The sequence below is a fragment of the Echinicola salinicaeni genome (assembly GCF_014280965.1).
Lineage (GTDB): Bacteria > Bacteroidota > Bacteroidia > Cytophagales > Cyclobacteriaceae > Echinicola > Echinicola salinicaeni.
Genome location: NZ_JACODZ010000001.1, coordinates 115,344 through 230,686 on the forward strand (window position 1 = coordinate 115,344; position 115,343 = coordinate 230,686).

Consider the following 115,343-nt stretch of genomic DNA (forward strand, 5'->3'; position numbering starts at 1 on the left):
TGTATTTTTGGATTTATTGTTTCTTCTATATATATTATAACGAAACTTAAGTTTACTTAAGTCCTTCGTTTGGTTTTTTCATATAATCAACAAATGTAATTAATCTCCGCTTTCCTTCAATATACCACGAGGACAAGTGGTGTAAAATCTTAGAGTTTACTCGCAATTATTATCACGGCCCGGTAACCTTCCTTATTCCTTGATCACTTAAATGCTATTAAGATGAATGACAAGATTGTATTTGTATCTATCTCAATTGGATTGCTATTGTGTGCCCATTTGGTGATCTGGTTGTCCTTTACCTCGTTGGTCAAAAGATTTTATAAGCCTCAGTCTGATGCGGGCAGAAAATCCATTCAGGGATTGTCCAATTCCTTGAAGTGGGGTCTGTTTTTTCTGCTTTTTCCATTATTGGAATCCAAGTTTTCGCCAGAGGATTGGAGCTATATCAGTCAATTTAAAATTTTTCAGATTTTGTTTTATGTTAATTTAGCTTGGGTACTCATTGCGCTTACTGCATTATTAAAGTATTATTTTTTGGAGCATCATTCCTTTATCAAAACCGACAACTTAAAGGAAAGGAGGATGCATACTCAGGTGAGCTTTATACAGAAAATTATAGTAGTGGTCATAGTGATTGTGGCTTTTTCTTTTGTGATGATGAGTTTTGAGTCAGCCCGAAAAGCTGGACAAGGTATTCTGGCATCAGCAGGGGTGGCTGGTATAATCATTGGTTTGGCAGCACAAAAGTCCATAGCTAATTTACTAGCTGGATTTCAAATAGCTTTTACACAGCCCATTCGAATAGATGATGTGGTCGTCGTCGAAGGAGAGTGGGGGAAGATTGAGGAAATCAACCTGACCTATGTGGTGGTTTGTATTTGGGATCAGCGTCGACTTGTATTGCCGATTTATTATTTTCTGGAAAAGCCTTTTCAAAACTGGACGAGGACTACGGCTGATATTTGGGGAACGGTTTTTTTATATGTAGATCCTACCATTCCTGTTTTGGATTTGAAGGATAAGCTCAAACAAATTCTGGATAATACGGATTTGTGGGATGGAAAGGTTCAGGTGCTTCAAGTTACTGATATGAAATCTACCGTATTGGAATTGAGGTGTTTGATGAGTGCAAAAGACAGTCCTTCAGCTTTTGATTTACGGTGTTTGGTGAGGGAGCAAATGATACACTATATTCAAGAAAAATATCCTGAATCATTGCCCAAAACCCGGGTTTTGATGGACAGAATGGAAGAAACCGAATCTATAGAAAATGGTCGTCCGAAATGAGAAAGCAACATTTCATTTTATTTAACGGATAATACCTATAAATTTGTAGTCCCTGAAAAGAAATTTTCAGCCTTAAAATACAACATATGGCTTGGTTTAAGAGAAAAGACGCAGGAATTAAAACTTCCACTCAAGAGAAGAAAGACGCCCCAGATGGCCTTTGGTTTAAGACGCCAAAGGGAAATATCATCCACACCCGTGAATTGAAGAACAATGCATTTGTGTGTCCTGATGATGATTATCACGTTAAAATAGGGTCTAAGGAATATTTTGAGATTTTATTTGATGACAACAAGTTCCAAGAGCTTGATGCCGAAATGACCTCTGGTGATCCATTGAATTTTGTGGACAGCAAACCTTATACTTCAAGGATTGAAGCTACTATCAATAAAACCGGATTAAAAGATGCTGTTCGTTCCGGAGTAGGTAAAATCAATGGGCAGGATATTGTGATTGCTTCCATGGACTTTAGCTTTATAGGTGGTTCTATGGGGTCTGTAGTGGGTGAAAAAATTGCTAGGGCGATAGATCATTCCCTAAAAAACAAAATTCCATTTTTGATGATCTCCAAGTCTGGAGGTGCCAGAATGATGGAGGCAGGTTTTAGTTTGATGCAAATGGCTAAGACTTCTGCAAAATTAGCTTTATTGGACGAAGCAAAAATCCCTTATATTTCATTGGTGACAGATCCTACTACTGGTGGGGTGACTGCCTCCTATGCAATGTTAGGTGATTTTAATATTGCCGAACCAGGAGCCTTGATTGGTTTTGCCGGTCCAAGGGTAATTCGTGAAACAATCGGTAAAGATCTTCCAAAAGGATTCCAAAGTGCAGAATTTGTATTGGAACATGGCTTCTTGGATTTTATTGTTGATAGAAGGCAGCTTAAAACAAGGCTTTCAACTTTGCTTAAACTATTGAGCAATTAATTGGTTGTGTATATAAATTAAAGTTAAAATTTACCTGAACGGTCTCCGATTTTAGGGAATATTAAATATATTTGTGTGCCTCAAATGAGGTGCTTGATATACTGAAAGAGAACTAGAAAAAGCATTATTAAATGAGTTCAGTAATTATTACATCAATTGTAGCATTTACCTTGATTATTTTGCTACTTGTTTTCATACTACTGTTTGCCCAGTCTAAGCTGGTAGCTTCAGGAGATGTGAAAATTATCATCAATGGAGATGAAGCCAATCCGGTAACTACTTCCGCTGGGTCCTCCCTTTTGGCTACCTTGGGTAACCAAAAAATCTTCCTGCCTTCTGCCTGTGGTGGAGGTGGTACATGTGCCATGTGTAAATGTACAGTTGAAGAAGGTGGTGGAGAGGTGCTTCCTACAGAAGTGGGGCATCTTAGCCGTTCAGAGCAGCAAAGCAACGTAAGGCTTTCTTGCCAGGTGAAAGTTAAACAGGATATGAAAATTCGCATCCCTGAAGAAATCTTCGGTATTAAGAAGTGGGATTGCGAAGTAATTTCAAATTACAACGTATCGACCTTTATCAAAGAATTCAAAGTGAAATTACCAGAAGGTGAGGTTTTGGATTTTGAATCAGGTGGATATATCCAGATTGATGTTCCTGAAATTACTGTAAACTTTAAGGATATTGATATTACTCCACATCCTGAGTTAGGACACCCTGCTGATGTGTACCAAAGTGACTGGGATAAGTTTGGTCTTTGGAGCTTGGTGATGAAGAATGATGAAGAGCTGTTTAGGGCTTATTCCATGGCCAATCACCCTGCCGAAGGTAATATTGTAATGTTGACCATTCGTATCGCTACCCCACCATGGGATAGAGCAAATAACAAATGGATGGATGTCAATCCTGGTGTTTGTTCTTCTTATGTGTTCTCGCGTAAGCCTGGGGATAAAGTAACTATCTCTGGTCCTTATGGTGAATTCCATATCAATCCTACCGAAAGAGAAATGATCTACATTGGTGGTGGTGCTGGTATGGCTCCTTTGAGATCTCATATCTTCCACTTGTTCCATACAGAAAAATCAGATAGAAAAGTTTCTTATTGGTATGGTGGTCGTTCGAAGAAGGAATTGTTTTATGTTCCTCACTTCAGAGATATAGAGAAAGACTTCCCTAATTTCAAATTCTATGTAGGTCTATCTGAACCACTACCAGAAGATAATTGGAAGATCAAGAAATCTTTGGATGATGAAGAGGGTGATGGTTATGTAGGATTTATTCATCAAGTGCTCTATGATAATTATTTGAAAGATCATCCAGAGCCAGATGAAATAGAATTTTACCTTTGTGGACCTCCATTAATGAACTCAGCAGTTTTGAAGCTGTTGGATGATATGGGAGTTCCAAAAGAAAATATCAGATTTGACGACTTCGGTGGTTAAGTTAAAAAAGTCCTGCGTCAGCAGGACTTTTTTATTTGCTATTAGTTTTTGATTAATTTTACGGCCCGAACTTCTATTGTTTAGGGAGTAGCCGCTAAAGAATCACCTATGGACCTTAAGATTTTATTTGACCCAATCCCGGATCGCATTACTCAAAAAAGTTATGCGCATAATTCCTTCTTTAAGCATATCAATTATTACGGGGAGCTTTTTCCTGATTTGAATGGTATCCAGATTGCCATTATAGGTCTTGAAGATGCCAGAGGCTGTAAGGATCAGGAAAGTTTTGATGAGGGAGCACATGAGGTCCGCCAAAAGCTTTATAATCTTAAAAGGGGATTGTCCCACTATAAAATTGCTGATCTTGGGAATTTGAGGGCAGGGATTGATCTGCAAGAAACCTATATCAGGATTCAGAGTGTAGGAGAAGAGCTGATGCAAAGGCAGATACTTCCTATATACATTGGAGGGACTCACGATTTGGATTATGGCCAATACCTTTCTTATGAGGGGATGAAAAAGCTTGTGAGCATGCTCACGGTGGATGCAAAGATTGATATGGAAGATGAAGGAGCGCCATTCGAGATTCACTCACAAGATATTATTTTACATCAGCCCAATTTCCTCTTTAATTATACCCAATTGGCCTATCAAAGTTTTTTGACTGATAGAGATTTGGTGAATGTCATGGAAAAATTGTATTTTGATCATGTTCGCTTAGGGCAGTTAAGGGATAATTTTAAGGAAATAGAGCCTTTGATACGAAATGCTGATTTGGTGAGCTTTGATATATGTGCGATTCAGTCTGCCGACGCGCCAGGGGCTTCAGATGCGCAGCCCTTTGGTCTAACAGCAGAGGAAGCTTGTCAAATTTGCTGGTTTGCTGGCATGAATGAAAAATTAAGCTCATTGGGATTATATGGATATCAACCTCGTTATGATGATCAACGCTTCAAAACTGCTTCAGTGATGGCGACCATGGTTTGGTATTTCATAGAAGGATTTTACCATAGGAAGGACAGTCTTTCTTTTAAGAGTAATGATTATACTAAATATACCGTTTCTTTGGATTCAAAGCCTTCTGTAATATTATTCTATAAGAGTAATTTAAGTGGTAAATGGTGGATGGAAGTTCCCCAAACTGGTAAAGAAAAGTTTGAAAGAGACACTATAATTCCTTGTAGTTACCAAGATTATCAAACCGCTCAACGTGGGGAAATTCCAGAGCGGTGGATCAATGCTCAATTAAAACTTTATTGAGTATGAATTTATATACTAAGCAGCAATTGGCGCTGCGAAATGGGCAGGATAAGCCAGAGATATGGGTGGCCTATAAGGGGCGTATTTATGATGTTAGTAGTTCCAGGTTGTGGAAAAATGGCAAACATTATGAGCATTGGGCAGGACAGGACCTAACTGATGAGCTGCCAGATGCACCTCATACAGAAAATGTATTTGATAAATTTGAGACTATTGGTCAGTTAGTTTAATGGCATGATTTTAATCGCGGACAGTGGATCAAGTAAAACGGATTGGCGAGGTATTGACCATAATGGTAATATTTCCCAATTCAGAGGAGTAGGGTTCAACCCCTATTACCAAACTGCTGTTGAAATGGCTGCTGAGCTTGAAGATGAGTTTTTACTTAATCTGAAGGAAGAAGTAGAATATATCTTCTATTATGGGGCTGGCTGTACTTCTGATCAAAATAAATCCACGGTTTCCCATGCCCTTCAAAATATTTTTGTGAAGGCTGCCATCACGGTAGATCATGATCTGATGGCAGCAGCGAGAGCTACTTGTGGGCATGAGGCAGGAATAGCTTGTATTTTGGGAACAGGGTCTAATAGTGGAGATTATGATGGTGAATTGATAGTTGATTCGCGGCCATCGCCTGGGTTTATCTTGGGGGATGAGGGAGGAGGTTCTTATATCGGTAAAAAATTCCTCAAAGACTTTATACATGATGAATTGCCTAATGAAATTAGATTGAGGGCCTTGGAGCGCTTTGAGCTTACAATACAGGGAATTCAAGAAAATGTTTATCAAAAGCCATTTCCAGGAAGATATATGGCCAGCTTTTGTAGGTTTTTGACCGAAAATATACGTGATCCCTATTGTTACCTTTTGTATTATAATAGCTTTCAGGATTTTCTAAAAAAGCATGTGATGAAATATAGGGATTTCGAAAGAAAGAAAGTCAATTTTGTAGGTTCGGTAGCTTTTTATAATAGCGATGTGCTGAGAAAAGCTGCCGGAGATCTTGGGATTAACGTAAATTTAATTTTAGAAAGCCCTATTGCGGGTTTGACCTTATACCATAAAAACAAAAAATGAGAACGACCGAAAGTAGCTCCAATTATGATAATTTGGAGTCCATGAGTGTTGAAGAATTGATTGCTAATATTAACAGGGAAGACCAAACAGTGCCCCAAGCGGTCCAGAAAGTCCTTCCTGAAATAGAAAAGCTAATAGAACAAATAGTGACTAAAATGAAAGAGGGGGGGCGTTTGTTTTATATAGGAGCTGGTACCAGTGGGAGATTGGGTATCCTGGATGCATCCGAGTGTCCACCTACCTATGGGGTGTCCCATGATATGGTTATTGGGATTATTGCGGGTGGAGATACGGCTATCCGTAAAGCAGTGGAAAAGGCGGAGGATGACTCCAGCCAAGCTTGGCAAGATCTAAAATCCAATGGGATCAATGAGCTGGATACGGTAATAGGTATTGCTGCTTCTGGAACTACTCCCTATGTGATTGGGGGGGTTAAGGCAGCTAGAGACAAAGGTTTGCTCACAGGTTGTATTACCTGTAATGCCGGTTCTCCATTGGCAGAGGCAGTTGAATATCCTATTGAAGTTGTAGTGGGGCCAGAGTTTGTAACGGGGAGCACACGGATGAAAGCCGGAACTGCTCAGAAGTTGGTGCTCAATATGATTTCAACTGCTGTGATGATCAAGTTGGGTAAGGTCAAAGGCAATAAGATGGTGAATATGCAGCTATCCAATGAGAAGTTAGTGGAGAGGGGAACTAGAATGGTCATGGAGGCTACTGGTTTGGAAGAGGAGCCAGCTAAAGAGAGGTTGCTAAAGTTTGGTTCGGTGAAAGCGGCTTTGGAGGATTGGGAAAATAGTCAATCATAAAATGAAAAAGGCTGTCTCAGTTTTGCCATTTCGATCTTAGGAAAAATCTCTTAATTAACTTTATACTCAGAAAAAGAGATTCTTTCCCGTTAGTCAACGGGACAGGATCTTTCGTCAGAATGACACAATTAACCGGTAAATGAGACAGCCTCTTTTTGCTTATGGCAAGAAATAAACCAGAGCCAGTCTAAATACGGCTTGTCCACCACTTTGTGCTTGGTATTTCAACTCCGGGTTGAATGCGAAATTATCTGCAAATTTTAAAACACCACCAGCACCGATATTGGCTCCTGCTCTGCTTTCTTTGACTTTTACATCCATGAATTCAGCTGACCACCAGTTGTTGGTGAAGCCGACCAGTCCGTACCATTGAAGGATGTCACGTGTGAAATAATATCTAGCATCAAGATTTAATGTACTGGCATTACCTCCTTCAGGAAAATAAATCGTGAAATTAGGCGCTGCAGCAATCTGATCAGTGATCAAATACTCTCCGCCAAAATTCAACCCAAAAGCTTCTGAGTCAAAGCCAAAATCGCCACCAAATTGTAATCTAACATCTCCTGCGGTTTGTGCCTGTGCAAACGATACGGTCAATGCAAAGAGGCCTAGTAATAATAATTTTTTCATAGTTATATAATAAAAGTTTAGTTGTTATTAAACGCAAAAACTAATCCAAAGATTCATCAAAAGCGATTAACTTTTGAAATGATTTTTAATAACTAAGTGAGGCTTTTATAAACCAGTTAAGAATGAGCTATATACTGGTTACTTCATTTTTATTTGCCAATTGACCACATGCAGCATCGATATCTTGCCCCCTAGATTTTCTGACTTTGGCCACAATACCTTGGGATTCCAAGATGCGTACATACATGTCAACTGCTTCTTGAGAAGCTTGGCGGAACTCGCCTTCATCAATGGGGTTGTACTGAATGATATTTACCTTTGAAGGAATATGCTTGCAAAATTTAGCCAAGGCCCTAGCATGTTCTTCATTATCGTTGACTCCATCCCATATCACGTATTCATAAGTGACCTTGCTTTTGGTTTTATAATACCAATACTTTAAGGCCTCAGCCAGATCTTCTAAGGGGCTTTTGTCATTAATAGGCATCAATCTACTTCGCGTTTCATTGATAGCGGAGTGTAAAGAAATGGCCAAGTTGAACTTTACCCCATCATCAGCCATTTTTTTGATCATTTTTGGGATGCCTACAGTGGAAAGGGTAATTCTTCTTGGCGCCATTCCCAATCCCTCCGGAGAAGTGATTTTGTCAATGGCTTCAATTACATTGGCATAGTTAAGCAATGGTTCTCCCATGCCCATGAAAACAATATTGGTAAGTGGACGCTGGAAATAGGTATCTGCTTCTTCTTTGATTGCTACTACCTGATCATAAATTTCATCAGGATTAAGGTTTCTCATGCGTTTTAGTCTCGCTGTTGCGCAGAAATTGCAGTCCAGGCTACAGCCTACTTGTGAAGAAACGCAGGCAGTAATTCTTTTGCTGGTAGGAATGAGTACAGACTCAACGATCTTATCATCAAATAATTTGACAGCATTTTTAATGGTGCCATCATTTGAATGCTGCATCAGGTCAACCTTAACATGATTGATCGTGAAGTTTTCTTTCAGCATTTCACGGGTGGGAAGGGAGATATTGGTCATATCATCGAAATTTTTCAATGATTTGTTCCAAAGCCATTCATAGACTTGTTTTGCCCTGAATTTTTTATCCCCAACAGATAGGAAAAATTCCTGAAGTTCTTCCAGGCTTAATTGCCTAATATCCTTTTTATCACCCTTATTCATAATGCAAAGGTATGAAAATGTAAGGATTATCCAGTATGCTGTGGAAAGTCTTGTCTTATGTTAGGAACAAATGGTTTTGAGCCTTGTAAAACGATAGGATATTTTGTGATTATTGGATTAAGTCTGTCGTATTTATCTTCTTACTTTACAATTTATCTGTCAAAAAGTCCTAAAAAAGAGAGCTTTGACTTCGTTTTCAGTCAATATTTCCGATTTTCTTTGAAATATTTATTTGGTGTTCATTTTGATTAAAGTAGATCACGGGGCATGGCTCCATAGATGAATAAGTAATAAAAAGATTAGATATATAATGGATTTCAAGCAATTTACGATCAAATCACAAGAAGCTGTTCAAAAGGCAGCAGAGCTGTGTATGGCTGAACAACAGCAAGCCATTGAACCGGCTCATTTGTTAAAGGGTATCCTATCTGAGGATGAGAGTGTGGTGGATTTCGTATTCAAGAAACTAGGCGTAAACCAAAAGATGGTGACTCAGAAATTGGAGGAAATCATCAGTTCCTATCCCAAGGTCAGTGGCCAGCAGCCCTATCTCTCCAATGCAGGTAATCAGGTTTTGGCTAAAGCAAAGGGTTACTTGAAAACTTTTGGAGATGAGTTTGTCGCTATTGAGCATTTGCTTTTGGGGATACTATCTGCAGGGGATAAGACCAGCCAGTTGCTCAAAGACCAAGGGGTGACAGAAAAAGCACTTATTGAAGCGATTAAAGAATTGAGACAAGGAAATAAAGTGACCGATCAAAACGCTGAGGCCAAATACAGGTCTTTGGAGAAGTATTCCAAAAACCTAAATGAACTGGCAAAAAAGGGTAAAATAGACCCAGTAATAGGTAGGGATGAAGAGATCAGGCGTGTGCTTCAGATTTTGGCCAGAAGAACCAAAAACAACCCGATCCTATTGGGAGAACCTGGCGTGGGTAAAACTGCGATTGTAGAAGGTCTGGCGCAAAGGATTGTTAGTGGAGACGTTCCTGAGAACCTGAAATCAAAGACCCTTATTTCTCTTGATATGGGTTTATTGGTTGCAGGAGCTAAATATAAGGGTGAGTTTGAGGAGAGGCTCAAGGCTGTCATCAAAGAGGTAACTGATTCAGATGGGCAAATAATCCTTTTTATAGATGAGATTCATACCCTGATAGGAGCCGGTGGAGGTGGAGAAGGAGCCATGGATGCTGCTAACCTATTGAAGCCAGCCTTGGCAAGAGGAGAGCTGCATGCAATCGGTGCTACTACTTTGAAAGAGTACCAGAAATATGTGGAGAAGGATAAGGCTTTGGAAAGAAGGTTTCAGGCTGTAATGGTGGATGAGCCAGATACTGCTGATGCCATTTCAATCCTAAGGGGTATTAAGGATAAGTATGAGCTGCACCATGGTGTACGTATTAAGGATGATGCTGTAATTTCTGCAGTGGAGTTGTCCCAACGTTATATTTCAGATCGTTTCTTGCCGGATAAGGCTATTGACTTGATGGATGAGGCAGCTGCAAAACTAAGGATGGAAATTGATTCTCTTCCTCAAGAATTGGATGAGCTGAATCGTAGGATCATGCAATTGGAGATTGAGCGAGAGGCCATCAGAAGGGAAAAAAACAAGGACAAGGAAACTGTATTAAGTAAGGAGATTGCTGAGCTTTCTGAAAAAAGGCAATCGGTAAAAGCCAAATGGGAAAGTGAAAAGGCTGTGATCACTGGAATCCGTAGAGAAAAAGAGAATATTGATAAGTTCAAGCTAGAAGCAGATCAGGCAGAACGTGCCGGGGACTTTGGTAAAGTAGCGGAAATACGCTATGGTAAGATTACGGATAGTGAGAAAAAGCTGGAATCCTTTAATCAGCAATTGCATGATATGCAGAAAGGTTCTCCCTTGCTAAAAGAAGAAGTGGATGCTGAGGATGTTGCAGCGGTAGTGGCCAAATGGACAGGGATTCCATTGTCCAGAATGTTGGAAAGTGAACGTGAGAAACTGCTTCATTTAGAAGATGAATTAAGTAAGAGGATAGCAGGGCAAAAAGAGGCCATTGCTGCCTTGTCGGATGCTGTAAGAAGAAGCCGTGCAGGACTTCAGGATCCCAAACGTCCCATTGGCTCCTTTATCTTTATGGGGACTACCGGTGTAGGTAAGACAGAGCTGGCAAAGGCTCTTGCAGAATATCTCTTCAATGATGAAAATGCCATGGTAAGGATCGATATGTCCGAGTATCAAGAAAGGCATGCGGTAAGTAGGTTGGTGGGGGCACCTCCAGGCTATGTGGGTTATGATGAAGGAGGGCAGTTGACTGAAGCAGTGAGGAGAAAGCCTTACTCCGTAATCCTTCTAGATGAGATAGAGAAAGCTCATCCAGATGTATTCAATATATTACTTCAGGTATTGGATGATGGAAGGTTGACCGACAATAAAGGAAGGGTAGCCAATTTCAAGAACACTATTGTTATCATGACCACTAATATTGGATCCACATTGATTCAAGAGCGTTTTACGGGAATTGAGGAATGGAATAAAGATCAGATCATCGAGGATACCAAAACGGAAGTATTTGAGTTGCTGAAGAAATCCGTAAGGCCTGAATTTTTGAACAGGATTGATGAAACAATCATGTTTGAGCCATTGAATAAGGAAATTACCCGCAAAATTGTGGACATCCAGTGGAAGGAAATCCAACAGAGGTTGACTGATGCAGGAATTGAAATAGATGCAACCAGGGAAGTTTTGGATTACTTGGGTGAAGTTGGTTTTGATCCTCAGTTTGGCGCAAGGCCTTTGAAGAGGACCATGCAGCGAATGGTGCTTAATGAGCTATCCAAGGAAATCCTTAGCGGTTATATTAAAAATGATTCTGCTGTTTTGGTTGACTTGGATGCTGACAAGCAGGTTTATTTCAAGAATGTAGAAAACATAGAAATAGAATAAGGTGATTGAACATTTTGTATGGCCCAGATGAATTACTTTCGTCTGGGCTTTTTTATAAATGAGAAAGGATGTTTTTTGGTCGATGAGAACATTTATTGAAAAAAAAAAACTCCCCAAGATTGATTCTAGGGGAGTTGGCTAAGCTATATTAGTTCTTAAAATTTCTATTCCTCTATGACCGGTACTTCTTGTTCTTTTTTCAACCTCAGCATAAAATCGCTTAGGACATTCATATAATTAATAAATGCCTCATAAGGACTTTCGTAAGGGCTGAAATAAGCGTGAATATCTCCATCTGAGAAGAATTTGGTACACATATAATAGAAGTGGTCACTGGTCTGAAGATATTTCCAATCTTTTTGGATTATAGGATCCTTGGATTTTTTTACCAAGTGTTCCAGTTCATAAAGCCTGTCAAATGCTTCATCTTGTAAATCATTACCTAGCCAGGCAGTTAAATCCCTTTCTTCATCTGCCCAGGAAATGGGTACAGGGACATGGATTTTTCCTACTGGTGGAGCTTCTTTTACCACCTCGGAAGGCGTGGAGAAAGTGAAGTTGGACTGGGAAAGTACCGCTTCAGGCAAATGGCGCATAAATTCAAAAATGCCGCTTTCTGCCCATTGGTGTTCCCCAAAGGTCTCGTAATCCATAAAAAGATTGATCACTTCTTCCTCTTGTGGGATTTGGTTGATCCAATTAACAAATTTATCAGTTGTCAAAGGCCAGTCTGCCCAGGCCTTTTCTCCAAAGCGGAAAGCGATATCGTCACTCAGACGGAAGTTTTTAAGCAATACTTTTAACTTTGGCTCAATGGCATTGCAATAGACATAGTTGGGGCTTTTCCATCCAAGGATATGTTTGGCGCCTTCTGTCAGGATGGCGTCATAGCCAAGTTCAGCGACCATTTCACCAATGGTGTCTGAGTAGATCAACTCGGTATTTCTAAAGACTTTTGGTGTGTAACCATTAAAGAGCTTTTTGATTTTGTCCTGTTGCTTGAGGACCATATCATGAAATTCCTCCTTGCTTTTCAATGCTGCCAAGGCATGTGCATAAGTTTCGTTGAGGAGCTCGGCATGGCCGGTGGCCACTAGTTTTTGGAAGCTTTCAAGAACATCAGGAGCATATTCTTCCATCTGGTCCATAAATACGCCAGAAAGGGAGAAGCTTACCTTGAATTTTCCATCATATTTTTGAATAAGTTCCAATAGGAGTTGGTTCATTGGTAAGTAGCATTTTTCGGCTACTTTTCGCATGATACTTCTATTGGCAAAATCATCCCAGTAATAATGGTCTTCGCCTATATCAAAGAAGCGATAGGGTTTTAATCTGTACGGTTGGTGTACTTGGAAATAAAAGCAAATGGTTCTCATGGATTGGTAACGGTTAAGGTTTGATCATAAAGGGCGAAGATTTTTTCAGCAACGTGTTCCCATTTCATTTTTTTGAGTTCTTCGGTGCCGCAACTTCGGAACATATTGGATATTCCTTGGTAATGTAGCAAGGCAAATATGGCATCGGCCATCGCATCAATATCCCAAAAGTCGATCTTAATGGCGTTGTTAAGCACTTCAGCTACTCCTGATTGTTTTGATATAATTACAGGGGTGTTATGTCTGACAGCTTCTAGGGGTGATATTCCGAATGGTTCGGATACGGATGGCATGACATATACATCGCTTATAGCAAACATTTGGTCCACGTCTTTTCCTTTTAGGAATCCTGTGAAATGGAATTTGGTGCCTATGCGGAGTTCTGCTACCCTGTCTATCATACGGTTGAGCAAGTCTCCGGATCCTGCCATGACAAAACGGACATTGTCGTCCTTCTTAAGTACTTTGTTGGCCGCTTCGATAAAATATTCCGGACCTTTTTGGAAGGTGATTCTTCCTAAGAAGGTGACAATTTTTTCAGGTACTTTTTTACGTGCGTCACTTTTGATGATGCTGACATCCAAAACGGCATTGTGGATGACTTCCACCTTGCTTTCAGGTATGCCATATTTGGTGACGATGGTACGTTTGGTCAGATGGCTTACAGCGATGATTTTATCGGCAGCATCCATTCCTGATTTTTCTATTTCGTAGACCCTTTGGTTGACATTTTCTCCTGACCGATCAAATTCAGTGGCATGTACGTGGACTACCAGGGGTTTGCCGCTGATTTCCTTTGCTGCAATTCCTGCAGGGAAAGAGAGCCAGTCATGGGCGTGGATAATGTCATGGTCTTTGTTTTTGGCGATTTGAGCAGCTGTAAGGGCATAGCGTGAAACTTCCATGATCAAGTCTTTGCCATACTTCCCACTAAAGGTGAATTTATTGGAGAAAATACTTTCATCGACATCCGTTCCGTCATGTAAGGATTTGTCGGTGAACCTGGCGTATTCTTCAGGACCTAAATAGGGTATTAAAAAAGAGCTGACCTCCAGATAGGTCAGGTTTTTCCATATCTGTTTAAATCGTTTTTCACGATAATCAATCTCTACATCACTTGCGCTGACAAAATTTGCTAGTGGGTCCTCGTCTCCCCATAACTTGGGAACAACAAATATAATCTCATGATTAAATTTGGACATCCCTTTCAGTAATCCATAGCAGGCGGTGCCGAGTCCACCGGAAATATGTGGTGGAAATTCCCATCCAAACATTAATACTTTCATAAAAAATAAGTTTAGTATTGATTAATTAAATACATGATGCGCAACAGTTCTCCCACACTCCAGGCTTGAGAGATAGCTCCTTTTGGTCTGTGTGGAGGGTCGCCATCATAAATTTCTGCAATGGTGCCCACTCCATATTGGGACATAGTGTCGTCAAAACCTTTGATCAGTTTTTTAATCATGTTTTTTCCAGCTTTGCGGTGGATTTTTAAGTATCCTTCCACAAAGTGACCCAATAGCCATGGCCAAACGGTACCTTGGTGATAAGCATTGTCTCTTTGGTATTGGTTTCCCTGATAATATCCCTTGTAAGAAGGGTCGTTGGGGGCCAATGTCCGCAGTCCACGTGTGGTCAAAAGATTAAGTTTGATGACCTCTAATACTTCAGCTTTTTGGGTGTCTTCTAATGGGCTGAAAGGTAGTGAAGTGGCAAAAACCATATTGGGTCGGATTGACCAATCTTTTGTGCCGTTATTAATTACGTCAGCTAAGTAGCCTTTGTCCTCTAACCAGAATTCGTCTAAAAATGATTGCTTAACCTTTTGGGCCAAACTTTCAATTTCCTTGTCTCCTGTTAATTCAAAATAGTAACAAAGTGCGTTATACCAAAGGCTGTTGATCTCTACAGGACAGCCTATTCTAGGGGTGACAGGTCCGTCTGAGGTGACTGCATCCATCCAGGTGAGGGCTATTCCCTTTTGCCCGCCATAGAGCAGTCCATTATTCTGGACCTTGATATTGAACGCTGTGCCTTTGATTAGGCCATCTATAATACCCTTTAGTATAGAAAGGTAGTTTTTTGTTATGGTTTCCCTGTCGCCTGTAAATAGCTCATATTGCTGCCAGGCCCAGAAATACCAAAGAGGCGCATCCAGTGTGTTCATATTGGTGGTGACTCCACTGCCGACATTGGGGAAAAGCGCACCGTCCACGTCTTTGGACATGGTTTTCATTACTTCTAAAAAGGTTGTTGTCTCTCCTTGTGTCAAAGTGAGTCCTGGCAAGGCGATAAAGGTGTCACGACCCCACCAGCCAAACCAGGGGTAGCCAGCAATGACCCTGGTTTCGTTCCCTCTACGGGAGATAAATTGTCCGGCTGAGTTTTTTAAGCAGTTTTCGAAGTTGTCCCTTGGGGTTCTTCGCTTAAGTTCTCTTTCGAATGCATCTTCCAGCATTGTTGGATCAGCTTCTTCCAGTCCGGCTGAAAAAATTACAGATTCACCCTTTTTAATATTAAACTCAAAGAAACCGGGAACATAGAGGTCTTCTTTGTATTCGTAACCACGTTCTTTTTCTCTGATATATTCTATATCGTAATACCAATCAGGAGCAGGTACAAATTCATTTTCTTTGGAGATTTGCAAAGAAAGGGGTGAATAGGCTTCATAGAGTTTGAATTGTACCCCACCGTTTATCTTCAGGTATTTTTTGTTTACATAAGTGTTGGCCTTGGAGAGTGCATGGTAGCCTCTAAATGCCAAAAAGGGGCTCAGGCGTAAAGTGGTGGGGGAGTGCGCATCCAGAAGTGTGTATTTGATCATCATCCTGTCTGCTGTAGTGTCCAAGATGATTTCCTTTTGCAAAACTACGCCGCCTACCCGGTAGATTAGATTGGGAATAGGTTCTGAGCTGTAGTCTTCCAGGTATTTATGTCCTCTGGGTGAGTAGATGCCAGGATACTTGCTGATACCCAAGTTAAAGCTCGCGCCATGTTGAATGACGGTTTCATGGATGGTGGATAGTAGTACATGAAGCTGACTGTCAATTTGTGGTTGCGGTGCAACCAATAATCCGTGATACTTCCTTGTGTTACATCCGATAATTGTGGTGCTGGTATAGCATCCTGAACGATTAGACCTGATGGTCTCTTTTTCTAAAGAATAATTGAGGTTAATTAATTCCGTCTTGTCGAAATGGATGTAGCTCATGGAGTGTTGTTTAGTGGTTTTAGTGGACCCCTCTAAAATACTCCAATAGTGTTAAAAGTAAAAAGTTTGGGCAAAAAATAAAGGTCATTATTTAATGACCTTTTTAGTTTTATCTTATCATAGAGTTAATATGCTCTTTTTGTATCTCTTCAAAATTTTTCAGAGATTCTTCAAATTTTGCCATATACATCTGAATATTTTTCAGATCTACCGGTTTTACCTTTGGAAAGGTAGGCGATGGTTTGAATAATGTAAACATTGGGGTCAAATTTTGATTATACTAAAATGAGAGACAAATAATATGCCATAATAGTTTCTTCATTTTAGTGTAAAATTAAAAACCCCTCAAAAATGAGGGGTTTTGGGTGGAAGATCGGGTTCGAACCGACGACCTCTGGTGCCACAAACCAGCGCTCTAACCAGCTGAGCTACAACCACCGTTTTATATCTTTTAATCAGGTCTTTTCCCTGATTGGATTGCAAAGGTAATACACGGTTTTTTGCAAAACAATAGACAGTTAAAATTATTTTCTTGAAAATTTCAGTCTCTCACCTTTTTTCTCTTCATGGAATGTGCCGTTTTCGTACGCCAAATGTCCGGAAACGATTGTATGTGAGACTTTTGATTTGAAAGTTTGTCCTTCAAACGGTGCCCAGCCACATTTAGAAAGAATATTATCTTTTTTAACTTCCCAAGGATCGTCGAGGTCTACCAATACTAAGTCAGCATAATATCCAGGTCTGATATAGCCTCTTTTCTCTATTTCAAACAAAATGGATACGTTGTGGCTTGTCTTCTGTACAATTTGCTCCAAGGTGATTTTTCCTTGGTGGTACATTTCCAATAGGGCAACAAGGTTATGCTGGACCAATGGGCCGCCTGAAGGAGCTTTGGTATAGACATTGTCTTTTTCTTCCAAAGTATGAGGGGCATGATCGGTGGCGATGACATCAATATGGTCATCCAATACTCCTTTTAAAATCTCATCACGGTCCTCAGCGGTTTTTACTGCTGGATTCCATTTGATTAGTGTTCCTTTTTCATCATAATCAGCATCAGAGAACCAAAGGTGATGTACACATGCCTCCGCAGTGATCCTTTTTTCCTTTAAAGGAATAGTATTATCGAACAGCGTAACCTCTTTTGCAGTACTGATATGAAGGATGTGAAGTTTGGTGCCATGTTTTCTGGCCAAGTCGACTACACGCTTGGATGCATCATAGCAAGCTTCTGCAGATCGGATTTTCGGATGGTATTTGACAGGGATATCTTCTCCAAACTCTTCAAGGTACTTGTCCATATTGGCCTTGATCATATCATCGTTCTCACTGTGAGTGGCGATGAGCATTTTGCACTGCTCAAAGATGTTTTCAAGGGTTTCTTGGTTGTCTACAAGCATGTTACCCGTAGAAGAGCCTTGGAAGACTTTTATTCCGCAAATGTTTTCTGGGTCAGCTTTTAGTATTTCATCCAAATTATCATTGGTGGCCCCTAAGTAAAAAGAGTAATTGGCCAATGATTTTTCTGAGGCGATTTTATATTTTTCTTCCAGTAGCTCTAGGGTAGTGGATTGAGGTACCGTGTTGGGCATTTCCATGAAGGAAGTGATGCCGCCAGCAACTGCAGCTTTGGCTTCTGTGTAGATTTCAGCTTTATGAGTAAGCCCAGGTTCCCTGAAATGAACTTGGTCGTCAATCAATCCAGGAAGTAAGTATTTTCCTTCAGCATCTATAGTGATGTCTGCTTCAAATTCCTTAAGGTTTCCCCCTACAGAATAAATCAATCCGTCCTTGATGAATACATCTCCTCGAATAATCTTACCTTCATTTACTATATTTGCATCTGTAATTAATATACTCTTCGTCATTACGGTTTTGATTGGAGTGAATCGGGAGTTTGCATCCCTAAATATAATTTGAAGCTAAAATTAATAAATCATGTCTGATAGCCCGCAGTCTTTTGAGAATTTTAAAATAAATAAGCAGCTTTTGGAGGCTGTAAAGGAGGCGGGGTATACCAAGCCAACACCCATTCAGGAAAAAGCTATCCCCCTAGCTTTGGCTGGACAGGATATTTTGGGTATTGCCCAGACTGGAACTGGAAAAACAGCAGCCTATGTTTTGCCTATTTTGATGAAAGTAAAATATGCCCAAGGTATGCATCCTAGGGCTTTGATTTTAGCCCCTACCCGTGAATTGGTCATGCAGATAGAGCAGGCCATCATTGAGTTGGGTAAATATACTGACTTGAGGTATGTGTGTCTGTATGGTGGAGTTGGGCCAACTACTCAGATCGAAAAGATAGAGGAAGGTGTGGATATCGTGGTGGCTACTCCAGGTAGGTTTATGGATATCTATAGTAAAGGAAAAATCTTTGTGAGGGAGATCAGGACCATGGTCATGGATGAGGCAGATAAAATGATGGACATGGGGTTCATGCCTCAGATTCGAGCGATTTTGGAGGTGATTCCTGTGAAGCGGCAAAACCTACTTTTCTCCGCTACTTTTTCTGACCGGGTGGAAAAGATTTCCGAAGAGTTTCTTGAGTTTCCTGAAAGAATTGAAATTGCCCTTCAGGCTACAACTGCTGATACGGTGGCTCAGACCAAATATTTGGTACCTAACCTAAAAACCAAGATCAATCTTTTGGACCATTTGTTACAAAATGAGGAAATCAAAAGGGTGATTGTGTTTACCAAGTCCAGGAAAAATGCAGAGGCAGTTTATCAGTATTTGGAGAGGAGAAAGCATGGTGAAATTAGGGTGATTCATGCCAATAAAGGTCAGAACACCAGGATCAATTCAGTGGAGGACTTTAAGTCTGGTGATGTAAGGATTTTGGTGGCTACAGATGTCGCTTCTAGAGGTTTGGATATTAGTTTGGTGAGTCATGTGGTGAATTTTGACGTTCCGCTGATTTATGAGGACTACGTGCACAGGGTTGGTCGTACAGGAAGGGCTGAGCAGGAAGGGGAGGCCTTTACCTTTGTCAATCCTGCAGAAGAATATCACTTTGATAAGATAGAAGAAATCATCAGAATGGAAGTGCCAGAGTCTGAAATTCCAGCTGAGGTAAAAATAACCGAAACACCATTTGCGGAAAAGCAGGCATATGCGAGGGAGATTGACAGCCAAATGAAAAAGGAAAATCCTGATTTTAAAGGGGCCTTCCATGAGAAAAAGCCGAGAGGAAATAAAAATCCGCACTATAATCCTGAAAAGAAAAAAGTTCGAGGTAATAAAAACAGTAAGGCAAAAAAGAACAGGAACCAGATGAAAAAGAAAAGCAAGGGCAAGAAATAGTGTTGATTAAAGCTCCTCAAAATTTTTAATTCCTAGGATATAATTAAGAGGATTTAAAATCCTCTTTTTTTATGATTCAGGATTGCAAATCCTGAATAGCTCTTAGACTTAGAATCACGATACAACAAAAAAGCCGCAAGATTCTAAATCCAGCGGCTTTTGCATTTTGACTTTAGGCATTTAGCCTTCAGCTTTAATTTATCTTTCTCCTCGGTCATTGCTGCCATCCACGGGAGTTCTGTTTTCCCTATTGGCCAAATCCCAAGCAGTGTAGTAAATCAATTTTGCTCTTTTTTCCATTAGCTCAAATTCAATCTTTTCTACGATGTCAGAAGGCTGGTGGTAGTCATCGTGTACACCATTGAAGAAGAAAGCTACTGGAATATTATGCTTGGCGAAGTTGTAGTGGTCAGAACGGTAGTAGAACCTGTTTGGATCATCTGGAGCGTCATATTTATAATCCAAGATCAAGTTGGTATGCGTGATATTATTGTATTCAAGGATTTTTTTCAGATGTGAGGATAGCATTTCCGACCCGATCACATAGACATAATCTTGGTTTTCGGCATCTTGGTATTCGTAACCAATCCTACCTACCATATCGATGTTCAAATTGTTGACTGTGTTTTCCAATGGGAAAACAGGATTGTCTGTATAGTATTCAGAACCCAATAATCCTTTTTCTTCACCAGTAACGTTCAAGAAAAGTACAGATCTCCTTGGCTTGTGGCCTTCCTTTGCTGCCGTAGCAAAAGCCTGTGCAATTTCCATTACAGAAACTGTACCTGATCCGTCATCGTCAGCACCGTTATTGATTTCACCTTTACTGTTGATACCAACGTGGTCGTAATGGGAGGAAATGACTAAGATTTCATCTTTCTTATCGGTTCCTTCCAAGAAAGCCATTACGTTTTCAGTGTCTACGATTTCTTTGGCTTTTTCTACCTTGTACCTGGCTTTTTGACTTGCTATTGATTCTGGATTGCTTTTGGCAGCTTCTTTCAGCTCTTCAATGGTTTTGCCGAACAAGCTGGCCATTTTTTCAGAACTGACCATAAATACAGGTTTTTGATCAGTTGGCTTGTCAAAGCCCATTCTTCCACTGTTGCTAAGGCTCTTGTATCTATTGGCGATTCGGTCAAAATTGGCTTGTCCTTCCATGGTTACCACGACTACTCCAGCAGCACCGGCATCCATGATTTTATTGATTTGATCTCCGGCTCGCTGTCCGATGGACCAAAGTCCGACCAGTTTGTCTTGGACATCCACTTTGGCCAAATTTTCATCGCTGGCAAGGCCTAGGTATACCAAGTCGGTTTTGGTCCTCTTTTTCATGTCCCCATCACCGATAAAAACAAAGTCCTCGTTATTTATCAGGTTTTGTTTACCGACCCTTAATTCGACATTTTTCCATTTGACAGTTACTAAATTGAATTTTTGATAGTAACTGCCGTCTACCGGTCCTTCAAGTCCATTTTCTTGGTAAAATTTTGAAAGAAATTCCGCTGCAAGTTTTTGACCTTTTTTACCAGTCTCACGTCCTTCTAATTCATCAGATGCCAAATAAGTCAAATACTCCTTCAAATCGGAGTCCTTGATAGTGGAGGCATATTTTTCCACTATTGATGTTTGTTGAGCACTGACCTGCAGGGAAAGCAAAAGTCCCAAGGCACTGGCCACGAAATAGTTCCTCTTCATTCTCTATATTTGAGTTATTACTGAAATTTGCCCCCTAAACTAGGCAATATTTTGTAAAAGTGTAAGACCATTTATCAATATAAGATGATATTGGGGAGAAAACTTGAAAAAGAAAATCATTATCAATCAATAATTTATACCTTTGCAGATCAGTATAAAATAAGGAATATTACCCGAATATAATACGCGAATCTGGATTATGAAAATTGATTTGAACCCCTCTGTAAAGTTTGAAAATCGCCATAATGGTCCTTCTTCTCAGGAGGTTACCGAAATGCTTGGTAAAATTGGCGTTTCGTCTGTTGATGAGCTGATTGACCAAACAATCCCCAAAGCGATTCAGCTGGAAAAACCCTTGAATTTACCAACAGCCAAATCTGAAGCAGCCTTTTTGAAGGACTTCAGGAAGCTGGCCTCTAAAAATAAGATATACAAATCTTTTATTGGTTTGGGATACTATGATACCATAGTCCCTGGAGTAATTTTAAGGAACGTCTTGGAAAATCCAGGATGGTATACGGCTTATACACCCTATCAGGCTGAAATCGCACAGGGTCGTTTGGAGGCTTTGGTGAACTTCCAGACCATGGTAATGGATCTTACTGGTATGGAACTGGCCAACGCTTCTCTTTTGGATGAAGGTACTGCTGCAGCTGAGGCAATGAATATGCTTTTTGCTACTAGACCTAGAGAAAAGAAAAAAGCTGCCAAATTCTTTGTGGACGAAAAGGTGTTTCTTCAAACAAGGGAAATCCTAAAAACAAGGGCTCTTCCTGTAGGAGTAGAATTGGTTCAGGGTCCACTTAGTGAACTTGATCTTACTGATCCGGAACTTTATGGTGTGATGCTTCAATACCCTAATGCAGATGGAGAGGTAATCAATTATAATTCTTTGGTGCAAACGGCCATTGAAAATAAAGTTTCCACAGCTTTTGTGGCTGATTTACTTTCGTTAACCCTTTTGACACCTCCAGGTGAAATGGGGGCTGATGTGGTCGTAGGAACTACCCAGCGTTTTGGTGTGCCAATGGGATTTGGTGGACCGCATGCTGCTTATTATGCCACTAAAGAAGCTTATAAAAGACAAGTTCCAGGAAGGATCATTGGGATCTCATTGGATAGAGATGGCAATAAGGCGTATAGAATGGCCCTTCAAACAAGGGAACAACATATTAAAAGGGAAAGAGCTACTTCAAATATCTGTACAGCCCAAGTATTATTGGCAGTAATGGCAGGTATGTATGGGGTATATCATGGACCAAAAGGCTTGAAAGATATTGCCGCTAAGATCCATGGCTTGGCTAAGCTTACTGCTAAGGGATTGGAAAAACTTGGATTCGCACAAGAAAACAAGGATTATTTCGATACCCTTAAAATTAAAGTGGATGATGTTCAGCAGTCAAAAATTACTGCTTTTGCATTGTCTCATGAGATGAATTTCCGTTATGAACCTGGTTATGTCTTCTTAGCTTTTGATGAGGCAAAAACCATTGAAGATGTGGAAAGTATCATAGAAGTGTTTGCAAGGACAACACATATGAGTGCTGACGAGGTTGATTTAGCTCCTTTGGCGGAGGATTTGACTTTTGAAGTGGCTGAAGGTCTGGCTAGGACTTCTGATTATATGGATCATATGATTTTCAATGCTTTCCATTCTGAGCATGAAATGTTGAGATATATTAAGCGATTGGAAAACAGGGACCTTTCTTTGGTTCATTCTATGATCTCTCTTGGATCATGTACCATGAAGCTTAATGCCACAGCGGAGATGATTCCTGTGACTTGGCCAGAGTTTGGTCAGTTGCACCCTTATGCACCTCAAGATCAGGCAGCAGGTTATTATGAATTATTCCAAGACCTTAGAAATTGGTTGACAGAGATTACTGGTTTCGCGGAAACTTCCTTGCAGCCAAACTCAGGAGCCCAAGGTGAATTTGCTGGATTGATGGTGATCAGGGCTTATCATGAAAGCAGAGGTGAAAGCCATAGAAATATTGCTTTGATTCCTTCTTCTGCACACGGTACCAATCCAGCTTCGGCGGTAATGGCCGGTATGAAAGTGGTTATTGTGAAGTGCGATGAGTTAGGAAATATCGATATTGAAGATCTTAAGGCGAAAGCCGAAAAACATAAAGATAATTTATCTTCTTTCTTGGTGACCTATCCTTCTACGCATGGGGTATTTGAAGAAGCTATCCGTGAAATGTGTCAGATTATCCATGATAATGGAGGGCAGGTTTATATGGATGGAGCGAATATGAATGCACAGGTTGGATTGACCAGTCCAGGAAATATTGGAGCGGATGTTTGTCATCTTAACTTACACAAAACTTTCTGCATTCCTCACGGTGGAGGTGGACCAGGTATGGGACCGATTTGTGTTGCTAAACACTTAGAGCCATTTTTGCCAAGTAATCCAATCGTTAAGACTGGTGGACAGCAGGCCATCACGGCAATTTCTGCAGCTCCGTTTGGTAGTGCTAGTATTCTTCCTATTTCCTATGCTTATATTGCTATGATGGGAAGAAATGGTTTGAAGCATGCTACACAGACTGCTATTCTAAACGCTAATTATATCAAAGCCAGGTTAAGTGAGTATTTCCCAATTTTATATACAGGATCTCAAGGTCGTGCAGCGCATGAGATGATTGTTGATTTCAGGGAATTTAAAGCTGTTGATGTAGAGGTGGAAGATATAGCCAAGCGTTTAATCGATTATGGTTTCCATTCACCAACTGTGTCTTTCCCAGTGGCTGGAACAATGATGATTGAACCAACTGAGTCTGAAACTAAAGCTGAATTGGATAGGTTCTGTGATGCTTTGATCAGTATCCGTGAAGAGATCAGGGCTATAGAAGAGGGTAAAATGGATAAAGAAAATAATCTTTTGAAAAATGCTCCTCATACAGCCAATATGGTGATGAGTGAAACTTGGGACTTCCCTTATTCAAGAGAGCAAGCAATTTATCCATTGGAATATGTGAGAAACAGTAAGTTTTGGCCAACAGTCAGAAGGATTGATTCTGCATATGGTGACAGAAACTTGGTTTGTAGCTGTATTCCTACTGAGGAATATGAGCAAGAAGAGGTGGTATCTTAATCTCTTAGATATTTATAAAAAAAAAAGCTCCGGTGAGAACTGGAGCTTTTTTAATTACTTGATTTTTTTGGCCACTGATTCAGCCATGATTTGATTGCCTTTTTTGTTTGGGTGGATCCCGTCAGGGAAAAGATCACCATGTTTTTTGAGCGGCTTATATAAGTTGATCTTCTTTACTCTGGTTGTTTTGATAATTTCCTTGAGCATGGGCTCCATCTCTTTCATTCCTATGGCATTAATACCAAAATTGTCTTTAAAGACAGGGACAGGCATACATACATAAATCTCACCATCCTCATCCATACTAGACTGGAAAGTATTGATCATGGCTATATAATCAGCCACAAACTCTTCCTTATATTTCCAGTTTTGTGGTTTTGAATCATTGGTGCCCAGTTTGATGATTATAATGTCGGCATTGAAGTCTTGCACCTCTTGGAACTGCGGTTCGTTCCAGTAAGGGTAGTCACCCTTTTTCAGTAAGGTCCTGCCGCTTACTCCAAAGTTTTTTACCAGATATTCATCCCCCAATATTTCTTGCATTAAAAGAGGCCAGCTGTCGGGATGTTCCCTTCCAGGGCCTTGGGTGATACTGTTTCCTACACAGGCTACTTTTACTTGGTGTTGCGCTTGTAAAAGAAAACTAAAACATAAAACACATAGGATTGTAAAAAGAAATTTCTTCATTATTAAGGGTTATTTTTAAATACTGTAAATTTGAAAGTGTTAAATATAATATATCATTCCGATTAATCACTTGGGGTTGTATCTTTACTATTGTGTCAGCACTTAGATTAAAGAAATATTACAGTTATTTTCAGTGGTTATCCTTGGATGTGGTAATAGGGGCTTGTGCTGGACTTTTCTTTTTCCAACACATGTTGGATTTGGACTTTACACTCGTGGTCTATGTTTTGATGGGCCTGGCAGTTTGGGGGATATATACTTTTGACCACTTAATGGATGCTAAGAATATTGAAGGTAGGGCCAGTTCTGCAAGGCACCTTTTTCATCAGGTTCATTATAATAAGTTGATTATTTGGTTGATACTGGTGGTCGTTATGGGGCTTTATCTGGCTTTTAACTTTATCAAATTCTCGAGGTTAATATCCTTTGGCTTGCTTTTGGGGAGCATGATCATAGGCAATATTATGGTAATCAAGTTCTTTGGCAAGAAAATGGCTTTCTTAAAAGAACTTTCTACTGCGGCTTTTTATACGGCGGGAATAACCTTAGCTCCTTTGATCCGGTTTGTGAATGGTGGCTTGCCCAATTCTTTTTGGTTTTTTGCTTTTGGCTATTTCTTATTGGCTTGGTTTAATCTCATTTTATTGGCCTATATGGATAAACATAGTGATCAAAGAGATCAAATGGGTTCCATAGTCAATACTTTTGGAGTGAAGGCCACTTATAAGCTTTTGAAGGTGATTGTTTGGATTGGCCTGATCTATAATTTGAGTTTATTTTTCTTCTTGAGTTCCCACTTTTATATCTATATAATTATTCTTTTGATCATGTTTCTGATTCACGCATTGGCTTTTTTCCAGTCTCAAAAAGGAAAGGAATTTGTAAGAAGACAAATTGATGCAGCTTATATGCTTCCGTTGATATTATTGTTCATTGGTTGAATGTGTATATTCATGCCGGCGACTCTAATTGATTTACAGCTTGGTCAACAGTTAAGGGTATGGGTAATTACGAGGTAAAGCGTAGGGAGAATGTGATGGTCTTGTATATTTGTTGAATGGAGAAGAATCTGTATGATAGGGTGGTGTTTTTTTATGATGGCCTAGCATCTTTGGTGCTTGGAAAAGGTTATTTAGAGAGTAAACGAGCATTTTTGGATCATATATCAAAGGGAGACAATGTGCTTTATATTGGGGGTGGAACAGGTACAAACCTGCCGGAAATATTAACCCAAGTAGGGGAGGATGGGAAAGTTTTTTTTGTGGAAGCTTCCCAGAAAATGGTCAATGAGGCAGCTAAGGATATTCCGGACAAACTAACAAGAAGGGTAGTTTTTTTGAAGGAAGATGACTTTAAGAAAATACCGAAGCATCAATTTCAAATAGTTATCACTCAGTACTTATTGGATTTGTTGCCCGAAAGTGATCTCAAGATCTTATTTGATGAAGTTTCCAAACGGTGCAACAGGAAAACTAAATGGATCTTCACGGATTTTTTGGACCATCCCAATAGAAAGGTTTTACAATATATTATGATTGGGTTTTTCAGGTTGGTCACTAAGAACCCAAGAAAGGATTTGCCCAATTATTCCAAGTATTTCAAAAAATATGGCTGGGAGATAAAAAATAAAATCTCCTTTAAGAATGATTGGATTCAGGCTTGGCTTTGTGGAAAAACAAATTAACTAGTTTTAACGTTCAAAATTTTTAGTTAATTGGATGAAAAATTAACTTGTTGATATAATTAAGTTTGACTAATTTTTATGCCATGAAAAAGTTTTCATTATTTGTTTTTACTGCAACGTTATTGTTTTCTTCAGACTTGTTTGCCCAGGATACTAGCAAATTAGAAAGTGATTTGCCTACAGTTTTCGATTTTGAACCATTAGAATTAGATAGCCTTGATCTTTCTATGGATGCCCTAGATCTAAACATACCCATTGTTTCCAAAAATCTTTCTGGAAAGAACAGGGTGGAGTTAATAGATCCAAATATGCGTATTCTGAATCTTTCTAAATCATTTAAGGGAAGCATCCGAGAAATTGAGATTCCAGAAGATTATTACTCACGAATGCCGATAGTCAAGCTGAGAGAAAGTAATGAGAAAGAAACTATTTTGTTGCCAAAGAAATAATGTTGGTAATGATATCATCGAAAAATGAACCACTGTAAGGGCCGAACCAATTCATATCACGGGCTTCATGATAGTGTTTTTCATAATATTTGTCAGGAATGATATAGCCCATATATCCTCCATTAAAGGAGGTGATAATTAGGTTTAGGCCTTTTGCTGCGGCCATTTTTTCCCATTTCTCATAAAATACCCCTGAGATTTCACCACTACTGGAGATCATGATCGTATTTCCTATTTGTAGAACATCGAAATGACTATTGGTATCTCCAAAAAGGTTGTTGAACACCCATGGCCTAAGCCTGATGTTATCGGAAATCCGGTAAGTAGCTTCAGGCAATGAAGGTATAAGTGTAGTTAATTTAATGTTTTTGGATACAATGGTATCCATATTCATGGAAGGTGTTTCCATGAGGCTATCTAGCTGATGGGCGTAGGTTTTGATGTCTTTGGGCGTGTTTCCCGGTGGTAATGGACTGTGACTTCCCACAGTGCCGGCGGCGAAAAGGGCAAAGTCATAATCATCCATCATGTCTTCAGTGAGATAATAAGGATAATCACCTGAGAGGCCCATAAATTTACTGCTCAGACAGGTGGCATGGGCGGTATAAGTAAAGAACGTTCCTTTTTTTCCATTACTTTTTGTGAATACCAGTTGTCGGATATAAGGGTCTACAGGATCTTCTTTGATAAATCTATTGGCAACAAATTCTCGGGCAATGTGCTTTTGAAAGGTAATACTCACACTGTCTTGGTTGGATAGGGATTGCTTTATTCCCTCGATGGATTTTTGCGTGAACAAATCAACGATTTTCTGATCATAGCCTCCAAATGCGATTTTGCCCATCAAGCCAGGGATATACCCCCCCATTCCACTATGGGTATGTGTAGCTGTGAAATAAACTTGGTCTATGGGAAGGTTTGAAGCCTTGATCGCCTCATTGATATTCTTTGCCAAGAAGGGGTGAACGATCAGTAATTCATAATTGAGGTAAGCAATATTTTGATGTCCGTTGCCCAAAACCAAAGTCTTGACATAGCTGCTATCTTGGACAAACTCATACTTACCACGTGGTTTATAGCCTACAAGACTAGCTGGTTCTTTAGGTGTGACATTTATCTTTGCCCATCCGGCTAGCCAGGATTGTCCAGTAGAACTTTTAAAATCAAGATTCTCAATAGCATTTAAGGTTTCTTGATAGTACTCCTGTTCCTTGGGAGAACTTCTGTCTACCCTTGTAAGGAGTATGCCAGCTAGAAAAAGTAAAAGGCCTGTTATCCAGGCCAGTATTTTTAATGTTTTTTGCAACATATAAGTCTTGACTATGATCAATACTCAAAGGTACCATGTTCACTTTTGATAGTGACTTTTTTGCCTTTATGAGGCTCCACACGTCCAATGATTTGTGCATCTACACCGTGGAACTCAGCAATGTCAATGATCTCTTCCGCATATTTTTCTTCCAAATAAACCTCCATTCTGTGGCCCATATTGAAGACTTTGTACATTTCTTTCCAGTCTGTGCCACTCTCTTCCTGGATGATTTTGAACAAAGGAGGGGTTTCAAAAAGGTTATCCTTGACCACATGCACATTGTCCACAAAGTGAAGCACCTTTGTTTGTGCACCACCGCTGCAATGAACCAAACCATGGATTTGCGGACGTAAATATTTCAATGCCTCTACCATGATAGGGGCATAAGTTCTTGTTGGAGAAAGCACCAACTGACCAACATTTACAGAAGTGCCCGGTGCTGGGTCGGTAAGGTTGTATTTACCCGTATATAATAAGTCTTCTGGAACTGATGGGTCAAAGCTTTCTGGATATTTTGTTTTCAATACCTTGTTGAAAACGTCATGTCTGGCAGAAGTAAGGCCATTACTTCCCATGCCGCCGTTATAGGCCGTTTCATATTTGGCTTGGCCATGAGAGGCAATACCAACTATCACATCACCAGCTTTGATATTGTCATTGGAGATAACTTCATCTCTACGCATTCTTGCAGTAACAGTGCTGTCTACAATTACAGTTCTTACAAGATCTCCGACATCAGCTGTTTCACCTCCAGTAAGTACAGCATTGACACCATTGTCACGGAGCATTTGAAGGACCTCTTCTGTACCATTGATGATGGCGGAGATTACTTCACCAGGGATCAGGTTTTTATTTCTGCCAATAGTGGAGGATACCAATATATTATTGATGGCGCCTACACACAACAGGTCGTCAATATTCATAATGATGGCGTCCTGGGCGATACCCTTCCATACGCTCAAGTCTCCGGTTTCTTTCCAGTATAAATAAGCAAGTGAGGATTTGGTTCCTGCACCATCCGCATGCATGACATTACAGTAATTAGGATCATTGCCTAAAGTGTCTTCCACAATTTTGCAAAATGCCTTTGGGTAAAGTCCTTTGTCAAGTTTGGAAATGGCCTGGTGCACATCCTCCTTTGAGGCTGATACGCCTCTTTGCATATATCTTTCGTCCATCAGAATAATGACTTGGTTAATATTGCCGTAAAGTTAAGGATTTTAAGAAGGATTGAGAAAATATATGTTTGAATGTTGCAAAGCAGTGCCCATTTAAACAAAATAAAATTGGGAAATAAAAAATCCCAGGTGTTTTGCCTGGGATATTTTATTAGTTTTCTTCAATTTCTGTGACCTTGAATTCAGTTCTTCGGTTGATTTGGTGCTCTTCTTCAGTCTGTGCATTTTCAATGATCAACCTATCTTCACCATAGCCTTTGGCTACCAATCTGTCTTTGTCAATTCCTTGGGAAACAATATAGTTGACCGCAGATTCAGCTCTTCTTTGGGAAAGGTCTCTATTGTATTCGTCACTAGCTCTTGCATCGGTGTGAGAACTTAGCTCAATTTTGATTTCAGGATTGTCCTGAAGGATTTTTACCAATTTGTCCAATTCTAAAGCTGCATCAGGTCGGATGTCTGCCTTGTCCAAATCATAATAAATATTTTCTAAGACAATGGCTTTTTCAAGTTCCAGTTTTTCCAATACAATGGTGGTGTCCAATACGATATTGGTGACGTCTTGGATCAAGTCTTCTTGCGCTGGCGTTTTTCCAACAGTTGAATAACTGATGCTTTTGGTGAAATAACCGTTTTTGGAGGCTATCATCGTGAAGTCAGCGTTGGGCTCCAATTGAAAACGGAGTTTTCCATCATCGTTGGAGAAGTCCCCTCCAATGGATTTTTTTTCCCCATCATAAAGGGCTACTCTTGTCCTTGGAAGCGTGACAGGATCTTTATCAGGAATATTTTGGAGGGTTTTAACATTTAAGAATACATTGACCACCTTGGGTTTTGGCGTTTTATCCTCAAAATAATAGATATCATCATCACCAATTCCGCCTTCTCTGTTGGAAGTGAGGAATCCTTCTTTAGGAAAGTTAGTGAAAAAGATTCCAAAGTCATCTCCTACGGAGTTAATATTCTTTCCTAGGTTCTTTATGGTCCTATTGCCGTCAATGGTTTCAGCAACAAAGAGGTCCAGTTTTCCAAATCCTGGATGACCATCAGAGGCGAAGAAGAATTTTTCCCCCATAGGCCTGGGGAACATTTCATTTCCCGCAGTATTGATTTCTGGTCCCAAATTTTGAGCATTGCCAAAGTCACCATTGGCCAACTTGGTGGCTTTATAAAGGTCTGTTCCTCCATAGCCTCCGGGTCTATTGGAAGCAAAGTATAAAACTTCTCCATCGGGGCTAAATGCCGGTGTTGAATTCCAGTAGGTTTCTTCCTCATTTACCGGCATCCAAATAGGGTCTGTGAAGCTCGCTCCCCTGAAATAGGAAACGAAAAGGTTTACCTCAGGAAGGTCATTTTTATTAGTGCTATTTCCTCTGGCATAAATGATGGTATTGCCATCAGGGCTGATAGTAATGGCTCCTTGGTTGAGTCCTTCTTCATTTCTGAATTCAGGTAGAGCCTGTACATTCTGGACATCTACCTTGATGCCATCCGCACGGGTCCTGTAGAGTTTAGTATAACCTTGCCCAGTTGCTGGATAGGCTCCACTAGCTCCTCTAGAACTTGTGAAGTAGAGGAAGTTTTCACTTACTACTGGAGCATAGTCAATCCCCGATGTGTTCAGCAGTTCATAGTTTTGAAGCTCGTGATATGGCCAATAGTCCGTTATGCTTTCTATTTGGGCAATATTTTGGGATCCTCTATCCGCTAGGGCAAGCAATGAGTCACTGCTGGTGTGTTCTTTGGCTTCTTTGTAGGCTGCAGCTGCTGCTTCGTAGTCCCCTTGGTCATGGAGACTTTTTGCCTTTTTCATATAGTTTTCAAAGGAGCCTTCCTCTTCTAGAAGTTTGTCATAATAGGGAAGGGCATCCTCAATACGATTGGAAAGCCTGAAGCTTTCTGCTACATAATAGTTGGCATCTGCATCTTCTGGATTGTCCGCCAAAATTTTAGAAAAAGTGCCAATGGCCATTTGATATTCCCCAGCTGCAAACTGGCTTTTGCCTTTTTGAGGTAGACTGGTACAGGCTCCCAAAACAAGGCTGATTAAAAAGAAACACAGAAAACAATTTTTCATCATAAAGTCAAGCTTTCATAAAGTGTATATCCCCTAATATATAACTTTTAAAATAAATTAGTTGTTAAAATATCTGTTTAACCAACTTTCACTGGCAGGAATCAACCATTTGTTCTGTAGGTCTTCTTTTTTCTGGATGATTGGGTTGAAGACTTTGGAATTACTGGTCAATATACCTGATAGGATATAGCTTTTGATATCCCCCAAGCTACTAATGGTTATGTCATCTTGATATACGAAAGAAACCTTCCCTTGGTCGAGCAGGTTGACCTTGAGCACTTGGTCCAGTTCTCTTAAGGTTTTTACTGAACTGTCAATGGAGCATCCACTGGCGCCGAGTTTTGATTCGTCCACAGATAGAATGATAAACTGATCGTACTTGATGTCAAAAGAGGTGGGCATCAAATTGCCATGTGTGTTCCATTGATTGCAGAATGCCGTTAATCTGGATTCTATAAGTTGGATTTCCTCTGGGGTAAATTTTCTGTTGGCTTGGTAAACCCATACCCTTGCTGTGTCGGGCATTTCTTCAAATGGCAAATACATATTACTAAATTCTTCTTTGAAATATAAACCTAATCAATTGGGTATAAAAAACCCTTCTTACCTAAAACGGCAAAAAGGGGCAGAATGATTCTTTGATCATCAAGTTTTTGGTCAATACGATCCTATTTTATCTTTTCTTCCAATAAAATAATAAAGCAATGAACCAATGAAGGGAAGTAGGATAATGACAATAACCCAAAGGAGCTTGGTGTTTTCTTCTGGAAATCTTGATTTCAAGACATCGACCAAAGCCCAAACCATGAAGGCAAGTGGAAGGAGACTGAATAGGATGAATAATAATTTGAACATTTTGGATAGTGTTTGAGCGGCTAGATTTTATTATTTCGGCCAATGATCAGGTATAAAATTGACCCGATAAAAGGAACAAGAATGATGACGATAATCCATATTATTTTTGTGTCACTTGAGGTAAATCGAGCTTGGATGGCATCAACCAATGCCCAAATGAACAAAACGAGTGGTACGATGGTGAATAAAAAACCAAAAATTCCTAAAGAAAAGAAAGTGTCCATATTTTAAGTTTTGTGCGTCAACGGTTATGTATCTTCGTTTTATGGTTAAATATGAAAGTACACCAATAAAGGGAAAAGAATAATAAAAAGTTAATATAATACAGGGACTTAAGAAAGTCCCTGATCTTTTGCGATTAACTCGGCCAAGTCGAATACCTTAACCTCATTTTCTTTTTCTTTGTTTTTGACACCATCGGACATCATGGTTAGGCAGAAAGGGCATCCTACCGCAATCGCAGATGCACCAGTTTTTAGAGCTTCTTCTGTTCTCTCGATATTAATGTCTTTTTTGCCTTCTTCAGGCTCCTTGAACATTTGAGCTCCACCGGCACCACAGCAAAGACCCTTGGTGCGGCATCGCTTCATTTCCACCAATTCAATATCTAGGGCCTTGATTACTTCCCTAGGGGCTTCGTAGACATTATTCGCCCTGCCGAGGTAGCAGGAATCATGGAAAGTGATTTTCTTTCCTTTAAAATCACCGCCACCTTTCAAGACTATTTTTCCCTCATTGATCAGGCTTTGCAAAAACTGGCTGTGATGGATCACTTCATATTCTCCACCAAGGGCAGGATATTCGTTTTTGATGGTGTTAAAGCAGTGTGGACAAGCAGTGACCACTTTTTTGACATTGTACCCATTCATCACTTGGATATTGGCTACAGCCTGCATTTGGAAAAGGAATTCATTTCCCGCTCTTCTGGCAGGATCTCCAGTACAGGTTTCTTCAGGTCCAAGCACGGCAAAACTCACCCCTACTTTGTTTAGGATTTTTACAAATGCTTGGGTGACGGCTTTGTATCTATCATCAAAAGACCCAGCACAACCTACCCAAAAAAGGATTTCAGGGGATTCACCAGAGGCGGCCAACTCGGCCATGGTGGGAACTTTATAATTTGACATATTTCTGTGTTTTAAAATTCAATTGATAAATAGTGGGAACTAGGTCTTCCCTTATTTCATTTCTTCGTCCTTTACACTCTCTGCCCAGTTAAACCGGTCAGATGGAGCAAATTTCCATGGCGAAAAACTGGTCTCCATATTCTGGAACATCGCATTCCACTGAGCCGGAGAACCACTCTCTTCCATGGCCACATAGCGACGCATCTGTAGAATGATGGATAGTGGGTCGATGTTTACCGGACAGGCTTCCACGCAAGCATTGCAGCTGGTGCAGGCATTTATCTCGTCTTTGCTAATATAGTCACCCAAAAGTGATTTTCCATCTTCAAGTCCTTTCCCGCCGTCATCAATGCTTTTTCCTACTTCTTCGGCACGGTCCCTGACATCCATCATGATTTTTCTTGGTGAAAGTTTTTTACCAGTGATATTGGCAGGGCATTCTGATGTACATCTTCCACACTCCGTACAGGAATAGGCATTCATAATATTGATCCAGCTAAGGTCATTGATGTCTTTGGCGCCAAATCGGGCGATCTCAGCAGGGGGTTCGTTGCCTCCTTCAGTTGGGATACCCAACATCATGTTGACCTCATTGGTGACCTCTGGCATATTGGAGATTTCCCCTTTAGGCTTAAGGTTAGAATACCAAGTATTAGGAAAAGCAAGGAAAATATGCAAGTGTTTAGAGTAGGTGACATAAATGGCAAAGCCTAATATTCCGATGATATGAAACCACCAGGCAAAACGCTCTACAAATATTAGATTCCCTTCACTCATGTTTACAAACAATGGTTTGATCAAACCGCTGAAGAAGAGCGGTCCTAAAGCTGTATAGTGCTCTGTTCCCTTTTCTGCGAGTAGCTGGTCTGTGGCATTCATGGTCAGTATAGCTACCATCAAGATGATCTCAATGACCAAGATCAGGTTGGCGTCTAAAGCTGGCCAGCCCTTAAGTTCTGTCATGGTCAGTCGAGGGACCTTAGTGACATTTCTTCTGATAAGGAATGCCAGGCAAGAAGCCATTACACCTACTGCCAGCAGTTCGAAGAAATTCATGGCAAAGGTATAAGCTCCTCCAAGCAGTGGAGCAAAAATCCGGTGTTGACCAAAAATTCCATCAATGATAAATTCAGCCACTTCCAAATTGATGATAATAAAACCTACATAAACTAATAGGTGGAGAAATGCAGGAAGTACTCTTTTGAACATTTTCTGTTGGCCAAATGCCACCAGTGCCATGGTCTTCCATCTTTCTGAAGATTGATCGTTTCTGGTTTCTGCCTTACCCAGGAAGATGTTCCTTTTCAGGAAGGAAATCCTTTTGTAAAGAACGTATCCTGCAGCTGCAAAAACCAAAATAAAAATTACCTGAGGTAAGATGTTCATATTGAATTGGTTAATGATTTTTGTTTAAAATTCTTTAATTTTTTTTGTCTCTAGGGTTTGCATGGAAAATATGTTTGATTACCTTTGCATCACTTTACAACGGTGATGTAGCTCAGTTGGTAGAGCATCGGACTGAAAATCCGTGAGTCGGTGGTTCGAGCCCACTCATCACCACAAGCCTTGAAGCGATTCAAGGCTTTTTTTATGCCCTTTTTCCAATGTCTTGTTTTTGATATAGTTAGGTAGAAATTCATGTTTTTTTACTGACTTTTTATTCTGGCAAAGCTGATATGCTCGCATTCTCTCTGGTTTACGACTATAAAATTAATCTATTTTGACGGAATGGTGGTTATGTTGTAATGATGAATTTGTTTTAGGTGGTTTAAGGGTGTTTCTTCAATGTAAGCAAGAATTTAAGAAGGTTTGGAAATTATTTTTCAGAAAACTGTAACATTTGAGATATAGGATCATTATCTACATGAATGAAGACATTTTTTGAGGCGTATATATGGACCCTGCGTGGCAAGCTTTACCGCATGGCTTATCTCTGGCTTAAGGACAGGGCTGAGGCTGAGGATGTGGTGCAGGAGGCTTTGGAGAAAGCTTGGGCGAATAGGGCTGCCCTCCAAAAAATGGATAATTCGGTCGGATGGATGGTCAGGGTTGTTAAAAACCAAAGCTTACAGCGGCTCAGAGAACGCCAAAAATGGGTGGTTGTAGATAATCAGGAGGACATCGTCGAAGCTTCTGTAGAAAGTCCAGAAGAGTCTTCTCCAGCTGTTAAAATGGTGTTTGGGTTTCTTAAGGAGCTTCCCGAAAAACAAACGGAAGTGTTTCAGTTAAGAGAAGTGGAGGGCTTGACCTATGAAGAGATTGCTGAGTATATGGAGATATCTGTAGAACAAGTAAAGGTGAATCTTTTCAGGTCAAGGAAAAAGTTGCGCTCGTTTATGTTAAACCAAAAGAAATGATGAAAGAGCAAATAGAGAGTTTACTGGATAAATACTACGAAGGAGAGACTTCCCTGGAGGAAGAAGACCAGTTAAAGGATTTGCTAAAATGCTCAGCGGGTTTTGAAGAGGAAAAAATGTTTTTCTTCGGCCTGGAAGAGCTCAGGTCGGAAGCGCCAAGCAAAAGGCCTGCTCCAAAAGAAGGTAGGAATTTGGTCAATTGGCAGCGTTCTGCTGCCGTATTGCTGGCAATACTTTCTATTAGCTGGCTTTTTTATAGGGAGTATCAAGAGCAGAAAGAAGAGCAAGCGTATTTGCAGGTAGTGGAAGCGTTGTCTATAATTCAGGATAATATGAAAAAAGGTACTTCCTCGTTGAGGGTAATGGATGATATGAAGCATTTAAATAGAACCAATGAATTGTTTAGGATCGAAAAAATAAAAGAGGAGGAGTAATGAAGAAATTGATGAGCATATTGATGATGATGTTGATGTTCAGTGCTGCGCAAGCACAGGATGATGCCATCGTAAAGTTTTTTTCCAAATATATGGAGGATGATGCCTTTTCGAGGGTGTATATCAGTCCTAAAATGATGCAAATGGCCGGCGGTTTTTTAAAGTCGGCAGCCGAGGAAGATGAAGATCAGGATGCGCAAGACATGGGTGAGTTGATTTCCAAAGTAAAAGGTATTAGGATTCTCAGTGCTGAGGAGGTTGATGGAATGAGCTTGTATGAAGAAGCTATGAGTACCCTAAACAAGAATAAGTATGAGGATCTCATGGATGTGCAGGATAAAAGCAGCAGCTTGAAATTTATGGTTAGAGAAGAGGAGGGGAAGGTAGCTGAGCTGCTAATGATTTCAGGCTCAGATACTGAATTTACATTATTGAGCATGCTTGGTAGATTTACTTATGCTGACCTGAATATACTGGCCGAAAAAACAGATTTACCAGGGATGAATGAATATAGTTCAGGTAAAAAGAATAAATAATAAAGGAACCTAACATTAAAATAATAGAAAATGAAAAAGTTATTCTTAATCCTAGCGATGATGAGCGTGGGCGTCTTGTCGCATGCCCAAAGTAAAACGGTGGAATCTATCTACGAAAAATATAAGGGAGATGATGAGTTCTTTCATTTGGACCTAGCGGGAAGCTTTTTTGATTTTGCTGATGGTTTTAATATTGATTTGGATGAAGAGGGAGTGGAAGCCATTGCAAAATCTGTAGAAAGGATGAAATTGTTCAAGCTGCCTGTTTCAGGAGCTGAGGCGAAGGCCGATTTTAAAGCACTTCAGAAGGGCTTAAAAAGAGAAAAATATGATGTGCTGATGGAAATGTCAGAAAAGGACAGTGAAATAGTGTTTTATTCCAAGGGTGGTGATACTATTAGTGATTTAGTATTGTTGATAGGAGGAAATGGTGATGATAGCCATATCGTCATTGAATTAGAAGGAACGTTCGAAAGTAAGAAGTTGGCCAGAGCATTTCCATGAGAATGATTTAGGGGAAATAGTAAAAAAATATAAGACATTGAAAAGAGCTGCTTTAGAAAGCAGCTCTTTTTTTGTCCTTTAATAACCGTTTATGTCTTTTTTTAAAAGCGGTTTTAAGGGTGCACTAAATTATAAACCGCCTAAAAGGCTTGATAAAAGTTCGATAACAGTGCCAAGTAAGTTTGAAATAAGGTCCATGTTTTTTAATGTTTAATCATGTTTTTGTCTACTCTGAAAAATGGTTTTCGACATCCCCAATTAAATAATTTTTCACCGGTGAGTTAATTATGCTACTAATATAAGGGGCTTAAGAATAAAATCGATTTAATAGAAAAGTATTGTAAAATATTGATAAAGTTCAATTGGTGTGTTTAGTGAACAAGGATTTGTATTTTGAAATTGTCAGGTTGTTTTTAATAGTTTATGGAACAGAATAGGTTTGAAGAAAGTGAATAATGGATGTAATCTTTGAGTTTAAAAATGTAATCAAAAAATAATATTGGCTTTTGTAGTTTCTGTACTATATGGTTAAGAAATAGAAATTTTACGAAAAGCTTACATAAGTATTTATAAAACTAGTTACATAGTAGTTTAATCATTCTTTGCTTCTTAAAACATGACTTAGGTATAAAAAAAAAAGAACGTGAAATCAATTTTCCACGCTCTTTGATTATGTAAGAATATAAGCTTTTTTACTTTTTGAAGAATTTTAGGTTGATCACCTCTTTTTCCGTCAAGAACCTCCAGGTACCTCTAGAAAGGTCTTTTTTCGTAAGTCCAGCATACATTACCCTGTCAAGGGCAACTACTTCATAGCCAAGGTGAGCAAATATTCTTCTTACAATTCTGTTTTTGCCTACATGAATTTCAATACCCATAATTGTTCTGTCCTTAGACAGGACTTGTAGGTCATCTACATGTACAGGGCCATCTTCCAGGGTTAGGTCTTCCAAGATTTCATCTACATGAGTTTTGGAAATAGGCTTGTCCAATGTTACCTGATAAATCTTTTTGATTTTTTCAGATGGATGGGAAAGTTTGGAGGCCAGGTCGCCATCATTGGTGAATAGCAATAGTCCAGTAGTATTTCTGTCTAATCTACCCACCGGGAAAATCCTTTCATCACATGCTGAACTTACCAAATGCATCACTGTTTTACGGTTCATTGGGTCATCGGTAGTGGTGATGAAGTCCTTAGGTTTGTTCAGTAGTACATAAACAGGCTTTTCTGGATTGATCAGCTTGCCCTTATAGATTACCTTGTCAGTGATTTGAACGCGGTGACCTAGTTCAGTTATTACCTCGCCATTTACTTTGATTTCGCCTGCTTCAATCAGTTTGTCTGCATCTCTTCTAGAGCAAATCCCGGCATTAGCGATATATTTGTTAAGTCGTAATTCCTTATTTGGGAACTTGCCCATTTTTTTCTCCACCTTTTTAAGGTTGTATTCAGGTTTTTCTTCCTGATTGGATTGAGCAGTTTTAAAAAAGCGGTTGTTTTTAAATTTTGGGCCGTTCTTACGTCCTTTTTCTTCAATTCTTTCTGTCCCAAATACAGGCCTTTGATCTTTGCCCCTGCCTTTATATACGGTTTTGAATTTTCCTTCTTGCTCTTTTTTAGGAGCTTCTCTATTGAATTCGCTAGGGTCTTTTCTGTATTTTTTTAATGGTGAAAAGCTACTTTTTTCTTCTTTCTCAGCACTTTTTCCATATGGCTTCTGTCCAGGTTTAAAACGGTCAGATCTTGATTCGTTCCTGTTTTTGTTTCCGTAAGGTTTCCTTCCGGCTTTTTTGTTAGCGCCTGAAAAACCTGTTTTTTCTCCTCTTTGCCCTTCTTTGTTATTCCTATTGTGCTTTTTCATAGTGTTGCAGCATCTCTGCTGTATCTTAAATATTAAATGCTAATCTAAATACTTAAAAATGAGTGTATTGCATTTTTAAGAATCAGGCTGCAAAGATACATACTAAATAATAGATTAGTGTCATCCCAATGGAAATATTCTTGGATCAAGAAATGTCATGGAAAGAATCAGTTTATTCCTGTTCGTTTCCTATTTGATTATCTTCTTGGTTGAAGTCCTTGGGTTGAGGCAGGTCTTTAAGACTGTTTATCCCAAAATATTCCATGAATTTATCGCTGGTTCCGTATAAAAGGGGACGGCCTATGCTGTCGGATTTTCCTTTGATGGTCACCAATTCCTTTTCTAAAAGTTTTTGCACTGAATAATCACAGTTTACTCCCCTGATCTGTTCCACCTCTGATTTGGTAACAGGTTGTTTATAGGCGATAATGGAAAGCGTTTCCATTTGCGCAGTGGAAAGTCTTTTGGTGGATTGTTGTTTTAAAAGTATGGATATACTGGTCTGGTAAGCCGGTTTGGTTAAGAACTGATAGCCGTTGCCCATTTTTTCCAAGGCAAAGGAAAAATCATCCTGCTGATATTTTTCTTGTAATTCAGCTATGGCTTCTTCAATATGTTCTTTGGGCACTTCTGTTTCAAACATCTCCGTTAGGCATTTTTGGATTTCTCCTAAGCCTAACGGAGATGGAGAACAGAAAATTAAAGCTTCAATATGTCTGTGTAAAAATTCCAATTTTTACTTTTTAGCGAGTTTAGCTTCAATAGAGTGCATGGTATGTGGTACCGCTTTCAATCTTTCTTTTGCGATCAACTTTCCGGTATCTACACAAACACCATAAGTGCCATTTTTAATTCTTATCAAGGCCTTTTCCAAGTTGATAATGAATTTTTGCTGTCTAGCTGCGAGCTGGCTGAGACTTTCTCTTTCCAAAGTATCCGCTCCATCCTCTAATAATTTAGAAGTGGAAGCAGTAAAGTCCGTTCCACTATCATTCTTTTTGCTCAGTGTTTCTTTTAAAGAATGAAGTTCTGATTTAGCTACAGCTAACTTGTTGTTGATCAATTCCTCAAACTCCTTGAGTTCTTCTCTGGAATATGATGTTTTCTCTTCTTGACTCATAGTTTCGGCGTTTAGTGTTTAGGTGATGTTGATTTTTGACCGTCAAAAAATTTCTCTAAAATAAGTTAGAGTTTTGAGAATCAAAAATAAGATAGGCAATATCTAAGCCACATTTGTTCACCACTTCTATATAATTATCTTTATTAAGTTAATACGTTAAATGTTCAACATTTGGTTTAAATTTCTTTACAATGGGACTAAAAGCAAACTATTTATTTGCGGTATTTTTTTTGGCAATTTTAGCTTGTTCCGAGCGAAAATATGAAAAATATGAGTCAAATAAAGAATTTTCTTCATGGAATAAAGTTCAGCCAATTGCATTGGTAATTCATGGTGGTGCTGGAACGATTAAGCGGGAGGATATGAGCCCTGAGCGAGAAAAGGCTTATCGTGAAAAACTAATGGAATCCTTGAATGTAGGCTATGCAGTTTTGGCAGATGGAGGTAAGTCTGTGGATGCAGTGATTGCTGCAATAAAAGTGATGGAGGATTCCCCTCTTTTTAATGCGGGTAAAGGGGCTGTCTTTACCCACGATGGTAAAAATGAAATGGATGCAGCGATCATGGAGGGCTCAACTCGAAATGCTGGAGCAGTGGCAGGTATATCCACAGTGAAGAATCCTATAACGGCAGCTTATGAAGTGATGGAAAACTCTCCTCATGTTTTTATGGTAGGGAAAGGGGCTGAACAATTTGCCGAAGAACAAAATCTTGAATTGGTAGATCCAAATTATTTTAGGACGGAGAGACGATATGAACAGCTGATGAAAATAATTGATTCGGAGCGACAGCAGTTGGATCATTCTTCTATTAGAGAGATGGAACTGGAAGACCCATTTTTCAAGGATAGAAAATTTGGAACTGTGGGTGCTGTGGCGGTAGATGCCGCAGGAAATGTGGCTGCGGCTACTTCCACGGGTGGTATGACGAATAAGCGCTATGGTAGGGTCGGTGATGTCCCAGTTATTGGTGCAGGAACCTATGCTGATAATGCTACCTGCGCTGTTTCAGCAACTGGACATGGTGAGTACTTTATCCGTAATGTCGTTGGACATGAAATTGCTTCCATTATGAGATATGGGAATAAGTCTTTGGATGAGGCAGCAAATGAAGTGGTGATGGATCAATTGGTGAAAATGGAGGGAAGTGGAGGTGTTATTTCAATTGATGCCCAAGGAAATATAAGTATGCCATTCAATTCTGCCGGAATGTATCGAGGTTATATTAGGGAAAAGGGACAAGCTCAGACTTTTGTCTATAATGATGAAGATGAAGGATTGTAATTTTTGTTTTGGCTCAATTTATCTTTAGTTGAGCCACTCTTTTTTGAAGTACTTTTTCCTCTATATTTAATCGGTATTTTATCCTGAGGAGTCTTTGAATTAATTTTAAATCTTTACCTGTTCGGATAAAATAAGCTTTTAGAGTGTCATTGATCAAATCATTATTCATTGCTAAGACATTTGCTTCAGAAATTAAAATAATTAAAAATCAGCTTTAATCATAACTTCTGATTCATAAGGCAGATTAGAATTTACTTCCTACGACTACTGTTTTTTTTATTTGCATTAAGCTGCCATTCAGGTTTAGCATTTCTGCCAAGACGATATAATAGCCAGGTCTAACTTTGTTTCCAGCTTGGTTGGTGCCATTCCAAGTGTAAAAACCTGAAATTCCCCATACTTCATTTTCACACAAACTTTTGATCAAAAGGCCATTGGTTCCATAAATCCTGATGGTCCCTACAAAGCCTGGTTCTTCCAATTGATAGGAAATGGTAGTAAAGGGTTGTTCGCCGGTGGCCTCAGGTAAGAAAATCTTAGGTTTTACATCCAAGCCAATGCCGAATTGGTTATGTTCATAGCTTTGTGAGTTTTTGTAGCCTGGAGTGGCATAACCATGGCTGGCAGAAGCAGAGTGCCAATTTTCAGGCTTGTTGGTCTCATGTTCAGGGGAAAAACGCTCCAAAGATACTCCCTTGGTGTTTTGTATCATTTCATGGTGAAACTTATCGGAGTAGTCAAATCGCTCTATTAGACTTTCGTCGGGATTGAGTAGGATTACAGATCCTTCAGCAATTGGGTAGCTGGGTAATGTACTAATCTCAATCCAATTTTCTTTTTTCCCTTTAGGGTATTCTTGAAAAAGTGTTCCTATATCTTGGGTGATAACTCTGTAGTCAAATGGGGCGATGATATCTGTTTCTTTAATAAAGCTTTTTCTGTTGCTTACAGTTTCATTATGAAAATTTGCCAGTTTCCAGCCAGAAAGATCAATAAATTTGCTGGAGTGGTTATGTATCTCAACAAATTTAGGTGTTCCTGACCTAGGGTTAAAGAGTACCTCGTTGAGTATTATGTCTCCTTTTTCTGCGATTGAAGGAATTTGAAAGCTAGCTTGATTGTTGGTTTCATCAATCAGGTTTTCCGAACAGTCTCTTATGCCACCCACGGTAATTTGATAGGCAATCTTTTCTTTCAAACTTTCCTCAAAGCTGATCACGATTCTATTATGGCTATTTGGAGAAAAGTCCACGTTTTTAATTTCCATGGTTGGGGTAAATTGCCAAATCGCATTTTCTAAATTTGGTGAGAGTCCTTCATCGAACTCCAATAGAATAGAATTGGGGCCGTTGACTAATGCCTTGAGAAGTTTGGGTTTGGTTTGATCGGGTGTAGGGTCGAAGACAGAGTTTACCTTTCCTGGGGTTCCTAAAAGTGGGCTTTCGGATGCTCTTAATAAAGCTGTTTGATCACAGGTGTAGAATGGATTTACCACTTCTAAACTGTAGCCTTCATTAGCTTTTGAAGAGCTCCCGTAACTTGAAGAGGAATAGGAGAGGCTGTCCAATGGTTTTCCTTCTGCGTCCATTAGTAATACCTTGTCTTCTCCATTTACAAATCTTGGCCAGGAGGATAATCCAAGGATATTGTCTACCTGATCAAATAATGCTTCATCATCTTCGTGAACCAATACTAAATACTCATTTGGAGCAATACTGTAGCTCGGTAAAATGGCTTCCCTGCTTTTATTGGCTAAGATAAATCCACCAAGTTCAAACGGCCTATCTGAGGGATTGAAAAGCTCGATATACTCTGCATAGGGCAGTGGGTTGTCCCTTTTTGGGGCTGCCATGACTTCGTTGATAATGATGTCTTTAAAATTATTTTGGGTTTTTGAGCTTAGTATGAAGTAGTATTGGCTGGTTTTGATCTTATTTCCCCATTGGTCAATCAGCTTATTGACTTCTAGCAGATTTTCAGTATGAGGTTTTATCGTGGAGGTCATTTTTAGCCTTATTTGATGGGCTTTTTTACCCCAACTTAATTCTTTTGGCCGTTTTCCATTTAATCGATAGTAATCTGGGATTATTGAAAACGTTGAGTCCATTGGCTTGGAAAAATGAATGATCAATTCGTTTGATGATTTTTGACTAATATGAAGTATTTTGGGAGGAATACTATCGTTATTTTTTACTGTAGCAAGTTTCGAATTGGTTTCATTTATTGCATGGGGGCTTTTGATTGCCTTAATATTGGCTTTATTTCTGTCAGGGATAATATTATAATTTTTAATATATTGGCTTGTTATGAGCTGCTTTTGATGTGGAGAAGCAAAACTTAGAAGATTTGTTTGGTGTTTGAGGTATATTTTGGGATTTTCTATGTTGTTAGTGAATGATTTTCCGTAACTTGCGCCTCGAAAAATTGAAGTGTTGGGATGTGCAACTAATTGTCGCCTCGATACGTCTATGAAGGGGTAAATAATCAAGAATAGGATAAAAAGTATCCAAGTTGACTTACCCCATGTTTTCAAAAAGTGCTTCATGGTCAAAAATATTTACGAAACTGTAGTAGGCCGAAAAGAATTATAGTCGTCCTAAGTATTACAGTCAATTAAAAATATATGCTGTTTGAATTCCATCAGTAGCCATAAAAGTATTTTAGAGACAATGGAAATCAGGTAACATACTTGATTTAGGTTTAGAAAAATAATATAAAAATTAATTAATAGAAAGTTTTCAACAATGAAATTAGCTGTTGTAGGAGCTACCGGCTTGGTAGGCTCAGAAATTCTTGAAGTGCTAGGTGAGCACAACTTCCCTTTTGATGAATTGCTCTTGGTGGCCAGTGAAAGGTCTGCGGGAAAGAAGATAACCTTCAAGGATAAGGAGTACACAGTGATAGGTCTTGCACAGGCAGTGGAAGAAAAGCCTGATGTGGCTATATTTTCAGCTGGAGGTGATACTTCAAAAGAATGGGCTCCTAAATTTGCTGAAGCAGGGACTATCGTGGTGGACAATTCTTCTGCTTGGAGAATGGACCCTACCAAGAAACTGGTTGTTCCTGAAATTAACGCTAAGTCATTGAAGATTGATGACAGGATTATTGCTAACCCAAATTGTTCTACCATTCAGATGGTACTCGCTTTGGCGCCTTTACGTGAGCGATATGGCATCAAGAGGGTAGTAGTTTCTACTTATCAGTCAGTAACCGGTTCTGGAATCAAAGCTGTAAATCAGCTGATGGATGAGCGTGATGGAAAAGAGGGAGAAAAAGCTTATCCTCATAAGATCGACTTGAATGTGTTGCCTCATATTGATGTGTTCCAAGAAAATGGATACACTAAAGAGGAAATGAAAATGATCAATGAAACTAAAAAGATTTTCGATGATCAAGATATTCAAGTTACGGCCACTACCGTTAGAATTCCGGTAATGGGAGGTCACTCTGAATCTGTAAATGTTGAATTCAAGGAAGATTTTGATCTGGAAGAGGTGAAAGAGCTATTGTCAGCAACTCCTGGAGTAATTGTAGAGGATGATGTGGCTAATAATGTGTACCCAATGCCAATGAATGCGCACAAGCGTGATGAGGTTTTTGTGGGTAGATTGAGAAGAGATGAATCTCATCCAAATACTTTGAACATGTGGATTGTAGCAGATAACCTAAGGAAAGGTGCTGCGACCAATGCTGTTCAAATAGCAAAGTATTTGGTAGAACATAGTTTGGTGTAAACTTGGAAGTGACCAATATATACACTGATAAATTATTCAAATTTGTGCAGGATCATCTTAATGAAGATCCTGCACAATTGCTTTTAAAGCACCACCAAAATAAAAGCCTTGATATAAAAGAGGCTGTGCAGCAAATATCCGCAAGAAAAAAAGCGCAAAATAAGCTGCCTTCTTGGGTAGCTAATCCCCATATTATTTTTCCTGCTTCCATTTCCTTGGAACAGTGCTCTTCTGAACAAACAGCGAATTTCAAAGCTCAATTTGTTCAAGGTAAAAGTTTGGTTGATTTGACGGGGGGATTTGGAGTGGATACTTATTTTTTGGGCAAGAAGTTTGAAAAGGTTTTATACTTGGAGAGGCAGGAAAAATTGGCAGAAATAGCGAAGTTTAATTTTTCGACGTTGAGCAATAGCTCAGATAAATTTCAGGTGCTCTCCGAAGATTCCATGGCATTTCTTAAAAATACAGCTCAGTTTTTTGATTGGATTTATGTAGATCCTGCCAGGAGGGGAGGGCACAACCAAAAATTATATAAGCTGGCCGATTGTGAACCTGATATAGTGGGCCATTGGGATATGCTGAGCCATAAGGCTGCCTGTATCATGGTGAAAGCCTCTCCTATGTTGGATATAAAGGAAGCATTAAAGGAATTGCCAATTGTTCATGAGGTGCATATAGTGGCGGTGAAAAATGAGGTGAAGGAAGTTTTATTGATATGGAGAAAGGATGAAAAGAAGCAGGAGCCGCTTATCAAGGCATGGAATTTATCCTCATCAGAAAAGCTGGCCTTTGAATTTACCTATACTGAAGAAGAGGTTACTCCTGTTGCCTTTGGTCCTGTAGAGAAATATTTAATCATGCCATCTGCAGCCATTTTGAAAGCAGGGGGATTTAAGTCCTTTGCCCATCAATTTGGACTAAAAAAGCTCCATTCCAATACACATTTGTATACCACCGATAAATTGCCTGAAAAAATTCAGGGTAGGGTATTCGAAGTGATTGAAGTATTTAAGTTAGACAAAAAGAAAATCAAGCAATTGTTCCCATCGGGAAAAGTAAATGTATTGTCCAGAAATCATCCACTTAAGGCTGAGGCCATCAAAAAGAAATTTAAATTGAAAGATGGTGGAGAGGAGTTTTTATTGGCCTGCACCACTTCTGATGGCTTGCCCAAAGCCTTCTATTGTAAGAGAGTCATTGAGTAAGGAGATTGACAAGCAGGCTGAATTATCGTAAATTGATCTTGGCTCAATCAAAGTGGATATGTCAAGAAAATATGGAAATATCGAACTGATTAACCGGAAGGGTGATATTACCAAGCAGCCGGATATAGCCGTAATTGTCAATGCAGCAAACGCACAGTTACGAATAGGAGGCGGGGTGGCAGGGGCTATTCACAGAGCCGCTGGACCAGAGTTAGAAAAAGAAGCAGTGAGGCTTGGCCCTATATCTCCAGGAGAAGCAGTTATCACGAATGCTTATCAATTACCCAATCAATATGTTATCCACTGTTTAGGCCCTGTGTATGGCCGTGATAAACCCGAAGAAGTGTATTTGGCAAATTGCTATAAAAATGCCCTTATTTTGGCGGATAAGTATCAAATGAGGTCGATAGCTTTTCCTGCAATTTCTACAGGGATTTTCGGCTATCCGATAAAAGAAGCTGCTGAAGTAGCTTATCAGGCAATTTTCGAGAAGTTGGAAAGTTTAAAGTCTGTGAGAAAAATTTACTTTATTTTGTTCGGAGAGGAAGATTATAAAGTTCATGAAGAGGTGTTATCGAGATTTAATTCGTGAATTTTTGCTTTGTTTAAGTCAGGCTATAAGCAGAAGTAGATTATTGTCTTGTAAATAATGAATAGGAATACCGCTAGGGTCCCATATATTTTTAAAACTAACATTCTATTGCACCTATCCATAAACCAAAGGACAAATACAGGACGTATAAATCCAACTATAATACTTAACAGAGAAGCATAGGTCAGCGTCTTTATTAATAAAGCTAAGGCAATCAGCATATGGCTTTTGATGTATAAGGTAAAAGAAAAAGGACAGTTAAAAAACTGTCCTTTCGACTTTAAGCGTGTGTATTTAGTTGAATTATTTCTTTCTCTTAACTTCTCGCATTTCGTATCCTTCGATCGTGTCCTCCAGTTTGATGTCGTTATATCCTTTGATGGAAATACCACATTCATAACCTGCTTTCACTTCAGATACATCGTCTTTGAAACGTTTCAACTGATCGATTTCTCCATCATGGATTACAATTCCGTCCCTGATGATTCTGATCTTGTTCTTTCTCGTTACAAATCCATCAGTTACATAACATCCTGCTACAGTACCCACTTTAGAGATTTTGAAGACTTCTCTCACTTGGATATTACCAGTGATGACCTCTTCAAATTCTGGCTCAAGCATACCTTCAATTGCGTCCTTGATTTGGTTGATGGCATCGTAGATAATGGAGTAATGCCTGATTTCAATTTCCTCTTGCTCTGCCAATCGCTTCGCACTTGAGGAAGGTCTAACCTGGAACCCTAGTATGATGGCGTCAGAAGCTGATGCCAAAAGAACATCAGATTCAGAAATTTGACCTACACCCTTATGGATGATATTAACGCTTACCTCATCTTTAGAAAGTTTCAGCAAGGAATCAGAAAGGGCTTCTACAGAACCATCCACATCACCCTTGATGATGATGTTAAGTTCTTTAAAGCTACCTATGGCCAAGCGTCTACCAATTTCATCCAAGGTAATGTGTTTCTTGGTACGCATACTTTGCTCTCTGTTGATTTGCTCACGAGAGTTGGCAATTTCCCTGGCTTCACGTTCTGTATCGTAAACTTTAAGGATGTCACCAGCTTGTGGTGCGCCACTAAGACCAAGAACCTGTACAGGAGTAGAAGGCTCTGCTTCTTTTACTTTTTTACCAGTGTGGTCAAACATGGCTTTTACCCTGCCATAATGCTGGCCGGCAAGCATTATGTCTCCAATTCTCAATGTACCTGATTGGATCATTACTGTAGAAACATAACCTCTTCCTTTATCAAGGGAAGCTTCCACCACTGTACCAGTAGCATTTCTGTCTGGATTGGCTGTCAATTCTAGGATTTCAGCCTCAAGCAATACTTTTTCTAGCAGTTCATCAACGCCCTGACCTGTTTTTGCAGAGATTTCCTGAGACTGGTATTTACCGCCCCATTCTTCTACTAGCAAATTCATATTGGCCAGTTCCTCTTTTATTTTATGTGGATTGGCATTAGGCTTATCCACTTTGTTGATCGCGAAGATCATTGGAACACCAGCTACCTGTGCGTGGTTGATGGCTTCCTTGGTCTGAGGCATGATGCTGTCGTCAGCAGCAATTACAATAATTGCAACGTCAGTGATTTTAGCACCACGTGCCCTCATCGCAGTAAAGGCTTCGTGACCTGGAGTATCTAAGAAGGCGATTTTTTCGCCGTTGTCTGTCTTTACATCGTAAGCACCAATGTGCTGGGTGATACCACCTGCTTCACCACTGGTCACTTTTGCACTTCTAATATAATCCAGCAAGGAAGTCTTACCGTGGTCAACGTGTCCCATGATGGTGACGATTGGAGCTCTAGGCATCAAGTCTTCAGGGTTGTCCACTTCTTCTACTTCATCCTCTTCCTCGTCAGTTTTGGTAAATTCTACCTCATATCCAAATTCATCAGCAATGATGGTAATGGCTTCCGCATCCAGTCGTTGGTTAATGGAAACAAACATACCCAAGGACATACATACAGAGATGATCTCATTTACAGATACATCTAGTAAAGAAGCTAAGTCATTTGCAGAGATGAACTCAGTTACTCTTAATACTTTGCTTTCTTCCTGTCCTTCTACGTTGTGGTCTTTTGTCCTCTCAGAACGTTTGTCCCTACGGCTCTTGCTTTTGCTACCTCCTGATTTTCCACCACCTTGAAGACGGGCAAGCGTTTGCTTGATTTGATCTTGGATTTCTTTCTGTGTTGGCTCAACTTTCTGGAATCTGTTTCCTTTTTGTTGATTACCTCCAGGTCTTTTTCGGTTTCCTTGGTTACGGTTTCCTCCTTGTTGATTTCTATTACCTCCTTGGCCACCACCTGGGCGGTTTCCACCATGAGCACCTGGACCACCGGTTCCTGGCTTATCGATACGCTTACGCGGTCTTTTCTTTTTGTCTTTTCCTCTTTCGTCTGAGGATGCCACAGGTTTTGCTTTCTTCTTCGGCTTATCTTTTGGAAGTTCAATTTTTCCAAGAACAGTAAGTCCTTTAAGAGCGTCAGCTTTAGCAGAAATTACAGAATCACCTTTGCCCTTTTCAGGTTGAGCCTCTTCAGGCTTCTTGGTTTGCTCTGCTGGTTTTTCAGAAGTAGGAGCTGCGGGCTTCTCAGCTTGCGGCTTTGATGCTGTAGGTTTGTCAGATTTCTGTTCCTTCCCAGGTTCAGAAGTAGTTTTTGGTTTTGCGTCTTCTTTCTCCTGAGGCTTCTCAGCCTTAGTGGTTTCTTGTGGTTTTTGAACTTTTTGTTCTTCTTGTTTCTTAGGAGTTTCAGGAGCTTTTGCTGCTGGCTTTTCCTCTTTTGGCTTTTCTTGAGGCTTGTTTTCCACCTTTTTAGGTTCCTCTTTTTTGGCCGTTGGTTTATCTTCCTTTTTAGGCTTGTTTTTCTTGGATTGACCTTGGGCACCAAGGTCAATTTTGCCCAATACTTTTATGCCCTGAAGCTTAGGAGCTTCTGGAGATACCTTGTCTTCTTCTTTTTTGATTTCTGGTTTGGCCTCAGGCTCCTTTTTCTCTTCCTTAGGAGGAGTAGGGGTTGCTTGGGGCGTTTCCTCTTTCTTTACTTCCTCAGGGACAGTTTCTGATTCAGCTTTGATGGTAAAGTTCTCATTATGACGTTTACCTATGGAAAGGTGGGACGCTTCCTCCTTTTCCTGTGCAGAGGACTTAAACTCCTTAGCCAGCATATTGAATTGATCCTGACTGATCTTGGAGTTAGGGTTGCTCTCTACATCAAAGCCTTTCTTAGCCATAGACTCAACAATTGTGGATATTCCCACATTGAGCTTTCTGGCTACCTGGCCCAATCGCATCATTTTTTCTTCTGACATACGCTAAAACCTGTTGCTAATTTTCTTTTACTGATGTAAATGTATTTGGGCTGAAAATTCCTGTTCAGCTCCATTAAATTTACTGTTCAAATTCCTGTTTTAAAATTCTGAAGATCTCCTCGATGGTTTCTTCCTCGAGTTCAGTTCTTCTGGTAAGGTCTTCTTTAGTCAATGCCAATACACTCTTGGCAGTATCTAGACCTGTTTTTTTCAACTCCTCTATAATCCAACCTTCAATTTCGTCAGAAAATTCAGTTAGATCGACATCTTCTTCTTCTTCATAATCAGAAAGTTCGCGGAAGACGTCAATTTCATAGCCTACCAATCGGCTGGCAAGACGAATATTATATCCTCCTTTACCAATTGCCAAAGATACTTGATCAGGCTTTAAAAATACAGAAAGTCGCTTTTCTTCTTCATTTGCTTGGATGGAGCTCACTTTGGCCGGGCTAAGGGCACGGGATACATAAAGCTCCAAGTTATCGGTGTAATTGATTACATCAATATTTTCATTTTGTAGTTCACGCACTACTGCATGGATCCTGCTACCTTTCATACCTACGCAAGCTCCTACTGGATCAATGCGGTCATCATAAGATTCCACGGCTACTTTTGCTCTTTCACCTGGCTCTCTTACTATCTTTTTGATGGTGATCAAACCATCGTATACTTCTGGAACCTCATTTTCAAATAATCTCTCCAAGAAAATTGGGGAGGTTCTTGAAAGTATGATTCTAGGGTTGCCATTTACCATCTCCACTTTGTGGACAATGGATCTAACAGCGTCTCCTTTACGGAAGCGATCTTTAGGGATTTGTTCTCCTTTTGGAAGGATCAGTTCGTTGCCCTCGCTGTCCATCAAAAGCATTTCCCTGCCTAGAATCTGATATACTTCTGCGGTGATGATTTCACCAACTAGTTCCTCATATTGTTGGAAGAGTAAGTCTTTCTCCAAGTCTTTGATCTTTTGGATCAAAGTCTGTCTGGCCATCATGACCGCTCTTCTGCCAAAGTCTTCTAACTCAATTCTTTCGTAAGTCTCTTCTCCGATTTCAAAATCAGGTTCAATTTTACGCGCTTCGGTAAAACTGATTTTGTCGTGATCCCAAATGTCTTCAGAGTTGTCATCAACAATTTCACGAATTCTCCAGATCTCCAAGTCACCTTTGTCTGCATTGATGATCACATCAAAATTCTCATCTGTTTCGTACTTTTTACGAATCATTGCTCTAAATACATCCTCTAAGATGCGGATCATGGTAGGACGATCCACATTTTTTGATCTTGCAAATTCTGCAAACGATTCTATAAGAACTTTAGCATCCATTTTTTTTATTTAAAAGAGACTAATACAATTGATTTCTTGATTTGCTCCAAAGCGATATTCTCTTCGACTTCAGTAGCTTTTTTGCCTTTTTCCTTTTGTTTCACCAATAGTGTGATTGATGAAGCATCTATTGCCAAAAGCTTGCCTTCCAATTTGCTGCCCCCTTCCAAGGTTACTTGCAATTTTCTGCCAATATTTTTTTGGTATTGCCTTTTTCCTGAAAGTGGGTAGTCAAGACCTGGAGAGGATACCTCCAGTACATAAGCGCTTTCCAAAAGTTCTTTGGCCTCTAATTCTTCTCCTACAGCTCTGCTGAGTACGGCACATGTGTCTATGTTTAAGCCCTGATCAGCATCAATTAAAATACTCACCTTGTTTTTAGGGCCGCTTTCACTTATGGACACATCCACCACAAAGTGAGATTCATCGGGTAAATGTTTGGTTACAATTTCCTCGATGGTCTGCTTTATACTCATACTTCAAACACCTATAATGAAAGAGGGGACTGTGTGTCCCCTCTATTAACGACTAAATACGATACAAATGTAATAAATTTTTTTTCAGAAAAAAAGGAAGATTTTCTAAGGAAAATTTTATTTGGCTGTTTATTATGGGCTTTAGCCAATCTAGCCTTAGGCTGAAACCGGTAGCGTTGAATAAAAGTTGTGCTTTTTAGAAGGTTTCCATGAGTGCTTTATTGGTTTGTTTTTTAGGTGGCCTGAAGAAAAAAAAGAGTTTTTTGTTGTCAATATTGTTTTATTCCCGCTTGAAAGAGGGGAAATTGGATTTTAAAAGATAGTTTTGTGCCCATGGCAACTGTAGAGATTTCTAACGGTTTAATTAAATTTGTTTTATGATTTCAAAAGAACTTAAGATATATAATACACTTTCCCGAAAAAAAGAACTTTTTGAACCTATAAAACCGCCATTTGTTGGGATGTATGTGTGTGGTCCTACGGTGTATGGGGATGCTCACCTTGGCCATTCTAGACCGGCAGTGACTTTCGATACCGTATACCGGTACTTGAATCATTTAGGTTATAAGGTTCGCTATGTTCGAAACATTACTGACGTAGGGCATTTGCAAGGTGATGCGGATGATGGAGAAGATAAAATTGCCAAAAAAGCAAAATTGGAGCAGTTGGAACCTATGGAAGTGGCACAGCATTACACAGATACTTACCACAGGGATATGGATCTGTTGAATACCAACAAACCGAATATTGAACCGAGGGCAACAGGACATATTCCTGAGCAGATTAAATTGGTTCAGGATATTTTGGATGCTGGTTTGGCTTATGAAGTCAATGGTAGCGTTTATTTTGATGTAATAAAATACAATTCTGAAAAGCCGTATGGTAAACTTTCTGGAAGAGTGGTGGAAGAGTTGATGAGCGGAAGCAGGGAGTTGGATGGGCAAGATGAAAAACGAAACCCCATAGATTTTGCACTTTGGAAAAATGCATCTCCAGAGCATTTGATGAAATGGGAGTCTCCTTGGGGAATGGGCTTTCCTGGTTGGCACCTGGAGTGTACGGCCATGAGCTCAAAATATCTAGGCAATCAATTTGATATTCATGGTGGTGGAATGGACTTGATGTTCCCACATCATGAATGTGAGATTGCCCAGGGAAATGCAGGTCATGGATCAGATCCGGCAAGGTATTGGATGCATAATAATATGATCACCATCAATGGTCAGAAAATGGGTAAGTCGTTAGGGAATTTCATTACCCTTCAGGAACTTTTCTCGGGTAAGCATGAGCTGTTGGAACAGGCATATAGTCCGATGACAATTAGATATTTTATCCTGACTGCACATTATAGGTCGACATTGGATTTCTCAAATGATGCTCTACAAGCTGCCCAAAAAGGTTATAAGAAAATCATCAATGGCTTGAGGATAGCTGGTAATTTGGCGTATCAAGCTGATGAGGGTATACCTTTGAATGAAAAGCAGATTGACCAAGTAAAGAAAAGCATTGAAAGTGCCTATAGGGCAATGAATGATGATTTTAATACTGCCCAAGCAATTGGTCATTTATTTAACCTATTGAAAAAAATAAATAGCCTTTATACTGGGCAATTAAAAGCAGCCAGTTTAGGGGAGGAGGTTTTCAATGAGCTGATCAAAACTTTCACAGTTTTTGTGGTTGACATTTTAGGTTTGGTGGAAGAAAAAACAGATAAACAACAAGCGCTTTTAGAGATACTCTTGAAAGTTTATCAGGAAGCCAAATTGGCCAAAAATTACGATAAGGTGGATGAGATCAGATCCTCTTTAAAGTCAATTGGTGTAGTAGTCAAGGATATGAAAGATAAAGTAGATTGGGCATATGAAGAATAATTGGATTTGGGGCTTATTATTGATATTGATCCTTCAGTCCTGTGGAGATGGAAAAGTAGAGAAAGTCAATGAATCTCCAGCAGAGAGTGTAGCGGCTAAGGCTGTACCAAAATTTAATGCAGATTCAGCCTTTCAATATATTAAAAAGCAAGTGGATTTTGGGCCTAGGGTGCCCAATACAGAGGAGCATAAAAAGGCTGGGGCATGGTTGCAACAGAAGATGGCATCTTTTGGCTTGGAAGTGAGTGCCCAGGAATTCATAGCAGAGGCTTATGACGGCAAAAAATTAGAACTGAATAATATAATTGCTTCCTACAGACCTGAAGCCAAAAAAAGGATTTTATTGGCAGCCCACTGGGATACTCGACGGGTGGCGGATAAGGATACCGAGCGAATTAATGAACCTATTGATGGTGCCAATGATGGAGGCAGTGGAGTAGGGGTCTTATTAGAGATTGCACGAGTAATTTCTACCGATAGCCTTAAGCCTGAAGTAGGAATAGATTTTATCTTTTTTGACGGGGAGGATGATGGTAAACCAGAGTCCAGCAAGGGTGGCACGGATGATGCAAAATGGTGGTGCCTTGGATCTCAGTATTGGGCAAAAAATCCTCATGAGAGAGGCTATTCTGCGTATTATGGAATATTGTTGGATATGGTGGGAGCCAAAGGAGCTCGTTTTTATAAAGAAGGTGTTTCTTTACAATATGCAAAAGGAATCTTGGATAAGGTCTGGTCAAATGCCCATCAAATAGGTCACAGTGATTTTTTCCAGATGCGGGGCTCCCATGCGATCACCGATGATCATATTCCAGTAAATGAGGTGGCCAGGATTCCGATGATTGATATCATTGATTATTCACCTGATTTTGGTTTTGGTAGGTATCATCATAAGCATTCTGACAATATGGATGTGATTGACAAGCGGACTTTAAAGGCAGTGGGCGAAACGGTATTATTTACGCTTTATCAAGAGTAGATAGTTTCACTGGGAACAAAAGCATAGGTCTTGTCTAACAAAAAATGTATATTCATTTTTTGACTAAGAAATTAAATCATGAAAAAGGGACAAGTTACCATAAGGGATATAGCTATTAAGCTTAAAATCAGTGTTTCTACGGTTTCTCGGGCACTTCGCAATTCACCTGAAATAAAACTGGAGACTAGGCAGAAGGTCATGGCTATGGCCGAGGAACTAAACTATACGCCTAATGTGGTAGCCCAAAGCCTTAGGGTAAATCGGACAAAAACCCTGGGGATTGTTGTGCCACAATTAGCTTCCCATTTTTTTGCCTCCAATATCAGTGGTATTCAGGATACTGCTTATAGAAGGGGCTATAATGTGATGATATGCCAGTCCAATGAAAACTTCGAGCAGGAAAAGTCTGATATTAGGACTTTGATTTCTACTAGAGTGGACGGCTTATTGATATCACTTTCCAGAGAAACTGAAAGCTATGAGCATCTTCAAAATCTAATCGAGAGGGAGATTCCCTTTGTACTTTTTGATAGGATTACAGAAGGGTTTCCTGTGTCAACGGTTACCGTGGATGATACACTAGGAGCTTATAAAGTTACTAAACATTTATTGGAGCAGGGCTGTAAGCGCATTGCCTTTATTTCTGGCCCTGAAGGGATGTACATTTGTAAAAAGCGGATAGCAGGATATGAGCAGGCCTTAAATGAGAGTGGTGTCAATATAGATGGGAATTTGATTGTTTACAGTGACCTGACAGAGGAGTCCAATAAAAGGCTAACCAATCAATTATTGGGTTTGGAGGAAAAACCAGATGCAATTTTTGCCATCAATGATCCAGTAGCGATAGATGTAATGAAGTTTTTAAAATCCAAAGGGATGAAAATTCCTGAAGATATCGCATTGGTGGGCTTTACCAATATGCCAGTTTCTGACGCCCTAGAACCTTCGCTAAGTACAGTTGATCAGCCTGCCTATGAAATGGGAAGATTAGCGGCAAATAACTTATTGGACCAACTTTTGGATCCAGAATCATTTGAACCACAAAATCTAGTTTTGGATACAGAATTGGTCATTAGGAATTCATCCAAAAAGTAAAAATGTTCTGAGAACGTTTTCGGGAACGTTTTCTTGCAAAATATCCTTTCCAAAGCCTGAATAACATTTTTTTATCCATTAATTTGGGGTGAAAATTCCAATTAATGTCAAACCAAACCCAGGATAACGTTCTATCCAACTCCTTATGAATTCAGTTAAAATAGAAAAGACCCTATTCGGTCAAACTTCCAATGGCGAGGAGGTCTCGTTATTTACCCTCAGTAATGATAATGGTATGAAAGCGAGTATCACCGATTACGGTGTAACGCTTACGCATCTAATTGTTCCAGACCGTGATGGTAAGGGAACAGATGTGGTTTTGGGCTTTGATAGTATTGAAGAATACGAAGGAGAGGCCTATATGAAGGCGTATTCATACATGGGGGCAACTGTTGGAAGAGTTTGTAATAGGATCGATGGGGGGAAGTTTGCGTTGGAAGGAAAGACCTATCAATTGGATAATGCGAAAGGAGGGCATCACCTTCATGGTGGAAAGATAGGATTCGATAAGAAAATTTGGGATGCCGAAGAAGTTTCTTCTGGTGTAAAATTTTCATATCTAAGTCCCGATGGGGAGGAAAACTATCCGGGCAATTTAAAGGTGGAAGTGATTTTTACCTTGAGTGATGATAATCAACTCTTAATCAGCTATGCTGCTGAGACAGATAAAACTACTGTGATTAACCTTACTAACCACAGTTATTTCAATTTGTCAGGGGACTTTTCAAAGACCGTCTTGGAGCATGATCTAAAAGTAAATGCACCCTTTTATGTATCGGTTAAGGAAGGTAGCATCCCAACTGGGGAGATTTTATCAGTAAAGGATACGCCATTTGATTTTACCGAATCAAAAAAGGTAAAGGAGGGAGTATTCTCAGATCATCCGCAAACGCTTATTGGAAATGGTCTAGATCAGACAGTGGTTTTTGATAAATCGCAACCAAATTTGGTGCTGTCTGAAGCAGGTACTGGAATTCAATTGGAGCTGGAAAGCTCAGAGCCGGGGATTCAGTTGTATTCAGCTAATTACTTTGATGGCACAGTAAAAGGAAAAGGGGCGGTTTATCCAAAACATGGTGGAATTGCTTTGGAAACCCAGCATTTTCCTGATTCTCCAAATCAGGCACATTTCCCAAGTGTGAAATTACAGCCTGGAGAGAAATTTTCCAGTTATACCTCCCTAAAGTTTTCAGTATTAAAATAATCAATTAAGGATATTAATTTATGAACCCTAAAATCATTACGTCAAAGTTCACTGAACTTTTTGACAAGGAAGCTATTGTTGTAAAATCTCCAGGAAGGATCAACCTCATTGGAGAGCACACCGATTATAATGAGGGATTCGTTTTACCAGCGGCTATTGACAAGGAGATTGTCATTGCAGTGGCAAAGAATGATTCCAGAGAATGCCATTTGTTTTCTTACGATTTTCAAGAATCACTGAGTTTTGATTTGGACGATTTTGAGAGAATGGAAAGTGGATGGGGCAATTATGTAATGGGCGTTGCCGCCCAATTGCAGCAGGCAGGATATGAGTTGGAAGGCTTTGATTTAGTCTTTGGTGGTGATGTACCAGTTGGTGCTGGCTTGTCCTCTTCTGCGGCAGTGGAGAATGGTGTCTGTCTGGCCCTTTCAGAACTTTTTGGATTGAATTTGGAGAGGCTGGATATGTTGAAATATGCCCAAAAGGCTGAACATGAATTTGCAGGTGTTCAGTGTGGGATCATGGATCAGTTTGCCTCTATGATGGGCAAGGACAATCATGCTATCAGGTTGGATTGTAGGTCTTTGGAGTACAGTTATTTTCCAATCGATTTAGGTAATTATCAAATTATCCTTTGCGATACTCAGGTAAAGCATTCTCTTGCCGATACGGCATATAATGACCGAAGAAGAGAATGTCAAGAAGGTGTGGAAGCTGTTCAAAAGTACTATTCGGAAGTGAAAAGTCTGAGAGATATTACTTTGGAAATGCTTGGGGAAGCTAAGTCAGAGATGACCGAGGTGGTCTACACCAGAAGCAAGTTTGTAATTGAGGAAAATGAGCGTTTGCTTAAGGGCTGTGAACTTTTGGAAAAAGGAGATATCAAGGGCTTTGGTCAGCAAATGTATGGATCCCATGATGGGCTTTCCAATATGTATGAGGTGAGCTGTAAAGAGTTAGATTTTCTGGCTGACTTCTCTAAGTCCAGTGATAGTGTTGCAGGCGCACGAATGATGGGAGGCGGTTTTGGAGGATGTACCATTAATCTGGTGGAAAAATCTGAGAAGGAAGCTTTTGAAAAAGCTATTTCAGCTGCGTATAAAGATGCCTTTGGTAGGGATTTGAAAATCTACGAAGTGGATGTCACAGATGGAACCAGAGTAGTTGAAGGAGAAATGAGTATTCAGTAACTAGTCTTGAATATCAAGCATTATGTTACTATTGTCTTGTATCTAATATCTAAAGTGAAACTATCAAACCTATTAATACCTAAAGTAAATTATGTCTGATTTTAATTTTGAAGACCACAGCCATAGAAGATATAACCCTTTTACTGGAGATTGGTTGCAAGTGTCTCCTCACCGTGGAAAGCGGCCTTGGCAGGGGCAGGAAGAGAAAACAGCAGAAGATCAGAAGTTAAGCTATGATGAGAGCTGTTACCTTTGTCCTACCAATACCCGGGTGAATGGCGAACAAAACCCCGACTATAAAGGTAGCTTTGTTTTTCAAAATGACTTTGGAGCTTTAACCGCTGATATCCCTGAAGGGGAAATGTCCGAAGGGGAGTTCTTTAAAGCGAAGAGCGAAAAAGGCATTTGTAAAGTGATCTGTTTTTCTCCTCGTCATGATTTGACTATTCCTGAATTGGATGTGGATGCCATTACAAAGGTGGTGGAGCTGTGGAAAAAGGAATATGAGGAGCTAGGCAAGAAGGATTTCATTAATTACGTTCAGATTTTTGAAAACAAAGGATCTGTGATGGGTTGTTCTAACCCACATCCCCATGGCCAGATTTGGGCCCAGGAATCAGTTCCCGTTGAACCATCCAAAAAGCAGCAGAAGTTTTCTGAGTATTTTGGGAAATATGGAAGCAGCATGGTGGTGGATTATATTCAGGAGGAGCTAAAAAAAGATGAACGTATTCTTTTTGAAAATGAATATTTTGTTGGTTTGGTGCCATTCTGGGCGGTATGGCCTTTTGAGGCTATGATTGCTCCAAAGTCGCATATTGCTTCATTGGCAGAGATGAACGATGATCAAAGAGAAGCTTTGGCAGACGCTTACAGGCAATTGACCATTATGTACGATAATGTATTTAAGGTTTCGTTCCCTTATTCTGCAGGTATTCATCAAGCACCAACAGATGGTAAGGAACATCCGGAATGGGATCTTCATATGGTATTCTATCCGCCACTATTGAGATCAGCAACGGTAAAGAAATTTATGGTAGGCTATGAAATGTTGGCCAATCCTCAAAGGGATATTACGGCTGAATCAGCAGTGAAAATCTTGAAAAGCCAGCCTAAGGAGCATTATAAATTAAGCTAATATTAAATCCATTGAACTAATCAAAAAATCCCCTGACATTTCAGGGGATTTTTTGCTATTTAAAATAATCTGTAATTTTTAACTTGATCCAGAAAGTGTACTGCACTGCTGGGTGAAAGTATGAGGATAAAGGCAATGCCAAATAAAGCCCCATAGAGGTGAGCGTCATGGTTGATGCTGTCATTATCCTGTTTACTTTTGATATAAGAATAAGCTAAAAACAGCCCTCCTAAAATAAAACCTGGCAAGCAAAGGATGCCGAAAATACAAATGTCCGCCATAGGTACGAGTACTATACTGGCAAATACAGCTGCTGCAGTCCCGCCAGAAGCTCCCAAAGCCTGATAATGTGGGTTGTTTTTGTGCTTCAAATAGGTCGGGACATCCGCTATGGCAATGGCTGCCAAGTAGAATAGCACAAAGATCATGACACCTGTCATAAGGCCGAATCTATATGTCAGGTATTGCTCCACCAGACCACCAAAATAAAAGAAGGTGATCATATTGAATAAGAGATGAATCCCATCTTTATGGATAAATCCTGAAAGTAAGAACCTATCATATTGTCCCATTTGATTGATTAGGTATGGATTAAACATGCTCCTGTTAAGGAAAGCAGGTTTTTTCCAAGCATAATAAGAAACCAATACGGTAATAATGATGATGAATAGGGTGGCTGACAATTCCATTATAATATGATTATTGACTAAAAATAGGGCCGGGATTTATTGTTCCCGATCTATAAGGTTTTGGGTGAGGACTTTTAAGGCGGTCAACATCTCCTTATTTGAAATATTAAGGTCATTTAATTGGGCAAAGCCCAAGTCAAAGTAAGCAGTCATTTTATTTTCAGCGATATCCTTTATGCCCAGTTTGTCATATAAGGCCCTTACCTCTTTTACTTTTTCTTCTTTGTCAAAATTTGTTTTTGAGAGCCAATCTTCCAATTGTTTTTTGTCTTCTCCGTTGGCTAATTCTTTGGCTTTAATTAATAGGAAGGTTTTTTTGTTGGCAATGATATCTCCGCCTACTTGCTTGCCAAATTTATCCTGGTCTGCATATACATCCAGCAAATCATCTTTAAGTTGAAAGCCAATGCCGATATTTACTCCAAAATCATAGAGGTATTGGCTATCTTTTTTGGATGCTCCGGCCAGTATGGCACCAAACTGCAAGGCAAAACCTAGGAGTACCGCTGTTTTTTGACGGATCATTTCAAGGTACTCTGCTTCAGTTACTTCATCCAAAGACTCAAAATTCATGTCTCTTTGCTGGCCTTCACAAACTTCTCTGGCAGTTTTGTTGAATAAGCTCAGGCAGTCTCCCAGTTTATCAGCAGGTACTTCCGCTAATATTTCATAGGCTTTTACCAACATGACATCTCCGGAAAGAATGGCTGTATTGGTGTCCCATTTTTCATGGACAGTAGTCTGCCCCCTCCTTAGGGGAGCTTCATCCATGATATCGTCATGCATTAGTGTGAAGTTATGAAAGACTTCCACTGCCATGGCGGGAGTTAAGGCGTTTTCATAATCTTTTTTATAGAGGGAATAGGCAAGTAACGTCAATAAAGGTCTGATACGTTTTCCCCCGAGGCTCATAATATAAGTTATGGGCTCATATAGCTCTTTGGGGGAGTCTCCGTACGAAAAATCTTGTAAGTGTTTTTCCAGTTTTACCAGTAACTCTTTAGTCAAATTGGTTTTAATCGTTGTCATCTGCAAATTCCAAATCTATAGTTCTTCTATCAATATCCGTGTTTACGACACGGACCTTCACCTGGTCTCCCAAAGTGATCATTTTTTTGTTTTTCGACCCGATGAGACGCATGTTCTTTTCGTCAAATTCATAATAATCATCCCGCAAATCCTGCAGACGAATCATGCCTTCGCATTTGGTTTCAGTAATTTCTACAAAGATACCCCATTCTGTGACTCCTGAAATAATTCCCTCATAAGCTTTGTCCTCGGCCAAAGACATAAATTCAACTTGCTTATATTTTATAGAGGCCCTTTCTGCATCAGATGCTCTTTTTTCTCTTTCAGAAGAATGGATACATTTGTTTTCCCATTCCTCTTGGTCAGGTGATTTGCCTCCATCCAAATAATGCTGCAATAAGCGGTGCACCATCATATCCGGATACCTCCGGATAGGGGAGGTGAAATGGGTATAATGCATAAATGCCAACCCAAAGTGACCTTTAGGTTCAGTGGTATATTTTGCCTTCGCCATACTTCTGATGGCCAACTGCTCTAATAGGTTTTGTTCAGGTTTGCCTTCGATTTCCTTCATCAGCTTGTTCAATGTCGAAGAAACATTGCTTTCATCTCCAATGGTAAGTTGATGACCAAATTTTTTGGCAAAATTTGCAAAAGTCTCTAGGCGTTCCAGGTCAGGATGATCGTGGGTACGGTAAACGAAAGTGTCTTTCCCTTTGTTCTTTTTGAAAATAAATTCTGCTACTGCTTTATTGGCTAGGAGCATGTATTCTTCGATCATTTTGTGGATGTCCCTGCGTTCCTTGATGATCAATCCAAGAGGGGTTCCTTTTTCGTCAAGCTTGAATTTAACCTCTACAGTTTCAAAGTTGATCGCCCCATGGGTAAACCTCCTTTTTCTGACCTTTTTGGCAATGTCGTTCAATAGCGTAAGTTCTTCAAAGAAATCCCCTGATTGTTTGTCAATATTCTCCTGAGCTTCTTCATAGGCAAATCTTCTGTTAGAATGGATAATGGTTCTGCCGATCCAATGATCAAGGATATCGCCATTTTTGTTGATTTCAAAAACACAAGAGAAGGTCAGTTTGTCTTCATTTGGTCTAAGGGAACAAAGCCCATTACTTAATCTTTCTGGAAGCATTGGGATCGTTCTGTCCACCAAATAAACAGAAGTAGCTCTATCATAAGCTTCTTTTTCCAATAAGGTCTTGGGTTTGACATAGTGGGTTACATCAGCAATGTGTACACCCAACTCAATATTGCCATTTTCCAATGGTCTATAGGAAATGGCATCATCAAAATCTTTTGCATCAACAGGGTCAATGGTAAAGGTGGTTACATCCCTAAAGTCTTTCCTTTGTTTGACCTCTGATTTGGAGATTTTTTCAGGGATAGCTTCTGCTGCTGCTTCCACTTCTTCTGGATATTCAAAAGGAAGTCCAAATTCTGCCATAATAGAGTGGATTTCCACTTCATGGTCTCCAGCCTTTCCTAATACTTGGGTGACAATTCCCGTTGGATTTTTATCTTCCTCCCTCCATTCAGTCATTTTTACCACTACCTTTTGGTTGTGCTCAGCACCATTGAGGTCACTTTTTTTGATGAAGATATCATGGTGCATTTTTTTAAAATCAGGCACCACAAATGCAAATCTTGGAGAGATTTCCACTTTTCCAACAAACTCTTCTCTGGCCCTTTTTACGATTTCGAGTACTTTACCCTCACGTTTTTGGCCATGGCGTTTATTTGGGTAAACCATGATCCTTACTTTATCATCATCTAAAGCGTTTTTCATATCTCCGGCTTTGACCAAAATATCCTCTTCATGTTCTCCTTTGTTATCAGGAATGATAAAGGCAAAACGGGGGTTGACATAATCGACAGTTCCTTCTATAAAGTCGGGCTCTTTTGTGGAGGAATAATGATTTCTTGGATTCTTCGAAACAGAACCTCCTTCAACTAATTTATTCAATACAGGTTCTACACCTCCTTTGGTGACAGCATCCCTGATGGCTAATTTTTTAATGATCTGTTTTGAGGAATATTCTTCTCCAAAATGGTTGTCCAAAAAGTTAAGGATGCGCTCTGCCAACTGGGCAGAATTCATGAACTTGCCTCCCTGCTTTTTTCCTCGTGAATGTTTTTTTGATCGTTTGCTCATAAAAATTTAATGTTTTCTCTTGCAGCCTGAATGCTGCTAATAATTTTTTTAAAATGTGTGGGTTTTGGGTGATTGGTCTTCATGGTTTTGTCAGGCTAGCCGCAGTTTTTCTAATAATACAATTTAAAAACTGAAAGGGTTTACAAAGTAACTCAAAACTTATCAATTGATGTCCTGATTTTGATCCAAGTTGATGATTTTTATATCCATTTGACTTGGTAAACCTTGGTAGGCCAAATAGATTCTAGCGGTTACCTCTACGTCCTTTAAGCAATATTTCCTGATACTCGGTAGATCTTCATGGTGATAATAATACATATTTACTTCTGCTCCATTGATATCATCCTTGGAGCTGGGGATGTCAAATAGTGTAGCCAAAAGTTCCAATCGCGTATAATGTTTGTAATCTCCGAATTTCCAAAGCTCTAAAGTGTCCAAATGATGTATCTCCCATGGCTTTTTTCCTGCCATTTGAAGAACATCCGGAAGTGGGATTCGGTTCACTAACATCCTTCGACATAAATATGGAAAGTCAAACTCCTTGCCATTGTGGGCGCATAAGGTCCACTGCTTTTTCTCCAAGATTTCCCTAAAGCTCAACAGGGTGTCATGCTCTAGTTCCTCAGCTATGGATTTAGTTCTGAATTGAAGCTGTTCATTGTCTGGGTCATATTGGAAGTAACCAATTCCTATACAAGCTACTTTACCAAATTCAGCATAAATTCCTGCTTTTTCCAAATAAAGTTCTTCTGGAGTTAAATCATTTTTTGTTTCCAAAAAAGAGGATTTTTTTAGCCATTCTTCTTTTAGCCTATCCGGAAGTTGGTGTAAGGAAGCCGAACCGGACACGGTTTCTATGTCCAAAAAAAGGATATCCCTAAGATCACTTAAAAAATCTGCCATAGGCCACTAAGGATGCAAAACGCCCTCGAGGTCCAAGTCTGGAATGTATTGGATATTACTTTTGTCCATGCTGCCCTCTACGAAGACGAATTTTTTGTCAAATATCTGATCTAAGATATAATAACTTACCCAGAATTCATTGTTGAGTGAGAATAAATTTGGATCTATAGGTTCAACCTTCGCAATGCTCTGGGGACCTAATTCCTCAATCATATGCCTAAGTGTGGACGTCTTTTTTTCTTCCCCATTCATAGTACCGTATCCTTTGGAGGTAATCATCAGGTTTTTTAATTCAATCATGTTTAGATTGATGATATACACCCCCCATTCGGTTTGGCCGTTTACTTCTTCTTTGGCTATAGCGAGTTTCACGCCAGTTACTGGGTGAAATTTGATATCTTTTTTCATTGCTGTATTTTAATTATCCGACTTTAATGGGGCAGAGTTATCAATCTTCCCATTCTATTTCAAAAAGCTTTGCGATATGATTTTTAACTTTTTCTTTGACTTCGGCTTCGTCCACCGCTTTTCCTAGCTCTAAATGCATGGAGGTTACGGCTTTGTCAGAAATGCCACAAGGGACAATATTATTAAAGTAAGACAAGTCTGCATTGACATTAAAAGCGAAGCCATGCATGGTTACCCAGCGGCTGGATTTTACTCCTAAAGCACATATTTTTCTTGGGTTTTGCTGCTTTTCGTGGTCCAACCATACACCGGTTAAACCTTCTATTCTTCCTGCAGTGATGCCATAATCAGCAAGGGTCAGTATAATGGCCTCCTCTAAATACCGGAGATATTTATGAATGTCTGTAAAGAAATTGTCCAAGTCCAATAAAGGGTAGCCTACCAATTGTCCCGGGCCATGGTAAGTAATGTCGCCACCTCGGTTTATTTTATAGAAAGTAGCCTTTTTTTCAGCTAGTGCATTTTCATCTAAAAGCAAATGGGAAAGCTCACCACTTTTGCCCAAGGTATATACATGGGGATGCTCTACAAATAACAGGTAGTTAGGGGTGATCTGCTGTTGTTCTGGGCTATTTTTACGGTTTTGGATTTTAAGGGCTACGGTGCCAGCAAAAAGTTCCTCCTGATAATCCCAGGTTTCCTTATAATCTTTTTGGCCCAGGTCTATAAATTTTACTTTTTTATTGATAAGTTGATTCACTATAAAGCTTTTATGTGTTGGTCCTAGGTAACATCAGTTTTGATGTTTGGGTTCTTTTTTGATGGTTACTCATTTCTTTCCCATCATTATTTTACCAAGAAGTAAAATTTTTGTCAAAATTAATAAATTATTTGGTCATGGCACAGCATAATGATACAGGCCGAGCGGCTGAGAGTATGGCGGCGGATTTTTTGGTATCCAAAGGCTATACGGTCAAAGAGCGTAACTATAGGCACAAATACGCTGAAATAGATTTAATCATGGAATATAGGGGCTTACTCGTTTTTGTGGAGGTAAAGTTCCGTAGTGGAACAGGCTATGGGTATGCCGAAGAATTTGTTGATTATCGTAAGCGGCAATTGATTTTAAGGGCGGCCGATCATTATATTTATGAGATTGATTGGAAAAAAGACATCCGTTTTGATATTGTGGGTGTGTACCGCGACAAGCAAGGTGTTATTCGTTATAAGCAGTTTGAAGACGCTTTTTATTGAATTGTAGTTTTTCTTGGCGCTATAGATTTCTGGGATTTTTATAGATCAAGGAGCCATTTTGGTCCCACTCTGATTTAATAAAAGGTTTGAAATCTTTGGTGAAAGGTTCTTCTTGGTATTGGATTTCCCTTTTGCGGATGGTTTTACCCCCTTGGGTATTCCAATATTCTGTCCAAAGCCCCACCTTTTCCCCATAGTGATATTCTCCCTTTACGGCCAGTTGGCCATTTTCATAGAAATGAAAAAAGTTGCCTTCTTTTAGCTCATATTCGATTGGGATGACTTTTTCCAGTTTTTGTTCTTGTTGGTTATAGTAGCTTACCCTGGAGTCTTTTGGCCAGCCTTCATAATAATGGGATTTGTCGGTAAGGATATTTTTGCTGTTGAAGCTCATCCAGCGACCATGCTTGGTGCCAAAATAATACATGCCTTTTTCTATTACTTGATCATCTATGCGTTTTTCATAAGGGCCATGTAATAAATATCCCTTATTGGGATCAAATCCTGAGGTCCGGATGACTTTATCATCAGTGTCAAACCAATATACATCTCTAATATATGGGTCTACTTCCTTGTTTCGGAATGTATAATTAAACAGTTGGTATTGTGTTTTGCCTTTGATTTCGGTTCTCAAAAATGATTTCCGTGTTTTTTCACCGAAGTATACATTCTTTTTTCTTTTCTTTTTCAGCTTCTTTTTTTCTTCTTTTCTTTTGGTGTCATCAAAAAGCAAAATAGGAGCATTAGTGGGTAACAGTTCATCGACAATTACCCCTGAAGTATCTTTGGGGCTAATGGCAGTAAGAGAATCAAAGCTTTGTGCCTTGGTTATCCCTGCCAAAGTTAAAAACCCTATGCCCAATATTATCTTTTTCATAGCTTATTCAGGACAAACTAATGAAGATTTTCTGTCAAAACGAATTTATATTAAGAATATATGCTCTAAATAATCGAAAGGTTTAGAATTAACAAGCATAATCCTTAATTTTGCCCAGTTATTATTGAAAACAAGTGTGAAAGTGGTCTTGGTGAAGCTAAGGGCATTTTGTTTTGAAGTTTTCGATTTAAATCTAAGACCTAGAATAAACAATTATAAAGCAATGAGCAGTATCTTATCAGACCGTATTAATAATATGGAAGAGTCAGCTACGCTGGCAATGGCCAAAAAAGCCCGTGAGCTTAAAGGTCAAGGAATTGACATTATCAGTTTGAGCTTGGGAGAGCCTGATTTTAAAACCCCAAAACATGTTCAGGAGGCCGCTAAGGCAGCTATTGATGAGGGGAAATATTTTTCTTACCCACCAGTAGCAGGGTATCAGGACCTAAGGGAGGCAATCGCCAAGAAGCTGCAAGTTGAGAATAAAATCACTGAAGCTAAGCCTGAAAACATTGTACTTTCTACTGGGGCAAAGCATTCAATTGCCAATATATTTATGTGCTTGTTGAATGAAGGTGATGAGGTAGTGATTTTCTCTCCATACTGGGTAAGTTATGCTGAAATCATCAAGTTGGCTGGTGGTGTACCTGTATTGATCGAAGGTACGCTAGAAAATAACTTCAAAGCTACTGCAGTACAGTTGGAGGAAGCTATTACAGATAAAACGAAAGCAGTTATCTATTCTTCCCCTTGTAACCCTACCGGTTCTGTATTCAGCAAAGAGGAATTGGAAGCTATTGCAGAGGTGGTGAAGAAGCATGATGATGTATATGTGATTGCTGATGAAATTTACGAATTGATCAACTTTACCGGTCAGCATGCAAGTATGGCTGCTCTTGATGGTATGTATGATAGAACCATCACTGTAAACGGATTCTCTAAAGGTTATGCGATGACTGGATGGAGAGTTGGGTATATCTGTGCTCCTCTTTTCATTGCTAAGGCATGTGAGAAAATCCAAGGCCAGTTTACTTCAGGAGGTACTGGTATCGCTCAGCGAGCTGCTTTGGCGGCAATTACCGGTGATCAGACGCCATCTAAGGAAATGGAAAAGGCTTATCATGATCGAAGAGCCCTTGTTTTGGATTTGTTGAGAGACATTCCAGGAATCAAAACCCACGTGCCTGAAGGAGCATTCTATTTCTTCCCTGATGTCACTGCTTTTTTCGGTAAATCAGTTGAGGATAATAAGATTGAAAATGCAGATGACTTCTGCTTGTATATCTTGAATGAAGCTCACGTATCATTGGTTACTGGTGCGGCTTTTGGAGCGCCTAACTGTGTGAGACTTTCTTATGCTGCTTCTGAAGCTGAATTGAAAGAAGCCTTGAAGCGTATCAAAGAAGCTGTAGCTAAATTAAGCTAATTCAAAATAAATAGTTAAAGAGCTTGCAAAGGGGTGGTTTGCCCCCAGCAAGCTCTTTTTCTTTAATCTTTCCAATTATGGCTCAAGTACTTGTTATCACTCCCGTAAAAAATTCCATTGAAACCACCTTGGAAACCGCTAAGGCTATTCAGGAGTCAACTGTTTCCGTGGAACACAAGATTTTTAATGATTTCAGTACTGCCCAGACAAAAGCTGAATTGGATAGGCAGTTGCCTGTCATAGGTTATAAGGTGCTTCATCTGGAAGAGGTAACGGATACTCCTTCACCCAACTATAAGCTGGTACTTCAGATGGCCCAAAAGGAGGCAATAGAAAAAGGCCTTCCTCTATTGGTAGTGGAATCTGATGTTACTGTTGAGAAAGATACGATTGCTAAAATGCTGGATTTCTATCTGCAAAATCAGGATGTAGGCCTTGTTGGAGCAATTACCGTGGGCTATGATAAAAAAGTCAACTTTCCTTATTTAAAATTCAAGGATGTCAAGGACGAGGTGATAGATACCAAAAGGAGTTTGAGCTTTTGCTGTACTTTATTCAGTAAGGAGTTTTTAGCGGCTTATGACTTTATGGCCTTAGATGACGCCAAGGACTGGTACGATACTTTTATTTCAAAGAAGGCCATTGAGCTAGGCTTTAAAAACTATGTTTTGATGACTGCTCCTGTATTACATAAGCCTCATGGAAGTCGACCTTGGAAGCAGCTCAAATATAAAAATCCTTTAAAATATTATTTCTTAAAATTCTGGAAGGGATTGGACAAGATTTGATAAATACTAATATTTAATCCAGGGTGATCTTATATTAGATTAAGCCACTTGAGAATGGTGTTGTAAGTTTTTGAAAAGGAACGTTGGTACCTAAGTGGGCCATTTAATTCCCTTTTGAAGAAATCCATGTGTCTTGAGTTTAGAAAATCAATTCTTTCTTTCTTCTTTTCTCTAGTGGAAGTTTTCTTTCTTTTACTGGCAGGATGGAGTCTGTAGTAGAAGCCTACAAAAGGTAATTTATAAACCTCTCCATCATTCTTCAGCATTTTTATCCAGAATTCCCAGTCTTCTCTCCCCATGGTTTTCATTTCCACGGAGTATTTTCCTGCTTTTTCCCAATCTTTTTTTCTGAAAAGACCAGCATTAAATATCATATTGTCCTTAGCTAGGAGCTGTCTACTGAATGGCTTAAGCTTCCATTCTTTTTGTCCTGTTTCATCGAATTTTACCCCATCACAATAGACGACTTTTATTTCTGGTCTGTTGACTAGCACCTTGACAGCTTCAGAGATATAATCTGGAGAGATAAGGTCATCTCCATCAAGGGGTAATATGATTTCCCCCTTAGCAGTTTCAATACCGATGTTCCTGGCGCTAGAAACTCCACCGTTTTCTTGATCGATCAAAATTATCTGAGGATGATCCTTTTGGATTTCTTTGGCAAGTTGCAGGGAATTATCCGTGGATCCATCATTGACTACAATGATTTCTATATTTGGAAAGGTAGAGGCAAGGACTGAACTGACTGTTTCTCTTAGGTGGATTCCTTGGTTATAACAAGGTATGATTACGCTTACTTTTTGATTTTTTTCCTCCATACGGATTACCAGTGGATGCGGTTTTCTTGATGGCAAATATAAAAGGTCAAAATTAAAGATAGGCTGAGAAAGTATTTTAATCTGAAATTTTTCACCATTTACCAAAATGATTTTGAACCACTTGGTGATAATAGGTGCATGTTATTTTAAAATTATTTATTCGCGGTTTGATTTGGATATAGTTGGTTGAATTGCCTTTTTATTGGCAAAAAGTGTTGGTAATTGTTGTTAATTATTAATATTCCGTTAATAAATCAAATAATTCCGTGATAAGAAGCTTGCTTTATCTGGAAAAATAATTGTACATTTGTCGTGGGTGATTAAGCAACTTTTTCTACTTATGACTTTTAGTGTGTGTAATTGAGTTGGAGGTAATTTTATTGATGATTTTTTATCAGCCTCCATAATTTAAAAACAAATACCATCTTGAGTGTTCAGGATGGTATTTCATTTTAGAGTAAGGTAGTTTTAAGTCTTTATCTTGATTCTTTACTATAATCTGATATTCAGCTCTAATACTGGGTGGTATTTCTAAGTTTCCGGCATTTCCAATTAACCCTTTTTGTCTATTCTTTGATTACCTATTTGTATAACTGGATTATTAACAATTACTTAATTTAAAATATATAAAAATCATTTTTGAATTTATTAATTTGCCTTTTGATTTTATAATAGAGGATTCAAATGCTACAATTTATAGCCAGCGGCGTCTTTATCTTTATGATTTATATGCTTGGGATCATGTCATTTTTTGATTATTCCCAAAGGGTAAAAGCGATTATGGTTAAAGTGTTTTTGTGGTCTGGAACTTTAGCATTAGGATTTACTTTTTTGTACATGCACTTTTTTATACAGTAACTTAATTGTTTATTCACGGGCAATAAGCTTTCGTTTTAGAAACTTTGTAGAGATTTATGCCCCGATTGTTTTTGATTAGAAAAAGAGTACTCAACTTGACCATTTTTGTTTTGGCTTTTCAATTTATTGGAAGTCAAGCTCATGGGCAATCAATTATTGAAGATGACTCAAATGCCTACTTTTCAAAATTTCCAGAATTGATTACTGGTAGGGTGTATGCATCAAGAAAATTTTCAGGGGTTAAAATACATGATAAATTAGATCAGGTTCCTTATTTGAATTATTGGCCTAATACCAGCTTGAATTTAGGTGTTGGGGTAGGGTATGATGCTTTGAATTTGAACTTGGCTTATGGATTTGGCTTTTTAAATCCTGATCGCGGAAAAGGAGAGACCAATTATTTGGATGCCCAATTTCATACTAACCCTAATGGATGGGTGGTAGATGGATATCTTCAATTTTATAAAGGTTTTCACCTGATTCCTGAAGGAACTTTTGCTGCAAATGACCGGTCTTTTTATTACAGACCGGATATGGTATTTCGAGAAATAGGCGCTTCAGTACAGTATATATTGAACAAGGATAAGTTTTCTTATAAGGCAGCTTTTTATCAAACTGAGTGGCAGAAAAAATCTGCTGGTTCCCTGCTTATGGGGTTTGAGATGTATGGTGGTTCTGTCAGAGGGGATAGTTCGTTGATACCTCAGTCGGAGCTGGTTAGTGTCCAAAGAGATTTTTCAAAGACAAGCTTTTTTGAATTAGGACCGAATATAGGGTATGCCTATACTTTGGTGATCGCCAAGCATTTTTTCATTATGGGGTATGCCTCGGTCAGTCCTAGTTTTGGATTTACTCAAATGCGGGGTGAGATGTCCTCAATCGGCTGGAGTTTAAATCCCAATTATCTTTTAAAGGGAAGTGTAGGTTATAATACAAAAAGGTGGGCTATCAATGCTAATTTTATGTACGAAAATGTTAGGTTGGCCAAGGTGAAGGACTTTAATACTGAGTTTTTTGTGGGAAATGTGAGGGCCAATTTTATTTATAGATTTGTAGCTGGACCAAAAACCAAGTCCTTACTCAAATCTATTAAGCCCGTTTGGTGATTTGCTAGCAAATATTCCATTTTTTGGGTTCTCGATAAATGATTTGAATTTTCTCAACCACTGAAAACTGTCATTTGCCTTCCATGTTTTATTTGAGGTTAGTAAATATATTATTGATTTACTTTGTTTAGTAAGCATAGAGGTGGGCTAAGGGATAGTTGACCTAGATTAGAAGGAATTTCTATAAACTAATGAAAAAGCAGACAAAAATCGTTTTGATTTTGGCTATAGGCCTCGTGATAGCCATCATATTTTTATACCCTAGGATGAATTGGAATAATAGTGTCCATGTTCCTTCTAGTACAGAAACTAAGGCAAGCGCAGCCACTTCAGGGAGTCTTTTACCTGTAGATGTTTTAGAGATAAAAACAGAGCGCTTGGAGAATAATTTAAAAGTTACAGGGAATGTCCTTCCAAATGAGTCTGTAGAGTTGAGGCCTGAGATCAGTGGTTTGGTGGAGTCTATCAATTTTAAAGAGGGTCAGTTTGTAAAGAAAGGAACCCCGCTTGTTTATTTAAATGATGATGAGTTGAGTGCCCAGTTGGATAAATTGGAGTTTACGAAGAAGCTTTATGAGGGGCAAGAAAAGCGTCAGAAGCAATTATTGGAGCGGGAAGCTATCAGTCAGGAGGAGTATGATGTAATCTTGAATCAATATAATACCACCCTTGCTGATATTCGTTTAGTTAAAGCCCAATTAGATAAAATGGTGATCAGGGCTCCTTTTAATGGGGTTTTAGGTTTGAGGAGAATTTCAGAAGGCTCCGTAATTGGCAGTGCCGATGTCATTGCAAATATTGTAAATATAGATCCGATAAAAATAGAGTTTTCCATTCCGGAAAGGTATGCCAATCAGGTAACAATTGGGTCTTCTATTCAGTTTTCCAATAATGAGTCCCAGGGAATGGAAAGTGGGAAGGTTTATGCTTATGAGCCAATTATCGATGCGAATACCAGGACCTTAAAATTAAGGGCGATCAGCCCGAATAAGGATAGGAAATTCTTGCCTGGGATGTTTGTGGGAATTCAGTTCAATTTGGATGTTGAAGAGGAGGCTATCTTGGTGCCTTCAGAAGCATTAATTCCAGAATTGGACGGCTATAAACTTTATCTTGCCAATAAAGAGGGGCTAGTGATGGAAAGAAAGGTTTCCATAGGAATGAGGACTGAAAGAAATGTACAGATTACCGATGGACTTAAGCCTGGTGAATTTGTGTTGACTACTGGTGTTTTACAGGTAAAAGATGGAATGAAGGTGAAGATGAATAAAATAAACTGAAATGTCGAGTTTATCTACAGTTAGTATCAGGCGGCCAGTATTGGCCATCGTGTTTTCCCTGACGATTCTTCTTTTCGGAATTATCGGCATGAGCTTTTTGGGGGTTAGGGAATACCCCAGTGTGGACCCTCCTGTGATCAGTGTTAGGACGACCTATGTAGGTGCCAATGCGGATGTAATTGAAGCGCAGATTACAGAGCCCCTAGAGGAATCCATAAACGGTATTTCTGGTATTAAATCCTTGACTTCGACCAGTAATGACGGTACAAGTAATATTACTGTTGAATTTGAAGTAGGCGCAGATATGGAGGCTGCTGCCAATGATGTAAGGGATAAAGTGGCCAGAGCCCAAAGAAACCTTCCTCCAGATGCAGAACCTCCAGTAGTATCAAAGGCAGATGCGGATTCAAGTCCCATCGTATTTTTGAATGTTCAGAGTAATGAAAAAAGTCTTCTAGAGCTCTCGGAGATTGCTGACAATATCTTTAAGGAACGTTTGCAGACAATTCCTGGGGTGAGTGAAGTTAGAATTTGGGGGGAAAAGGAATATGCCATGAGATTGAGGATGGATCCCATTCGAATGGCTTCCTATGGTGTCACTCCCTTGGATGTGCTCAATAAGGTCCAAAGTGAAAATGTGGAGTTGCCATCTGGAAGGATAGAAGGGTCCACTATTGAATTGTCCGTTAGGACTAAGAGTAGACTCTCTACCCCTGATGAATTCAATATGTTGATCATCAAGGAGGATAATAATAATATTGTTCGTTTTCAGGACGTAGGAATAGCAGAGCTAGCTCCTTTGAATGAAAGAACCGTATTAAAAAGAGATGGGGTTCCCATGGTTGGTGTGGTATTGGTTCCCTTGCCGGGCTCCAATAGTATAGAGATTGCGGATGAATTTTATAAAAGGTTAGAGTTCATCAAAAAAGATTTGCCTGATGATGTAATGTTGGGAATTGGTTTTGATACCACCAAGTATATCAGAAGTTCTATTAGCGAGGTGCAGGAAACCATTGTCTTGGCCTTCTTACTAGTAGTGGCGATTATATTTTTGTTCTTGAGGGATTGGAGGACGACATTTATTCCGGTGCTTACCATTCCTATTTCATTGATAGGTGTTTTCTTTATTATGTACCTCATGGATTTCTCCATCAATGTATTGACCTTACTAGGGATAGTATTGTCTATCGGTCTGGTGGTGGATGATGCCATCGTGGTATTGGAGAATATCTACTCCAAAATCGAAAAGGGACAAAATCCAGATAAGGCCGCAGAAAAAGGGGCCGAGGAAATATTCTTTGCTGTGATTGCCACCACCATCGCTTTGGCAGCAGTATTCTTACCTGTAATATTTCTTTCGGGAACCACTGGTAGGTTATTCCGGGAATTTGGTATTGTGGTAGCCGGGGCAGTGATTATTTCTTCCTTTGTGGCCTTGACCATGACACCTATGCTGAGCGCAAAATTGCTTAAGAAAAGGGAAAATCACAATTGGTTTTATAATGTAACGGAACCTGTTTTTGTGTGGTTGACTGAGAAATATGAAATTGTTTTGAGGGCATTTATGCGGTTCCGGTGGACTGCATTTTTGATCATTGCCTCAATGGGCTTTGGCATCTACTTTCTATTTATCACCATTCCATCCGAACTGGCCCCAATGGAAGATAGGGGAGAGTTTAGGATAAACATGAGTGGGCCAGAAGGAGCAACTTTCGACTATATGGATAGGGTTATTGATGAGTTGTTGGTTGAGATCATGGAGGTGGTACCCGATAGATACAGGAGTAGTTTGATCTCGGTAACCTCACCTGGCTTTGGTACGGCCAGTACCAATTCGGGTATGGTAATCGTTAGGCTGGTAGATGCTGTAGATCGTGATTTGAGTCAACAGCAAATTTTCGAAACTGTCTCTGGGGTGATCAAGAATAAAACTGATGTAAGGGCATTCGCTTCGCAGCCACAATCCATAGGTGACCGAAGAGGAGGTTTGCCCATTCAGTATGTTTTGCAAGCACCAAGTATTGATAAACTAAAGGAGATTATCCCTTCCTTTATGGAACGAGTGAACCAAAGTGAGTTTTTTGCCTTTTCAGATATCAATTTGAAGTTTACCAAGCCGGAAATTGAAGTAGAAATAGATCGTGATAAGGCTAGGAATATTGGGGTTTCCGTTCAGGAAATAGCTAGAACCTTACAGCTTTCCTACTCAGGGCAGCGATTCGATTATTTTATCATGAAAGGGAAGCAATACCAGGTTGTGGGGGAGATGCAGCTTGAAGACAGGAATGAGCCTGTTAATTTGAGAATGTTGTATGTAAGGGCTGAAAATGGGCAACTGGTTCAGTTAGATAATTTGGTGACCATTAGAGAAAAAAGTACTCCACCACAGCTTTATAGGTATAACCGTTTTGTAAGTGCGACTGTTTCTGCTGGTTTGGCCGGGAAATATACTATTGGAGATGGTTTGGATGAGATGGATAGAATAGCTGATGAAGTATTGGATGATACCTATACCACTGATGTGGCCGGGGTTTCTAAAGAATATAGACAGAGTTCCAATAGTTTGGTGTTTGCTTTCTTGTTTGCTCTTATCCTTATTTATTTGGTACTGTCTGCACAGTTTGAAAGCTTCAAGGATCCGTTGACCATTATGTTTACTGTGCCGCTTGCATTATGTGGAGCTTTAATTTCACTATGGTTGTTTGATTTTACACTGAATATTTTCAGTCAGATCGGTATTATTATGTTGATAGGATTGGTGACAAAGAATGGTATTCTGATTGTAGAGTTTGCCAACCAAAGGAAAGCGCATGGCCATGATGTTGATGATGCTATTATTGGTGCAGCATCAGCAAGGTTTAGGCCTATTTTGATGACCAGTTTGTCCACTATTTTGGGAATACTCCCCATCGCATTGGCTTTGGGTGCTGGAGCGGAAAGCAGGATGCCCATGGGGGTGGCTGTGATTGGAGGACTGGTTTTTTCTACCATTTTGACCCTGTTTGTTATCCCTGCTATATACACTTATTTGACATCTAAATCCGGAAGATTAGCGAGAGTATGATGAAGTATTGTTTGATTGTTTTAATGGCTGTAACTGTTTCCAGCCAAGTGCTTGCGCAAGAAGAACTTTCCTTTGAGAAAGCGGTGATGCTGGGCTTGGAGAATAACTATGATGTCAAAATTGCCCTTAAGGAAAAGGAAGTTACGGAAATAGATAAAAAGATTGGTTTGGGCGCATTATTGCCAAGTGTTGATGCCACATATGGTAGGACAAAGAGTGTGGAGGATGTAGAGCAGCAATTTGTCAATGAAAATGAGCCGAGACTTATAGAAGGAGCTAATTCAACGGGAGAAAACTTTAATCTAAATGCGATTTACGGATTTAGGTATGATGCCGTAGTGGCAATGAAGCGATTGGGAAAGCTAAATGAGATAGGTGAGCTTCAAGCGAAAATTGTGATTGAAAATACGGTTGCGGCCATTTCGACAGGTTATTACAGATTGGTATTGGAGCTTGAGAGAAATGACCTTTTAAAGGAGACCCTAGAGTTATCCAAGCAGAGATTGGATATTGTAAAGGCTCAGTATGAATTGGGAGGTACTTCAAAAAGAGAGTATTTGGCCGCTCAGGTAGATTATAATACTGATATGTCCCAATTGGTTTCCCAAGAGCAGGTGATCAGAAATGCAAGGATCAATCTAAATGAGCTTTTGGCCATAGAAGCTGATACTCAATTTGCCATTAAGGATTCTATTGAGATTCAAGAGGACCTCAAGTTGGGGCCACTTTTAGATCGGGCCTTTGATGATAATAAAATGTTACTGGTCAATAGAAGGGAGCAAAATGTGGCTTATTTGGAAATGAAGGAACTTCAGGCACAGCGGTTACCAACGTTGAGTCTGAATGGTAGCTATCGCGAGTCGGTTTCCAATTCAGACGCTGGTTTCCTGATCCAAAACAAGCGTAATGGTTTCAATGTTGGTGCGACTTTAGGGATTAATCTTTTTAGTGGCTTTATTTTGAACAGGCAAGTTCAAAGGGCCAAAGTTAGACAAGAAGCTCAGGCATATGTTCTTGAGCAATATGAGACGCAGCTTAATGCAGATATTTATCGAGCGTTCAATGTATATGAAAATAGTAAGCGTCGATTGGAAATTGAACAGGACAACTTTTTGGTAGTAGGAGAAAATACAGCCATTGCTTTTGACCGTTTCAAGTCTGGTTTGACCAGTTTCTTGGAATTTAGGGATGCGCAGGTGAACAGGCTGCAAGCAGAGACTAGATTGATAGAGGCGGTTTATTCCATAAAGGTGGCTGAAGTAGAGCTGCTTAGGTTGGCTGGAGCTATTTATTATGATAGCAATTCTAGTCCTATTTTGAATTAATTAACCTTTATTTAGGGAGTGATGGTAATATATCATCGCTCCTAACTTAATGTTTAGTGCATTTTTCAATTTATTTCCTGATATTAAAGGTCTAATTTAGATGGCTTTATGAAGGGAGACAAATTGAAAAAGTACTTTTTATGGTTAGAAATGAATTACGCATGCCGTTATGCCGGTGTGATGATCTTTATTTTTAGCCCTGTTTTTTCATTGATTGCGTCTGATAATTTACCTGTAGATCTTTTTTCAGATTCAATTAAAGTGGATAAAGTAAAGGTCATTGATAATGCAATAGAATTCTCAAGAAGCTTGCATAAGGAAAATCATGATGAGGAGCTTGAGTACGAAGAAGCAGAAAAAGCCTTGGATTTGTCCTTGGAGCTTGGTGATACCTTATTATACGCCAAATCTCTAGATAATATGGGCTTGCTTTATAGGTATCATCAGCGGTATGCTGAAGCTACTGGTTTGCACGCCAAAGCTTATGATTTGATCGTCAAGGAGGATTCTTCTTTTCTTGCCAAGATGATCTATTCGAATAATGCAGGTGTGGCCAGTCGCTATGGTGAAGATTATGAAAGTGCGGTGTTTTATTATCTTCAGGCCCTGAAAATAGCAGAATCCCAAGAGGACCTTCGGAATATTGCCATAGCCTGCAATGGTCTTGGGAATACTTTGTTACATATTCCTGGAAGGGAAGAAGATGCCCTGACCTATTTTGAGCGTTCCCTTGATGCCGAAAGGGAGCGGGGAAATACCTTGGGAATTGCGATGAATTACCTGTCCATTGGAGATTACTTTACAGAGAAAGGTGATTATAAAAGGGGGCGTGGCTACTTGGAAATGCTGCTTGAAATTAATCAAAGAAGGAAGGATGATTATGGTTTGGGAATTACCTATGAATATTTTGGGCATAACTACCTGAAAGAAGGTGTCGATTTGGATCAGGCAGCTAAATATTATAAGCAATCTCTTGGTATTTTTTCTAAGATGAATGATGCCCACAAACAAGCAGATCTTTTAAAGGCATTGGCAGATGTGTATCGTATGAATCAACAATATGATTTGGCCATAGAGTACTATCATAAAACTTGGGACTTGGCCATTGAAATTCCCAATAAAAGTCTGATTCAGACTTCTGCCTCTCAATTATCTTCTATTTATGAAATGCAATCAAGGCTGGGTTTGGCTTTGAAGTATTATAAGATTTCAGATCAATATAAGGATAGTGTAAACCTAATCAATCAGGAAACTGAGATAGCAGCTATTGAAAAGCGTTATGCTTTGGAGCAAAAGGAATCGCAGATTGAATTATTGGAAAAAGACAGATCGCTACAACAATTCCAGTTGGATAGCCAGATGGCAGAGCTAAAAAGTCAGCGGATAATACTTGTGCTTTTATTGATGGTTTTAGTGGCTATTGCCGTGATTGCCCTTATGCAATTCAAAAATATAAAAGCCAAGAAAGTAGCTAATTTGATGCTGATGAGGCAAAACAGACAGATAAGTGAACAAAAAAGTCAGATTGAAAAGGTAAATGAGCAATTGGAGGCCACTTTTAAGGAATTGATGGCCGAACAAAAAAATAACGAAGAGAAGCGGGTTAAGCTTTTGGAGAGTAAGTTTGAGAACCGTATACAATCCTTGGCTTTACAGTCCTTGGAATCTCAAATGAATCCTCATTTTTTGTTTAATGGGATGAATGCTGTGCGTTGGTTAGTGATGAAGAATAAGAATGCGGAGGCCAAGGAGTATATAGATACCTTTGCCCAACTTTTGAGACTTAGTTTGACAAATAATAGAAAGCATACTATTTGTCTGGCTGAAGAATTAAAAGCTACTGAATTGTACCTTAAAATTGAAAAGTTGAGATTTGATGGAGGGTTTGATTTTCAAATGGATGTATCCGCAGAGGTGAACCCCCATCATATAGATGTGCCTCCAAAAATCCTTCAGCCATTGGTTGAAAATGCAATAAAACATGGTTTATTGCCCAGCAGAAAAGCAAATAAAGAGTTGTTGATTAGGGTTTTTGATCAAGATGAAGTATTGATTATAGAAGTTTTGGACAATGGGGTAGGCTATAGGAAACAAAAAGATGATAAGGATGGGAATAATGTGTACGGGACTCATTTAGGCTTAAAGTTGATCGCAGAACGGTTGGCTATTTATAATCAGCAAAGCAATCATAAGGTGGACTTTAATATTAAAGCCAGGTATGATCAAAATAAGGCGATTACAGGGACCAAAGCCAAAATCAGTATAGTGCTGGAAGAGGCAGTAGACTCTGTGGGATAATGCTTATAGGAATTATTGGGGGAATATTTCTTGATCTTCCTTTTGCATGTTTTTTATACTTGCATAACTTTTTGTCCCGCTCAGCTTTGCGGTGATAAAGTGGTCATTATCTAATCTTAGACGGATTTTTATGGACTTCGGATCTTTTACATCACCAATACAAAAATAGGGCGTGTTATAATCTAATAATTTGTAATTGGATTCCCCGTTTACAAAGACTTGATAGCCGGATGTTTTGATGGAATGGCTAATAATAGTCTTTATTTTAAAAACTTGCTCTTGTTGGTCTGGGGTTAGGAAGACTTTTCCAATTTTAAATTCATCCTCATCATTTTGATGATTTTCATTACTGGATGAAGCGATTAGATTGTAAACGATCAGATTTTCTGAGTTGGGAGCTTTTTTTAATTGATCATTGCAGCCTATTAGAAGGGAGAAAAGGCAAAATATGCATATTTGATAGAAGCATTTCATTGTTCTAAAATTTAAATTCAGGCTTGGACGAAAACAGGTGGAAATCTAATTTGTTTTGTCCAAGTAGCTAACTATTAACAGGAAGCATTGATCAATGTTCTAAAAATAGGTTTAAAAGTCAGTTAGAATTTGTGGATAAGTTAGCTCATAAATTGTTGGGATTCCAGACCAAAATAGCATGTTTGTTCTATTGATGAGTGTGTCGGTATTATAAATTATTATTTTATATCTATTTGGTTTTTAGGTATGTTAATATGTTTTTGTTTTGGCGTATAAGGATGTTTGTTATCTTTAAAATTAATTTGATTGCGATTAATTGAAGGGACATGAAAGTAGGCATTATAGATGATGAGCTTCATTGCATTGAAAGTTTGAGTTATGAATTGGAGGATTTGGGGTTGCCCATTGAGATAGTTTTTCAAACTTCCAAGGTAGAAGAGGCAATGGATATCCTTAAGGATCAAAAAATAGATCTATTGTTTTTGGATGTAGAAATGCCTAGGCTAAATGGATTTGAATTACTTGATTTGTTAGGGGAGTTTGATTTTGAAGTGGTGTTTACTACTGCTTACAGCCAGTATGCCGTAAAAGCATTTCAATATAAGGCTTTTCACTATCTGCTCAAACCGGTGGGCAAAGAGGATTTAAAGGGAGTTATTGAGAAGTTTTCCCATAGAAAAGAACAAGCCAATCATAATTCGGGCAGTGAAGTTTCCGCACTAATTGACTTACTGAAGAAGGACAATATCATTAAATCCAAGATTGCCGTTCCCGTGAGTGATGGGCTTGAGTTTATAAAAGTGGATGATATACTTTACGGTCAAAGCCAAAACAATTATACTTTGCTGTACCTGTCAGATAATACCAAGTTACTTTTTAGTAAAACCCTTAAAGAAGTAGAGAAAGCCCTAAAAAAGTATCTTTTTCTAAGAATTCACCAGTCTTATTTGATCAATCCCAACTATATGAAAAAGTATTTGAGAAATGATGGCGGCAGTGTAGTGATGGAAAATGGAGAGCAATTACCCATAAGCCAAAGGAAGAAAGATGAAGTTGTAACTCTATTTGAGGCCATAGTAAAAAGCAAATTGAGGCCATAGTAAAAAGCAAATCAGTATAGAGGTAAGAAAGGGTGTAAGGTCATTCGGAGATCACTTTTTGTTTCAGTTGGACAATTGGTATAATTATACTAATATTGATTTGAACCATTGCACATTAGCGTGCTTATAGCCCATGAAGGAAAAGTTTTTCGTTTGGATCCTGATTAGTTTTGGTTTCTTTCTTGTTTCTTGTAATGAAAGACCCAAGGTCGAAAAAAAGAAAGAGCCATTTTGGCAAAATCCGGTTCAACTAGACTTAAATGCCATCCAGAAACGGGGCTTTATCAGGGCAGTAGTGGATAATTCCTCAACCAGCTATTATATCTATAGGGGCAGAAGAATGGGCTATGAATATGAGTTGCTCCGCAATCTGGCCAAAAGACTGGATGTACAGCTTAGGTTGATTGTAGATGCAGATATATTGAGGGCCTATAAAATGCTGAACAGTGGCGAAGCGGATATTATTGCCATTAATCTTTTTAATAACCCTGAGAGAGAGAAATATGGGACATTTACGGAGCCGCTAAATTCTTTTTCGTCTGTATTGGTCCAAAGAGATGATCAGCCCCTGATCAAAGCGCCTGAAGGATTAAATGGGAAATCTATACATGTGAGGAAGTCAACCGTTTATAGCGGTCAATTGGAGGCAATTAGGGATAGTTTGAACATCAATATGGAGATCATAGAATGGGACAAAAGTTCAGATGCTTTGGTGGAAGATGTGGTGCGGGAGGAAATAGACTATACGGTTGTAGACAAGGATGTAGCCTTGGTAAATTCGACCTATTATAATAACCTAGATATAAAACTGGAAATAGGTCCTGCGGCTGATGTGGCTTGGGCGATAAGGAAGAATGCACCTGTCTTGGAAAAGGAAATAAATGAATGGATAAAAAGAGGGAAGCGGTCTACCTATTTCGCAGTACTCTATGGGAAGTATTTTTTAAATAAGAAGAACAGTTATTTTAGAAATAAGAGTCCTTTTTCATCAATTTCAGGAGATAGAATCTCTGTATATGATGAAATTATCAAAAATGGATCTACCTTATTGGGTTGGGATTGGCGTTTGTTAGCCTCCTTGGTATATAAGGAATCGCGCTTTGATACGGTAGCCACAAGCTATGCCGGTGCCAAGGGATTACTGCAGTTAATGCCAGTGACTTTGGCCAGATTTGGAGTTGAGAATCCAAATGATCCATCAGAGAGTTTAATTGGAGGGGTGAAATATCTGAAATATCTTGATAAGTTTTGGATAGAACGTGTTCCAGAAGTAAATGAAAGGATTAAGTTTATTTTAGCTTCATATAATGTTGGTCATGGCCATGTAAATGATGCATGGAGATTGGCCCTAAAATTTGGTATGGATACTCAAAATTGGGATAGTGTGGCTTATTTTTTAGAGCGTAAGTCTCAACCAGAAGTTTACAGAGATCCAGTAGTAAGGAGTGGTTATGCCAAGGGGCATTTGGCAGTAGCATATGTGGAAGATATACTTAGTATTTATGAATCTTATCGGATTTTGGTGGCTCCTTGATTGTCTTTTGTTTATGTAAATACGTTGTTTGGATACTAAATAATGTTGTACGTTTTGGTTGATTGGTTTTTATCTGATATATTTGATGAAAACCATTTTGAACATTATGAAACAATTATTTGTAAGGATATCCCGATTTAAGGAATTAGGGGTATTGATGATTGCACTGCTTTTTTCTTGCAATCAAGTGGAAACTTTTGAGATGCAACAGGAGTCTGATCAGGTCTTTTCCAGTATGGCTGTTCCCAATACAGGAGACTGTATCGAAAATTGCATTGATTTATCAGTGGAAGATGTCATGTACTACCCAATTTCAGGAGTACAGACCCAAAGTACTGGCAATGGCGGAGGAGGGGGAAACCCTAATAATGTGAAGGCCAAGGAAAATGGTAATACCAATACCAAAGAAGTGAGTTTTTCTGCCTACAATACCGAAAATGAATTTATTGTGGAGGTGATGTATGAGATTACAGAAGGTAATTCCAATGCAAAAGCTACCATTACGATCAATATTGATGGTGATGAAGTAGAGTTGGACGAAGTAGCTTCAGGGAGCACCATGATGCATAGTATTGCATTGCCAGAAGGCTGGGAAGCCTGTGATCTTATTGACTTTTCAATTTTGCAGGAAGGATTGGGATCTGAAATCACTTTTAATGAATCATACAGTTTGATTGGAGTGTGCCCTGATGAATGTGAAATCAGAACTGCCTCCGCTTATGTAGGAGACCTTTTAGGTGAAAATGATGGAGAACCTTCTAAAGGCTTTAATAACGCCTGGTGGTATGTGTTTGACATAGAAGGCGGAGAAGAGCAAAATGTATATGCCAATAAGGATGAAATCATCGGTACGGTAACTTATGATGAGTTGGAAGGAACCATTACCATTGATTTAGGAGACTGGGGCTTGCAGGATGATGAAGAAAGTGTAAAATGGTACAGCTATGAGACTGGTGAACTTCCTGATGCAGGAAGGCCTACTCCAGGACAGGCGCCTAACAAATCAAATTCACTGGTAATTGACACTGTTGAAGGTGCCAGATATTACGCAGTCCACTTGGATGTAGAGATTTGTGAATAACAAATAGATTTAGTTAAATACAAAGAAAGCCCGGAAAATCCCGGGCTTTCTTTGTATTACTGTAGATATAAGAATTGTTATATCTGCTGGAATATATTTTTAAAGCTGGTTGCCTCAGCAAGTTTGCCATGTAGTTCATCAATATGAACACGTTCCTGCTCTGTGGTATCTCGGTGACGAATAGTAACCGTATTGTCTTCCAATGTCTGGTGATCCACAGCAATACAGAAAGGTGTTCCGATCAAATCCTGACGCGTATAGCGCTTGCCAATTGATGCAGCTTCCTCATAAACGATGTTGAAATCATATTTTAACTTATTGACGATTTCTTTACCCTTATCCGGTAAGCCATCTTTTTTGGTCAAAGGAAGAATGGCTGCTTTTACCGGTGCAATTGCCGGGTGGAATTTCAGGAAAGTTCTGCTTTTACCTTCTTTTTCCTCCTCAGTGAAGGCATTGCAAAGGGTCATCAAGAACAATCTATCTGCACCGATGGAGGTTTCGATTACATATGGAATGTAGTTTTTGTTTACCTCAGGGTCGAAGTATTGTTGCTTTTTCTTGGAGAATTCCTGGTGGCTTTTCAAGTCAAAATCAGTTCTTGAGTGAATACCTTCTACTTCTTTAAAGCCAAAAGGGAAATCAAACTCAATATCCATGGCAGCATTGGCATAGTGAGCCAGCTTATCATGGTCGTGAGTTCTCAATTTTTCTTCAGGAACACCCAAAGCTTTGTGCCATTTAAGCCTTGTGTCAGCCCAAGTTTTATACCAATCCAACTCGGATCCAGGGCGAACAAAGTATTGCATTTCCATTTGTTCAAACTCCCTCATACGGAAGATGAACTGACGGGCTACGATTTCATTTCTGAAAGCCTTACCAATTTGGGCGATACCAAAAGGAACTTTCATTCTGGCCGTTTTCTGAACATTCAGGAAGTTGACAAAAATTCCTTGAGCTGTTTCCGGTCTCAGGTAGATAGTGGAAGCATCTTCAGCTACAGAACCCACCTGGGTAGAGAACATCAAGTTAAACTGTCTAACATCAGTCCAGTTGGTAGTACCACTGATAGGACAGGCGATTTCTTCATTGACGATCAAATCCCTAACTCCATCAAGGTCTTCAGCTTCCAGTAATTTTCCCATTGCAGCCAAAAGGTTTTTGGCTTCTTCGAGCTTACCTTCTTTTTCTAAGGCAGCTGCTTTTTCTTCAATAAGTACATCAGCACGGTAGCGCTTTTTACTGTCCTTATTGTCGATCATAGGGTCATTGAAACTGTCAACGTGACCTGAAGCTTTCCAAGTAGTAGGATGCATAAAAATTGATGCATCAATCCCCACGATATTATCATTTAATCGGGTCATCGATTCCCACCAAAGTCGCTTAAGGTTATTTTTAAGCTCTACTCCATAAGCACCATAATCATATACGGCTTGAAGTCCATCATATATTTCTGAAGAAGGATATACAAAGCCATATTCTTTGGCATGTGAAATAATATCCTTCAGCTGTGCGTTTTCAGTTACTTGTTCTGTCTTTGCCATAGCCGCAAAAATAGGGAAATCTATTTAAATTTGAGAATGAAAAAATGGTTTAGTTTTCATGTTCAGCTTATTATATCTGTACATCTGTTGAAAGCATTGCTTTGGGACAAATGGGATGTTTTAATTATCCAATTAAGATCTTGATTTTATTCTATACAAAAGAAAACCTAAGATGACTGTACTGAGAAAGAAAATCAGCGTGGTCCACTCGTAGGTTCTCTTGCTATTGGATTCTGAAGTTATTTCTTTATCTTTTTCTTTGAGCGCTCTTTTTAGTTTGCTAATGTCCTGTTCTTGTTTCTGGGCAATAAATTTATAATCGTCTTTTTCGTATTTGATTTCTGTCGTTTCAATGTTTTTTAGCATTTCCAACTCGTCCATGATTAGGTTATCTTTAAGGATAATCCTTTCCATCCATTCATTAGTGGCAATCATGTCTTTTTTGGTTCTATTACCAAAAATACCAGACTTTTTAGATTCTGATGCTTTCCATTGACGATGTAGGTTTTGTCTTTCATCAACTAGTTTTTCCAGTCGTTTTTGAGGAAAGGCACTTAAAGACAGGAACAGCAGGCAGGCTAAGAGTAAAATGTTTTTCATGATGATAGCTTTTGTTCAAAAAGCTCAAATAGCGTGCCGTTTAACCATAGGCTCACAATTTGTACTTTTTTTCTTTTCGCCGCTTAAACTGTCCTTTCCTCCGTTTATTATTAGTGTAGAAATTATATAGGAAATTGACTGCAAATGCAGTAATCGTCAAGGGGACAAATAAACCGGGAAGCATTCGCTTGATTCCCAATAGGATCAGGAAGGTAGCTATCATGCCAATTTTAAAACTGGTATGGCTTTCCGGATAGGTTTTGCCAATTAGTATCAAACTAAGTACCTCAACGATCACCAGAAAAAGTATTAGGTAGGTCAAGAGCTTTTGTGTTCTAAGGTCACCAGCAAAAACAGCCCAAGCTGCCATGCCTCCTACAGCTAATAAACTTAAAGAATGTAAGGAAGTGTTCAGTCTTTCTTTCATAGATATTTTGGGTTGAGTATTAAACAATATAGGAGCTTTTGCCTTAAAAATCAATGTGTGACTTGAAGACCAAAATAAATGGCCTTGGGAAATGAACACTATTCTCTCCCAAGGCCTCTCAAAATTATCTTAAGAACTTATCTCTTACAGTTTTCTTTTGATAAAATCAGTCATCAGGTTATAAAGGTGCCAAGTGGTATTGCCACCGTAGATACCATGGTTTCTATTTGGATAATAAAAAGTTTCGAATTGCTTGTCCGCATTGATCAAAGCATTTACCAAATCTACTGAATTCTGGAAATGGACATTATCATCGCCAGTTCCATGGATTAATAAATAGTTGCCCTCCAATTTGCTCACATGGCTGATTGGGCTGAAATCATCATAACCGCTAGCGTTTTGCTGTGGCGTTTGTAAGTACCTCTCAGTGTAAATCGTGTCATAATATCTCCATGTAGTTACAGGAGCTACTGCAATGGCTGTTTTGAATACATCATTACCTAACATTAAAGAAAGAGAAGACATATAACCACCATAAGACCAACCCCAGATCCCAATTCTGGTAGCGTCCACATATGGGAGACCTCCTAAATATTTTGCTCCGGCGATTTGATCCTGTGTTTCAAGATTACCCAATTGTGCATAAGTGGCATGTTTGAAGTCACGCCCTCTGGCGCCAGTTCCTCTGTTGTCTACACAAACAACGATATATCCTTCAGCAGCCAACTGATGGTGCCAGAAATCGCGGGTTCCACCCCAAGAGTTTTTAACGTTTTGGGAACCTGGTCCACCATATACGTACATTAAAACAGGGTATTGTTTACTTTGATCGAAATCAGCAGGCTTAATCATATAAGCATTTAACTGAGTACCATCAACAGTTGGGAATTGGAAGAATTCTTTTTCGCTTAATGCATATTCACCTAATCTTTCTACCAATTCACTATTGTCTTCCAATACTTTTATGGTTTTACCTTTTGAAGTATTCAAAGTAATATGCAGAGGACTGTTGGCAGTGGAAAAATAATCAATATAATATTTAAAGTCTGGGCTCATATTGACAGCGTGGCTTCCTTGGGCTGGAGTAAGCTCGGATTTACCTTTACCATTCAATTTGATAGCATACAGGTTTCTTTCCAAAGGAGATTTCTCGGTAGAGATATAGTAGATCTTTTTTGATTTTTCGTCTACGCCCACCATTTCAGTTACTTCCCAATTTCCTTCTGTAATTTGCTGGATCAATTTACCATCCATATCATGGTGGTATATATGCTTATAGCCATCTTGTTCAGAAGTTCTAATAAAGCCTTTACCATCAGGTAGATATAGTAGGTTGTCATTATAGGTCAAGTCCACATAGGTCTCAGAGGTCTCCGTTAAGATGACCTTGCTCTCACCAGTATTGGCATCTGCATGGAGTAAGTCAAGCTGGTTTTGAAGCCTGTTCAGTCTGATAAAGGCCAGTGTATTATTTTCACCGCCAGTCCAATAAATACGAGGAAGATAAATGTCTTTTTCTTCTCCCGATTCAATAGCTACGGTTTTTTGTTGGTCCAGATCATATACATGAATGCTTACCTCAGAGTTTTTCTCACCAGCTTTAGGGTATTTGAATTCATAGTCTTTAGGGTAGAGCGGTCCCCAAAGTTGCATATTATATTCAGGTACTTCTGATTCATCAAATCGAATAAAGGCGATTTTCTTTCCATTCGGAGACCATTTAAACGCCTGTGCCATGGAGAATTCTTCTTCATATACCCAGTCTGCAGACCCATTGATGATATGATTCCATTTTCCATCATTGGTGATCTGGTGTACAGTATTGTCCTCTAGTCTGATATAGTAAAGGTTATTGTCCTTCACAAATGCCACTTTGGTATTGTCAGGAGAGAGTGTGGCATATGAAATTTTTTCGCCATCCATCAACTTCTGGCTATTACCTGTAGACAAATCTATTACATAAAATATCCCTTTGGAAGATCTCCTATAGATACTTTCTACTTCAGTAGCGACCAAAGCCTTCGTCTCATCATTATTGAATGAATAGCTGGAGAAATCGATTCCCAGTTTCTCACCATCGATTAATACGGCTTCTTCTTCTCCAGTTGAAACGTTGATTTTTACAACTTTGGCAGTACCATTTTCTCTTTTGAAGGAGCTATAAAATTGGCCATCCTTCATCCAGTTGATCCCGCCAACTGATTTTTGAGAAAAAACACCTTCTTTGAAAATAGATGCCAGGGAGACCTTTTTTTGTTGTGCAAGGCCTTGAAAGCACGTACCCATGACTATGGCCATAATGGCAAATAATTTTACTTGGTTCATAATTATAATTCAGGATTTATATTCTGGGGGCTAAATATAAGGAAAAAGGGAGGAAGAATTTGTCAGGACTTGATAAATGGCTGTATTCAATAAAGTTAACCTGTAAAAGATACTTGGAGAAATTGGTGTTATGCGGAATAATCTTTTTAGCATGTGTGTTCATTACTTATACCATTTTTCAAAACTTACATTTACCTTTACGCTCATGATGAAGAAGAAAATTGCATTGGTGACCGGTGGATTTACTGGAGAGGCAGTGGTTTCTCTGAAAAGTGCTGCCGTTGTAGAAAAAAACATTGATCTGGATAAGTATGATGTCTTTAAAATAATCATTGAAAAAGGACATTGGTATTATTTGGGAGAAGGAGAAAAACAATTTCCTGTTGATATGAATGATTTTTCCATTAGTCCCAATGGAGAGAAAATTACTTTTGATGGGATTTTTAATATTCTCCATGGTTCGCCTGGTGAGGATGGTAAGCTTGCGGGCTATTTTGATATGCTTGGCTTACCCTATACCACATGTGATGCCATCACTTCATCGATAACCATGAATAAAGGTTATACAAAAGCTATAATTCAGGATATTGAAGATTTGCATGTGGCCAAATCCATTCAGCTTTTTAAGAACAGCCAGCAGAATACCAAAAGAGTAATAGAGGAGTTAAAGCTGCCCTATTTTGTTAAGCCTAATAGCGGAGGGAGCAGTATAGGTATGAGCAAGGTGAAAGCTGTTGGAGAGGTTCAAGAGGCTCTGGATAAGGCCTTTGCGGAAGATAGCCAGGTGCTGGTAGAGGAATTTGTTTCTGGAAGGGAGTTTTCTATTGGCATTTATATGGTAGATGGTCAGGTGATTGTATTACCGGCTACGGAGATTGTGAGTTCCAAAGAATTTTTTGATTTTGAAGCAAAGTATACAGCTGGTGTGACAGAAGAGATTACTCCTGGCAGAATGTCTGATGAAGAAGTGGATAGGGTAAAGAAAGTGGCGGAAAAAGTCTATCTAAAATTAAACTGCAAAGGAGCGGTAAGAATGGATTACTTTCTGGAAAACGAAACAGGCAAAATATTCTTTATTGAAATCAATACAGTACCTGGACAAACCGAAACCAGTTTGATTTCTCAGCAGGTTCGTGCAATAGGGAAAACTGTGGAGGAATTTTATACAGAAATTATTGAAGAGATGTTCAAGTAAGAACCAATACTAGGGTGATGAAAAATAAGTAGGGATGACCTTATGAATCTCTAATAAGTAAAAAATAAAAGCGGCTCGAAGGCCGCTTTTTCTATTATAGTTTGAATTCTTTTTTGATTGTATCTACAAAATCCAATTTTTCCCAAGTGAAGAGTTCTACATCCAATGTGATGGAAGTCCCGTCAGGGGAAACAAAAGTTTTCTTAACTACTTCATTGGTTCTGCCCATATGACCATATGCAGCAGTCTCTTGATAGATAGGATTTCTTAGTCTTAGCCTTTGCTCAATGGCATAAGGTCTCATATCGAATATTTTCTCAATGAGCCTGGCAATTTCCCCATCTGTCATTGCTACTTTGGCAGTGCCATAAGTGTTGATGTAGATGCCCATTGGCTCGGCAACACCGATGGCATAAGAAACTTGTACCAATACTTCATCGGCAATTCCTGCAGCTACCATGTTTTTGGCGATGTGTCTGGTAGCATAGGCTGCAGAACGATCTACCTTTGAAGGGTCTTTACCAGAAAATGCACCCCCACCATGTGCTCCTTTACCTCCATAAGTATCTACAATGATCTTTCTTCCAGTAAGTCCAGCATCACCATGAGGTCCACCAATCACAAACTTACCGGTAGGATTGATATGATAAGTGATATCATCGGTAAATAAAGTTTGGATTTCAGGAATCAATTGTGCTTTGACCCTTGGGACCAAGATTTTGATCAGGTCTTCCTTGATTTTGGCAAGCATAGTGGGCTCATCAGCAAAATCATCATGTTGAGTAGAAATAACTATGGCCTTAATTTTTTGAGGCACATTGTCATCACTGTATTCTATGGTTACCTGTGCTTTGGCATCTGGTCTCAAGTATTTGATTTCTTGGTGCTCTCTTCTGAGATTGGCCAATTCCTTCAATAGCCTATGGGAAAGGTCTAATGCCAAAGGCATATAGTTCTCCGTCTCATTGGTGGCATAGCCAAACATCATTCCTTGGTCCCCTGCGCCTTGCTCTTCTGGACTGGTTCTGTCTACACCTTGGTTGATGTCCGGAGATTGTTCGTGGATGGCAGAAAGTACCCCGCAAGAATTTCCATCAAACATGTATTCTCCTTTGGTATATCCGATTCTATTGATAACGTCCCTTGCGATTTTTTGAACATCCAGATAGGTATCAGACTTAACTTCACCGGCTAGTACAACCTGTCCAGTGGTAACCAATGTTTCGCAAGCTACTTTGGATTTTGGATCAAAAGCTAAAAAATTATCAATGAGCGCATCAGAAATCTGATCAGATATTTTATCAGGATGTCCTTCTGACACAGACTCCGAAGTGAATAGATATGGCATATATTGATGTATTTAATAATAACTATTTTAAATGGCGTGTAAAATTACAGGATAAGCAGGAAATAAAAAACTTTGGATTGTGATAAAATACAAGTCATGATCTTGCTGGCTCCTAGTGGGTTTAAAGAATGTGTCATTTTATTTTTATTGGACTAGAAATTTGTGTCCAGCACAAATACCGTAGGGATTTTGTGTAAGTCCAATTTAGTCTTCCTCCATTCGGCAATGGTCTTCGTGACGATCATTTCATCTTTCCCACTGATGTTTTTAGCTACACATAGTTTTGTATTGGGGTTGAGGTGTTGCTTTAGGTCTTCCATTAGGTGGTTGTTCCTAAAGGGAGTCTCCATGAAAATTTGTGTCCTCCTATATTTGCTAGAGTCGGCTTCCAGTTTTTTTATGGCATCAATTCGCATCTTTTTATCGATGGGGATATAGCCCACAAAGGCAAAAGATTGGCCGTTGAAACCCGAGCCCATCAATGCCATGAACATGGAAGATGGACCAGATAAGGGAACTACTTGGATTCCTTTTTGGTGGGCGTAGGCCACCGCAACTGCTCCAGGGTCTGCAATGCCTGGACAGCCTGCCTCAGATATTACACCCATATCATGCCCCTCAAAGATAGGCTTCATGAGTTGGGCTACTTTGGCCTCTTTGGTCTTTTTATCCAAGATTTCAAAATGGAGTTCTTCAATGGTTAGCCCCAACTTTAAACTGGAAATATATCGACGGGCGGTCCTTAGGTTTTCTGCCAAGTAATGTGTTGTGTTTTTGATCACATCTTTTACTTGAGGGCTAATGATTTCTTGGGCTGTCCCTTCCGCCAAGATATTGGGGATGAGGTATAATTTTCCTGTTTTCATATGGTCAATTCCGAGTACCTGGTATTGCTATCCTAGAAATGCTTTTATGGTGGCTACCACTGCGGCGGGTTGTTCAGCGTGAAGCCAATGCCCCGCATTTTTAATGGTAATTAATTTATATTCAGGAAAATATTTTTCCAGGTCTTCTTTGTCCTTGTCTTGAATATAATTTGAATTGGCCCCACGCATGAATAAGGTCGGACCATCAAATGATTTATCTCCAGTAAGGGCTTCTCCTACATTATTGATTTTTTCTGTGATCACTGGGAGATTTACCTTCCAAATGAATTTTCTGTTTTCATCCCTTCCTAAACTTTTCAAAAGGAATTGGCGGATGCCCATTTCGTTAATATACTTCGCCAAGGTATCATCGGCTTCCTTTCTGGATTTCAGCTCATCCATATTGATAGCATTTAAGCCTTCAAGGATTTGTTGGTGATGAGGAGGGTAGTATCTCGGGGCTATATCGGCAATGATCAATTTATTGACCTTACTGGGGTATTTGAGGGCAAAGTTCATGGCTGTTTTTCCTCCCATGGAGTGTCCCATGATATCTGCAGATTCCAAACCTTGAGCGCTCATAAAAGCTGCCAAGTCATCAACCATGGCCTTGTAGTCCCATTCATCACTCTTAGGAGAATCTCCATGGTTCCGTTGGTCCACCAAATACATGGTATAATTATTCTCAAGTTCTTTGGCAATGCTTAGCCAGTTGTCTGCAGATCCAAAAAGCCCATGTAATATGATTAAGGGTTTTCCTTCTCCGACTTTCTTAAAATTTAATTTCATCTCAAGGATTTGAAAAGCTTCGATAGATTTTGATGGATTGGGATTTAATCTTCCTCTAGTTGTCTTCTGTACATTTGGATGGTGTTTTCCAATCCATAATACAAGGCATCGCAAATGAGTGCATGTCCGATAGATACTTCATCCAGAAAAGGAATACTTTCTTTTAGGAATTTAAGGTTGTCCAAGTCAAGATCATGTCCCGCGTTGAGTCCCAAGCCCAGTTCCTTAGCCAAACGTGCTACTTCTACATAAGGTTTAACGGCACTTTGCTTGTTTTTGTGATAATTGGTGGCGTAAGGTTCCGTGTATAGTTCCACCCTGTCAGTCCCTGTCAGTTTTGCAGGCTCAAAGTATTTTGGCTCGGGGTTGATGAAGATGGAAGTCCTGGTGCCATACTCATGCAGCTCAGCGATAATGTCCTTGAGTTCTTCTTGGTGGGCAATGGTGTCCCAGCCTGTATTGGAGGTCAGCACATGAGGAGGGTCTGGAACCAGGGTGGCCTGGGCCGGTTTTGTTATTCTGATGATTTCCATGAACCGCTTATCGGGATAGCCTTCTATATTGAATTCTGTGGTTACCACATCCTTGAGTTTCATGACATCATCATAAGTAATATGTCGTTCATCAGGCCTTGGGTGAACAGTGATGCCTTGTGATCCGAATTTTTCCGCATCCAATGCTACCTTTACGACATCAGGATTATTGCCTCCCCTGGCATTCCTCAAGGTGGCAATCTTGTTAATATTTACACTGAGTTTGGTCATTTTAATAAATTATACTCTTAATTTTGTTCAAAATTACACCTTAAATAACATAAACATAAAGATAATGAGTTTAAAGCAAAGTATAGAAAGCGAAATTAAAAAGGCGATGTTGGCCAAGGAAAAGGACAGGTTGAGGGCTTTGCGGTCAATTAAGTCGCTGATTATGTTGGAAGAGACTAAGGGTGGTGATAAAGGCATGACAGAAGATGAGGAACTTAAACTTTTGACCAAAGCTGCAAAACAGAGAAGGGATTCAGTTGAAATTTACCAGCAGCAGAATCGTGAGGACCTTGCCGCTACTGAATTGGCTGAATTGGAAATTATCAATGAATTTTTACCTAAGCAACTTACAGAAGAAGAATTGGAAGCTGCCTTAAAAGAGATTATTGCTGAGCTTGGCGCTGAAGGGCCTAAGGATATGGGTAAAGTGATGGGAGCTGCCACTAAGAAATTGGCTGGAAAAGCTGATGGGAAGATGATTTCCCAGAAAGTAAAAGGACTTTTGGTATAAGTATTTTTGGGCGCGATAGATATTGTCATACTGATATTGCTGGGTATAGGCGCTTACAGCGGCTATAAACGTGGCCTATTTATAGGGATATTATCTATCGTGGCCTTTATATTTGGATTAGTATTCGCTTTCAAGTTTATGCACTGGGGGGCGGAAATGCTAGCAGAGAGGGTGGAAAGCCTGACTTTTATGCTGCCCTTTGTGTCATTTTTGATCATCTTTTTTATTGTTACGCTGAGCATCAGGTTACTGGCCTATTTGGTAAAGCAAACCTTGGACCTGACCTTATTGGGGACATTTGATAATTTTGCTGGAGCGATATTGGGAATTTTGAAATGGGCCTTTATGATCAGTTTGTTGATATGGGCAGCCAATTCCTTTGGTATAGAATTTCCTGAGGAAGATCTGGAGGAATCAAGGTTTTATAATTTATTGGAACCATTTGCTCCATTTGTAATCAAAATCATAGGCAGTATTACCCCAGTAATAAAAGATGCTGTGGATAGGATCAATGAACTGGTAAATATGAGTCAGGATGCTATTGCTAATTGATAATTTTGATTCCTTCTCCCATATACTGGCGGATTATTTTCTTCAGACGGGAATGGAATTGAAGATTGTGAGGAATGATACTCCACTAGCATTGCTCAAAGAGGAAAAATATGAAGGAGTGGTGCTTTCTCCAGGCCCAGAAACTCCAGATAAGGCCGGGAATTTAAAAGAAATATTAGCTTACTATCATGATAAATTACCCATTCTTGGGGTTTGCTTGGGACATCAATGCATTGGGGAGTTTTTTGGTGCTCAATTGGTTAAAGGAGCAAAGCCAGTTCATGGAAAGGTCCATAGAGTAAATAAGGTAGCAGAACATCCTGTTTTAAAGAATCTTCCTGAAAGTTTTATGGTTACTCGATACCACTCATTGGAACTCATGGATTTACCCGAAGATTTGGAGGTGATTTTGGAAACCGATAAGAAGGAGATCATGGCCATGGCCCATAGAAAACTGCCGATTTTTGGAATTCAATTTCATCCTGAAGCCCATTTGACAGCGTATGGTTTGGAATTGATTCAACAGTGGGTAGCTTATTATTGTGGTAAAGAAAATTTATTCAAAGTTTCCTTTTAACAAGTTAATTACCTGCTTGCCATGGTGATGTTTATATATTTTAAAATGGCAAACTTGTTTATAGAAGGATTCGTTTTAAATATTAACTACAATTTAATATCTTTAAAACATGCAGGCATACGAATTTATCAATAATATGATTCCCCCATTGAAATTGACTGATAAGGTCAGAATGGCTTTGTCATGGATGGAGGAAATTCGTACAGATGTTTTACCGGTTGTGGAAGAAGGCATGTTCAAAGGTCTAGTGACTGATGAAATGATCTATAACTTCAATAGGGAAGATATTTTGATATCAGATTTGCCATTGGAAGCTGAAGGCTGTTTTGTTTCAAAGGATAAGCATATTTACGATGTGCTCAGGGTAGCATCAGAATATCAAACCAATATGGTCGCGGTGGTAGACAAGGACAATATTTATCATGGGGTAGTGACCTTAGAAGATGCCATTGCCGCTTTTGCTGATTCCATGGCTATTCAGGCTCAGGGAGGGGTGTTGGTCTTGTCCATGTTTATGACGGATTATAGCCTTTTCGAAATTGCAAGGGTGATCGAATCTGAAAATGCCAAGATATTGAGTAGCTTTCTCACCAGCGATCCTTTGGATGATAGTAAAATAAAAGTAATCCTTAAGATCGATAAAACAGAATTGAGGCATGTTAAGGCCACCTTGGAAAGATTTGGTTATAAGGTCATCGACCATTATCAGGAGGAAATGACCCAAAGTGGAGAACAAGACCGATTGGATAACCTGCTTAGATTTTTGAATATTTAAATGAGCCCTTTTCAATGAATATAACCATTCATGGGATAAAGTTTCAGCGGGAATTTGTTCCATATATTGAACAATTAATTAGTGCACTACATAAGCATAATGCCAATATTTACCTTACAGCCGCTTTTCAGAAGAATTTGAAAAAATCCGGAGCCAAGGCTACCGGATTCACTATATTACCCAATAGAGAAAAGTTAGGTGAAATGGATTTTGTGGTCTCTGTAGGTGGTGATGGGACACTTTTGGATACCGTGTCCATGGTTGGGGAATATGAGGTGCCTATCCTTGGTATCAATACAGGCCGGATGGGTTTTTTGGCGACCATCGCCAAAGAAGATGTAGAAAAGGCCATAGAAGTGCTTTATGACGGGAAGTTTACTATTCAAGATAGGGCATTGATCAATTTGGAAGCTGATCAACAGTTGTTTAATGGCGTTCCATATGGACTGAATGAATTTACCATACATAAAAGGGATACTTCTTCTATGATTACGGTTCATACCTATATCGACGGAGAATACCTGAATAGCTATTGGGCGGACGGTTTGATTATTGCGACACCTACAGGATCGACTGGATATTCACTGAGTTGTGGAGGTCCTTTGATATCTCCTTTGGCCAAGAACTTTGTGATCACTCCAGTAAGCCCGCATAACCTCAATGTGCGGCCCATGATCGTTTCGGACGAAAGTGAGATCACCTTTACCATTGAAGGGAGAAGTGAGAAATTCTTAATTTCACTGGATTCCAGGTCAACGGCGGTGGAGGCTTCGGTGAAATTGACCGTGAAAAAAGAAAAATTTGTAGCAAAGTTGGTTAAGTTCCACGATTACAGTTTCTTTGACACCTTAAGGAAAAAGCTGAATTGGGGCTTTGATATGAGAAATTAGTTTTAACATAAATTAACCCTGAGAATACTGTAGAGGGTTTTTTATTCGTTAGGTACTTTATAAATTGCAGCGTCTTGAAAAAAGTCAAATTTGAAAAATTGTGTTTGGTCATTGTGCTTGGGCTCTTATTGAGTTTTCCCATGGTACCACTACAAGCGCAACAAAACGAATATGGCTTGGGCCTAGGGGTTGCCACTTATTCTGGTGATATCATCAGAAGCTTGGACCCGGAACAATTGGGCCTTCAAGGAACGTTTTTTGGCAGACGAAATTTTGACAATGTTTGGAGCCTTCGCTTCGGGTTTTCCGTGGCAGGCTTAAACGCAGCAGACAGTGTAAGTCCATTGGATGCCATGGCCCAGTCCAGAAATGCTTATTTTAAAGGATTGTTGGTAGAGGGACATGCGCTTATGGAATATCATTTTCTGGATTATCTGGCTCCACATTCTACCTTCAGGTTTTCTCCTTATGGTTTCTTTGGTTTTGGCTATACCTTTTTCTCTGGAAAAGGCCAGGCCTATCAGGGAGAAATCTATCCTGATGATGAAGGGAAGTATTCCTTGTCCACCCCTGTAATTCCATTTGGCTTGGGGATTAAGTACAAGTTAAAGGAGAGGTTGTTTATGGCTTTGGAGTTTGGTTTCAGGCCAACTGTTACGGATTTTCTTGATAAAATAGAATATAACGAAAATTATATACCGCGGTTCCCTGACCCTAATTATGTCCCCAATCCAAGCGACCCCAATGATACCCCACCAGTTTATGGACTCAACTATGGAAATAAGTCTGATAAAGACTGGTATTATTTTTTAGGCGTGACCCTCAGTTATTCATTCCACCAAGTAGAATGCTTTAATTATTAATTAATTGGAGCTTGGGATAGATTATTAAAAAAGAAATAGCATTTTTGTACCTCCAAAAAATTAAGTTCGGATTATACTGGAATGAAGGAAGTGATTCACAAGGAGAACATACCCAAACATATAGCCATCATTATGGATGGAAATGGTCGATGGGCGCAGGGAAAAGGTGCTAAACGTGTTTTTGGACATAGAAATGCCATTACTGCGGTGCGAGAGGCGATCACTGGAGCAAACGATTTGGGAGTAAAGTACCTTACCCTTTATACCTTTTCAACAGAAAATTGGTCTAGGCCAAAGTTTGAGGTCAATGCTATCATGGAATTGTTAATGAATACCATGACAAGCCAGCTCCCTGATTTAATGAAGGATAATGTGAAATTGACCTATGTGGGGGATTTTGATAGTCTTTCAGGCCGTTTTCAAAAAAAACTTAGCGAAGTGATGGAGGCAACTTCCGGAAATACCGGGATGACCTTGGTGCTTGCACTGAGTTATAGCGGTAGATGGGAGGTGACCAAAGCGGTAAAAAACATTGCCAAAAAAGTAGCTGACAAAGAAATTGATTTGGAGGAAGTGACGGAGGAGTTGATTTCTTCTAGTTTGCTTACCAAGGATATTCCTGATCCAGAATTGCTGATCAGGACAAGTGGAGAATTGCGAATTAGTAATTTTCTGCTTTGGCAACTGGCCTATACAGAGCTGTATTTTACAGAGGTGTTATGGCCAGACTTTAGAAAAGAGCACCTGCATGAGGCCATCGTTGATTACCAGAACAGGGAAAGACGATTTGGAAAAACAGGTGCACAGATTAAATCATGAGATTAATGAGAAAAAGCTTACTAATAATTTGTTTACTTCTTTTTGCCGGTATCACCCAAGCGCAGATTAGGCTAGGACAAAGCAGGTACTCGGTTCAAAAACCAGTGGACATTCTTGAGTTGAATTATGTTCAGCCAAAGAATTTTAAAATTGCAGAAATCAAGGCTGTTGGACTTTCGACCCTTGATGAAACCGCCATTATTTCCTTGTCTGGTCTTAAGGTCGGTGATGAAATTAGCGTGCCTGGTGATGCCATTTCAAATGCCCTGAAAAAACTCTGGGGCCAAGGGATCATCGGGGATGTAAAGATTTTGGTGACGAAGATCGAAGGGGATGAAATATACCTTTTATTGGACCTTACAGAAAGACCAAGGTTCAGTATTGTGGAGTTTAGTGGAGTGACCAGGACTCAGGAAAGTGAGCTAAAAGACAAGGTACAGATCAGAGGTCGTGTGGTACGTGATGATGTTTTGAACACTTCCAAAAGAAATATTACTCAATATTTTGTTGAAAAGGGCTACCTCAATACGGATGTGAGAGTCATTCAGGAAAGGGATACTACTTTTCCAAATAGTGTTAAGCTGAGATTTGATGTGGATAAGAAGTCCAAAATCAAAATCAATGAGATTGCCATTGCAGGAAACGAGCATATAAGTGATGGCAAGATTAAGAAAAAGATGAAAAAGACCAACGAGCATGCCCGTGTTCGTATTTTTAAGGATGTCTTCCAAAGATTGAAAAATGCCAATGGTGAAAATCTAAGCAATACCATTAAGTACAGAAATCCTGTTTCTGATGAAGAAGTCAAAACCTATATCAATAAAAACATCAAATTAAACTTCTTCGCTTCTTCAAAATTCAATAAGAAGGAATACAGAAACGATAAAGATAATGTAGTCAGTTTTTATCAAAATAAGGGATATAGGGATGCAGAAATCACCCGTGATTCCATTTATAATTTTGATGAAAGAACTATCAATATTGAGCTGGACATAGAAGAAGGTAAGCAGTACTACTATAGAAATATTAGTTTTACAGGTAATTATATCCACGATGATGAAGTGCTTTTACAAAAGTTGGGTATTCAAAAGGGGGATATCTATAATAAAGAAAGACTGGATAAAAGGTTGAATTATGATCCTAGTCGTGGGGATGATGTCAGTTCTCTTTATCAGGATGATGGTTACCTTTTCTTTACGATTGATCCTGTGGAGGTAAATGTAGTGGCCGATTCCATCGATATTGAGATGAGGATTTTTGAAGGGCCGCAGGTGACTGTAAACTCAGTTTCCATTGAAGGGAATGAAAGAACTTCCGATCATGTGGTGATGCGTGAAATCAGGATTTTGCCTGGTCAGAAGTTTAACAGGGCCTTGTTAGTAAGGACCATCAGAGAGCTTTCCCAGATCGGATATTTTGATCCTGAAACCATTAATCCTGATCTAAGGCCAAATTTTGAAGATGCGACAGTAGATATTGTTTTCCAATTAGAGGAGCGACCAAATGACCAGATAGAATTGTCCGGTGGTTGGGGTGGATTCTATGGATTCGTTGGTACGGTTGGATTGGTGTTTAATAATTTCTCTGTGAAGAATATTGGTGATTTCTCGAAGTGGAGACCACTACCGGTGGGTGACGGTCAGAAATTATCACTGAGGGTGCAGGCCAATGGTAAAAGTTTCCAGAATTATAGTTTCTCATTTACGGAGCCTTGGTTTGGAGGTAAAAAGCCGAATGCCTTGAGTGTAAGTTTTAATCACTCTGTCCAGAGAAGAATTGATGTTTTTAATCAAAATAACTTTGGAGAAGAGCTGGGTTTCTTTAAGATTACCGGTGTGACTTTGGGCTTGGCCAAAAGAGTTACCTGGCCGGATGATTATTTCAGCATAAGTAATTCACTTCAGTACCAGATTTATGAATTTGATGAATATGGTAGAAGCTTTGGTTTAAGTTATGGAACAGGTAAATCAAACAGTTTGACCTATAATATCACGGTAAGTAGATCCAATGTCGATCAGCAGATCTATCCGAGGGTAGGTTCTAATATTTCCTTAAGTGCCAACTTTACTCCTCCCTATTCGGCATTGAATAAATCAATCGATGGTGAATCACCCGATGAAGAAAAGTATAAATGGCTGGAATATCATAAATGGATGTTTGATGCGAAATTCTATACGCCTATATTTGGCTCCAGCAAATTCGTGATCAATGCCAGGACGCACTTAGGGTTCTTGGGCTCTTATGGAAATAAGATAGGGATTATTCCTCTTGAGCGATTTGTGATGGGTGGTGATGGTATGACCTTTAATAACTTCTCATTGGGACAGGATATCATTGGTCTAAGAGGCTATGAAAACCAGGTGATTACTCCTGGAAGAATAGAAAGAAATCAGGGGATTGAAGCTCCTTTTGGTGGTGTGGTTTATAATAAGCAGGTGATGGAACTGAGGTTCTTGGTTTCTCCAAACCCTTCCGCAACCATTTATCTGCTTGGTTTTGCTGAGGCAGGAAACAACTGGGGAAGCTATGCGGAGTTCAACCCATATGACTTGAAGAAATCTGCAGGTTTTGGTGCGAGGATTTTTATGCCAGCTTTTGGCTTGCTAGGTATAGACTGGGGTTATGGCTTTGATCCAGCTCCAGGTGCACCAGAGCCAAGTGGTGGAATGTTCCACTTCACAATTGGTCAACAATTCAGGTAAATCATGAAAAAGTGTCTGAAATTAGTACTTTTACTATTTTTGTTCAGTCCTGCTGTCATGGCGCAGAAGATTGGTTATGTGGATTCTGAATATGTGCTGAATAAACATCCTGATTATAAGGTTATTCAGAAGGAATTGGAGAGTCTGGCAAGTACTTGGAAAAAAGAGGCACAGAATTTGGAGAATGAGATCAAGGAAATGTACAATGCACTCAAAGCGGAAGAAGTCCTGCTTACTGAGGAAATGTACCAAGAGCGGCTTGATGAAATCAAAGAGAAGGAAAGAAATGCCACCGCATTTAATACCAGGGTCTTTGGACCGAAGGGGCAATTTTTCCAGAAACAGTCAGAGTTAATGCAGCCCTTGCAATCCAAAATATTTGATGCCATCGATAAGGTAGCTAAACGTAATGGCATCGCCATCATGTTTGATAAAGCGGCTGATTTATCGATGATTTATACAGATCCGGTACATGATTATTCGGATTTTGTGATAGAAGAATTAGGAATAGAAGAAAACAAATAACTTAATTAAACTAAAATTATGAAAGTAAGAATTATCCTTTCAGCCATTGCAATGTTCGGTTTATGCTTCGTAGCACAAGCCCAAGATGTTAAAATTGGCTATACCAATGTAGAGGTATTGATGAGCTTGATGCCAGAAATGCAGCAGATCGATGCTGATATGAAGGATTACGGTACACAATTACAAACGAGCACCCAGACAAAACAACAAAATTTACAAAGAGAGTTTCAATCTTATCAGCAAGCTGCCCAGACCATGACCGAAGAGGCAAGAATGGCCAAGCAGCAGGAATTGAGAAAGCTTGAAGAAGAGTTTCAAAAATATCAACAAGATGCCCAGGTTTCTTATCAAAGGAAATTAGGCGAATTGTTGGAGCCGGTTCAGACTAAGGTTTTCAATGCCATCAATTCAGTAGCCGCTGAGCACAATTATACGCATATCTTCTCTGAAACTGCTGGTCAATCTCCAGTATTGCTTTACACTAAGGAAGCTGATAAGTTCACGGAGTTGGTAGCAGCTAAACTAGGAATTGAAATTCCTGAGCAAATGCCAGAAAATGCTGAATTGCCTCAGTAATTATTGAATAAGATCATTTGAAGCCCGGCCATCAGCCGGGCTTTTTGTTTATATATTTGTTTGATTATCCTAAATCATTTCAATATGGCTAAGAAAAAGATCAAGGACATTATCAGGCAGTCCAACGAGGCGGTGTTGGTAGATTTTTATGCAGATTGGTGCGGGCCATGCCAGACCATGGAACTTGTTCTAGAAGAAGTGATAGATGAGCTTTCAGGAAAAGTCAAGCTATTAAAAGTTAATATCGATAAGAACAATCAGCTGGCCCTAAATTTTGCCGTCAGGTCAATCCCACATTATATCTTGTTTAAGAAAGGAAAGATCCTGTGGCGCAAAGGCGGCGTAATGACCAAAAGAGACTTACTCAAACAGCTTAAGGGAGTAGTCTAAAGCCCATTGTTTATTTTTCATGTTTATAGATTAAATTATCTATAATTGGCTTTATCTCATAGGTTTTTGTGTAAAACCATAACTAAATGTATTGTTTTATGGTAAAAACATGAAAAATTTGTAAATTAAAAAAATAACGATTACTAAATTAATTTACCTTTTATGAAAAAAATTAATCTATTATCTATAGCTTCTGTATTCGCTTTTATGTTCTTTGCTTTACAGGGAACTGCTTTTGCTCAAGGGGCGGCGGTAGAAAATGATTTTACAGATGAGGATTATGAGAAGTTTGTAGCTATCAATGTAGCTATTATTCCTGTACAGCAAGAACTCCAAGGTAAGATGGTGAAAGCTATACAAGATGAGGGTTTGGACATTAATAGATTTCAGGAATTGGCCAGGGCGCAGCAATCCGGTAATATCAAGGATGCTTCAGATGACCCTGCTGAATTGGCCAAATTCAACCAGGCTGGACAAAAAGTAATGGAGATGCAGAAGGGTGTACAAGCTAAGGTTCAGGAAATGATCCAGGAAGAGGAACTTAGTGTTCAGACCTTTCAAAGAATGTCTATGGCCTATAATCAAGATCAAAAAGTAAAGAAAAAAATAGATACCTTGATGCAGGAAAAAATGAACAAAGAATGACTTGCATAAAATGTAGGTTGAATAAAGCGGGCTGAGAAGTCCGCTTTTTTTGTATTATCTCAGTTAATTAAAGACTGCTTTCAATAAATTGTAAACTGAACATCCAAAAGCCTGGATTTGAGCGTAACTTTAGTGTTTAATAGGTTTTGTCAATCCATGGTTGATGTAATCACTTAGTAATTTATAACAATAGGTTGTAATTTTGGTTTCTCTAAAAAAGTGATAGAATTTATGAATAATAAGGCAAAAGTAGGAGTGCTATTGGTCAATTTAGGAACCCCAGACAGTACTGCTGTACCTCACGTAAGAAAGTATCTCAGGGAATTTTTAATGGATGAACGAGTAATAGACATCCCTTTTCTCTCTAGATGGTTTCTGGTCAATGGTATTATTGCACCTTTTAGGGCACCTAAGTCTGCTGCAGAGTACGAAAAGCTATGGACAGACCGGGGATCGCCTTTATTATTTCATACAGAAGATTTGAAGACTAAGCTTATTCAGCAGTTGGATGCTAAGAAATACCATGTTGAAATGGCGATGCGGTATCAAAGTCCCAGTTTAGAAGAAGGACTTCGCGCACTGCAAGATGCCAAGGTGCAAAAGATCATAATATTGCCTTTATTTCCGCAATATGCTTCTGCCACCAATGGTTCAGTAATCCATAAGGTTATGGAGGTCATACAAGATTGGCAAGTGGTACCAGCGATCAATTATGTAGCAAGATTTATGGACCATCCCTTATTTTTGGAAGCCTGGAAGGAAATTGCTGAAGAAACTATGCAGGGGCAGGAATACGATGCTTATTTGTTCTCCTACCATGGATTGCCAGAGAGGCAGATTAAGAAAGCTTCTTGCAATGGTTTTTGCCAATTAAATGATAAATGTTGTGCTGTGCAGACTCCTTCCAATCAGTATTGTTACAGGGCCCAGTGTTTTTATACTACCAGATTATTGACCGAAAAAATGGGGTTGCCCAAGGATAAAGTGCATACGGCCTTTCAGTCAAGATTAGGGAAGGATCCATGGATACAGCCATATACTGAAGATAAGATCAATGAATTGGCCAAGGCAGGATCAAAAAGGGTTTTGGCATTTTCCCCAGCATTTGTGGCCGATTGTTTGGAGACGACAGTGGAAGTAGGAGAGGAGTACAAAGAAGTTTTTGAAGCAGCAGGAGGAGAACAGTGGGACCTGGTGCCTAGTCTGAATTCCAATGATACCTGGGTAGATTGTGTAAAAGATATAGTACTTCAAAATACCTGATTGATTTTATAAAGATTTGTAATTATTATTTATTTCCCTTGAATAGATATTTCAAAAGTCGTGAAGACAAGATGGGCCAATGGTTTTTGGTGCTGGGAATTGTATTGGTATCATTTTGTTTGAGACCTTCACTAACTTCTGTGGGGCCACTGATTCCTTTGATCAGGGAAGATTTGGATTTGTCCAATGGTTGGTCTGGTTTTTTGACTACACTGCCATTATTGATATTTGGCGTTTTTTCATTGTTGGCCAGTAGAATCGGCAGCTATTTTGGCACCATAAGGGCTATTTTGATAGCGCTGGTTTTGATAGCTTTTGGAATTTTTATTCGGGTACAAGGAGGGGCTTTTATACTGTATTTTGGTACTGCCCTTACGGGTATTGGGATAATATTGTGTAATGTTTTATTGATCCCCTTGATCAAGGTTAAACTGCCCGATAAGATGGGGATAATGACCAGTGGATATACTACTGGAATGTCACTTTTTGCGGCTATAGGTTCTGGGGTCAGTGTGCCGATTGCTGTTGGACTTGGGCTCGGTTGGCGGGGTGCCTTATTGGTTTGGTTGGCCTTGTTGATATTGGCTATTATTGTTTGGATTCCACAAGTGAGAAAGCATAAGGTAAAAGGACCTGAGGAAGCAGAGACCTTTGGTAATAGTGTCTGGAAATCAAAATTAGCTTGGCAAGTTAGTATTTATATGGGTATACAGTCCCTGATGTTTTTTACCATAGTGGCCTGGTTGCCTGATTTGCTGATCAGTAAAGGCTTTTCAGTTGAGAAAGCGGGTTTTGCATTGAGCTTGATGCAGGTTGTTGGATTGATAGGTTCCTTTTTAGCACCTTTATTAGCGGTGAAATATAGATCACAAATTGCCCTTTCGGTTTTAATTGGCTTGGCATTTCTACTTGGCTATTGCTTTTTGTTTACGAGTAACTTTACCTTGCTTTATTTTGGATTGACCATTATAGGCCTATGTTTGGGAGCGAGCATCAGCTTGATTTATACTTTAATTGGTCTGAGGTCTGAAGGAGATAGAACTAGAAAGCTTTCGGGTATGGCGCAGTCAGTAGGATATTTTTTAGCCGCCTTGGGACCACTTACGGTTGGTCTTTTATTAGATTTGTTTCAGGACTTGAATTTGTTTATTGAAATATTAATCGTATTCTCCATTATTCTGGCTTATTTGGGAAGCAAGGTAGGTAGAGACGTGAAAGTTTAATTTGTATTTACCATAGATTAAGAGCTGAATCATGCAAGAGTTCTTTAGTACATTGGGAATTGATGACAACTTATTTACTTATGTCATTATGCCCGTTTTGATCTTTTTGGCCAGGATCGGTGATGTGACCATCAATACGCTTCGGATAATGTTTGTTCTCAATGGTAAGAAGAACATTGCGCCTATATTAGGTTTTTTTGAGGCTTTGATTTGGTTGTTGGCCATAGGGCAGATATTTCAAAATATTGATAACCCCTTGTCTTATATCGCCTATGCAGGAGGTTTTGCTGCCGGGACCTATATGGGAATGGTAGTGGAAGAGAAGTTGGCTTTGGGAAGGGTGTTGGTAAGGGTGATTACCAAAGAACCCATGCCGGAGCTTATAGAATTTATGAAAGAAAAAGACTATCGATTTACCAGTGTGGGGGCTGAGGGGAGATACGGTAAGGTCAATTTACTTTTTACGGTGATGAAAAGAGATGCCCTGAAGGAATTTGTTAATAAGGTTAAGCAGTGTAATGATAAGGCCTTTTATACCATAGAAAGTGTAAAGAAAATTAGTGAAGATGATTTTAATGTGATGGAGGACCGCCCTAGGTTTACTACAAGACTTTTTAATAGGGAAAGAAAATGAAATGATCAAATGGATATACGATTACATTTGGAAGCGGGACATTCGAAGGCCCAATCTATGGAGATTGTCAAATATGTAGGGTATGATAAAAGCCGGTTTTCTAATTTGTTTGGTGTTTTTGTTCGTGGACCTTATAGGATAAGTCAAAGGGCCGCTCATCCCATAGCCTTGATTATAGAGCAATATCCAAAGCTTTTGTCGCCTTATTTTCCAGAGATTATAGGCTTGTTAAAAAGAGATGATATCCATGATGCCGTTAAGCGGAATATTTTTAGAATGCTCCAAAGTCAGAAAGTGCCTGGGAAATATGAGGGAGAGGTACTTGATTTGGCTTTCTCTTTTTTAGTAGATAGGAAGCAAGCTATAGCAATCCGCGTGTTTGCAATGCAGGTGGTGTTTAATCTTTCTGCTAAATATCCGGAAATAAGAGCAGATTTAAAGATGGTTTTGGAGGATATGCTTCCTTACGGTTCTCCTGGTTTTAAAAACAGGGCGAAAAAGATTCTTTCAAAACTTATGATGTCCTAAAGCGATTCCATAAAGCGTTGATTAAATCCTTCTATACCTTGTAGGCCTCCTGAATGGATGATCATGATTTTACTGCCAGAAGGGAAATGGCCTTTATTGATCAGATCAAATACCCCGTAAAACAGCTTGCCTGTGTAGATGGGGTCCAAAGGGACTTGGTATTGGTGTTTGAAGTTTTTGATGAATTCAATTAGTTCGGGTTTGTGTTTCGCGTAGCCACCAAAGTGATAATTGGTGAATATTTCCCATGAGCATTGAGGGTGAATTTGATGCTTTCCTAATAGTTCATTGATTTCTTTGATGATAAAATTGCCTTTTAAGGAAGAGAAGCCCAGGATTTTTTGTTCTTTCATTGCTGAGCCTAGCAAGCCCGAAATGGTTCCTCCAGTTCCAATGCTTGAACAAATAAAGTCCATTTGTTGGTCTTCTTTATCAAGGATTTCTTCACAGCCTTTTATAGCTAAACGATTGGTTCCTCCTTCGGGGATCAGGTAGAATTTTCCGAATTTTTCGTGAAGAGAACGAATTACTTGCTCTTTATGCTTATTTCGGTATGTTTCCCTGTCCATATAGAATAAGCGCATGCCATTGTTTTTGGCGGTAAGTAGGGTAGGATTAAGGGATGTTTGCTCTTCTCCTCTTATGATGCCTATGGCTTTTAGATTAGCTGCTTTGGCCGCAGCAGCACTTGCTTGAATATGGTTAGAGTAGGCACCTCCAAATGTCAAAATGGTATCATGGCCAGCATTTATTGCCTCTTTTAAGTTGTATTTAAGTTTAAAAAACTTGTTTCCGCTTATTAGAGGGTGGATCAAATCAAGTCTTTTTATGTAAATCTCCAAGTTTTGGGAGATACTTTCTGGGGTACTGATCTTTTGATTTGGGTGTGAGTGAGGACTTATCAAGGGATGATATTTTTTATTTCATTCAAAATTATCAAAAACTTTATGATTAGTCCTGTATTTTTGCATCATGAGAGAAGAATTGGAAGACGAAACTTTTGAAAATGGTGATGGAGGTCTGTACGAACACTTAAGGATAGAAGTGGATAAGGGGCAAGCAGCCATTCGTATAGATAAGTTTTTAACTGATAAGGTGGCCAATGCTACAAGAAATAAAGTGCAGCAGTCTATTGATGATGGTTTTGTCAAAGTAAACGACAGAACTTGTAAGTCCAATTATAAGATTAAGCCTGGAGATGTTATCACATTGAGTTTGGCTGCAGAACCAAAGGGAACAGAAGTAATACCTGAAAAAATAGCGCTGGACATCATATATGAGGATGATTATTTGCTCGTGGTGAATAAGCCTGCGGGGATGGTGGTTCATCCAGCCCATGGTAATTGGACGGGGACATTGGTGAATGGTTTGGTTTATTATTTTAACCAATTGCCAGAATTGCCCGGCAATACTGGGCGACCGGGCTTGGTCCATAGAATAGACAAAGATACTAGTGGGCTATTGGTGATAGCTAAATCAGAGAAGGTAATGACTGATCTTGCTAAGCAGTTTTTTGACCACAGTATTGAGCGTACTTATATAGCCCTGGTATGGGGTGAGCCTGAATCGGATGAGGGAACGGTAAATGCTCATGTTGGCAGAAGTGTCAAAGATCGTAAGGTGATGAGTACTTATCCTGAGGGTGAATCAGGTAAACATGCGATTACCCATTGGAAAGTATTAAAGCGATTACGGTATGTTTCTTTACTGCAGTGTAATTTGGAAACTGGTCGTACCCATCAGATTCGTGCACATATGAAATACCTAGGTCATCCACTGTTTAATGATCAAATGTATGGTGGGGATAAGATAAGAAAGGGAACCCAGTTTTCTAAGTACAAGGCTTTTATTCAAAATTGTTTTAAAGAATTGCCAAGGCAAGCATTGCATGCGCAATCTTTGGGATTTATTCATCCTATTAGCAGGGAGTTTATGCAGTTTTCTACGGATTTACCAAGTGATATGCGTGTTGTTGTAGATAAATGGGAGAATTATGTAAACTTTGATGTTTAAGCATTTTGATTTTATAATCGGTAATTTTTGAACTTTGTTTTTAACTATACGTTAAGAATATTGGATTTTATTTGATTGAAATAATAGTGGAAACTATAAATTCATTATTGAGTTTTCAAAAAATGACTTAAAATTATGATGTGTAAAGCCTTGATTTATAATGTATAGTTATGTTTTTTGAAAAAAATGTAAAAATTCATTAAAACTTTTGTAAAATTTTATACTGTAAAAATCTTGACGTATATTTGTAGAATAATCAAGGAGATGAAAGTTTTCCTTTAGGAATTGTAAGGTGGTGAAGCCACAACTGGGGGTATTGAAAGTACTTGAAAGGTTCGAATCCTTTTCTTACAACAGGTTATTTTGGGTTTATTGTTAATTGACTAAAGCTATGAGATTCTATTTCATAGCTTTTTTTTTGAAATAGAAATGTAAGTACCGATTTGGCTTTTAGGAAAGTAAGTAGAGTTTCGATGATTAGTTTATAAATCTCCTATTCAGAAATATTAATAGCCCTTTTTTAAGTGATTGAAGTTTTTATCAGCTGCTATTGATTTATTTTTAATCTCGATTATTTATCAGTGTTTTTAATTATTGAAAATATTATAAGTAAGGTATTTTGTTAAAATATATGTAATAAAAAATAAATATTGTTGTGAAATTTGCATCGTATTGCTCCTTGTATTACCTTTGTATCATAAGGAAGAGATAAAAGGTCTCTAGATACTGTAGGATGTTGAAATTGGCAGACAAGCCCTCCTGTCTCGGGGGTGGAGAATCTGGGATAAAGCAAATATCGAGCTCGTGTTTTGCCTAACTACTCCGTGGAGGTTCGAGTCCTTCTCCTACAGCAGGTTATTTTGGGTTTATTGTTAATTGACTAAAGCTATGGAATTCTATTTCATAGTTTTTTTTATGTCAAAAATTTTTTATCAGCTCTATAGTCGTTTCCAAATAAAAGTGTTTTAGTTGGTTTAAGCTGGCTTTTTGGTTTGGTGTATTCGATGATTATAGCTATAAAAACTAGATCATTGTTAAAATGATAAAATTTTAGTTTAAAAACCATGTTTGATTAGTTATGTGTTAATTTATATATGTGATTAATGTTAAATGTGTAAATATTAACATAATAAATTGTTTATATTTTAAAATTTGAAGGACTTTATTACCTTTGAAGCATCAAATAAGTCAAACGCGACTTGTATACTGTAGGATGTTGAAATTGGCAGACAAGCCCTCCTGTCTCGGGGGTGGAGATTCTGGGATAAAGCACACATAGAGCTCTTGTGTTGCCTAACTTCTCCGTGGAGGTTCGAGTCCTTCTCCTACAGCAAAGTGTTAAATTATTTAAAAGAGAATGTTTTTATGGCAAGGAGAATGGGAAACCATTATGCATAGAGACGTTCTCTTTTTTGTTTTTAACCTGTATGTAATTTTATCTTTTGCTACTTCTTTTTGAGATGAATTAATTATAATTTGCTATCTATACGATAGTATATGGCAGAAAAGAAAAAAGATAAGAAAAAGCTGAAGCGGTTTCATAAGCGAATTATTCGCATTTTTTCCATTACACTTTTTGTATTAGGCGTGCTTCATGTAACAGTGTATTTTGGATCGGATCTCCTGCTTAGAAATTATGTTCAGCATAAGGTGGAAGAGGCCTCAGGTGGGCTTTATGAGGTTAATTTTGACCGATTTCACCTTTCGATATTTGAAAGAGGATTTTATTTTTCTGGCTTTGTGCTTTCCCCTACCAAGGAGGCAATTGATTCAGTAAGTAAAAAGCCCATTTATAAAGTGCAGGCTCCTGAAATTGCTGTAAAATTTGTTGGCTATGATTTTTCTGAAAAGGTACTGGATATTGGAGAAATCCGATTTGTGGAACCCTCGGTACAGTCCAAACAAGATCTAGAGCTTATTGATGATTTTTCTACGGAGTCTAGATTAGAACAATTGTTGGGTGAAATTAAGCGCTCTGTTGAAAATGTAAGGTTAAAGGAAATAATCATAGAAAACCTATATGTGGAAAAGGCTGATTTGCTCATTGAGAATTTTGTCAGTCATAAGTCTATTAAAGCTGAAAATACAAATATCCAAATCAAGGATATTTTAATGCTTAATCCAAGGCCAAAGCCTACCCCCTTTAATGCCGCTGGTTTCAATTTTACTTTGGAGAACTTTGAAATGTTATTAGCGGATAGTGTTCATAATCTTCAGGCGAGTGAAATCCAAGTATCCTCATTGGATAATTATATCCAAGCAAAAAGTGTTGTGCTAAGCCCTGATCTTGGCAAGGAAAGGGAGGTTTACTATAATATGGTTTTGGATAATCTTGAACTGACTGATGCGGATATCAATCAGGTTTTTTATACCACAGATGTCAATGTGGGACAAATGACATTAAGAAATCCTAGTTTCTTAATGTATTCAGAGCTTTCGCCCGAATCCGACAGAGTGCTTCAGGACTATAGTTTATATCCTTTGATAAAAGATATTTTGGCTTCTATCAGTATTGATGATTTGACCATAGATGATGGTGTGTATCTTCAAAGGGGTGTGGAAGACGAATATAAAAACCGGATAGAGGCTGATCGAATAGATTTTCAAATGAAGAATGTCTATATAGGACCAGAGTTGAAGTCTAGTCCAGAGCAATTTTTTTATGCAGATGATGCTGCCTTGGAATTATCGAGTGTGAAGGTGGTATTGGCTGATGGTGTTCATTGGATCACCGGTGATAAAGTGAAGATTTCTTCTTTTGAGGACCGGGTAGACGTGGAGGGAGCCAAGGTGGAGCCTTTTAGAGATGCCGGTAAAGATGTGACTTTATTTGAGGTGGATATCCCTCGCTTTAGTTTAGAGGAGGCTAATTTGAAAAAGGTATATAATCAAAGTGTTTTGGATATTGAAAACCTTGTGATCAGTCAGCCCTTTGTGAAATTTGTGAATATCCAAAAAAGGTCAGAGCAATCCCAAGTAAATACCATTCAGGACTTGAGCAAGGATTATCTCAGTGCCATCTATATTAAAAAGCTGGAGCTGCAGGATGGAGAGATGGTGCTGAATAATAAGCTGGATATAAACAAAGACAGTATTTCCTTTCAAAAGGTAAGTTTTGTGATGGAAAACTTTGCTGTAGACGAAAGCACGGAAAGGGACAGTACCACAAGGTTCTTCATGGCAGAAGCATTACAATTGGAATTGGATGATTACGCCATGAAATTGACCGATGATATTCACATATTCAAGGCAGATAAGATTTTTATTGATACCAAATCCCAAAGTTTACAAGTGAAAGGTTTGGGTTTTGAGCCATTACACCCAGAGAAAGTAGAGGAAAATCTTAAAAGGGTAAATAAGAAGTCTGTATTGGACCTTGTAATACCGGATATTTACCTGCATGGAGTGGATATAAGAAAGGCTTATTTTGATGAAAAGTTGGAGGTGAAGCATATTGAGGTCAATAATCCCAATATTAAATTAAGTCGTTATTTGGCCAGACAGGAAGAAGATGAGAAGGAGAGGATTTATGATATCTATGATTTGGCTACCAGCTATTTTTCCTACATCATTGTTGATTCGGTAAGTTTGATCAATGGATCCATTGCCTATGACAATTATGTAAGAGATCGGATAAAGACCTTCGCTGAGAATGACGTGTTTATCCATATCAAGAATTTCCATTTGGATAAGGATGTTTCTCCAAGGATGGCAGGGTCTTTATTCGCAGAGGAGTTGGATATAAGCTTGAATAATTATGTCTTTAATGTAGCCAATGGAAAATACAGCATGAGTGCTGATAGGATCAGCTATAATTCTTCAAAGGATGAATTGGTTACTGCAAATGTTAAGCTGAGTCCAAACCGTAGTTTAGGAATGAAGCTGGCGCTTAGTGCAAATATCCCTAGCCTAAGTTTTTCCGGGGTGGATATGGAGGCTTTTCTCTTTGAAAACTCCCTGTCCCTGTCAAAAGTGAAGATGGCTGATGCCCAGGTCAATTTATTTATTGATAGGCAGGCCGAATTGGATAGTGCTGATATGAAAAGCCAAAGGGTCAAAAACAGGAAGTTGCCCAAAAAGATTGATTTGATAAGTATAGATACTGTGGAGGCTTCCAATGCTCATTTTAATGCTTTTTACAGTAGTGAAGGAGGGGAACGGGAGCTGATTAACACTGGAGTCAACCTGTCCTTTTATGGCTTGTTTTTGGATTCAGCCAAATTGCAGCAAGGAGATATTGTAAATTTCTTTGAAAATATGGCCATGGATATAGATGATTTTTCCCTGACCCTTAGGGACAGTGTTCATACCATTAATTTCAGCAGTGTTGGCTTAGATACCAAAAGTGATGAGATTACCTTTGAAGATTTCAGGGTAAATCCATTGGAGCTTAATGGAGGATTTAGAGGGCCTATAGTAGATGCTTATATCCCCAAGGTGAAAATCAAAACATCATCATTGACGAGTTTTCAGGAAACGGGACGTCTTGATATTGATGATCTGGAATTGGACCAACCTGATATCCATCTTTATTTGGATAAAAAAGGGGCTAAGGCCAAGGCTGATGAAAATGCCAAAGAAGTAGTACAAGATGTTATCAAGCAATTGGTAATTGATGATTTCAGGCTTAATGGAGGAATTTTGAGTATTAGGGAAAAAGATACTACTGGAAAAGTCCAAAATTACTCAGGTGTCAATATGGTACTGAGTGACCTTAACTTTGATCTTAGCAGTAATCAGGGCTTCGATAAGAATATGGTATTGAACAAGGATTTTTTAATTGAGTTGCCCAATTATACCCTTAAGCTTCCTGATTCCTTAAATGTGTTGGAAGTGGGCTTGGTCCTGCTCTCAAATGAACGTATGGTGTTAAAGGAGGTTGAACTGAAGCCACGATATGGAGATTATGAGTATTTGGATAAGGTGAAATACCAGACTGATGTCATCCATGCTAAATTACCAGAGGTGGTTTTTGATCATGTTGATGTGAAAGGGATAATAGAATCCAAGGATATCAGGGGGAGAAGTATGACGATCATTGAGCCAGAAGTGAATGTCTTTAGGGATAAAAGAATGCCCTTTGACTCGACTCTCGTAAGGCCGATGCCTCAAGAGCTGATGAGGTCATCAGGTATAAAGATGGAGTTGGATACCATTATGCTCCAGAATGGAAAGGTTGTTTATAAGGAGTTTCCCGAAAAAGGCATGGTGCCCGGAAGCATCGCTTTTGATTCCTTGACTGCTAGCATCAGTCCCTTTTATTTAAATAAATCCCTTGATGATCCTTATCCCATTTCGATGAGCGAGTTAAAGGCTTTTGCGATGATGAATGGGGTGGCACCTGTCAATATGAGTGCAAAGCTGTATTTTGATGATCCTTATTTAATGGAAGTGGCTGTGAATTTAGGGGAGTTTCAGGTGAGTACCATTAATTCTATTTTGGCTACTAATGCTTTTGTAAAGGTACTTGAAGGGGTGGTAAGGCCCTCGGACTGGAGATTCCAAGCCAATAAACATGAGGCATCCGGAAAGATGAATTTCAGGTATAATCGTTTGAAGGTGATGCTGCTCAATGAACGTACCTTGAAGAAGGCCAGAGGACGGACGGGGATGTTGAACTTTGTGCTCAATGCCTTTGCACTCCGGGGCAATAATCCGCGTAAGTTTTTTAATACCATGGTAGAAGCTCCGATTTATT

Annotated in this window: 99 protein-coding genes and 2 tRNA genes (1 of these 101 only partly in view); 59 read left to right on the plus strand and 42 right to left on the minus strand. The window is 39.2% G+C overall.

Annotated elements, in window-relative coordinates:
* The first annotated feature begins 222 nt into the window (after window positions 1-222).
* The 7 genes from H7U17_RS00425 to murQ all read left to right on the plus strand — a co-directional run bounded on the left by H7U17_RS00425 (window position 223) and on the right by murQ (window position 6,801).
* The gene (locus H7U17_RS00425) at window positions 223-1,290 is read left to right on the plus strand and encodes a mechanosensitive ion channel family protein (RefSeq protein ID WP_186753635.1); all 1,068 of its coding nucleotides are present in this window, start codon (window positions 223-225) and stop codon (window positions 1,288-1,290) included.
* Between the two features lie 86 nt (window positions 1,291-1,376).
* The gene (gene accD, locus H7U17_RS00430; RefSeq protein ID WP_186753637.1) at window positions 1,377-2,219 is read left to right on the plus strand and encodes an acetyl-CoA carboxylase, carboxyltransferase subunit beta; all 843 of its coding nucleotides are present in this window, start codon (window positions 1,377-1,379) and stop codon (window positions 2,217-2,219) included.
* A gap of 131 nt (window positions 2,220-2,350) precedes the next feature.
* Window positions 2,351-3,655, plus strand: a complete 1,305-nt coding sequence (nqrF, locus tag H7U17_RS00435; protein WP_186753639.1) for an NADH:ubiquinone reductase (Na(+)-transporting) subunit F — start codon at window positions 2,351-2,353, stop codon at window positions 3,653-3,655.
* A 108-nt stretch (window positions 3,656-3,763) separates the two neighbouring features.
* Window positions 3,764-4,915, plus strand: coding sequence for a formimidoylglutamase (locus tag H7U17_RS00440; protein WP_186753641.1), 1,152 nt, complete (start codon window positions 3,764-3,766; stop codon window positions 4,913-4,915).
* A gap of 2 nt (window positions 4,916-4,917) precedes the next feature.
* Complete coding sequence (locus tag H7U17_RS00445) at window positions 4,918-5,145, plus strand: cytochrome b5 domain-containing protein (RefSeq protein WP_186753643.1); 228 nt, start codon at window positions 4,918-4,920, stop codon at window positions 5,143-5,145.
* 4 nt (window positions 5,146-5,149) lie between these two features.
* Entirely contained in the window at window positions 5,150-5,992 is an 843-nt protein-coding gene (locus H7U17_RS00450; RefSeq protein ID WP_186753649.1) for an N-acetylglucosamine kinase, read from the plus strand.
* Window positions 5,989-6,801, plus strand: coding sequence for an N-acetylmuramic acid 6-phosphate etherase (murQ, locus tag H7U17_RS00455; protein ID WP_186753651.1), 813 nt, complete (start codon window positions 5,989-5,991; stop codon window positions 6,799-6,801). The genes H7U17_RS00450 and murQ overlap by 4 nt, the downstream gene beginning before the upstream one ends.
* A gap of 159 nt (window positions 6,802-6,960) precedes the next feature.
* On the opposite strand, the gene H7U17_RS00460 is transcribed toward murQ, so the two are convergent.
* Window positions 6,961-7,431: an outer membrane beta-barrel protein gene (locus tag H7U17_RS00460; protein WP_186753653.1), complete on the minus strand. Its 471-nt coding sequence runs from the start codon at window positions 7,429-7,431 to the stop codon at window positions 6,961-6,963.
* Between the two features lie 127 nt (window positions 7,432-7,558).
* Window positions 7,559-8,617 (minus strand): 23S rRNA (adenine(2503)-C(2))-methyltransferase RlmN, encoded by a 1,059-nt coding sequence (rlmN, locus tag H7U17_RS00465; protein ID WP_186753655.1) that lies wholly within the window; start codon window positions 8,615-8,617, stop codon window positions 7,559-7,561.
* 310 nt (window positions 8,618-8,927) lie between these two features.
* Here rlmN and clpB point away from each other — a divergent pair, with 310 nt between their 5' ends.
* The gene (gene clpB / locus H7U17_RS00470) at window positions 8,928-11,543 is read left to right on the plus strand and encodes an ATP-dependent chaperone ClpB (RefSeq protein ID WP_186753657.1); all 2,616 of its coding nucleotides are present in this window, start codon (window positions 8,928-8,930) and stop codon (window positions 11,541-11,543) included.
* Between the two features lie 164 nt (window positions 11,544-11,707).
* On the opposite strand, the gene H7U17_RS00475 is transcribed toward clpB, so the two are convergent.
* The 5 genes from H7U17_RS00475 to H7U17_RS00495 all read right to left on the minus strand — a co-directional run bounded on the left by H7U17_RS00475 (window position 11,708) and on the right by H7U17_RS00495 (window position 18,001).
* On the minus strand, window positions 11,708-12,919 hold the full coding sequence (locus tag H7U17_RS00475) for a glycoside hydrolase family 57 protein (RefSeq protein WP_186753665.1): 1,212 nt from the start codon (window positions 12,917-12,919) through the stop codon (window positions 11,708-11,710).
* Window positions 12,916-14,205, minus strand: coding sequence for a glycosyltransferase family 4 protein (locus H7U17_RS00480; RefSeq protein WP_186753666.1), 1,290 nt, complete (start codon window positions 14,203-14,205; stop codon window positions 12,916-12,918). The genes H7U17_RS00475 and H7U17_RS00480 overlap by 4 nt, the downstream gene beginning before the upstream one ends.
* Window positions 14,206-14,216: 11 nt before the next feature.
* Window positions 14,217-16,133 (minus strand): amylo-alpha-1,6-glucosidase, encoded by a 1,917-nt coding sequence (locus tag H7U17_RS00485; protein ID WP_186753668.1) that lies wholly within the window; start codon window positions 16,131-16,133, stop codon window positions 14,217-14,219.
* Between the two features lie 363 nt (window positions 16,134-16,496).
* Window positions 16,497-16,572, minus strand: a tRNA-His gene (locus tag H7U17_RS00490).
* 85 nt (window positions 16,573-16,657) lie between these two features.
* Entirely contained in the window at window positions 16,658-18,001 is a 1,344-nt protein-coding gene (locus H7U17_RS00495; protein WP_186753670.1) for a dihydroorotase, read from the minus strand.
* 70 nt (window positions 18,002-18,071) lie between these two features.
* On the opposite strand from H7U17_RS00495, the gene H7U17_RS00500 reads away from it, so the two are divergent.
* Complete coding sequence (locus tag H7U17_RS00500) at window positions 18,072-19,436, plus strand: DEAD/DEAH box helicase (RefSeq protein WP_186753672.1); 1,365 nt, start codon at window positions 18,072-18,074, stop codon at window positions 19,434-19,436.
* 198 nt (window positions 19,437-19,634) lie between these two features.
* Here the strand turns inward: H7U17_RS00500 and H7U17_RS00505 are convergent, their stop codons facing one another.
* Window positions 19,635-21,134, minus strand: a complete 1,500-nt coding sequence (locus H7U17_RS00505) for a M28 family peptidase (protein WP_186753674.1) — start codon at window positions 21,132-21,134, stop codon at window positions 19,635-19,637.
* Between the two features lie 199 nt (window positions 21,135-21,333).
* Here H7U17_RS00505 and gcvP point away from each other — a divergent pair, with 199 nt between their 5' ends.
* Complete coding sequence (gcvP, locus tag H7U17_RS00510; RefSeq protein WP_186753677.1) at window positions 21,334-24,234, plus strand: aminomethyl-transferring glycine dehydrogenase; 2,901 nt, start codon at window positions 21,334-21,336, stop codon at window positions 24,232-24,234.
* A 54-nt stretch (window positions 24,235-24,288) separates the two neighbouring features.
* Here the strand turns inward: gcvP and H7U17_RS00515 are convergent, their stop codons facing one another.
* Window positions 24,289-24,921 carry a GDSL-type esterase/lipase family protein gene (locus tag H7U17_RS00515; protein ID WP_186753678.1) on the minus strand — a complete coding sequence of 211 codons (633 nt, stop codon included), beginning with the start codon at window positions 24,919-24,921 and terminating at the stop codon, window positions 24,289-24,291.
* A gap of 92 nt (window positions 24,922-25,013) precedes the next feature.
* Between H7U17_RS00515 and H7U17_RS00520 the strand changes: the two genes are divergently transcribed.
* From H7U17_RS00520 to H7U17_RS00530, 3 genes are all read left to right on the plus strand, one after another.
* On the plus strand, window positions 25,014-25,862 hold the full coding sequence (locus H7U17_RS00520) for a UbiA family prenyltransferase (RefSeq protein WP_317172659.1): 849 nt from the start codon (window positions 25,014-25,016) through the stop codon (window positions 25,860-25,862).
* 116 nt (window positions 25,863-25,978) lie between these two features.
* The gene (locus tag H7U17_RS00525) at window positions 25,979-26,605 is read left to right on the plus strand and encodes a class I SAM-dependent methyltransferase (RefSeq protein WP_186753680.1); all 627 of its coding nucleotides are present in this window, start codon (window positions 25,979-25,981) and stop codon (window positions 26,603-26,605) included.
* Window positions 26,606-26,688: 83 nt separating this feature from the next.
* Window positions 26,689-27,054, plus strand: a complete 366-nt coding sequence (locus tag H7U17_RS00530; RefSeq protein WP_186753682.1) for a hypothetical protein — start codon at window positions 26,689-26,691, stop codon at window positions 27,052-27,054.
* On the opposite strand, the gene H7U17_RS00535 is transcribed toward H7U17_RS00530, so the two are convergent.
* From H7U17_RS00535 to H7U17_RS20790, 6 genes are all read right to left on the minus strand, one after another.
* A complete protein-coding gene (locus tag H7U17_RS00535) occupies window positions 27,032-28,363 on the minus strand; it encodes a neutral/alkaline non-lysosomal ceramidase N-terminal domain-containing protein (RefSeq protein ID WP_186753689.1) in 1,332 nt (443 codons plus the stop codon). The genes H7U17_RS00530 and H7U17_RS00535 overlap by 23 nt on opposite strands.
* Before the next feature lie 17 nt (window positions 28,364-28,380).
* Window positions 28,381-29,544, minus strand: coding sequence for an AIR synthase related protein (locus H7U17_RS00540; RefSeq protein ID WP_186753691.1), 1,164 nt, complete (start codon window positions 29,542-29,544; stop codon window positions 28,381-28,383).
* A gap of 151 nt (window positions 29,545-29,695) precedes the next feature.
* Window positions 29,696-31,624: an OmpA family protein gene (locus H7U17_RS00545; protein ID WP_186753693.1), complete on the minus strand. Its 1,929-nt coding sequence runs from the start codon at window positions 31,622-31,624 to the stop codon at window positions 29,696-29,698.
* Between the two features lie 54 nt (window positions 31,625-31,678).
* Window positions 31,679-32,167, minus strand: coding sequence for a hypothetical protein (locus H7U17_RS00550; protein WP_186753694.1), 489 nt, complete (start codon window positions 32,165-32,167; stop codon window positions 31,679-31,681).
* 111 nt (window positions 32,168-32,278) lie between these two features.
* Window positions 32,279-32,476 carry a PLDc N-terminal domain-containing protein gene (locus tag H7U17_RS00555; protein ID WP_186753696.1) on the minus strand — a complete coding sequence of 66 codons (198 nt, stop codon included), beginning with the start codon at window positions 32,474-32,476 and terminating at the stop codon, window positions 32,279-32,281.
* 20 nt (window positions 32,477-32,496) lie between these two features.
* Window positions 32,497-32,613 (minus strand): PLDc N-terminal domain-containing protein, encoded by a 117-nt coding sequence (locus tag H7U17_RS20790; RefSeq protein ID WP_394353711.1) that lies wholly within the window; start codon window positions 32,611-32,613, stop codon window positions 32,497-32,499.
* Between H7U17_RS20790 and H7U17_RS20590 the strand changes: the two genes are divergently transcribed.
* Entirely contained in the window at window positions 32,558-32,707 is a 150-nt protein-coding gene (locus tag H7U17_RS20590) for a hypothetical protein (protein WP_230981216.1), read from the plus strand. The two genes, H7U17_RS20790 and H7U17_RS20590, sit on opposite strands and share 56 nt — an antisense overlap.
* 101 nt (window positions 32,708-32,808) lie before the next feature.
* Here the strand turns inward: H7U17_RS20590 and H7U17_RS00565 are convergent, their stop codons facing one another.
* Both H7U17_RS00565 and H7U17_RS00570 read right to left on the minus strand, forming a co-directional pair.
* Window positions 32,809-33,603 (minus strand): (Fe-S)-binding protein, encoded by a 795-nt coding sequence (locus H7U17_RS00565; RefSeq protein ID WP_186753700.1) that lies wholly within the window; start codon window positions 33,601-33,603, stop codon window positions 32,809-32,811.
* A gap of 51 nt (window positions 33,604-33,654) precedes the next feature.
* A complete protein-coding gene (locus H7U17_RS00570) occupies window positions 33,655-34,989 on the minus strand; it encodes a 4Fe-4S dicluster domain-containing protein (RefSeq protein WP_186753702.1) in 1,335 nt (444 codons plus the stop codon).
* 101 nt (window positions 34,990-35,090) lie between these two features.
* Here H7U17_RS00570 and H7U17_RS00575 point away from each other — a divergent pair.
* The 5 genes from H7U17_RS00575 to H7U17_RS00595 all read left to right on the plus strand — a co-directional run bounded on the left by H7U17_RS00575 (window position 35,091) and on the right by H7U17_RS00595 (window position 37,434).
* A tRNA-Phe gene (locus H7U17_RS00575) sits at window positions 35,091-35,163 on the plus strand.
* A gap of 308 nt (window positions 35,164-35,471) precedes the next feature.
* Window positions 35,472-35,960, plus strand: a complete 489-nt coding sequence (locus H7U17_RS00580) for an RNA polymerase sigma factor (RefSeq protein ID WP_186753704.1) — start codon at window positions 35,472-35,474, stop codon at window positions 35,958-35,960.
* Entirely contained in the window at window positions 35,957-36,394 is a 438-nt protein-coding gene (locus H7U17_RS00585; RefSeq protein WP_186753711.1) for a hypothetical protein, read from the plus strand. The genes H7U17_RS00580 and H7U17_RS00585 overlap by 4 nt, the downstream gene beginning before the upstream one ends.
* A complete protein-coding gene (locus tag H7U17_RS00590) occupies window positions 36,394-36,930 on the plus strand; it encodes a DUF4252 domain-containing protein (RefSeq protein ID WP_186753712.1) in 537 nt (178 codons plus the stop codon). The genes H7U17_RS00585 and H7U17_RS00590 overlap by 1 nt, the downstream gene beginning before the upstream one ends.
* Window positions 36,931-36,960: 30 nt before the next feature.
* A complete protein-coding gene (locus tag H7U17_RS00595; protein ID WP_186753714.1) occupies window positions 36,961-37,434 on the plus strand; it encodes a DUF4252 domain-containing protein in 474 nt (157 codons plus the stop codon).
* Between the two features lie 692 nt (window positions 37,435-38,126).
* Here H7U17_RS00595 and H7U17_RS00600 read toward each other — a convergent pair.
* The 3 genes from H7U17_RS00600 to H7U17_RS00610 form a co-directional block, all read right to left on the minus strand.
* Entirely contained in the window at window positions 38,127-39,296 is a 1,170-nt protein-coding gene (locus tag H7U17_RS00600) for a pseudouridine synthase (RefSeq protein WP_186753716.1), read from the minus strand.
* 172 nt (window positions 39,297-39,468) lie between these two features.
* Window positions 39,469-40,029 (minus strand): SMC-Scp complex subunit ScpB, encoded by a 561-nt coding sequence (gene scpB / locus H7U17_RS00605; RefSeq protein WP_186753718.1) that lies wholly within the window; start codon window positions 40,027-40,029, stop codon window positions 39,469-39,471.
* 3 nt (window positions 40,030-40,032) lie between these two features.
* On the minus strand, window positions 40,033-40,416 hold the full coding sequence (locus H7U17_RS00610; protein ID WP_186753719.1) for a TraR/DksA family transcriptional regulator: 384 nt from the start codon (window positions 40,414-40,416) through the stop codon (window positions 40,033-40,035).
* A gap of 191 nt (window positions 40,417-40,607) precedes the next feature.
* Here H7U17_RS00610 and H7U17_RS00615 point away from each other — a divergent pair, with 191 nt between their 5' ends.
* On the plus strand, window positions 40,608-41,699 hold the full coding sequence (locus H7U17_RS00615; RefSeq protein ID WP_186753721.1) for an isoaspartyl peptidase/L-asparaginase family protein: 1,092 nt from the start codon (window positions 40,608-40,610) through the stop codon (window positions 41,697-41,699).
* 244 nt (window positions 41,700-41,943) lie between these two features.
* Here H7U17_RS00615 and H7U17_RS00620 read toward each other — a convergent pair whose 3' ends face one another.
* Window positions 41,944-43,704, minus strand: coding sequence for a lamin tail domain-containing protein (locus tag H7U17_RS00620; RefSeq protein WP_186753723.1), 1,761 nt, complete (start codon window positions 43,702-43,704; stop codon window positions 41,944-41,946).
* A gap of 739 nt (window positions 43,705-44,443) precedes the next feature.
* Between H7U17_RS00620 and H7U17_RS00625 the strand changes: the two genes are divergently transcribed.
* From H7U17_RS00625 to H7U17_RS00635, 3 genes are read left to right on the plus strand one after another with little or no spacing between them, the layout of a single operon-like run.
* Window positions 44,444-45,433, plus strand: coding sequence for an aspartate-semialdehyde dehydrogenase (locus H7U17_RS00625; protein ID WP_186753729.1), 990 nt, complete (start codon window positions 44,444-44,446; stop codon window positions 45,431-45,433).
* A gap of 44 nt (window positions 45,434-45,477) precedes the next feature.
* Entirely contained in the window at window positions 45,478-46,638 is a 1,161-nt protein-coding gene (locus H7U17_RS00630; protein ID WP_317172661.1) for a THUMP-like domain-containing protein, read from the plus strand.
* A 58-nt stretch (window positions 46,639-46,696) separates the two neighbouring features.
* On the plus strand, window positions 46,697-47,230 hold the full coding sequence (locus H7U17_RS00635) for a macro domain-containing protein (protein ID WP_186753733.1): 534 nt from the start codon (window positions 46,697-46,699) through the stop codon (window positions 47,228-47,230).
* A gap of 303 nt (window positions 47,231-47,533) precedes the next feature.
* Here H7U17_RS00635 and infB read toward each other — a convergent pair whose 3' ends face one another.
* The 3 genes from infB to H7U17_RS00650 all read right to left on the minus strand — a co-directional run bounded on the left by infB (window position 47,534) and on the right by H7U17_RS00650 (window position 52,351).
* Window positions 47,534-50,548 (minus strand): translation initiation factor IF-2, encoded by a 3,015-nt coding sequence (gene infB, locus H7U17_RS00640; protein ID WP_186753735.1) that lies wholly within the window; start codon window positions 50,546-50,548, stop codon window positions 47,534-47,536.
* A 79-nt stretch (window positions 50,549-50,627) separates the two neighbouring features.
* Window positions 50,628-51,875 carry a transcription termination factor NusA gene (gene nusA, locus H7U17_RS00645; protein WP_186753737.1) on the minus strand — a complete coding sequence of 416 codons (1,248 nt, stop codon included), beginning with the start codon at window positions 51,873-51,875 and terminating at the stop codon, window positions 50,628-50,630.
* Between the two features lie 5 nt (window positions 51,876-51,880).
* Window positions 51,881-52,351 carry a ribosome maturation factor RimP gene (locus H7U17_RS00650; protein WP_186753739.1) on the minus strand — a complete coding sequence of 157 codons (471 nt, stop codon included), beginning with the start codon at window positions 52,349-52,351 and terminating at the stop codon, window positions 51,881-51,883.
* 377 nt (window positions 52,352-52,728) lie between these two features.
* Here H7U17_RS00650 and cysS point away from each other — a divergent pair, with 377 nt between their 5' ends.
* The 6 genes from cysS to H7U17_RS00680 all read left to right on the plus strand — a co-directional run bounded on the left by cysS (window position 52,729) and on the right by H7U17_RS00680 (window position 59,828).
* Window positions 52,729-54,222 carry a cysteine--tRNA ligase gene (gene cysS, locus H7U17_RS00655; protein ID WP_186753741.1) on the plus strand — a complete coding sequence of 498 codons (1,494 nt, stop codon included), beginning with the start codon at window positions 52,729-52,731 and terminating at the stop codon, window positions 54,220-54,222.
* Complete coding sequence (locus H7U17_RS00660) at window positions 54,212-55,201, plus strand: M28 family peptidase (RefSeq protein ID WP_186753743.1); 990 nt, start codon at window positions 54,212-54,214, stop codon at window positions 55,199-55,201. Before cysS ends, H7U17_RS00660 begins: the two co-directional genes overlap by 11 nt.
* 78 nt (window positions 55,202-55,279) lie before the next feature.
* Window positions 55,280-56,296: a LacI family DNA-binding transcriptional regulator gene (locus H7U17_RS00665; RefSeq protein ID WP_186753745.1), complete on the plus strand. Its 1,017-nt coding sequence runs from the start codon at window positions 55,280-55,282 to the stop codon at window positions 56,294-56,296.
* A gap of 145 nt (window positions 56,297-56,441) precedes the next feature.
* Window positions 56,442-57,500, plus strand: coding sequence for an aldose epimerase family protein (locus tag H7U17_RS00670; RefSeq protein ID WP_186753747.1), 1,059 nt, complete (start codon window positions 56,442-56,444; stop codon window positions 57,498-57,500).
* Between the two features lie 20 nt (window positions 57,501-57,520).
* Entirely contained in the window at window positions 57,521-58,690 is a 1,170-nt protein-coding gene (locus H7U17_RS00675) for a galactokinase (protein WP_186753749.1), read from the plus strand.
* Between the two features lie 91 nt (window positions 58,691-58,781).
* Entirely contained in the window at window positions 58,782-59,828 is a 1,047-nt protein-coding gene (locus H7U17_RS00680; RefSeq protein WP_186753751.1) for a UDP-glucose--hexose-1-phosphate uridylyltransferase, read from the plus strand.
* A gap of 59 nt (window positions 59,829-59,887) precedes the next feature.
* Here H7U17_RS00680 and H7U17_RS00685 read toward each other — a convergent pair whose 3' ends face one another.
* The 6 genes from H7U17_RS00685 to lipB form a co-directional block, all read right to left on the minus strand.
* Window positions 59,888-60,517 (minus strand): rhomboid family intramembrane serine protease, encoded by a 630-nt coding sequence (locus H7U17_RS00685; RefSeq protein ID WP_186753759.1) that lies wholly within the window; start codon window positions 60,515-60,517, stop codon window positions 59,888-59,890.
* A 36-nt stretch (window positions 60,518-60,553) separates the two neighbouring features.
* On the minus strand, window positions 60,554-61,546 hold the full coding sequence (locus H7U17_RS00690) for a polyprenyl synthetase family protein (RefSeq protein WP_186753761.1): 993 nt from the start codon (window positions 61,544-61,546) through the stop codon (window positions 60,554-60,556).
* Window positions 61,533-63,707, minus strand: coding sequence for a ribonuclease R (gene rnr, locus H7U17_RS00695; protein ID WP_186753763.1), 2,175 nt, complete (start codon window positions 63,705-63,707; stop codon window positions 61,533-61,535). The genes H7U17_RS00690 and rnr overlap by 14 nt, the downstream gene beginning before the upstream one ends.
* 162 nt (window positions 63,708-63,869) lie before the next feature.
* The gene (locus H7U17_RS00700; RefSeq protein WP_186753765.1) at window positions 63,870-64,610 is read right to left on the minus strand and encodes a 3'-5' exonuclease; all 741 of its coding nucleotides are present in this window, start codon (window positions 64,608-64,610) and stop codon (window positions 63,870-63,872) included.
* A 6-nt stretch (window positions 64,611-64,616) separates the two neighbouring features.
* Complete coding sequence (locus H7U17_RS00705; protein WP_186753767.1) at window positions 64,617-65,018, minus strand: hypothetical protein; 402 nt, start codon at window positions 65,016-65,018, stop codon at window positions 64,617-64,619.
* Between the two features lie 40 nt (window positions 65,019-65,058).
* The gene (lipB, locus tag H7U17_RS00710) at window positions 65,059-65,778 is read right to left on the minus strand and encodes a lipoyl(octanoyl) transferase LipB (protein WP_186753769.1); all 720 of its coding nucleotides are present in this window, start codon (window positions 65,776-65,778) and stop codon (window positions 65,059-65,061) included.
* Between the two features lie 137 nt (window positions 65,779-65,915).
* Here lipB and H7U17_RS00715 point away from each other — a divergent pair, with 137 nt between their 5' ends.
* Complete coding sequence (locus H7U17_RS00715) at window positions 65,916-66,272, plus strand: YraN family protein (RefSeq protein WP_186753771.1); 357 nt, start codon at window positions 65,916-65,918, stop codon at window positions 66,270-66,272.
* 19 nt (window positions 66,273-66,291) lie between these two features.
* Here H7U17_RS00715 and H7U17_RS00720 read toward each other — a convergent pair whose 3' ends face one another.
* Entirely contained in the window at window positions 66,292-67,149 is an 858-nt protein-coding gene (locus H7U17_RS00720; RefSeq protein ID WP_186753772.1) for a toxin-antitoxin system YwqK family antitoxin, read from the minus strand.
* Between the two features lie 223 nt (window positions 67,150-67,372).
* On the opposite strand from H7U17_RS00720, the gene H7U17_RS00725 reads away from it, so the two are divergent.
* On the plus strand, window positions 67,373-68,575 hold the full coding sequence (locus tag H7U17_RS00725; RefSeq protein ID WP_186753778.1) for a pyridoxal phosphate-dependent aminotransferase: 1,203 nt from the start codon (window positions 67,373-67,375) through the stop codon (window positions 68,573-68,575).
* A gap of 77 nt (window positions 68,576-68,652) precedes the next feature.
* Window positions 68,653-69,363, plus strand: a complete 711-nt coding sequence (locus H7U17_RS00730; protein ID WP_186753780.1) for a glycosyltransferase — start codon at window positions 68,653-68,655, stop codon at window positions 69,361-69,363.
* Window positions 69,364-69,392: 29 nt separating this feature from the next.
* Here H7U17_RS00730 and H7U17_RS00735 read toward each other — a convergent pair whose 3' ends face one another.
* The gene (locus H7U17_RS00735) at window positions 69,393-70,217 is read right to left on the minus strand and encodes a glycosyltransferase family 2 protein (protein ID WP_230981218.1); all 825 of its coding nucleotides are present in this window, start codon (window positions 70,215-70,217) and stop codon (window positions 69,393-69,395) included.
* An 893-nt stretch (window positions 70,218-71,110) separates the two neighbouring features.
* Here H7U17_RS00735 and H7U17_RS00740 point away from each other — a divergent pair.
* From H7U17_RS00740 to H7U17_RS00760, 5 genes are all read left to right on the plus strand, one after another.
* A complete protein-coding gene (locus tag H7U17_RS00740) occupies window positions 71,111-72,145 on the plus strand; it encodes a DUF4421 domain-containing protein (protein ID WP_230981219.1) in 1,035 nt (344 codons plus the stop codon).
* 191 nt (window positions 72,146-72,336) lie between these two features.
* Entirely contained in the window at window positions 72,337-73,425 is a 1,089-nt protein-coding gene (locus H7U17_RS00745; RefSeq protein ID WP_186753784.1) for an efflux RND transporter periplasmic adaptor subunit, read from the plus strand.
* A gap of 1 nt (window position 73,426) precedes the next feature.
* The gene (locus H7U17_RS00750) at window positions 73,427-76,489 is read left to right on the plus strand and encodes an efflux RND transporter permease subunit (protein WP_186753786.1); all 3,063 of its coding nucleotides are present in this window, start codon (window positions 73,427-73,429) and stop codon (window positions 76,487-76,489) included.
* A complete protein-coding gene (locus H7U17_RS00755; protein ID WP_186753788.1) occupies window positions 76,486-77,814 on the plus strand; it encodes a TolC family protein in 1,329 nt (442 codons plus the stop codon). Before H7U17_RS00750 ends, H7U17_RS00755 begins: the two co-directional genes overlap by 4 nt.
* A gap of 108 nt (window positions 77,815-77,922) precedes the next feature.
* Window positions 77,923-80,112: a tetratricopeptide repeat-containing sensor histidine kinase gene (locus tag H7U17_RS00760; protein ID WP_230981220.1), complete on the plus strand. Its 2,190-nt coding sequence runs from the start codon at window positions 77,923-77,925 to the stop codon at window positions 80,110-80,112.
* Window positions 80,113-80,124: 12 nt separating this feature from the next.
* Here H7U17_RS00760 and H7U17_RS00765 read toward each other — a convergent pair whose 3' ends face one another.
* Window positions 80,125-80,586 (minus strand): hypothetical protein, encoded by a 462-nt coding sequence (locus tag H7U17_RS00765; RefSeq protein ID WP_186753790.1) that lies wholly within the window; start codon window positions 80,584-80,586, stop codon window positions 80,125-80,127.
* Window positions 80,587-80,912: 326 nt separating this feature from the next.
* Here H7U17_RS00765 and H7U17_RS00770 point away from each other — a divergent pair, with 326 nt between their 5' ends.
* The 3 genes from H7U17_RS00770 (at window position 80,913) to H7U17_RS00780 (ending at window position 84,301) form a co-directional block, all read left to right on the plus strand.
* Window positions 80,913-81,686: a LytR/AlgR family response regulator transcription factor gene (locus tag H7U17_RS00770; protein WP_186753792.1), complete on the plus strand. Its 774-nt coding sequence runs from the start codon at window positions 80,913-80,915 to the stop codon at window positions 81,684-81,686.
* Window positions 81,687-81,819: 133 nt separating this feature from the next.
* Window positions 81,820-83,220, plus strand: a complete 1,401-nt coding sequence (locus tag H7U17_RS00775; protein ID WP_186753794.1) for an MltF family protein — start codon at window positions 81,820-81,822, stop codon at window positions 83,218-83,220.
* Window positions 83,221-83,326: 106 nt separating this feature from the next.
* Window positions 83,327-84,301: a hypothetical protein gene (locus H7U17_RS00780; protein ID WP_186753796.1), complete on the plus strand. Its 975-nt coding sequence runs from the start codon at window positions 83,327-83,329 to the stop codon at window positions 84,299-84,301.
* Window positions 84,302-84,378: 77 nt separating this feature from the next.
* Here H7U17_RS00780 and H7U17_RS00785 read toward each other — a convergent pair whose 3' ends face one another.
* The 4 genes from H7U17_RS00785 to H7U17_RS00800 all read right to left on the minus strand — a co-directional run bounded on the left by H7U17_RS00785 (window position 84,379) and on the right by H7U17_RS00800 (window position 89,197).
* Window positions 84,379-85,845 carry a glycine--tRNA ligase gene (locus H7U17_RS00785; protein WP_186753798.1) on the minus strand — a complete coding sequence of 489 codons (1,467 nt, stop codon included), beginning with the start codon at window positions 85,843-85,845 and terminating at the stop codon, window positions 84,379-84,381.
* 132 nt (window positions 85,846-85,977) lie between these two features.
* On the minus strand, window positions 85,978-86,445 hold the full coding sequence (locus tag H7U17_RS00790) for a Clp protease ClpB (RefSeq protein ID WP_186753800.1): 468 nt from the start codon (window positions 86,443-86,445) through the stop codon (window positions 85,978-85,980).
* Between the two features lie 52 nt (window positions 86,446-86,497).
* Complete coding sequence (locus tag H7U17_RS00795; protein WP_186753802.1) at window positions 86,498-86,872, minus strand: hypothetical protein; 375 nt, start codon at window positions 86,870-86,872, stop codon at window positions 86,498-86,500.
* A 144-nt stretch (window positions 86,873-87,016) separates the two neighbouring features.
* Window positions 87,017-89,197: a S9 family peptidase gene (locus H7U17_RS00800; RefSeq protein ID WP_186753804.1), complete on the minus strand. Its 2,181-nt coding sequence runs from the start codon at window positions 89,195-89,197 to the stop codon at window positions 87,017-87,019.
* A gap of 208 nt (window positions 89,198-89,405) precedes the next feature.
* Between H7U17_RS00800 and H7U17_RS00805 the strand changes: the two genes are divergently transcribed.
* Entirely contained in the window at window positions 89,406-90,392 is a 987-nt protein-coding gene (locus H7U17_RS00805; protein ID WP_186754869.1) for a D-alanine--D-alanine ligase, read from the plus strand.
* A gap of 94 nt (window positions 90,393-90,486) precedes the next feature.
* Here the strand turns inward: H7U17_RS00805 and metK are convergent, their stop codons facing one another.
* The 4 genes from metK to H7U17_RS00825 form a co-directional block, all read right to left on the minus strand.
* Entirely contained in the window at window positions 90,487-91,740 is a 1,254-nt protein-coding gene (gene metK / locus H7U17_RS00810; protein ID WP_186753806.1) for a methionine adenosyltransferase, read from the minus strand.
* A gap of 152 nt (window positions 91,741-91,892) precedes the next feature.
* Window positions 91,893-92,606, minus strand: coding sequence for an SAM-dependent methyltransferase (locus H7U17_RS00815; protein WP_186753808.1), 714 nt, complete (start codon window positions 92,604-92,606; stop codon window positions 91,893-91,895).
* Between the two features lie 27 nt (window positions 92,607-92,633).
* Complete coding sequence (locus tag H7U17_RS00820) at window positions 92,634-93,395, minus strand: alpha/beta fold hydrolase (protein WP_186753810.1); 762 nt, start codon at window positions 93,393-93,395, stop codon at window positions 92,634-92,636.
* Between the two features lie 44 nt (window positions 93,396-93,439).
* Window positions 93,440-94,159 carry a pyridoxine 5'-phosphate synthase gene (locus tag H7U17_RS00825; RefSeq protein ID WP_186753812.1) on the minus strand — a complete coding sequence of 240 codons (720 nt, stop codon included), beginning with the start codon at window positions 94,157-94,159 and terminating at the stop codon, window positions 93,440-93,442.
* A gap of 64 nt (window positions 94,160-94,223) precedes the next feature.
* Between H7U17_RS00825 and H7U17_RS00830 the strand changes: the two genes are divergently transcribed.
* The 16 genes from H7U17_RS00830 to H7U17_RS00905 all read left to right on the plus strand — a co-directional run bounded on the left by H7U17_RS00830 (window position 94,224) and on the right by H7U17_RS00905 (window position 107,632).
* Window positions 94,224-94,670: a GatB/YqeY domain-containing protein gene (locus tag H7U17_RS00830; RefSeq protein ID WP_186753813.1), complete on the plus strand. Its 447-nt coding sequence runs from the start codon at window positions 94,224-94,226 to the stop codon at window positions 94,668-94,670.
* Between the two features lie 6 nt (window positions 94,671-94,676).
* Window positions 94,677-95,222: a CvpA family protein gene (locus H7U17_RS00835; protein ID WP_186753815.1), complete on the plus strand. Its 546-nt coding sequence runs from the start codon at window positions 94,677-94,679 to the stop codon at window positions 95,220-95,222.
* On the plus strand, window positions 95,206-95,799 hold the full coding sequence (locus H7U17_RS00840; RefSeq protein ID WP_186753817.1) for an anthranilate synthase component II: 594 nt from the start codon (window positions 95,206-95,208) through the stop codon (window positions 95,797-95,799). Before H7U17_RS00835 ends, H7U17_RS00840 begins: the two co-directional genes overlap by 17 nt.
* Window positions 95,800-95,908: 109 nt before the next feature.
* Window positions 95,909-96,574, plus strand: a complete 666-nt coding sequence (locus H7U17_RS00845; protein ID WP_186753819.1) for a CBS domain-containing protein — start codon at window positions 95,909-95,911, stop codon at window positions 96,572-96,574.
* 14 nt (window positions 96,575-96,588) lie between these two features.
* The gene (locus H7U17_RS00850) at window positions 96,589-97,464 is read left to right on the plus strand and encodes an NAD kinase (protein ID WP_186753821.1); all 876 of its coding nucleotides are present in this window, start codon (window positions 96,589-96,591) and stop codon (window positions 97,462-97,464) included.
* Window positions 97,465-97,538: 74 nt separating this feature from the next.
* Window positions 97,539-98,327 (plus strand): type IX secretion system protein PorG, encoded by a 789-nt coding sequence (gene porG / locus H7U17_RS00855; RefSeq protein WP_186753823.1) that lies wholly within the window; start codon window positions 97,539-97,541, stop codon window positions 98,325-98,327.
* An 81-nt stretch (window positions 98,328-98,408) separates the two neighbouring features.
* Window positions 98,409-99,146, plus strand: coding sequence for an isoprenyl transferase (locus H7U17_RS00860; protein ID WP_186753825.1), 738 nt, complete (start codon window positions 98,409-98,411; stop codon window positions 99,144-99,146).
* Window positions 99,147-99,151: 5 nt separating this feature from the next.
* Window positions 99,152-101,848, plus strand: a complete 2,697-nt coding sequence (locus H7U17_RS00865) for a BamA/OMP85 family outer membrane protein (RefSeq protein ID WP_186753827.1) — start codon at window positions 99,152-99,154, stop codon at window positions 101,846-101,848.
* A 3-nt stretch (window positions 101,849-101,851) separates the two neighbouring features.
* Window positions 101,852-102,373, plus strand: a complete 522-nt coding sequence (locus H7U17_RS00870) for an OmpH family outer membrane protein (RefSeq protein WP_186753829.1) — start codon at window positions 101,852-101,854, stop codon at window positions 102,371-102,373.
* Window positions 102,374-102,391: 18 nt separating this feature from the next.
* Window positions 102,392-102,949: an OmpH family outer membrane protein gene (locus H7U17_RS00875; RefSeq protein WP_186753832.1), complete on the plus strand. Its 558-nt coding sequence runs from the start codon at window positions 102,392-102,394 to the stop codon at window positions 102,947-102,949.
* 84 nt (window positions 102,950-103,033) lie between these two features.
* On the plus strand, window positions 103,034-103,339 hold the full coding sequence (trxA, locus tag H7U17_RS00880; RefSeq protein ID WP_186753834.1) for a thioredoxin: 306 nt from the start codon (window positions 103,034-103,036) through the stop codon (window positions 103,337-103,339).
* Window positions 103,340-103,501: 162 nt separating this feature from the next.
* Window positions 103,502-103,984 (plus strand): DUF4168 domain-containing protein, encoded by a 483-nt coding sequence (locus tag H7U17_RS00885; RefSeq protein WP_186753837.1) that lies wholly within the window; start codon window positions 103,502-103,504, stop codon window positions 103,982-103,984.
* A 231-nt stretch (window positions 103,985-104,215) separates the two neighbouring features.
* Window positions 104,216-105,247: a ferrochelatase gene (gene hemH, locus H7U17_RS00890; protein ID WP_186753839.1), complete on the plus strand. Its 1,032-nt coding sequence runs from the start codon at window positions 104,216-104,218 to the stop codon at window positions 105,245-105,247.
* Between the two features lie 71 nt (window positions 105,248-105,318).
* Window positions 105,319-106,470 (plus strand): CynX/NimT family MFS transporter, encoded by a 1,152-nt coding sequence (locus H7U17_RS00895; RefSeq protein ID WP_186754871.1) that lies wholly within the window; start codon window positions 105,319-105,321, stop codon window positions 106,468-106,470.
* Window positions 106,471-106,501: 31 nt separating this feature from the next.
* A complete protein-coding gene (locus H7U17_RS00900; protein WP_186753841.1) occupies window positions 106,502-107,104 on the plus strand; it encodes a DUF2179 domain-containing protein in 603 nt (200 codons plus the stop codon).
* A gap of 9 nt (window positions 107,105-107,113) precedes the next feature.
* Window positions 107,114-107,632, plus strand: a complete 519-nt coding sequence (locus H7U17_RS00905; protein ID WP_186753843.1) for a hypothetical protein — start codon at window positions 107,114-107,116, stop codon at window positions 107,630-107,632.
* On the opposite strand, the gene H7U17_RS00910 is transcribed toward H7U17_RS00905, so the two are convergent.
* Window positions 107,629-108,474 (minus strand): 1-aminocyclopropane-1-carboxylate deaminase/D-cysteine desulfhydrase, encoded by an 846-nt coding sequence (locus tag H7U17_RS00910; RefSeq protein ID WP_230981221.1) that lies wholly within the window; start codon window positions 108,472-108,474, stop codon window positions 107,629-107,631. The two genes, H7U17_RS00905 and H7U17_RS00910, sit on opposite strands and share 4 nt — an antisense overlap.
* Before the next feature lie 130 nt (window positions 108,475-108,604).
* Here H7U17_RS00910 and H7U17_RS00915 point away from each other — a divergent pair, with 130 nt between their 5' ends.
* On the plus strand, window positions 108,605-109,645 hold the full coding sequence (locus H7U17_RS00915; RefSeq protein ID WP_186753846.1) for an RluA family pseudouridine synthase: 1,041 nt from the start codon (window positions 108,605-108,607) through the stop codon (window positions 109,643-109,645).
* Between the two features lie 1,497 nt (window positions 109,646-111,142).
* Window positions 111,143-115,343: the 5' portion of a hypothetical protein gene (locus tag H7U17_RS00920; protein WP_186753848.1), read on the plus strand. The gene runs 113 nt beyond the window's last position; the window shows 4,201 of its 4,314 coding nt (coding positions 1-4,201); the start codon lies at window positions 111,143-111,145; its stop codon lies beyond the right edge, outside the window.

What these genes read in the sequence shown, in the direction of transcription:
- H7U17_RS00425 (WP_186753635.1), top strand. Translation starts at nt 223, where the DNA reads ATGAATGACAAGATTGTATTTGTATCTATCTCAATTGGATTGCTATTG.
- accD (WP_186753637.1), top strand. Translation starts at nt 1,377, where the DNA reads ATGGCTTGGTTTAAGAGAAAAGACGCAGGAATTAAAACTTCCACTCAA.
- nqrF (WP_186753639.1), top strand. Translation starts at nt 2,351, where the DNA reads ATGAGTTCAGTAATTATTACATCAATTGTAGCATTTACCTTGATTATT.
- H7U17_RS00440 (WP_186753641.1), top strand. Translation starts at nt 3,764, where the DNA reads ATGGACCTTAAGATTTTATTTGACCCAATCCCGGATCGCATTACTCAA.
- H7U17_RS00445 (WP_186753643.1), top strand. Translation starts at nt 4,918, where the DNA reads ATGAATTTATATACTAAGCAGCAATTGGCGCTGCGAAATGGGCAGGAT.
- H7U17_RS00450 (WP_186753649.1), top strand. Translation starts at nt 5,150, where the DNA reads ATGATTTTAATCGCGGACAGTGGATCAAGTAAAACGGATTGGCGAGGT.
- murQ (WP_186753651.1), top strand. Translation starts at nt 5,989, where the DNA reads ATGAGAACGACCGAAAGTAGCTCCAATTATGATAATTTGGAGTCCATG.
- H7U17_RS00460 (WP_186753653.1), bottom strand. Translation starts at nt 7,431, where the DNA reads ATGAAAAAATTATTATTACTAGGCCTCTTTGCATTGACCGTATCGTTT.
- rlmN (WP_186753655.1), bottom strand. Translation starts at nt 8,617, where the DNA reads ATGAATAAGGGTGATAAAAAGGATATTAGGCAATTAAGCCTGGAAGAA.
- clpB (WP_186753657.1), top strand. Translation starts at nt 8,928, where the DNA reads ATGGATTTCAAGCAATTTACGATCAAATCACAAGAAGCTGTTCAAAAG.
- H7U17_RS00475 (WP_186753665.1), bottom strand. Translation starts at nt 12,919, where the DNA reads ATGAGAACCATTTGCTTTTATTTCCAAGTACACCAACCGTACAGATTA.
- H7U17_RS00480 (WP_186753666.1), bottom strand. Translation starts at nt 14,205, where the DNA reads ATGAAAGTATTAATGTTTGGATGGGAATTTCCACCACATATTTCCGGT.
- H7U17_RS00485 (WP_186753668.1), bottom strand. Translation starts at nt 16,133, where the DNA reads ATGAGCTACATCCATTTCGACAAGACGGAATTAATTAACCTCAATTAT.
- H7U17_RS00495 (WP_186753670.1), bottom strand. Translation starts at nt 18,001, where the DNA reads ATGACGAAGAGTATATTAATTACAGATGCAAATATAGTAAATGAAGGT.
- H7U17_RS00500 (WP_186753672.1), top strand. Translation starts at nt 18,072, where the DNA reads ATGTCTGATAGCCCGCAGTCTTTTGAGAATTTTAAAATAAATAAGCAG.
- H7U17_RS00505 (WP_186753674.1), bottom strand. Translation starts at nt 21,134, where the DNA reads ATGAAGAGGAACTATTTCGTGGCCAGTGCCTTGGGACTTTTGCTTTCC.
- gcvP (WP_186753677.1), top strand. Translation starts at nt 21,334, where the DNA reads ATGAAAATTGATTTGAACCCCTCTGTAAAGTTTGAAAATCGCCATAAT.
- H7U17_RS00515 (WP_186753678.1), bottom strand. Translation starts at nt 24,921, where the DNA reads ATGAAGAAATTTCTTTTTACAATCCTATGTGTTTTATGTTTTAGTTTT.
- H7U17_RS00525 (WP_186753680.1), top strand. Translation starts at nt 25,979, where the DNA reads ATGGAGAAGAATCTGTATGATAGGGTGGTGTTTTTTTATGATGGCCTA.
- H7U17_RS00530 (WP_186753682.1), top strand. Translation starts at nt 26,689, where the DNA reads ATGAAAAAGTTTTCATTATTTGTTTTTACTGCAACGTTATTGTTTTCT.
- H7U17_RS00535 (WP_186753689.1), bottom strand. Translation starts at nt 28,363, where the DNA reads ATGTTGCAAAAAACATTAAAAATACTGGCCTGGATAACAGGCCTTTTA.
- H7U17_RS00540 (WP_186753691.1), bottom strand. Translation starts at nt 29,544, where the DNA reads ATGGACGAAAGATATATGCAAAGAGGCGTATCAGCCTCAAAGGAGGAT.
- H7U17_RS00545 (WP_186753693.1), bottom strand. Translation starts at nt 31,624, where the DNA reads ATGATGAAAAATTGTTTTCTGTGTTTCTTTTTAATCAGCCTTGTTTTG.
- H7U17_RS00550 (WP_186753694.1), bottom strand. Translation starts at nt 32,167, where the DNA reads ATGTATTTGCCATTTGAAGAAATGCCCGACACAGCAAGGGTATGGGTT.
- H7U17_RS00555 (WP_186753696.1), bottom strand. Translation starts at nt 32,476, where the DNA reads ATGTTCAAATTATTATTCATCCTATTCAGTCTCCTTCCACTTGCCTTC.
- H7U17_RS20590 (WP_230981216.1), top strand. Translation starts at nt 32,558, where the DNA reads ATGATGACGATAATCCATATTATTTTTGTGTCACTTGAGGTAAATCGA.
- H7U17_RS00565 (WP_186753700.1), bottom strand. Translation starts at nt 33,603, where the DNA reads ATGTCAAATTATAAAGTTCCCACCATGGCCGAGTTGGCCGCCTCTGGT.
- H7U17_RS00570 (WP_186753702.1), bottom strand. Translation starts at nt 34,989, where the DNA reads ATGAACATCTTACCTCAGGTAATTTTTATTTTGGTTTTTGCAGCTGCA.
- H7U17_RS00580 (WP_186753704.1), top strand. Translation starts at nt 35,472, where the DNA reads ATGAAGACATTTTTTGAGGCGTATATATGGACCCTGCGTGGCAAGCTT.
- H7U17_RS00585 (WP_186753711.1), top strand. Translation starts at nt 35,957, where the DNA reads ATGATGAAAGAGCAAATAGAGAGTTTACTGGATAAATACTACGAAGGA.
- H7U17_RS00590 (WP_186753712.1), top strand. Translation starts at nt 36,394, where the DNA reads ATGAAGAAATTGATGAGCATATTGATGATGATGTTGATGTTCAGTGCT.
- H7U17_RS00595 (WP_186753714.1), top strand. Translation starts at nt 36,961, where the DNA reads ATGAAAAAGTTATTCTTAATCCTAGCGATGATGAGCGTGGGCGTCTTG.
- H7U17_RS00600 (WP_186753716.1), bottom strand. Translation starts at nt 39,296, where the DNA reads ATGAAAAAGCACAATAGGAATAACAAAGAAGGGCAAAGAGGAGAAAAA.
- H7U17_RS00610 (WP_186753719.1), bottom strand. Translation starts at nt 40,416, where the DNA reads ATGAGTCAAGAAGAGAAAACATCATATTCCAGAGAAGAACTCAAGGAG.
- H7U17_RS00615 (WP_186753721.1), top strand. Translation starts at nt 40,608, where the DNA reads ATGGGACTAAAAGCAAACTATTTATTTGCGGTATTTTTTTTGGCAATT.
- H7U17_RS00620 (WP_186753723.1), bottom strand. Translation starts at nt 43,704, where the DNA reads ATGACCTCCACGATAAAACCTCATACTGAAAATCTGCTAGAAGTCAAT.
- H7U17_RS00625 (WP_186753729.1), top strand. Translation starts at nt 44,444, where the DNA reads ATGAAATTAGCTGTTGTAGGAGCTACCGGCTTGGTAGGCTCAGAAATT.
- H7U17_RS00635 (WP_186753733.1), top strand. Translation starts at nt 46,697, where the DNA reads ATGTCAAGAAAATATGGAAATATCGAACTGATTAACCGGAAGGGTGAT.
- infB (WP_186753735.1), bottom strand. Translation starts at nt 50,548, where the DNA reads ATGTCAGAAGAAAAAATGATGCGATTGGGCCAGGTAGCCAGAAAGCTC.
- nusA (WP_186753737.1), bottom strand. Translation starts at nt 51,875, where the DNA reads ATGGATGCTAAAGTTCTTATAGAATCGTTTGCAGAATTTGCAAGATCA.
- H7U17_RS00650 (WP_186753739.1), bottom strand. Translation starts at nt 52,351, where the DNA reads ATGAGTATAAAGCAGACCATCGAGGAAATTGTAACCAAACATTTACCC.
- cysS (WP_186753741.1), top strand. Translation starts at nt 52,729, where the DNA reads ATGATTTCAAAAGAACTTAAGATATATAATACACTTTCCCGAAAAAAA.
- H7U17_RS00660 (WP_186753743.1), top strand. Translation starts at nt 54,212, where the DNA reads ATGAAGAATAATTGGATTTGGGGCTTATTATTGATATTGATCCTTCAG.
- H7U17_RS00665 (WP_186753745.1), top strand. Translation starts at nt 55,280, where the DNA reads ATGAAAAAGGGACAAGTTACCATAAGGGATATAGCTATTAAGCTTAAA.
- H7U17_RS00670 (WP_186753747.1), top strand. Translation starts at nt 56,442, where the DNA reads ATGAATTCAGTTAAAATAGAAAAGACCCTATTCGGTCAAACTTCCAAT.
- H7U17_RS00675 (WP_186753749.1), top strand. Translation starts at nt 57,521, where the DNA reads ATGAACCCTAAAATCATTACGTCAAAGTTCACTGAACTTTTTGACAAG.
- H7U17_RS00680 (WP_186753751.1), top strand. Translation starts at nt 58,782, where the DNA reads ATGTCTGATTTTAATTTTGAAGACCACAGCCATAGAAGATATAACCCT.
- H7U17_RS00685 (WP_186753759.1), bottom strand. Translation starts at nt 60,517, where the DNA reads ATGGAATTGTCAGCCACCCTATTCATCATCATTATTACCGTATTGGTT.
- H7U17_RS00690 (WP_186753761.1), bottom strand. Translation starts at nt 61,546, where the DNA reads ATGACAACGATTAAAACCAATTTGACTAAAGAGTTACTGGTAAAACTG.
- rnr (WP_186753763.1), bottom strand. Translation starts at nt 63,707, where the DNA reads ATGAGCAAACGATCAAAAAAACATTCACGAGGAAAAAAGCAGGGAGGC.
- H7U17_RS00700 (WP_186753765.1), bottom strand. Translation starts at nt 64,610, where the DNA reads ATGGCAGATTTTTTAAGTGATCTTAGGGATATCCTTTTTTTGGACATA.
- H7U17_RS00705 (WP_186753767.1), bottom strand. Translation starts at nt 65,018, where the DNA reads ATGAAAAAAGATATCAAATTTCACCCAGTAACTGGCGTGAAACTCGCT.
- H7U17_RS00715 (WP_186753771.1), top strand. Translation starts at nt 65,916, where the DNA reads ATGGCACAGCATAATGATACAGGCCGAGCGGCTGAGAGTATGGCGGCG.
- H7U17_RS00720 (WP_186753772.1), bottom strand. Translation starts at nt 67,149, where the DNA reads ATGAAAAAGATAATATTGGGCATAGGGTTTTTAACTTTGGCAGGGATA.
- H7U17_RS00725 (WP_186753778.1), top strand. Translation starts at nt 67,373, where the DNA reads ATGAGCAGTATCTTATCAGACCGTATTAATAATATGGAAGAGTCAGCT.
- H7U17_RS00730 (WP_186753780.1), top strand. Translation starts at nt 68,653, where the DNA reads ATGGCTCAAGTACTTGTTATCACTCCCGTAAAAAATTCCATTGAAACC.
- H7U17_RS00745 (WP_186753784.1), top strand. Translation starts at nt 72,337, where the DNA reads ATGAAAAAGCAGACAAAAATCGTTTTGATTTTGGCTATAGGCCTCGTG.
- H7U17_RS00750 (WP_186753786.1), top strand. Translation starts at nt 73,427, where the DNA reads ATGTCGAGTTTATCTACAGTTAGTATCAGGCGGCCAGTATTGGCCATC.
- H7U17_RS00755 (WP_186753788.1), top strand. Translation starts at nt 76,486, where the DNA reads ATGATGAAGTATTGTTTGATTGTTTTAATGGCTGTAACTGTTTCCAGC.
- H7U17_RS00760 (WP_230981220.1), top strand. Translation starts at nt 77,923, where the DNA reads ATGAAGGGAGACAAATTGAAAAAGTACTTTTTATGGTTAGAAATGAAT.
- H7U17_RS00765 (WP_186753790.1), bottom strand. Translation starts at nt 80,586, where the DNA reads ATGAAATGCTTCTATCAAATATGCATATTTTGCCTTTTCTCCCTTCTA.
- H7U17_RS00770 (WP_186753792.1), top strand. Translation starts at nt 80,913, where the DNA reads ATGAAAGTAGGCATTATAGATGATGAGCTTCATTGCATTGAAAGTTTG.
- H7U17_RS00775 (WP_186753794.1), top strand. Translation starts at nt 81,820, where the DNA reads ATGAAGGAAAAGTTTTTCGTTTGGATCCTGATTAGTTTTGGTTTCTTT.
- H7U17_RS00780 (WP_186753796.1), top strand. Translation starts at nt 83,327, where the DNA reads ATGAAACAATTATTTGTAAGGATATCCCGATTTAAGGAATTAGGGGTA.
- H7U17_RS00785 (WP_186753798.1), bottom strand. Translation starts at nt 85,845, where the DNA reads ATGGCAAAGACAGAACAAGTAACTGAAAACGCACAGCTGAAGGATATT.
- H7U17_RS00790 (WP_186753800.1), bottom strand. Translation starts at nt 86,445, where the DNA reads ATGAAAAACATTTTACTCTTAGCCTGCCTGCTGTTCCTGTCTTTAAGT.
- H7U17_RS00795 (WP_186753802.1), bottom strand. Translation starts at nt 86,872, where the DNA reads ATGAAAGAAAGACTGAACACTTCCTTACATTCTTTAAGTTTATTAGCT.
- H7U17_RS00800 (WP_186753804.1), bottom strand. Translation starts at nt 89,197, where the DNA reads ATGAACCAAGTAAAATTATTTGCCATTATGGCCATAGTCATGGGTACG.
- H7U17_RS00805 (WP_186754869.1), top strand. Translation starts at nt 89,406, where the DNA reads ATGAAGAAGAAAATTGCATTGGTGACCGGTGGATTTACTGGAGAGGCA.
- metK (WP_186753806.1), bottom strand. Translation starts at nt 91,740, where the DNA reads ATGCCATATCTATTCACTTCGGAGTCTGTGTCAGAAGGACATCCTGAT.
- H7U17_RS00815 (WP_186753808.1), bottom strand. Translation starts at nt 92,606, where the DNA reads ATGAAAACAGGAAAATTATACCTCATCCCCAATATCTTGGCGGAAGGG.
- H7U17_RS00820 (WP_186753810.1), bottom strand. Translation starts at nt 93,395, where the DNA reads ATGAAATTAAATTTTAAGAAAGTCGGAGAAGGAAAACCCTTAATCATA.
- H7U17_RS00825 (WP_186753812.1), bottom strand. Translation starts at nt 94,159, where the DNA reads ATGACCAAACTCAGTGTAAATATTAACAAGATTGCCACCTTGAGGAAT.
- H7U17_RS00830 (WP_186753813.1), top strand. Translation starts at nt 94,224, where the DNA reads ATGAGTTTAAAGCAAAGTATAGAAAGCGAAATTAAAAAGGCGATGTTG.
- H7U17_RS00840 (WP_186753817.1), top strand. Translation starts at nt 95,206, where the DNA reads ATGCTATTGCTAATTGATAATTTTGATTCCTTCTCCCATATACTGGCG.
- H7U17_RS00845 (WP_186753819.1), top strand. Translation starts at nt 95,909, where the DNA reads ATGCAGGCATACGAATTTATCAATAATATGATTCCCCCATTGAAATTG.
- H7U17_RS00850 (WP_186753821.1), top strand. Translation starts at nt 96,589, where the DNA reads ATGAATATAACCATTCATGGGATAAAGTTTCAGCGGGAATTTGTTCCA.
- H7U17_RS00860 (WP_186753825.1), top strand. Translation starts at nt 98,409, where the DNA reads ATGAAGGAAGTGATTCACAAGGAGAACATACCCAAACATATAGCCATC.
- H7U17_RS00865 (WP_186753827.1), top strand. Translation starts at nt 99,152, where the DNA reads ATGAGAAAAAGCTTACTAATAATTTGTTTACTTCTTTTTGCCGGTATC.
- H7U17_RS00870 (WP_186753829.1), top strand. Translation starts at nt 101,852, where the DNA reads ATGAAAAAGTGTCTGAAATTAGTACTTTTACTATTTTTGTTCAGTCCT.
- H7U17_RS00875 (WP_186753832.1), top strand. Translation starts at nt 102,392, where the DNA reads ATGAAAGTAAGAATTATCCTTTCAGCCATTGCAATGTTCGGTTTATGC.
- trxA (WP_186753834.1), top strand. Translation starts at nt 103,034, where the DNA reads ATGGCTAAGAAAAAGATCAAGGACATTATCAGGCAGTCCAACGAGGCG.
- H7U17_RS00885 (WP_186753837.1), top strand. Translation starts at nt 103,502, where the DNA reads ATGAAAAAAATTAATCTATTATCTATAGCTTCTGTATTCGCTTTTATG.
- hemH (WP_186753839.1), top strand. Translation starts at nt 104,216, where the DNA reads ATGAATAATAAGGCAAAAGTAGGAGTGCTATTGGTCAATTTAGGAACC.
- H7U17_RS00895 (WP_186754871.1), top strand. Translation starts at nt 105,319, where the DNA reads ATGGGCCAATGGTTTTTGGTGCTGGGAATTGTATTGGTATCATTTTGT.
- H7U17_RS00900 (WP_186753841.1), top strand. Translation starts at nt 106,502, where the DNA reads ATGCAAGAGTTCTTTAGTACATTGGGAATTGATGACAACTTATTTACT.
- H7U17_RS00905 (WP_186753843.1), top strand. Translation starts at nt 107,114, where the DNA reads ATGGATATACGATTACATTTGGAAGCGGGACATTCGAAGGCCCAATCT.
- H7U17_RS00915 (WP_186753846.1), top strand. Translation starts at nt 108,605, where the DNA reads ATGAGAGAAGAATTGGAAGACGAAACTTTTGAAAATGGTGATGGAGGT.